Source organism: Actinoalloteichus hymeniacidonis, assembly GCF_014203365.1.
Lineage (GTDB): Bacteria > Actinomycetota > Actinomycetes > Mycobacteriales > Pseudonocardiaceae > Actinoalloteichus_A > Actinoalloteichus_A hymeniacidonis.
Genome location: NZ_JACHIS010000001.1, coordinates 802444 through 917786 on the forward strand (window position 1 = coordinate 802444; position 115343 = coordinate 917786).

A 115343-nucleotide genomic window follows, 5' to 3' on the forward strand; every position below is an offset into this window, starting at 1 on the left:
TCCGACGGGATCTCCGCCTTCGTCGTTCACGCCGACGACCCGGGTTTCGAGGTCGGTTCCAAGGAGCGCAAGCTCGGCATCAAGGGCTCGCCCACCCGTGAGATCCACTTCGCCGACTGCACCATCCCGGCCGACCGCATCATCGGCGAACCCGGCACCGGGCTGAAGACCGCGCTGCGAACACTGGACCACACCCGGCCCACCATCGGCGCGCAGGCACTCGGCATCGCCCAGGGCGCCCTCGACGCGTCGATCGCCTACGTCAAGGACCGCAAGCAGTTCGGTAAGTCCATCGGCGACTTCCAGGGCGTGCAGTTCATGCTCGCCGACATGGCGATGAAGATCGAGGCCGCCCGTCACCTGGTCTACGTCTCGGCGGCCCGCGCCGAACGCGGCGAGGCCAACCTCGGCTTCGTCTCGGCCGCCGCGAAGTGCTTCGCCTCCGACGTCGCGATGGAGGTCACCACCGACGCCGTCCAGCTCTTCGGCGGCGCGGGCTACACCACGGACTTCCCAGTCGAACGCATGATGCGTGACGCGAAGATCACCCAGATCTACGAGGGCACCAACCAGATCCAGCGCATGGTGATGGCCCGCAACCTGCTCAAGGGCTGAGAGGCGGCTGCCTGCGGCGGCCTTGACGACGGTGTGACCACCGCGTTCAGGGCCGCCGTCCTCGCTGTGGGGCTCTCATTCCGGTTCGGTCTGCTTGCGTCGCTGGCTTTTCTTTCTTGGGAATTCCGAACCGGGGGAATATTTGACGGCGACTCCTCGTCGCTGTGTCGAGCTGCGCTCGATCACCTTTCGCTCTACCAGGCTGCGTAGAATGTCTCGTGCTTGGTAGACGTCAACGTCGAAAAGTCGTTGAATAGTCCGGTTGTTGACCTCGCCGTAATCTTTAAGGTGCTCGATAATCTTCTTGTCGATGTCGTCGACGGCGCGCTGGTGATAAGATATTGCACTGCCGAGTAGGGTGATCGCATCGGCGCGGAGTCGATAACTCGGATGCTTTCGATTCATTGTGGCACGCGTTGGCTCCAAGATTGCAATGGGCTCACTAGCTAGCCTCCGCAGCGAATCTTGCGCTTCTTCTGGAGTGCGCTGGATATATTCTGCCACCAAGCTGGCTTTGACGTTTTTCTTCTCGCAAAGTAGGTGGATGATGAGCAGAGTGTCCGTGTCCTGTTGTTCATCGGGGGATAGTGTCGCCAGAAATTTCGTCACTCGTGTCTTCGGTGTTTTTCCTTGAAAGAGTACGGTGACCTCCTCGCGATCGTCGATGATCTGAGGTACATCACGCCCGGAGCGGATCATCTCCCGGTACATCCGGTCAACGCCCTGACCAGCGTCTTCAGCTAGGCCGAGCAAGCGGAACGCCGCTGCAAGGCTCGGGAAACGGGCTCGGGACCCGCGCGTGAGGATGTTCCGGACAGTAACGCCCGAAACCAGTGGTCCGGGGGAACTGATGCGAATATGTTGCGGCGAATGTTCGATCCGAACGGGCACCCGGGTCCGCCAATCTCCGTGTACCAGGGCGTTGACCAACGCCTCACGGATCGCGGCGGAGGGGTAATCTTCAATCTGGAGTTGTTGCCCATTGGCCAGAGTGACCGGGGTGATGCCCTGCCTGGCCCGGATCGCTTGCATTACTTCATCAAAGGCAAACAAGAGTGGAGTTTCCAGCCGAAGAATAGCGTCTGCTTCGCCGCCTCGGGACCTCTTGTGCTGGTAGATGATGACCTCTTGGGGTGCCCTCGGTATCGGGCTGCATAGCAAGATTTCGCCAGCGTGAGTCAAGTGGTCATCGGGGCCGATCAGCTTCATTGCATTGAGTAGGTCGATAGCGTTGAACTTGGCGTATCGCTGCCTTGCGCTATCGCTGGAAGCTGCGAGAAGGCGGCGGCAGAGCCGCATCGCCAGCGGGTCGATGTCCTCAATAGAGCGTCTGCTCGAAGTCGCCGACCAGTCGAAACCTTGCCGTTCTTCCATGAGTCTGGTGATATCCGCTGGTCGCATGGGAACACAGTCGGTATTGATCCGCTGATAACTGTATCCCTTGGTTGTTGAATACACCTCCAGTCCAGCGGGCACCTGGATGCGCAACAGCCTCGTCTCCGCGTACCACAGCTCCTCGATCTCGACTAGGAGCGAAGGCACGGTGAGTTGATGTATCCGGGACCTCAAGATCGACGCGTCCAACGTGCACCCGGTGAAGGCGGCGCTACCCGACAGTGAGTCGGCCACCCCGACGATGATGGTGCCGCCGCGAGCATTGGCGAAGCACACGGCCGCATCGGCCAAGTCTGCGCAGGCTTCTTTGAAGTTGGACTTCTCTTCCTTGAAATCGAGTACGTCGGTTTCGCATTTGGCCGCCGACCTACCAGCGAGGATGGCATCGAGGGTGGCTTTCAGTGAGGTCACCTTTGAGAGCTCCTTTGAGGTTGCTGTCATTTTGTAGGCTATCCCCAAAGGAGAGGGCGGGCCAGGATCAACGCCCGCATGTCGCCCGGCCCGGTGACCGCAAGCGGTCACCACGGCAGATCCGCCCTTGACGTGGTGACGGTCACAGCCATACGGTCCGCGCACAAGCCGATGAAACGTTTCAGGGGGCGACATGGCTGAGCCCGACGATGTCGCCGTGGGGCCGCCCCCGCCGCTGTCTCTTCGCGGCGTCGGCAAGTCCTATGGCGCGGTCACGGCGCTGGACGGCGTCGAGCTCGATCTGCTCGCGGGCGAGGTGCACGCCTTGATGGGCGAGAACGGCGCGGGCAAGTCGACGCTGGTCAAGATGCTTGCGGGCGTGCACGAGCCCGACAGCGGCGAGCTGTTACTCGACGGCGTCGCCCATCCGCTCACCGGCACGGCCGAGGCGCGTGCGACGGGAATCGCGGTCATCTACCAGGAGCCGACGCTCTTCCCCGATCTGTCGGTCGCCGAGAACATCTTCATGGGCCGCCAGCCCACCACCCGTTTCGGGCGGATCGACCACCGCGCGATGCGCGCGGCCTGCGCCGCACTGTTCGACCGCCTCGGCGTGCGACTCGACCCGGACCGGCCCGCGCGCGGCCTGTCGATCGCCGATCAGCAGATGGTGGAGATCGCCAAGGCGCTCTCCTTCGACGTTCGAGTGCTGGTGATGGACGAGCCGACCTCGGCGCTGTCCGGGGTCGAGGTGGAACGGCTGTTCGGCGTGGTCCGGGCGCTGCGGGATGCGGGCGCTGCCGTGCTGTTCATCTCGCACCGCTTCGACGAGGTCTTCGACCTGTGCGACCGGATCACCGTGCTCCGCGACGGCCGATGGGTCTCCTGCGACGCCATCGGCGATCTCACCGTCGACACGGTCATCCGTCGGATGGTCGGCCGCGAGGTCTCCAGCCTCTTCCCCAAGACGGAGGCGCCGCTGCGTGAGATCGCCCTGGAGGTCGAGGGCCTGAGCCGCGCCGGTGTCTTCCATGACGTCGACTTCCACGTCCGGGGCGGCGAGATCGTCGCGCTGGCCGGGCTGGTCGGCGCAGGCCGCAGCGAGGTGGTGCGGGCCGTGTTCGGCATCGACCGCTACGACTCCGGATCGGTCCGGGTGGCGGGCAAGCCCCTGCGACCGGGGAACCCGGCGGCGGCGATGGCGGCAGGCATCGCGCTGGTGCCGGAGGACCGACGCCAGCAGGGGCTGGTGATGGAGCTGTCGGTGCAGCGCAACGCCACCCTGACCCGGTTATGGAACCTGGCCCGCTTCGGCTGGTTGTCCGGCCGCAGCGAACGGGAACACGCCACCGAGTGGTCCCGCAGGCTCCAGGTCAAGGCCGAGCACATCACCGACGCCGTCTCGACGCTGTCCGGCGGCAACCAGCAGAAGGTGGTGCTGGCCAAATGGTTGGCCACCGACCCGGCCGTGCTGATCGTCGACGAGCCGACCAGGGGAATCGACGTCGGCACGAAATCCGAGGTACACCGCCTGCTGTCCGAGTTGGCCGGAGAGGGAATGGCCGTGATCATGGTGTCCAGCGAACTCCCGGAGGTGCTCGGCATGGCCGATCGGGTGCTGGTGATGCACGAGGGGCGGCTGGTCGCCGATATCCCCCGTGCCCGCGCCGATGAGAACAGCGTGATGGCGGCGGCGACCGGCGGGCAGGACCGGCGGTGAGCACCTCGGTGTCCACACCGGACTCGACGGCCTCCGGCGATCGGGGCGTCGGTGCCCTGCTGCGCAGACTATTGGTGGCCAGGGAGATGGGCGTACTCCTCGCCCTGGCGCTGTTGTTGGCGGCCACCCTCACCGTCAACCCGAGGTTCCTGACCGGACAGAGCCTGCGTGACCTGCTGCTGGGCGCGTCGATCCTGGTGGTCCTGGCCGCCGGGCAGGCCATGGTGATCATCACCAGGAACGTCGATCTCTCGGTCGGCTCGGTGCTGGGCTTATCGGCCTACGCCACCGGCACACTCTTGGTGGTGGCACCGGGGATCCCGTTGCCGCTGGTGGTGCTGTTCGGGATGCTCGTCGGTGCCGCCTGTGGGCTGTTCAACGGTGCGGTCGTCGCCGTGGCCAGGGTGCCGTCGCTGGTGGTCACCCTCGGCACCATGTACATGTTCCGGGGGCTCGACTCGATCTGGGCCGCCTCCTCCGGACGCCTGCAGATCAACGCCGCCGACCTGCCCGCAGGCTTCGCCTCGGCCGGGACCACGGCATTTCTGGGCATCCCGATCCTCGCGATCGGCGCCATCCTCGTGGTACTCGCGGTCGGCGATTTCCTGCGCTCCTACCGCAGCGGCCGGGAGCTGTATGCGATCGGCTCCGACGGCGTCGCGGCCGGGCTGTCCGGCATCCCGGTCGGCCGCCGCACCCTGACCGCCTTCGTGGTCAACGGGATGCTCGCCGGATTGGGCGGAGTCATGTACGCCGCCAGATTCGGCACCCTCGACGCGACCGCCGGGACCGGGCTGGAACTCCAGGTGGTCGCGGCCGTGGTCATCGGTGGCGTCGCCATCACCGGCGGCAGCGGCAGTGTGTGGGGCGCCGCGATCGGTGCTGTCCTGCTCACCGTCATCGGCGCCGCCCTGCCGCAGCTGGGTGTGAGCGCGTTCTGGCAACAGGCGTCGATCGGCGCCCTGATCCTGCTGGCCATCGGCTTGGACCGTGCGCTGGCGCTGCGCACCGCACGCAGATTGAGGAGGTGGGACACGCATGCCTCCTGAGACGAGACAGCCTGCCCGCAGGCGCACGTTGCCGACCTGGGACTTCGCCATCGTCGGCGTGCTGCTGGCGGTGCTGGTGACAGCAGGCTTGAGCGTCGAGGGCTTCGCCGCCAGCCGCAACATCGGTTTCCTACTGCTCGACGTGCTGGTGATCGCCCTGATCGCCCTACCACTGACCCTGGTGGTGGTGACCGGGGAGATCGACCTCTCGGTGGCCAGCACCGTCGGCCTGACCAGCGCGGTGATGGGTTCGCTGTGGGTGTCGGGGCTGTCGCTGGAATTGATCGTGGTGCTGTGCATCCTGCTCGGCGGGGTACTCGGTGCGGTCAACGGACTACTGGTCACCGGGTTCGGCCTGCCGTCGCTGGCCGTCACCATCGGCACCCTGGCCCTCTATCGCGGACTGGCCTTCGTGGTGCTGGGCGATCAGGCCGTCGCCGACTTCCCCGCCGACTGGACCGGCTGGGCGATCGGCAGCCTGGGCGACACCGGAATCCCCAACGCCGTGCTGCCCCTGGTGCTGCTGGCGGCCGTCTTCATCGTGGTCCTGCATGCCACCCCGATCGGCCGCGGCCTCTATGCGATGGGCAACAACACCGAGGCGGCGGTCTTCGCGGGTATCGCGGTGCGACGCACCAAGTTCTGGCTGTTCGTCGCCACCGGTGCGGTGTCCGGGCTCGGCGGCGTGTTCTGGACCCTGCGGTTCGCCAGCGCCAGGGCGGACAACGCCACCGGCCTGGAACTACTGGTCGTGGCAGCGGTCCTGCTGGGCGGGGTGTCGATCTTCGGCGGCAGCGGTGGGCTGTTCGGCGTGCTCGCCGCGGTACTGCTGCTGGGTTCGCTCCGCAACGCCCTGCAACTGGTCAACGTCTCCTCGGACGCCCTGAACGTCCTCACCGGCCTGCTCCTGATCATCTCGGTGGTGGTGCCCGCCGTCCTCGCCCGACGCCGAAGTCGCCGACGACCCCGTGGCCGGCCTGCTGTCGCCGGTAGCGCGACGAGTACCAACGGGCCCTCTCCCGAAGCCGAGTCCGCCGACCGAACGAAAGGCACGACATGAGTCACCTGCCCAGTTCCCGCGTCCTAACCGCGACAGCGGTGGTCGGAGCCGCAGTGCTGTTCGTCTCGGCCTGCGGCGGCGGCACCACCCGAGGCTCCGAGACCGCCGATGGCGGCAGCGGGCCGACCGCGACCGGCGAGGCCGACCCCGACGCGGAGATCCCCGCCGGGCTGTCGGTGACCTTCCTGCCCAAACAGCTCAACAACCCCTACTTCGGCGTGGCCGACGCGGGCGGCGAAGAGGCGGTCACGGAGTTCGAGGGTGAGTACAGCGAGGTGGGCCCGTCCGAGGCCAGCGCGTCCTCCCAGGTCAGCTACATCAACACCCTCACCCAGCAGGGCGTCGACGTCATCGCCACCTCGGCGAACGACCCGAACGCGATCTGCGGGGCGCTCAACCAGGCACGGGAGGGCGGCGCGAAGGTCGTCACCTTCGACTCCGACACCGACCCCGGTTGCCGGGACGTCTTCATCAACCAGGCATCCGCCGAAGGCATCTCTTCGGCGCAGATCGACATGCTCGTCGAGGAGATCGGCGAATCCGGCGAGGTCGCCTTCCTCTCGGCGACGGCGAACGCCACCAACCAGAACCTGTGGATCGAGCTGATGGAGGAACAGCTCGCCGAGGAGTACCCGGACATCGAGGTGGTCGCTACCGTCTACGGCGATGACGAGGACGAGAAGTCCTTCCAGGAGACCCAGGGTCTACTCCAGACCCACGGCGACCTCGACGCCATCATCTCGCCCACCACCGTCGGCCTGGCCGCGGCCGCCCGCTACCTGTCCGGCTCGGAATTCCAGGGTGAGGTGACCCTGACCGGCCTCGGCACCCCCAACCAGATGCGTGCCTTCATCGAGGACGGCACCGTCAACCGCTTCGCCCTCTGGAACCCCGCCGACCTCGGCTACCTTGCCGCCTACGCGGGCGCGGCCCTGTCCGCAGGCCAGATCGTCGGCGCCGAGGGCGACACCTTCACCGCAGGTCGCCTAGGCGACTACACCGTCGGCGCCGACGGCGAGATCGTCCTCGGCGACCCGACGGTGTTCACCAGCGAGAACATCGAGGAGTTCGATTTCTAGGGATCTCTCCGGCTGCTTTGGCTTTGAGGCAGCCGGTTCGGGCCGAGATTGGGAGCGGGCGCCGATCCAGGGTGGATCGGCGCCCGCCGCATAGTCAGCCGGTGCCTGCCGGTCAGCCCGTCTCGGTGAGCGTCACCGCGTGGCCGTCGAACTCGGCCAATGGATCGGTGTTTGGTTCATCGCCTTCCGACAGCGATTGCGACTGCGCCAAGGGACCCGTGTCGGGATAAGCCGAGCGGTACACGTACAACTCATCGGCGAAACCCACGAAGTTGATCAGCAGGTATCCGTCCGAGTTGCGCAGGACAGCCGCATCGGTCGAGGTGGGGTAGGCAGTCCCGGTCCGGCTATCGACAAGCTGAGTCCATTCGCCGTACTTCGTGTTGTCGAAGAGGTCCTGGACCGCGACCCAGAGGTAGTCATCGGAGCCGCGTGCGACGACGGTTACTCGGTCGCCATTGCGGATGACCGTTGCTGGGCTGCCGGTGAACTCTCGGCCCTCTCCGACCGCCGACCAACCCGCGTCGAGGGTCTCCTCCCGAAGCTCGTGGATACGGGCATCAGGACCACGTGCGAAGACGCGCAGCTTGCCGGCCGAGTCGACCACCAGACTGGGCTTGCCGCCGAAACCGGTGCCGGGCAACGTGATCCATGCCGTCGCCACACCATCCTCGATGGTGGTGAACTGCAACGTGCCCTGGGAATCGCGGGCGACGACGTAGATCCGCTGGTCCGCGGCGACTACTCCGAAATCGGAGGTCAGATCGGAGCCGCCGATCAGTCGCCAACCGGTGCTGCCCAATTCGCGATACAGCAGTCCGCCGTCCTCGCTCACCGCGATGGCAGCCACCGTCTGATCCGCCGTCTCGACCAGCTGCGCGGGGCCCGGTGTCCAGCCGCCGAGTGAGGTGAAGCCCCATTCGTCGTCGCGGGTCACCTGCCAGGTTGTGGAGTCCGTTCCGTGCGCCAGCCGATGGATCTCACCGTCCGCGCTGCGGAGGGCGGAAGGCTGGCCGGCGAAGCGACGATCCCGATCCGGGATGGTGTAGATAAACCTGGTCGGGTCATCCGGATAGCTCTGCAACGCCTCGAGCAATCTGCCGGAGGACTCATTGAAGTAGATCCGAATAAGACCGTCGGAGCCCTCGATCATGCTGGTTGCATGGGAACGGTCGTTCTCCGGCGTCGGCGCACTGGGTACCGCAGTCGAATCATAGGTGCAGGTTGCGCCGTCGGCGGTGATGTCCCGATACCCGGACCAGCCGGTGCCGATCAGCTTCTCGAAATTCGCGCCGGTCTCCCAACCATCGGTGTTCCGGTCCCACCGATAGCCGACCAGGTTCCCGGTCGATTCATCAACCCCATAGACCAGATCCGCGCCGATGGAGAACAGATGTGAGTGATCCCAGCTGCCGCCGGCAGGCTGGGCGTATTCCAGCCAGCGTTGTGACCCGTGGTGGTACTGGAAACGGAGAAGAGTGTCGTCGGGTTTGCGGGCATACAGCACGCCGTCTCCGGCCGCGAAGATCAGGTCATACTGTTCCCAACCGGTGTCGATCACCTCGCGGTACACCGGCCAGCTGTCATCACGTCGATCGGGTTGCGAGACCGTCAGGGCGCCGTCCGCGTCGACGGCGAACACCATGCCCTGGCTGTCGGCAGTGATCAGGTCGCGGTTCGCTGACTGGGTCCAGCGGGCCCAGCCGTCCTCGTCGATGATGCGGTACCGCCTGCCGTTGGGATTCGGCTTCCAGGCCCGGTCCTCGAGTTCCAGGTACCACAGTTGGCCGTTCGGGTAGGCCTGGAGGACACCGCCGTCCGGCAGCCCGATGGGCGGTCCCGACCAGTTCGGAGTCAGCCGCGTGTCCGGCCCCCAGGACGGTGTATCCGAGAGAACGTCCTGCTGCTCCGCCAGCCACAGCGAACGATCGAACCCGTGGGTGAAGATGTTCGCGGTGGACAGACAGGTCCGCGCATCGAGGTCGGTCTCCGCAGCGGGTTGCTGCGCACCGGCCGGTACCGAGGTTAGGGTTGTACCAGCGAGAACAAATAATAGGGTGAGTGCCGAGCCTGTTCTCCTCGGCATTCGAGATGAGTGCACTTGCGCTACCCCTCTTGGGCTGTACGGCAAACCGGCGTTCGCCATCGAAGAGTGTCGCAGAGCATGGCGGGTGTTTTAGAAAAACTTTAAATAGGTGGCGGATGGTTATTTACTTTCTGCAGGTTCGGCTAGCGTATGGTTGACAACTCGAACAACTATTGAAGAGCAGGCTCGGCCGTCAGAAGGGATCGAGAGCCCGGCAACAGGGCGATGGTGTGGTCGAGCGTGATCGTGCCTTCGTTAGTCCGCAGTCGTGCGGCGTCGAACTGATTGAATCGGAGCGGGTCAGATGAGTGCCGCTGTGGAATTCCAGATGCACCGCATTGGCGGAGAAATAGTCAACCTCGCCAGCTTGCTCGACATGGTCCCGGACAATGATTGGGTGTGGTCCGTACTGGAGTTCGACGGACTTGGGCAGGTGCCTGCCGACCTCGGGTACGAGGAGTTCCGCGAGACAGTGCTCTCCTCGCCGCAGGGGTATGTCATGTCGTGGCGCGAGCTTCGAGCATTCGCGGCTGGTGTCCGGCAGTGTTTCGATCTCACCCTGGTGGCGGTGCGAGACCGTCGCGTGCTCGACTCAGATCGGTTCGCTGCCAACGACTTTCGGGCTTGCGCTGCGGTCCTCACCGCAAGCGATAGCACGTATTGGTCTGTAGAGGCCGACGCCGAATTCGAGAGAACATGCCAGCTGGTGGCACGGGTGCGATCCCGCTACGGATCTGCGCTCCGGTGAGGCACCTGTTGTAGTGATCCAAACATGGATCGGCGGCGGGCTCCTCGGCTAGTACGGGATGCGAGATAGACGGGCCACCGTGACCCCGGTCATCCGCCCGCCCGGTTTGTCAGCGGTTGCGGACTTTCCAGCCCGCGTAGCCCGCTATCGTGATCAGGTGCTGACGGTGCGTGGACTGACGAAGACCTACGGGGGCCGTCGGGTCGTCGACCAGGTCAGCTTCGAACTACAGCCCGGGACGGTGACCGCGTTCCTCGGGCCCAACGGTGCGGGCAAGTCCACGACCCTGCGGATGATCAGTGGCCTGACGATTCCCGATGCGGGCGAGACCTTCGTGGCGGGCAGGCCGTTTCGGAGGTGGCCGAACCCTGCGCATGTCGCGGGGGTGCTGCTCGACGCGGCCGCCGTGCATCCGGGGCGGACCGGGCGTTCTCATCTGCGGAACGCCGCGTTGCTCGCCGGGCTGTCGAAGAACCGTGTTGACGAGGTGTTATCCGTCGTCGGCCTAGGAGATGCCGGGGGTCGGCGGATCGGCGGGTACAGCCTCGGGATGCGGCAGCGGCTCGGGCTGGCGCAGGCGCTGCTGACCAATCCGCCGATGCTGATCCTCGACGAGCCGATCAACGGGCTCGATCCCGAGGGGATTCGATCGGTCCGACTACTGCTGCGCGACTATGCGCGGCGCGGCGGCACGGCATTGCTGTCCAGCCATGTGCTGTCCGAGGTGGACCAGACCGCCGACCGGGTGTTGGTGATCGGGTCCGGTCGGATCGTGGCCGACGGGCCTTTGAGCGAGCTGACCACCTCGCATCGCAGCGTGGTGCGCGCACCCGACATGAACCGCCTCGCCTCGGTGTTGACCTCGGCAGGCATCGCCGTACAGCCTGCCGCCGACGGACATCTCGCCGCGGATGCCACCGTCGACCGCGTGTCCGAGGTGACCTTCTCCGCCGGGGTCCGGCTGCTCGGGCTCGCGCAGGAGAGCGTGAACCTGGAAGACCTCTTCTTCCGACTGACCGGGGAGAACACCCGATGACGGGTCCTTACGCCCAGCCGCCCGCGCCGATGAACGGGCCGGGCCCGATGGGACCGCCCCCGCACGCACCACCCGGCGGGTACGCACCGCCGATGCCGGGGTCACCGCCGCCGCAGACGGGTCCGCAGCCCTTCCCCGGTCAGCCGCATCCCTCACAGCCGTTCCCGGCCGTTCAACCGCAGCTCGCCCAACAGCAGCCACCCCAACAGCAGCTCGCCCAACAGCAGCCGGCCCAACCGTTTCCCAGCCAGCAGCCGCCACCGAATCCCGCCGCGCAGCCCGGTTCGACCCCGGAATGGGGCGTTCGCGCGGGCCGTCGAATCGGCTTCGGAACCATGGTGCTCGTCGAGCTGCGCAAACTCACGGGCACCCGCTCCGACCGACTGGTGTTGGCACTGGCCCCGGTGCTGTTCTTCGGGCTGGTCGTGGCAGGCGCGCTGCTCAGCGAACGAATGGCCAGCGCCTACGACCAGATGTACCCGTTCTACCTGTCCGCGCAGATCGGCGTGCTGCTCTTCCACGCCGCGCTGATCAAGCTGGTCGCGGGCGAGTGGCAGTACAAGAGCGTGCAGACCACGCTGCTGGTCCAGCCATCCCGACTGCGTTATCTGCTGGCGCAGGGCTCGGTGTTGGGCCTGGTGTGGTTGATCGCCAGCCTGGTGACCATCGTCGGGTATCCGCCGATCATCGACGCGTCCACCGAGGCCAACCACTATTCATACCTGTTGGGCCACCGGCTCGGCTGGGTCGTGCTCGTCGTGGTCGTCGCGCTTGCGCTGGGCATGCTTGCCTCGCTGTCCATCGCGCTGCTCATCCCGAACACGGTCGGCGCCTTGGTCGTCTACTTCCTGCTGATGCCCGCCTTGGCCATGGCTCATGGCATCTTCCCCGACCTCATCGGGTTCATAGCGCCGCTGGAGCTGGCCCGCTACCTGATCAGCCCGGACGCGGACCTCGTACCGGGCATCGCCTCCGGATTGCTGTGGACGACGTTGTTCGTGGTCGGGGTGATGAAGCTGACCAAGCGCGACGCCGGGTAGCGCTCGAAGCGGAGCTCAAGGATCAACCGGCGGCCAGCCTGCTGCCGCCCTCCGGGTCGATGGCTGCCACCAGCACCTCCGCCATCTGCTCCGACCGCGAGCAGTAGTCCGCGATCAGTGTCTCGATGTCGAAATCCTGGTCCTGGACGTACAGCAGCTCCCGTTCGTCAGTGGGAATCGAGGCCGACACCGTCAACGGGCCGAGATAGCCGGTGTGGATCGCAGTGGTGCAGGTATCGCCCACGCTGCCACCCTGGTAGGTCAGGGCGTAGTAGCGATCATCGAGGATCCACCGGCGGAAATGGTCGGAGTACGAGCCCTCGCCGTTCCAGGTGTCGCCGAAGTACCGACGTTGCGACTCGCGGCCCCGGGGCGCGGTCTGCTCGATGACGACCCGGCCCCATTCCTCTTCGGCCGCGCACCCCGGAGACATGGCGTCGAGGGTGTAGGGCTCGGTGGTCAGGCCCAGCTCGGCGAAAAGCTCCGGGGGCAGTTCCTCGCAGGTGTTCTCGAAGACCGCCCGGCGGCCGGTGGCGAATTCGAGGTTGTCGTAGGCCACGAGCTCTTCCGACAACACCGGTGATGTCCCGGAACTGAGCGGCGGTTCCGGCGGTGCCACGCAGCCTGCGGTGAGTAGCCCACCGATCAGCGCCACTGCCGCGATCCTGCGCATCCGGGCCGGTGCGGTCATCACTGTTGTCGAACCCCCATGCAGTCGGGCCACGCCGGGCCGGCGGGCTGCGGCCGTACGCCGTCGAGCGCGGACTCGCCTGGTAATGATCTACCACGGCGGCCGAGCAGACCGAAGGTTCGATCGATTCGCCGCTATCGGCGCAACCGTCAGTCCCGACCTGCCGGTCGGTTACCTCGCTAGTTTCGTGAGCGAATCAGGTTGAGCTGAGCACTGGTTCAGTAGCTGCGTACCCAGCTCGGGGGTTGATATGGAACTTGAGATCAGCAGGCATCAGTGGATATCGCTGCAGGGTGTAGCCGGGGATGTTCGCATGCTGGCGGAAGTCATCCGCGAGCTTGCGGATGCCCCGAGGCGGGAAGATGCGGTAGACGCTGTTCAGCGACTCCATCGGCAGGTGTTCGCGAACGGGTTGTTATGCGAGGCGTCGGTCGCCGTCGCATCATGTCTTGTGGGCCTGCTCTGGCGTTGCCCTGAGCACGTCGAGGATCTGCTGCTCGATCTTCTATCGGATATCTCGGCAGCTACGCCGTGTGTTAGCGACCCCGGCGTCTACGGGGATGTTTCCAGAGCGGACTGCCAGTACGAGATCTCCCTGGGCTTCCAGGCTTATGTCGAAATCCTGGATTCTAGCCCTAACCTAGTATCTCGGACGGCATGTATAGACCTCATTATGAGCTGTGGGTTATTCGAACCGAGGCTGCGGGATCGCGCTATCTATTTTCTGGACCGCGCGAAGGATCTCGCCGGTTTGGAAGCCTGCGGGAAGCTGATCTCGGCATCGCTTGACGAACTGCGGCAGCGCCCGCCGTCAGCATGACAGGCCCCCGCGCTGCCTCGGCGGGGATACCCAAGCCACTGAACCACCGAGTAGCCCGCGATCGCCGGACCACGGGCTACTCATTCACACGCTATTCGCCGAGGGCCTTGGTGACCCGCTCCGTCTCGCGGCGGTCGGCGAGCTTGGCCGGGTCGGCGTGTTGGACCTGGACCAGGGACGCACCAACCGCCAGCACCGGCAGCAGATTCGCCGCCACACCCTCGGGAACGGTCCAGTCCAGGGTGGACAGCACACGGTCATTCGATCCGATGCCGAATTCGGCGGCCTTGGTGGTGGCGGCTGCGAGGACTGTGTCCACGGTCGCACCGGACAGGGCCGGGCTGTCGCCTTCGACCGGGTCCATCGGGATGAAGTCGTCGCCGTAGACGCGGATCTCCGAGGTGTAGTCGACCAGCGCGCTACCCGCAGGCAGCCGAACCGGAGCGCCGAGCGCGTCCAGACCGACGACGGCGACCGTCCGCGCGCCGAGGTCGCCTGCGGACTCCGACTCCGAGGCGGGCACCAGTGCGACCTCCGCGCCCTCGGTATCCGCGCGCACCTCGGCGCCGCACCACCAGGCACCCAGCAGCACCCCGAGAGTCTGCCAATGCGCGGGCAGCCGCACCGCCACCGGCATTCCCGGTTCCACATCGAGTTCGTCGCGCAGCCAGTTCGCGGTCTTGGCGGCCCAGTTCGCGACCGTCACGGCGGACAGCTCGATCCGGTAGCCCGCCGCGTCATCGTAGAAGGTGATCAACGGCTTGCCGCCGCCGGTCGCAAGGTAGCCGCGCAACAACGTCTCGGTGACACTCATGGGGGTCCCTCTCGGCGGCGGGCGGCGGGGCCGCGTGTTGCGGCTCGGACGTCAGTTGACGCAGGGCACCCCGTCGGCGGTGATCGGCTCCTCGCCGTCCGGGGTCTGCGTGCGCACCTTACTTCCGAGGCCGACCGGCGCCGCGGACACCGGGGAGACCACCGCCGGGTCGATGGCGGGCGGCGCGCCGGCCCCGGACATGCCGACCGGCTGGCCTTCCGCGTCGGACTCGGTCAGGTCCGTGACGTAGTCACGCACCTCGCCTCGATCCACCAGCACCACGCTCTGGCCCTTGTCGTTGATGACGCCGACCTCGCGCACCGGGATCGTCACGAAGGTGACATCGCCGCCCGCGACGCCCTGCAACTGCCGGGCGAACACCAGCGGGTCCAGTTCCTCGTCCAACACCAGGGACGCCTGCATCGCATCAAGCAGATTCTGCAGCCTGCCGGGGTCGGTGAGCGTCCCGGTGGACAACACCTTGTCCACCAGCGCGGCCAGGAACACCTGCTGGCGGACGATGCGATCGAGATCGCCGCCGGGCAGGTTGCGTTGCCGGACGAAGGACAGCGCGTCGCCACCGGAGATCGTCTGCGGGCCTGCGGCGAAGTTCGCGCCAGAGTCGCTGTCGCTGGTCGCGTAGTTCAGGCAGACGTCGATGCCGCCGATCGCCTCGGTGAAGAGGTAGAAGCCGTAGAGATTGACCTCGGCGTAGTGGTCGATGCGCGCACCCGTCAGGTCGCCGACCGCGCCGATCAGCGCGCGTCGGCCCGCGTCGGTGGACTCGCGTTCCACCTGCGCCCGGTCGGTCACGCCCTCGGCCCGAAGCTGCCTGGCGGATTGCGTCTTCACCAGCCCCAAGGCGCCGTTGATCTTCTCGTCGCCGAGACCGGGCACCGGAACGTAGGTGTCGCGCGGGATGGACACCGCGTATGCGGCGCTGCCGTCGTCCGGGATCCGCAGCACGATGATCGTGTCCGTGTTGAGTCCGACCTCGGCCTCGGTGCGCAGCTGCCGCAGGATGTGTTCGGGCAGCGGGCGGCCCTGGGCGTCGGTCCGGCTGTCGGTGCCGACCAGCAGGATGTCGGTGGCCGTGTCCTCCACCGGCGGGGGCGGTGGGGCGGACGACGACTCCGGCGCCGGTTCGACCGGGTACGGGTCGATGTCGATCCGATCCAGGTCGCTGAGCGCGGAGGTCGTGTTGATGCTGTCCTGCACCCGGTCCATGCCGGCCCAGGCATAGCCGGTCAGGCCGAGGACCGCCACCGACACCAGGGCCACCAGGGAGCGGCCGCCCGCTAACAACACCGTGGCTCCGGTGCTCCGGCGACGCCGCTTCGTCAGCGCCGGGCTCGCTACTGCCTCGGCAGAATCCTCGCTCGTCTCCTCGGCCCGATCGCGCTGGTCCGACTCGGCCTCGGCCGCAGCAGCAGGCCCGTCCGCCTCGACCTCGCCTGTCGCGCTGGAACCGTCCGAATCGGGCCGTCCGAGTTCATCGGGTTGTTCGGTGTGGTGGTTCTCGTCGTGTGCGGACGGACCGCCGGACTCGTTGTCCGGTTCGTCGACGTCCTCCTGTTTGCGTGGCATTCACACCCCCGACGTGCTCAAGCTGCCCTTTCTCAGGCTAACGGGCCGGTCCGTCACAGGTGTCCGGGTTGGCCGAGCCGAGATCCACGCCTCAACGATTCTCGGTTCCCAGCCGCCATGTGAAAGGCATCCCGCCGGGCATGCCCCGAGCACAGAACCGCCCGCCGACCTCGAAGGTCGACGGGCGGTTCATCAGCGATGCGGGTCCGTTGCACGGATCAGTGCACGCAGACGGTCCCGTCTGCCGTGATCTCCTGTTCCTTCTCGGCCTCGCCTTCGGTGCCGGTGCCGGTCTCCTGACCGGGCAGCGGCGCGAAGTTGCTGACCGACGTGGTGTAGTCCTCGCCGAGGATCACGTCGACCGTTCCCGGCGCGAGCGCGGCGTCCTCCTCGACGATCAGACCGCCGAGCGCGTCCGCCACGGACTGGCCGTTGGCCTCCTCGCCGGTGGCGTACCGGACCACCGAGGCCACCCGAGGATTGGCGTTGTCGGTGACGCCCTGGAGGTAACCGGAGCTGGTCAGCTGGGCCATGACCTCGGCGGCCAGCCCAGGGATGCCGCCCGCGTTGTACACCTCGACGGTGATCGAGGCCGGGTCCACGATGGAGGCTTCCTCACTCGCATTGTCGGCCGGTTCCGGCTCTTCGGCGGGTGGTCCTCCCAGCTCCTTCATGAACTGCTGCACCTGTGCGGGGTCCATCTGGATGACGTCCTGACCGACATCGTCCTTGATGAAAGCCCCGACCGGGATCGTCTGGAAGTCCATGTTGCCGCCCGCGATGTTCTGCGCGTGCTCCAGGAAGGTCTGGATGTTGAAGTTGCTGTCGAGTACGACGCTGCTCTGCACCGCGTTGATCAGCTCGCTGAGCTTGCCGGGGTTGGCCAGTGTGTCCGCGGACAACACCTTGTTTGCCAGGCCGGCCATGAACACCTGCTGGCGGACCACGCGATCGAGGTCGCTGTTGGGCAGTCCGTAGCGCTGCCGGACGAAACGCAAGGCGTCGACACCGGAGATGGTCTGCTTACCCGCGTCGAATTTCGCTCCGGAGCGGTACTCGTCGACCGGCTCCAGTAGACAGACCTCGACCCCGCCGACGGCCTCGGTGATCTCGGAGAATCCGAGCAGGTTGACCTCGGCGTAGTGGTCGATGGTGACGCCGGTGAGCTCCTCCAGGGTCTGCACCAACAGCTGACGGCCCTCGTCGGAGGACTCCTGGTGCAACTGCTTCTCATCGGTGACGCCCTGCGCGACGAGGGAATCGTGGGCGGCGCGCTTGCCGTAACCGAATGCAGAATTGATCTTGTTCATGCCGTAGCCCGGCACATTGACGTAGCTGTCGCGCGGAAAGGACACGGCCGAGACCTGTTCGCCACCCGGCGGGATACGCACCATGATCAGGGTGTCGGTGAGGTCGCCGCCCTCGTCGTCGCTGGCGCCCAGGGAAGCGAGGACGTCCGCGTCCAGCGGATTGCCCTGGTTGTCGGTTCGGCTGTCGTTGCCGACCAGCAGCAGGTCCATGCCGTCTTCCAACGGATTGGGGCCCTGCGTCCGGCCGTTCTCGCGATTGCCGAACACGTCACTGGTCACCAGCCCGCTGTCGAACGCGGTGTAGGTGGCCCAGGAATAGCCCGTGACGGACACGACGGCGACGGAGACCAGGGCCACCGCGGTCTTGGCCGCCCGCATCGCGAACTTCGCGCCTGCACTGCGTCGAGGAGGCTCCTCTGCGGCGGTGACCGCGGCGGCCGCGCTCGGTGTGCGGGCGATGGGTTGGGTCGGCTCCATCGAGACGGGTCGCCTCGGTGGCCGACGTGCGCTGGGATCCCCGACGCCTCCTGCCCCGTCTCCGCGACTTCGACGACCAGACCCGCTGTCGTCGCTTGGCCGTCGCGCTCCAGGCGGCCGGTCGTGCACGGGCGGCTCCTCCCTACATGCGCGCCGAAAACGGACGCGCTCCCCGACTGATCAGGTAGTGCCGGTCATCCGTCATCACGTTAATCCGATGTCGTGAATGCTGTAGGACGTCCCGCTACCGAGTAAGACGCACATTGTGCCCCCGAGGTTCGCCGTAGGCACGGGTTTCCTCGGTCTCGTTCGTGACACACTGCCACTGCGAACCGGTGGCGGGCGACTCACGATCACACCGGCAGTGCTGACGATGATGGGGTGGGCTCGATGCGAGTTCTGGTGACCGGAGGGGCCGGCTTCATCGGCTCCCACTATGTGCGGCAACTGGTCGGCGGCGCGTACCCGGCATTCGCCGACGCCGAGGTGGTGGTGCTCGACAAGCTGACCTACGCGGGTAATCGCGCGAACCTCTCCAGTGTCGCCGACAACCCCCGGTTGCGCTTCGTCCACGGGGATATCTGCGATGCCGCGCTCGTCGCCGAAGTGATGACGAACACCGAGGTAGTGGTGCATTTCGCCGCAGAATCGCATGTGGACCGCTCGATCGCGGGCGGCGCCGACTTCGTGCTGACCAACGTGTTGGGCACCCAGATCCTGCTCCAGGCCGCTGTGAACGCGGGCGTCGGCCGCTTCGTGCACGTCTCCACCGACGAGGTGTACGGGTCCATCGACGAGGGTTCATGGGACGAGACCCATATCCTGGAACCGAACTCGCCGTACTCCGCGGCCAAGGCGAGTTCGGACCTACTCGCGCGCGCTTACCATCGCACGCACGGGTTGCCCGTCAGTGTGACTCGCTGCTCGAATAACTACGGACCGTTCCAATTTCCGGAGAAGGTCATTCCCCTGTTTGTGACCAATCTCATGGATAACCGCCCCGTTCCTCTTTACGGTGACGGCGGCAATATTCGTGACTGGTTGCATGTGGACGATCACTGTCGCGGTATCCAACTCGTCGCCGAGGCGGGTCGGCCCGGCGAGATCTACAACATCGGTGGCGGTACCGAATTGACCAATCTCGAATTGACCGAGCTCCTCTTGTCCGCAATGGACTGCGACTTCTCGATGGTGGAACGCGTCGAGGATCGCAAGGGTCACGACCGCCGCTACTCGGTCGCCATCGACAAGATCTCCACCGAACTCGGCTACGCGCCCGCCGTGCCCTTCCAGCGGGGCCTCGCCGAGACCGTGCAGTGGTATCGGGACAATCGTGCCTGGTGGGAGCCCCTGAAGAACGCGACGGCGGACACCTCGGGCGGCGTTGGATGACCGACCTCGCACTCTTGGTCGCAGGCGGTGGCGGCCAACTCGGCATGGACCTCTACCACCGGGTCCGCGAGACCCTCGGCGACGGGAGCACGCTGTACGCCCCGACCTCGGCCGAACTGGACATCACCGACCAGGCTGCCGTCGGTGCCGCCGTGACGCGGCTGGCCGAGGAGGCTGCCGAGCACGGCAGGCGCCCGGTCGTGATCAACGCGGCGGCCTACACGGCGGTCGACGCCGCCGAGGCCGATGAATCGACGGCGATGCGGGTGAACCGGGACGGCCCCGCGCGGCTGGCCGCCGCCTGCACGGCCCTCGACGTCCCACTGATCCACGTCTCCACCGACTACGTCTTCCCCGGGGACGCCGAGCGGCCCTACGAGCCGAGCGATCCGACCGGCCCCAGATCGGCCTACGGCCGGACGAAGCTCGCGGGCGAGCGCGCCGTGCTCGACATCTGTCCCCGAGCCTGGGTGGTCCGCACTGCGGGCGTCTACGGCGCCTGGGGCGGCAACTTCGTCAAGACCATGGCCAAGTTGGAGGCCAACCGAGAGACGCTCTCGGTGGTGTCCGACCAGGCCATGTCCCCGACCTGGGCGGGTGACCTGGCGATCGGACTCCTGGAGCTGGCGATGCGGATCGCCGACGGCTCCGAACCAGCTCGTCGAGTGCTGCACGCCACCAACGACGGGCAGACGACCTGGTTCGAGTTCGCCCGCGCGATCTTCGTCGAGTTGGGTGCCGACCCGGAACGGGTGCGGCCCTGCGGTACCGAGGAGTTTCCTCGGCCCGCACCGCGACCCGCCTTCTCCGTGCTCTCCGCGAATTCGTGGATCAGCGAGGGGCTCACTCCGCTGCAGCCCTGGCGAGCGGGCCTCGCGGAGGCATTCGCCCAACACGAGGACGCATTCCGGCCGGCCTGAGGCCGGACACGAACGGCGGGCCCGCCGACAGCTCGCGGGCCCGCCCTTCTCAGCTCAGTGCCTTGCGGTAGGCCTCGATGGTCGTCTCGGCGCAGTGATGCCAGCTGAAACCGGAGGCGTACTGCCGCCGCGCCGCCAGCGTCTCGGTGCGACCGCCGCCCGACAACGCCTCGGCCAGAGCGACCCCCAGGGCTTCGCTGTCCCCGACCGGGACGAGCCGGGCATGCCCACCCGCCACCTCGCGCAGCGCGGGGACATCCGAGCACACCACGGGTACGCCGCAGGCCAACGCCTCCAGCACCGGCAGGCCGAAGCCCTCGTCTCGCGAGGGCATCACCAGGGCGGAGGCACCCGCGACGACACTGCGCAGGTCGACGTCGGACAGATACCCGGTCCGGGTGATCCGGTCGTGCTCGGAACGCGGACCGGGACCGGCCAACACCAACGGCGGTAGATCCGGGCGGGCGCCGTGCGCCTCCAACAGCGTCGGCAGCCCCTTGCGTGGACCGTCGGCACCCACGAACAGCAGGTACTGACTGGGCAGGCCCAGCCGTTGCCGAAGAGCATCGTTGGGCGGTCGGGCGGCGAACCACGCCGCGTCGACCCCCAGCGGGGTGACCGCCACCCGTTCCATCGGGACGTCGAGACGTTCGACCACCTGCTTGGCCACCGCCTTGGTCGGCGTGCACACCATCGCGGCGCGCTTGGCCGAGCGGCGCACCAGATCGGGAAGCCTTCGATCGCTGGGCGGCAGGTCATCCGGCGAGTCCAGGAACGCCAGGTCGTGGATCGTGACCACCCCGGCGGCGCGCAGCGAGGGCGGCAACACGAAGTTGGTGCCGTGCACGATGTTGCTCATCCCGGCGAACAGCTCCACCGGGGGCAACGGCGACCGAAGCCAGCAGGCCCGCAGCAGCCGGGCGGGCACCGGTAGTCCTCGGGCGCCCACGCCGTGCGGCAGGGCGGCCCGCAGCGCCTTCCAGCCGCGCAGGGTGAACGCGACGGCCTTCACACTCACGGTCTCGACGGAGGCCAGTTCCTCGGCCAGCGCCGCCGTGTAGCGACCGATCCCGGTGCGGTGGCCCAACAGCGGGGTGCCGTCCAGCAACAGCCGCAGCCGTGGTCCTCGTTTTCGATCAGCCACGTCGTCGCTCCTTCGCCAGCCGCCGCAACCGGCCCGCCGCCCGCTTGGCCAACTCGGTGGGGCCGCCCAGATCGAGGTACTCACGCACCAGCGCGAGGTCCTTGCGCACCTTCTCCGAGGCCCGCAACGGTGGGGTTCGGACCAGTGGCTCGGCAGCAGGCATCCGGTCGACCGCCTGGCTGGGGTGGCGGCAGAACTCCACCAGCGGCGCCAACGCCTGCGTCCAGGTGTATCGCTCGCGCACCACCGCGATGCGCTCTCGACAACCGGTGGCGAAGGCCTTGTCGTAGAGCACCCGGCCCAGCGCGGCGGCCAGCGCGTCGGGGTCCTCGGCCGGAACCACCACGCCCAGCCCCTCGGCGCGCACCAGCTCGGCGAAGGAATCGCCGTCGGTGGTGACGATCGGCAGCCCCGCCCACAGGTAGTCCAGTACCCGGGTGCGGAAGGCGAAGGTCGTCTCGACGTGGTCGAAGTGCGTGGTCACCCCGCAGTCCGAGTCCAGCAGGTAGTTCTGTCGGTCCTGGTAGGGCACCCAGCTCTCGTTGAAGAAGACGTGCGAGCCGACCAGATCCAGCTTGCGAGCGAGTTCCCGCGTCCGACCGGTGATGCCCATCTCGGGGACGTCCGGGTTCGGATGCTTCATCCCGAGGAAGAACAGTCGAACGTCGTCGTGCTCACCGCGCAGCTTGTCGATGGCTCTGATCAGCGTCAACGGGTCGAACCAGTTGTAGACCCCGCCCGCCCAGAGCACGACCTTGTCGTTCTCGTCGATGCCGGGAACGGAACCCTTGATCCCCGGGCCGGTGCGCGCCGGAGCCGCGTCGGGGAAGCCGAAGGGCACCACCGACAGCAATGATCGCGAGGTCGGGTCGGCGTCGTACATGTCCGGGCTCATCCGGCCGAGCGCGGCGAGGTGACCCAGCCAGAAGTGCCGCTGGCGTTCGGAGGCGCACAGGAAGAAGTCGCCGCGCTCCAACTGGGTGTTGAGGACCTTGGTCACTCCGGCGAGGTCGCGGGAACGTCGTTCGTCGTCGACGTCCTTGCCCTGCTCCAGGTACTCCAGGTGCATCGGGTCGTAGATGTCGCAGACCACGATCTTGGTCGAGTCGACCCGCTTGAGCTCCGGTGCCATTTCGAGCATGTGACCCTGTAAGACCACGATGTCGGCCCACTCGACGTGTCCGGGCAGCTGCTTGGGCAGGGCCGAGAGGACGGGGAATCGGGCGCGGGGCGGTGCGTGGTGGTCGTTGACGCTGACCAGCCGGACCTCGTGTTCCATCGACAGCGCCTCGGCCATGTGCCAGGCCCGGATGGCGGGTCCGGCCATCCGTTCCGCGATGGCGTCGCCGGTCAGGATCAGTACTCGGCGGGGGCGGCCGTAGACGTCGGCCAGATTGAAGGCCGTCACCAGCGACTCGTGGGCGGCCAGGTAGCGGGGCAGCGGATAGGCGGGTTCCATCGCCTTGCGCATCAGCGGCAGCAGATCGGCGTCGGTGCGGACCCGGGCCGCCTGCTCGATGGCCCGTGATTCGGCGAGGCTGGGCAGCAACTCGACGAACTGGTCGATGGCCAGGATGCCCGCGAGCGTCATTCGGGAGATCTCCACCGGGGCGTCGTCCTCGGCACGATCGGCGGGCCTGCGGGTGATCTCCAACTGTGTCGGGTCCAGCTCGCCTCGGGCGGTGGCCCGGCGCACCGACAGGGCCAGCGCGGCGGGCAGCACCTTGGCCAGCGTCTCGTCCTGGACGTTCTTGTACAGCGCCGCGAGGGCGTTGCGCTCCAGCAGGAAGTGCTCCCTGGAGTCGTGCACGGTCGACATCGAGGCGTGGTGTCGGTGGTAGGTCAGCGAGGCCGGTTCGTAGCGGACCCGCCAGCCCCGCAGATTCAGCCGCCAGCCGAGGTCGACGTCTTCGTAGAACATGAAGAACCGGTCGTCGAAACCGTCGAGTTCCTGGAACAGGCCTGCCCGCACGAACAGCGCCGAGCCGGTGCCGAACAGCACATCGCGCGGTACGTCGTGGCTGCCGTCGTCGGGCTCGCCCGCCTGCCGCTTGTAGCCCATGCCGAACCAGGTCAGGCCGCCGTCGACGAAGTCGATGTTCTCGCCGGACCAGTCCAGCACCTTGCTCGCCACCGAACCCACTCGCGGGTCGGCGCGCAGCACCCGCACCGCGGCGGAGATCCACGCGGAGTCGGGGCGGGCATCGTTGTTCAGGAAGGCGAGGACCTCGCCGCGTGCCTGGGCGGCGCCGAGGTTGCAGCCGCCCGCGAAGCCCAGGTTCTCCGGCGATTCGATCACCTGGACGCCGGGTGCCGCCGCGCGGATCCGCTCGACGTCGTCGCCCCCGGAGGCGTTGTCCACACAGATGAGTTCGAGCCGATCCGAGGGGTAGTCCACCTCGTCACGCAGGGCCCGCAGGCAGGTGATCGTGTCCTCGGCCCCGCGATAGTTGACGACAACCACGGAAACCGTCGGCAGGATGTCGGACTCCGACACCTCGTCCCCTCTCTGTGTGTTCGTGCGACGTTAAGCGTGCACCATCCCTCTGATCATCGGTCAACCCCGTCTGGTCCGGGTGAGATCGGGCGGATTGGCCCGGTTTGCTCGTGGGACTTCTCGGGGGTGCTCGTGGGCGTGCCTGCTCGCTCGCCGCTACCGGCCTGCCCAGCGTTGCCAGACGACCTGCCGGGGGACCCGGGACCGACCGCCGATCCGACGCCGTTCCACCAACACGGCCGGGAGCCTGCCGAGTACCTCGACGAGAACTCCGAGGCGTAGGCCCACTCGGAAGTTGGCCGCGCTGGGCACCACCCGACCTCGGAGCCTGCGCAGCGGCAGCAGTGCGGTGATCGCCGCGAAGCGCAGCAACTCGCGGACGGCGGGCTCGGCAGGCGCGCAGCGCAGCAGCATCAGGAGTCGGTTGCGTTCGTTCCACCGATGGAATCTCGGCGAACCCGGTTTGGTGCTCACCCCGTGCTGGTGCAGGGCGCGGGCCCGAGGCGCCCACACCACGTCGTGGCCGGCCAGCCGCAGCCGCCAGCTGGTGTCGGTGTCCTCGTAGTAGCAGAAGAAGCCGGCGGGAACGCCGCCGATCGCCCGCAGTACCGAGGTGCGCAACAGCGTCGCTCCGCCGCAGAGCCCGAACACCTCGGGCACGTCCGAACTCGGCGTTGCGGTCCCGCTGCCCTCGACGGGCGGGTCGGTTCCCTCTTGGGAGCGGTCGGCCCCGTAGCCCTGTGCGGTGAGCCGCACCCCGCTGGACTGCACCGACCCGGTCGGCGTGATCAGGGTGGCGGTGGCCGCCGCTGTGCTGGGCTGCTCGTCGAGTGTGCGCTCCAGCTCTTCGAGCCAGTCGGGCTCCGGAGCTGCGTCATCGTTCAGCCAGGCCATGAAGGGCGTGTGCACCTGGGGCAGGGCCACCGCGAGACCACCGGCGTAGCCGAGGTTCGTCGCGGTGCGCAGTACCACCGGCCGGGTCGGATGTTCCAGGAGCAGCTCCCGGGTTCCGTCCGTCGAGGCGTTGTCGACGACGAGTACCCGATGCGGTCTGGTCTGTCTGCCGAGCGCGTCCAGACAGGCACCGAGGTGTTCTCGGCCCTGCCAGGTGATCACCACCACTGTGGAGCGGGGCGTGCCTGCGGGATGCATCCGCCGACGCTAGCGGGTGGCGTACTTCGCCCGATCGGGAGTGGGTACCTCTATTTCCATGATCATTTCAGTTCTCAACGAAGTTAATGCTCGGCCTGCACCGAAGACCGCCGCATTCTCGCCCACGCCACCGGAGTTCGGCACCCGAACGAGGCCGGGCCTTACTCGGGCACCACCACCCCGCATGGCACGGTGAGTCGGTGCCCGCCCTCGTCGTACTCACCGAGCAACTGTTGGCGCCCGTTCCCGGCGGAACCGGCCGCTACACCCGGGAGCTGACCGCCGCCCTCGCCGCCACCGCGCCTGCGGGCTGGACGGTCGAGGGCGTCACCGCGCGGCACCCCGACCTCACCCCCGCCGTCATCCCCGGCGTCGAGGGTCCCCGCGCGCTGCCGTTGTCCCGACGGGCCCTGTCGCTGGCCTGGCAGCGCGGCGTCGGACTGTGGCCCGGCGGCGACGCCGTCCATGCGCCGACCCCGCTGGCGCCCCCGCGAGTTCGGCGGGATCGCAGCCTGATCGTCACGGTGCACGACACCGTGCCGTGGACCCATCCGGAGACGCTCACGCCGCGCGGGGTCAGCTGGCATCGAGAGATGATCTCCAGGGCCGCTCGGGCCGCTGCCGCGCTCGTGGTGCCGACCGAGGCGGTCGCCGCCGAACTCGCCCAGCGGCTCGGCCCCGGCATTCGGAGCCAGGTGGTGGGCGAGGGCATCGCACCGGCACTGTCGAAACGCGCCGATCCGGATCAGCTGGCCGAGAGCATCCGCCTGCTGCGGTTGCCCAAGCGGTATGTGCTGGCCGTCGGCACCATCGAGCCCCGCAAGGGCATCGACGTGTTGATCGAGGCGATGGCCGACCCGGCCGCCCCGCCGGTGCCGCTACTCATCGCAGGCGCTTCGGGCTGGGGCGATGTCGATCCCGCCGCATTGGCCAGGAGACACGGCCTCGAACCGGAACGGCTGCGGCTGCTCGGGCGAATCTCCGACCGGGATCTCGCCGTGGTGTTGGACCGCGCCGGGGCACTGGCCGTGCCCAGCCGGGCGGAGGGCTTCGGGCTTCCCCTGCTGGAGGCGATGGCCGCCGGGACTCCGGTGGTGCACACCGACGTGCCCGCGTTGGTGGAGGTCGCGGGCGGGGCGGGTCGGATCGTGCCGCGAGACGACCCGGCAGCGCTGGCCCGCGAGCTGCACGCCGTGGTGACCGACCGGCTGACCACCTCGAACCTGGCCACCGCAGGCCGACGCCGGGCCGCCGACTTCACCTGGCAGCGCGCCGCCGAAGCTGTCTGGGCTCTCCACCTGGACGCCTGGTCCGCCGCCCGCTCGCGTTGACCCGAGACCTTCCAGCCCCGGTGGGCCGGACCACCGCGACGCGTCCTGGCCGAGCAGCCGATCACCCGCCTCGGTAAGGCCGGTCTCGTTTTGGCCGAACCGGCCGATTCGGCCTCGGCGAGGCCGTAGGCTGCTCCGGTGCGCGTAGCCGAACCCAGCGTGCTGATCGACGCCACCGCCGTCCCTACCGACCGAGGCGGGGTCGGCCGCTACGTCGATTCGCTCGTTGCCGCATTGGACCAGGACGGCGCCAGGATGAGTCTGGTCTGCCAACCTCGGGACGCCGAGTTGTACACCCGACTCGCCCCGAACTCCCGTATCGTCCCGGCATCGGAGGCCGTCGCCACCAGGACCGCGCGCTTGAGCTGGGAGCAGACCACGCTGCCCAGGCTGGTCCGCAGGCTCAACGTCGACCTGCTGCATTCGCCGCACTACACCACGCCGTTGGCCAATCGAGCCGCAGGCGTGGTCACCCTGCACGACGCCACCTTCTTCACCGACCCGGCCCTGCACTCCTCGGTCAAAGCCCGGTTCTTCCGCGCCTGGACCAGGGCGGCGCTGTCCAAGGCCGCGCTGTGCATCGCGCCGAGCCATGCGACCGCCGACGAGTTGACCCGAGTGGTCGGTGCAGGCCGCAGCAGCGTCCAGGTGGTCGCGCACGGCGTGGACACCGAACGGTTCCACCCGCCGACCCCGCCCGAGGTCGACGAGGTCCGCAAACTGCTCGATCTCGAGGACACCCCCTATGTGGCCTTCCTCGGCGCCCTGGAACCGAGGAAGAACGTGCCCGCGTTGATCAAGGGCTTCGCCAGGGCCTGCGAGGGGCGGTCGGACATTCCCGCTCTCGTACTGGCCGGTCAGCCGGGTTGGGACGGTCAGATCGAGCGGGCTCTGAGCGCGGTGCCGCATCGGGTGCGGGTGATTCGCGCCGGTTACCTGCCGTTCAAGAACCTCGCGGGCTTCCTCGGCGGCGCCGAGATCGTGGCCTATCCAAGCCTCGGCGAGGGCTTCGGCCTGCCCGTGTTGGAGGCGATGGCCTGCGGCACTGCGGTGATGACCACCCGCCGACTCAGCCTGCCCGAGGTCGGCGGGGACGCCGTCGCGTACTGCGGCGTCGGTTCGGGTGACATCGCGGCGACCCTGCGCGAGTTGCTGGACGCACCCGACCGCCGGAAGAAGCTCGGCATCGCGGCGCGCGCCAGATCGCAGGAGTTCTCCTGGGCGGCGAGCGCCACGCGCCACCGTGCGGCGTACACCAGGGCGTGGGCGGTGCACCGCAGAGGACGTTGATCGATACGGCCGCAGCCGCGATCGCTTCGGCTCACTGAGCACCGAGCGCCGTGGTCGCCTGCACCGAGTAACGACGAGAAGCGCCGACGAACACGCGAGGTCACCGACACCGAACCCAAGATCATCTTCGGTCGCCGGTTGATCGAATCGACCCACCCGCCTCGTTCTCAGAATCCAGTCGACCGTGCAGAATGCTCGTCGTGGTCACCCCGCGATCCGCAGCCTCGGCAGAGCCCGTCTCCTACGGCGAGGAGCTCGCCGTCGTCACCGTCACGTACTCACCGGGTGAAACGCTGACCCGGTTCCTCGACACGCTCGCGAAAGCCACGACGCGGTCGGTCCAGGTCGTGTTGGCCGACAACGGCTCGGTCGACGGGGCGCCGGAGAAGGGCGCCGAGCGCGATGGCGTGACGCTGCTGCCCATGGGGGAGAACCTCGGCTACGGCGGTGCGGCGAACCGAGGTGTCGCCGAGCTCGGCCCCGAGGTCGGCTGGGTGATCGTGGCCAATCCCGATCTCGAATGGGGAGTGGGCAGCATCGACAAGCTGCTCGCCGCCGCGACGAAATGGCCGCGTGGCGGAGTGTTCGGGCCCCTGATCCGGGAGCCCGACGGCCGGGTCTACCCATCGGCTCGGATGTTGCCGTCGCTCTCCAAGGGCGTCGGCCATGGCCTGTTGGGCAAGGTGTGGCCCGCGAATCCGTGGAGTCGTGCCTACCGGCAGGCCGACACCGTGCTCAGCGAGCGCACCGCAGGCTGGTTGTCCGGTTCGTGCCTGTTGATCCGGCGGGCCGCCTTCGACTCGGTGGCGGGCTTCGACTCGCGGTACTTCATGTACTTCGAGGACGTGGACCTCGGCGATCGCATCGGCAAGGCGGGCTGGCTCAACGTCTACGTACCCAGCGCCGAGGTCGTCCACCTGGGTGGCCACTCGACGTCGAGATCATCCGATCGGATGCTCACCGAACATCACCGCAGTGCCTACCGATATCTCGCCGACCGCCATCAGGGCCCGGAGTGGGCGCCGGTCCGGCTGGCCTTGAAGGTCGGCCTGGAGGCGCGCAGGCGGCTCGAACTGCGTGACCCGGGCGGCAGCAAGCAGTGAGGTGCCCCCTGTGGGCGATCCGATCGGGATGCCCGCAGGCTGGTTCGGTCCCACCGCCGGATCGGCGGCGGAACCGCTGGTTCTGCTAGTAGCCCTCGGAATGCCAGGGCGGGATGGTCGACTCGTTCTGTGGATGACCGGGCGCCGGGTTCGATACCTGCTGGCCGGGCCCTTGGCCGGGTCCCTGGCTGGGAACCGACGGACCCTGGCCCTGTTGCCCTGGGGCGGCAGGCGGTCGTTGACCCGGCCGACCACCGGGATGATGTTGCTGCTGACCCGGCGCCGACTGCCCGGGGATCTGCTGGTTTCCAGGACCTGATTGCCCGGGTCCCTGCTGGCCATGGCCCTGCGGCCCGGCGGGTTGCCCGCCGCCCGGCTGGGACGGGTACGGCCCTCGGGAGACCCGGCCGCGCAGCACCACGGTGGGATCGTGGTCCGGCGCCGGATTGACCGGGTCGTTGGCGTTCACCACCGAGCGCGGGATCTGCACGGTGCTGGCCGCGTCCATCGGTGAGGTGGCGTTCTCCGGTGTGATGACGAAGGTGCCTCGCGCTCGTGCTCGTGCGAGGGTTTCGTCGGCCCGATCGCGGGGGTCCATCGTGACGACCTCTCCTGACGTTGCCTCGGCGACATCGGGTCTGGCTTCGGTGCCACCACCGCGATCGACGTCGCCTGCCGCGCTCGTCGGGGTGGACCCGGTGCTATCTCCACAGTATTCCCTGCGCGTGCGTGCAGGCTACGGCTCGTGTGAGTGTCCGGTACCAAGTGCGAGCTTGATCATGTGGGGTATCGAGTCCACATCGGACGGAAGTCCGTCCACCGGCCACCACTGTAGGTCAAGGGATTCGGCACTGCGGAGCGGCTGCGCGTCGGCCGGGGCGTGCACGAGGTACCGCACATCGAGGTGCCGGGTGGGCACTCCGCCGGAGCAGGTCACCGGGTGCGCGTCCAGATGCAACGGTTGCGGATCGATCCGCAGGCCCGTCATTCCGGACTCCTCCTCGGCCTCCCGCAACGCCGCTTCCCGCAACCCGGCGTCGGTCGCCTCGCAGTGCCCGCCGAGTTGCAGCCATCGACCGACCCTCGGATGCAGGGTGAGCAGCGTTCGCCGTCTCGATGCGTCCAGTACCAGCGCGGATGCGGTGATGTGGCCGGGCGCGTACTCGCGACGGCAGGCATCCGGCGAGGAGGCGAGGAACGCCAGGAACGCCTGACGCAGCGCCTCCTGTTGCGAGTCGGGTGCCTGCCAGGCGGTCAAGACTGCCACGCTGTCCGCGTGCAGGTTCACAGCTCCACCAGGCCCGACTCCGGTGCCCTCGGGTCGCGGGGCGGCTGCGGGCCGTCCGCCGGATAGCCGACGGCCACCGCGCCCAGCGGATTCCAGTCGTCGGGCAGTTCCAGTTCCCGACGCACCAGTTCCGGGCAGAACATGGTGGAGGAGACCCAGCAGGAACCGACCTCCTCGGCCGCCAACGCCACGAGTAGGCCCTGCACCGCGGCACCGCCCGCGACGGTGAACATGGTGCGTTCGGAGGCGCTGCGCCGGTCGTCGGGATAGTCGTGGGCGCCGTCGGGAACCATGAACGGCAGCACGACCTCGGGCGCCTTGAAGAGCAGGTCGCCTCTGGTGGTGCGGCGCGCGGCCCATTCCGCGCTGCGTCCGTCGGCGATCAGGTCGCGCTGCCATTGCTCGCGCATCGCCGTCAGCAGCCGCAGCCTTCGCTCGTCGTCGCGAAGCCAGACGAACCGGACCGGGTGGGTGTGGTGCGGTGCGGGCGCGGTCAACGCGATTCCGACCGCCCGCCGGACGATCTCGGGGTCCACCGGCCGCGAATCGAACTCCCGCACCGAGCGGCGGAGCAGCACGGCTTCTCGGCGGCCCTGAGCGATGGCCTCGTCGGCTCCGAGCCGGAACAGATCGTCTTCGACCGGCCGCACCAGGTCCGATGCGGCGGAACCGTCATCGTGCACCGACAGCCCACGCACCACCGCGACCGGCTGCCCGCCGAGTTTGCCCTTCACCAGGTCGGCGGCGGCCGCGATCTCATCGGCCACCGCTACCTGGGTCACCGACAGCTCGTTGCCGTGCGAGTCGACCCCGCCCCGATAGCCGTGCAGCACGCCGATCCCGGCCGCCCCGATCGCGGCGTCGGTCTGACCGACCCGCCAGGCTCGTCCCATGGTGTCGGTGATCACGATGCCGACCGTCACGCCCAACGCCTCGTGCAGCGCGGCCCGCAACCGAGCGGCCGAGCCGTCCGGATCCACCGGCAGCAGGGCGATCTGATTCAACGCGATGTTGGAGTTGTCCACTCCGGACGCGGCCTGCACGATGCCGAGGCGGTTCTCGGTGATCAGGGTGCTGCGGAAGCTGGCGACGACCCGCTGGGCCTCGGACAGCACCAACGCCCGCCGCGCTTCCTCGCGGCCCTCGGGATCGGCGGGCACCTGCACCAACCGGCCCTCGACCTTGGACAGCACCTTGCTGGTGACGACCACCACGTCGCCGTCGCGCAGCCAATCCGCCGCCGCCGCGATCGCCGCCGCGAGGTCATCGCCCTCGGCGAACTCGGGCAGTCCGGCGACCGGGAACAGCTGCACGCTGCTCGGCGCGGCATGGTCGGCGACCTCGGCGACTCCGGCGACCTCGTCCCGGGCGGCCTGCGCCTCGGCGGTCGGTTCGCCCGGTCGCCCGTCGGAGGCGTCGACGAGCTGGACCGTCGCCGTTGCGGCGTCCTCGATCATGCCTGTACTCCTGCCAGGTCGAATGCGGCGTGCACCATCGCGGAGGTCGCTTCCGGGGAGGTCATCAACAGGGGCACCGCGCGCACGGCGACCCCCGGCACCTGGGCGTCGTCGCCGGTGTGCACCAGCCAGCCGTCCAGCAGACCGTCCTCGGAGGCGCTCCGGGAGCCGTAGTGCCGCCCGACCGCCTCCGCCGTGCTCTCGACGTCGATCGCGGCCAGGCAGGCGTCGGCCATTCCGCGCAGCGGGCGTCCACCGATGATGGGCGAGACACCGATCACCGGGGCCTTGGTCTCGCGCAGCGCATCGCGGACCCCCGGCACCGCGAGGATGGTGCCGACGCTGACCACGGGATTGGACGGGGCGAGCAGCACCACATCGGCTTCCTTGACCGCCTCCAGCAATCCCGGAGCGGGAGCGGCGTTCTCGATACCGACCGGACCGATGGCGTGGGCGGCCGGCTCGGCGCGATACCGGACCCACCATTCCTGGAAGTGCACGGCGCGGCGGGCGCCGTCCCCGCTGTTCGGGTCGTCGATCACCACGTGTGTCTCGACTCGGTCGTCCGACATCGGCAGCAGGTGCACACCGGGGCGCCAACGGTCGCTCAATGCCTCGGTCACCGAGGACAGCGGATAGCCCGCACGCAGCATCCGGGTGCGCACCAGGTGGGTGGCGATGTCCCGGTCACCGAGCCCGAACCAGTCCGGTTCGACGCCGTAGGCCGCGAGTTCCTCTTGGACGGTCCACGTCTCCTCAGACCGACCCCACCCCTTCACGTCGTCGATGGCTCCGGAGAGGGTGTACATGCAGGTGTCCAGATCGGGACATATCTGCAGGTCGTGCATCCGCACGTCGTCGCCGGTATTGACGATGGCGGTGATCTGATGCGGGCTGGATTCCGGCGCCTCACCGTGGATCGGCAGGCCCAGCGCGGACTTCACACCCAACAGGAAGCGGGCGCCACCGACCCCGCCGACGAGTACGACAACCTTCACTCGAACGATCCTAATGCGGCCTGCGGGGTGCTCCTCGGGCGCGAGCCCGCGCCCGGGCCCCGGCGCGGGTCCGCATGCGGGGCCGCCGTCGTCGACTCGCCCCGGCGGCTAGTTCCAGAAGCGGAACTCCAGCTGTCCCAGTTGAGCCAGCAGCGGATCGCCGCCGATCACATCGAAGATCGAACCCGTCAGGCCGAACAGCGTGTCACTCAGAATGGTGATTCCCAGCTCAGGCAGCCCGAGCAGCAGCGCGAACAACACCAGGGGCGCCCACGGGCGCGCGATCTGGCCGTAACGGCGGGCCTGATACGGCAGATAAGGCTCCAGCGCCCCGTAACCATCGAGGCCGGGAACCGGCAGGATGTTGAGCACGAAAGCGATGATCTGTACGTACGCCAGGTACGACAGTCCGATGGCCAGCCCCAGCGGCGGCTGGAAGAGCGAGACCGACATCACCAACAACGCCCCGAGCACCAGGTTGGTCAGCGGGCCCGCCAGGGACACGGCGGATTCGATGCCCTTGGAGCGCAGTGCGTGCCGGTTGATCCACACGGCACCGCCCGGCAGCGGGATACCGCCCGCGAGCAGGAGCAGCATCGGCAACAGCAGACTGAGCACCGGGTCGGTGTATCGGCGGGGGTCCAGGGTCAGATAGCCCTTGGCGCGGACGGAGTGATCGCCGCCCTTGAGCGCGACGGCCGCGTGGCCGAACTCGTGCAGGCAGAGGGAGACCGCCCAGCCGCCGATGACCAGCAGCACGATGCCGGTCGTCACCGCGATCTGCTGCTCGATGAGGGTCAGCAGCGCACCGGCGATGGTCACGCCGACGATGGCGAGGAACAGCGGGCTCGGCCGGACTCCGGATCGCATCACCAGGCCAGTGTGTCCCATCGATTGACCCGTGTGGGCGACACTGCCCGGCGTATCGACGCCGATGGCCCCCGAATGGTCCAGTGCCGGCGGCCGACACCGCCGTCCGGACGCTGCCGGACAGCCGAACAATCCCCCATTCGGATGAGTTCGGCTTGACCCCCTGCGGTTACACAGGTGTAATCACATCGGTGTCATTCGGCGTCCTGGAGAGGGGCGACGGGTGGCGTCCGCCAACCGGGGAGTGCGGAAGGCGAGGAGGCGGACGTGCACGAATTCGAAGAGAACCGTGCGGCGGATCGGAGAGACCTTCAACTTGGGGAGTTGGAAGGCATCACCGATCTGTTCGACACGGGGGATGAGGAACAGGATTGGCAAGAGCGTGCACTATGTGCGCAAACCGATCCGGAGGCGTTCTTTCCCGAGAAGGGAGGATCGACCCGGGAGGCCAAGCGCATCTGCGCTGGCTGTGAGGTGCGTGCCGAGTGTCTGGAATATGCACTGGCACACGATGAGCGCTTCGGAATCTGGGGCGGCCTCTCCGAACGCGAGAGACGCAAATTGAAGAAGCGGGCCTCCTGAGGGGTCCGTCACGCTCGTCATCTCGGCCGGGTGGGCCTGCCCGAGATGATGAGCTCGCCTTCGTGGCAGTGGCCCCGGATCGTCCCTGGGAAGATGGTCCGGGGCTAATTCTCCTCGGCATCGAGGTTAAATCGGCTTCAAATTCTCAATCGTTGAACCGGGCGCTTCGCCTGGGGCGAGTAGCGATTCCCAAGATGTGAATCGTTGCTGATTTCGAGCGGCAATTCGCGAATGCTATTCGTGAACCGGCTGTCGTCCGATGGCAAAGACGGATGGTGGTTGGCATCCGAGTCGGCGGGTGGGTGGCCCAGTCTCCCGGCGAGGTAACCCGCGTGGTGGTCAGTCCTCGGGTGGGGTGGGGATGACCCGGAGGTGTGGGTGAGGCCGGGGGCCCCGCGAGATGGTGCCCTCGACGGCCTCCGGTGTTCGCTCGGCCCGCCCGGCCTCGCGGACGGCCTCGGCCAAGGCCGTCAGGTCGTCGACCGTGGGTTGTGGGATCGCGAACTCGCCCTCGTAGCGGACGACCTCCCACCCCTTCGGGGCGGTCAGGCGCATCGCATGCGCCTCGCACAGGTCGTAGCTGTGGGGTTCGGCGAACGTGGCCAGCGGTCCGACGACGGCCGTCGAGTCCGCGTACGCGTAGGTGAGCGTGGCGACAGCCGGGTTCGTACACCCGGTTCGCGAGCACCGTCTCACGCTCCGCACAGCGGCGACCATAGCGCCCTTCTTCCTCACCGCGTAGCAGCCACGCGGATGACACTTGTTCATGACATCTTCCAGGTCGCCGCAACCTGGTCTCTTCTCGCCCCGCCGCGCACCGACACACGTCGGTTCGCCGAGGTGTCCGCCGAATACGGCGTACCCTCGGCGCCGTGGTGGCAGCGCACGGTTATCAGCGACGGACGCGGTCGCGTCGAGATCGCCGCGGACGAGGGCTTCGGGGCGCACTGTATCCGCCGTCGACCCCCGCCGCACGAAGTCGATCGGAGAAGTTCGATGCGTTGGTCCTCGAGACCCTCGAACCGCTCGAACAACGGTGGCGTACCGAGCTGACCCAGCTCGACGTGGCGGTCGACGACGTCCCGGAGTTGACGGCGGAACCGCACAGCGAGGCGGAGCAGGGCGTCGACGTGGTCGAGGACGGCCGGGTGCCGCTGGCCAGGCTGATCCCGGCCGGGGTCGATCGACGGGGCGTGCCGACCAGGGCCCGCATCGTGCTCTACCGCAGACCCCTGGAGGCCAGGGCCCAGGACGGGATCGATCTCTCCGACCTGGTGCACGACGTGCTGGTGGAACAGGTGGCCAGCTACCTCGGACTCGACCCCGACGTGGTCGACGGGGAGTCCTGAGCCGAGCGCGACCGGACATCGTATGCGTCATCTGTCGATCACAGACCGCACCGACCCACGCGGCGACATCGGCGACGCCGGTAGGCTGCTCCTAGGCAGGGTCGGTGGCCACTTCAGGCGGGCCCGCAGACGAGGGAGAGTGGCGTGCACGACCTGTCCGGCATCGTCAAGGCGTACGACATCCGCGGCGTGGTCGACGAGCAGCTCGATGCAGCCGTCGTCCGAGAGATCGGAGCAGCGTTCGCCCGGTTGGTGAGTGCGCCCGAGATCGCCATCGGCCACGACATGCGGGACTCCTCGCCCGGACTCGCGGCGGCCTTCGCCGAGGGCGTGACCGATCAAGGCGTCGACGTCGTCGAGATCGGCCTGGCCAGCACCGACATGCTGTACTTCGCCTCGGGTCACCTGGACATCCCCGGCGCGATGTTCACCGCCAGCCACAACCCGGCCCGGTACAACGGGATCAAGCTCTGCCGAGCGGGCGCGGCGCCGGTCGGACAGGACAGCGGTCTGGCCGAGATCCGCGAGATGGTCGAGAACGGCGTGCCCGGTTTCGTCGGTCGCCGAGGCACCGTCAGCTCCCGTGACCTGCTTGCCGAGTACTCGGCCTACCTGCACGAACTGGTGGATCTCTCGAATTCACGGCCGCTGACGATCGTGGTCGACGCCGGAAACGGCATGGGCGGACACACCGTCCCCGAGGTCTTCAAGAACCTGCCGCTGACCGTCGTGCCGCTGTACTTCGAGCTGGACGGCAGCTTCCCCAACCACGAGGCCAACCCGCTGGACCCGGCCAACATCGTCGATCTGCAGGCGAAGGTCCGCGAGATCGGCGCCGACGCCGGTCTGGCCTTCGACGGCGACGCCGACCGCTGCTTCGTGGTGGACGAGAACGGCGACCCGGTCTCGCCCAGCGCCGTCACCGCCCTGGTGGCCGTGCGCGAACTGGCCAAGGACCCGGGCGGCACGATCATCCACAACCTGATCACGTCCAAGGCCGTGCCCGAGATCGTCACCGAGCACGGCGGCAAGCCGGTCCGCACCAGGGTCGGCCACTCCTTCATCAAGCAGAGCATGGCCGAGACCGGCGCCATCTTCGGCGGCGAGCACTCCGCCCACTACTACTTCCGCGATTTCTGGCGGGCCGACACCGGCATGCTCGCCGCGATGCACGTACTGGCCGCGCTCGGTGAGCAGGCGTCGCCGCTGTCCGAGCTGACCAGCGAGTACAGCCGATACGTCGCCTCCGGTGAGGTCAACTCCACGGTGGCGGAGCCCACGCAGCGACTCGCCCAGGTCCGCGCCGCCTTCATCGACCGGGCAGGCGCCACGGTCGACGAGCTCGACGGTCTCACCGTCCAGCTCACCGACGGTTCCTGGTTCAATGTGCGTCCCTCGAACACCGAGCCGCTGTTGCGGCTGAACGTGGAGGGCCCGGGGGAGACCGAGATGGTCCGACTGCGAGACGAGGTCCTCTCGATCGTCCGAGGCTGATGCGGCGACGGACGAAGAGCGTGGCCCGCTGACCCGAACCGGCTAGGAGGAACCGTGTCCCTCACCCTCGATTCCCGACTTCTGGAAGTGCTCGCCTGCCCCTGCCCGGAGCACGGCAAGCTGCTGGTCGGCACCCCGCAGGACTCCGAGGCCGAGTTCTTGACCTGCACCAGCTGTGACCGCCGGTTCCCGGTTCAGGACGGGATCCCGGTGTTGTTGCTCGACGAGGCGATCCCCGGGCCGGGTACGCCACCACCGGCTTCGAGCCCCGAGGTTTCGACGAGCAGGTGATCGAGATGCTCGACCGCGATATCGGCGAGGTGCTCGACGACGCGGCACTGCTACAGCGGGCCGATGGCGTCGGGCTGCTGCGTGGCGGCGCCACGGCGGGCGCACAGATTCGTTCGACCCAGGAGAGCGCACTAGAGGCGAACCTCGCTGCCCATATCGAGGACCGGCCTAGGGCGCTGGTGCTGTTGTGCCGCTCCGCGATCGGTGGAGCGGCGGCGCGAATCCTGACCGCGTTGCTCGGCCCGAGCTGCCCGGTTCCCGTCGTGTGCTCCGAGGTCGTACCCGCCTGGGTGGGCCCGTTGGACGTCGTGGTCGGGCACATCGAGGACGGCCACGATCCAGTGCTGGCCGAGTCGGTGTACCGCGCGGCTCGACGTGGCACCCGGCTGCTGTTGACCCTGCCGGAGGACGGGCCGGTCGCGGCGGCCGCCTCGGGTAGCGCGGTCCTGCTGTTCCCCCGGGTGACGACTCCGGACGGGCTGAGCCTGCCGAGGGCGCTGGCCGCAGGCCTGCTCGCCGCACGGGCCCTGGGCCTCGTCGATGTCGACCTCGACCGCATCGCCGACGGCCTCGACCGGGAGGCGGAGCGGGACCACCCCGTACACGAGACCTTCGTCAATCCAGCGAAGTTGTTGGCTCTTCGACTGTCCGACCGGATTCCGCTGCTCTGGGGTCTGGATCCGGTGGCGACCGCCGTGGCGGAGCACGCCGCTCATTCGCTGGCGTCCTTCGGCGGTGTGGTCGCCGATACCGGGGATTTCCGCAATGCCGTGCGGCGGCCCGCGCTGTATCAGGCGGTGGCCGGTCAGGCGCAGAGCATGGACATCTTCGCCGACCCGGACGATCAGGTGGCGCCCCGGCCGCGAGCATTGCTGTTGTCGGTGCAGCGTGGCGACGAGGCGATGGCCTTGGCCCGACATGCGACCGATGCGGTACCCGGCGGCGAGATCGTGTCGCCCGAGGCCGATGACAGCAGACCGGGCGGTGACGGTGATGTGCTGGGCGCGCTGTCACTGGCCACCAGATTCGACCTATGCGCCGTGTATCTCGGCTTGGCCACCGGAGCCCTGGGCGGTTCCGGTGAGCCCGCACTGGCAGGCCGCTGAACCGCCTGCACTGCGCATCGTGCATGCAATCGCGTCAACCGCGGACTAGGGAACGAGTGACCGAAGTGGACCTGCTGCGCAACCCCGTGCGTCCCTACGCCTGGGGATCTCGGACCGCCATCTCCACCCTGCTCGGGTTGCCGGTGCCCGCGCCGCATCCCGAGGCCGAGCTGTGGCTCGGTGCGCATCCCTCCGATTCCTCGACCCTGGTGCGAGCCGATGGTTCCGAAGCGGCGCTCGTCGAGGTGCTGCACGCCGATCCGCATCGCCAGCTCGGGCAGGCCTGCGCGCAGCGGTGGGGCGGCAGGCTGCCGTTCTTGATGAAGGTGTTGGCGGCCGATGAGCCGCTGAGCCTGCAGGCGCATCCCTCCGCAGAACAGGCGGCTGAGGGCTTCGAGCGGGAAGAGCGGGCAGGCGTGCCGCTGGACGCCTCGGAGCGCAATTATCGGGATCGCAGCCATAAGCCCGAGCTGATCTGCGCGTTGACCGAATTCCATGCCCTGGCGGGTTTCCGGGATGCGGACCGGACCGTCGAGCTGTTGAACGAACTCGATGTCCCCGAGTTGGCGCACTATGTGGATCTGTTGGCGGCCGTGCCGGGGCCGGAGGGTCTCCGGGCTCTGTTCACCACGTTGATCACGCTGCCGCAGGCCGCCGTCGACGCGCTGTTGCCGCCGGTGCTGGACGGCTGTGTCCGGCATCTCCAGGCGCACGGGCCCTACGACCGGGAATGCCGCACGGTGCTGGAGTTGGGCGAGGCCTATCCGGGTGATGCCGGGGTGCTGGCGGCGTTGCTGCTCAACCGGATCGTACTGGCGCCGGGCGAGGCGATGTACCTGCCTGCGGGGAACCTGCACAGCTATCTGCGCGGCACCGGTGTGGAGATCATGGCCAACTCCGACAACGTGTTGCGTGGCGGCTTGACCCCCAAGCACGTCGATGTGCCGGAGTTGATGCGGGTGCTGGATTTCCGGGGCGGCGACATGCCGTTGCTCACCGGGGAACGACAGCGGGACTGCGTCACCGTGTACCCCACCGAGGCCGTGGAGTTCGAGCTGTCCCGGCTGGACTGGGCCGAGCGTGCGATCAATCCGCTGGGGATCGTCGACGGCGATGGTCTGGCCGGTACCGATGTCGGGGATTCGACGGTGCGACTGGAACCGGTCGGCCCGCAGGTGTTGTTGTGCACGGCGGGCCGGGTTCGGCTGCTGGCCGAGGACGGCGGCACGCTGACGATCTCGCGCGGTCAGGCGGTGTGGCTCGCGGCCGCGGATCCGGCGGTCGAGGTCGTGCCGGTGGAATGCGACGAATCGGGACGAACTCAGGTCTTCCACGCCACCGCGCCGTCCTGACGTCAGGTCGTTGTGCCATTGACCACCTGATTCGGCGGCGCGTTGGCCTGCATTGGGCCTGCGTAACGACCAGACTCTTGTACTGTTCGTGAATTTCCCTCCATGGGGACGAACGGTGAAGGAGGCTGGAATGCGAAGCGACCTGCGACGAACGAAATCCATCGAGCAGTCGATCGCGGACACCGATGAACCCGGTAGCAGGCTTCGCAAGGAGCTGACCGCGTGGGATCTGATCGTCTTCGGCGTCGCGGTGGTGGTCGGTGCGGGTATCTTCACCCTCGCCGCCCGGACAGCGGGCAACATCGCGGGTCCATCGGTGTCGTTGTCGTTCGTGCTAGCGGCGGCGACCTGTGGGTTGGCCGCGTTGTGTTACGCGGAGTTCGCCTCCACGCTGCCGGTCGCGGGTTCCGCTTACACGTTCTCCTACGCCACGTTCGGCGAATTCCTGGCCTGGATCATCGGCTGGGACCTCATCCTGGAGTTCGCGCTGGCGGCGGCGGTGGTCAGCAAGGGCTGGTCCGACTATCTCCGCGAGATCTTCACACTGGTCGGCCTGGACGTTCCGACACAGATCTCGCTGGGCGGCCTGCAGTTCGACTGGGGCGCGGTGCTGTTGGTCGTCGTGCTGATCACCCTGCTCGTCCTGGGCACCAAGCTCTCCTCGCGGGTCAGCCAGGTGATCACCGCGATCAAGGTCGCCGTGGTCCTGCTGGTGATCGTCGTCGGCTTCGCCTACGTGCGTGCCGAGAACTACACCCCGTTCATCCCGCCTGCGGCGGGCAGCGCCGAGGGCGGTGGATCGGGCCTGGATCAGTCGCTGCTGTCGCTGTTCTTCGGGATGGAGACCAGCACCTACGGGGTGTTCGGTCTACTGGCGGGGGCGTCGATCGTCTTCTTCGCGTTCATCGGTTTCGACGTGGTGGCCACGACGGCCGAGGAGACCCGCAATCCGCAGCGCGACGTGCCTCGGGGCATTCTCGGCTCGTTGGCCATCGTGACAGTGCTCTACGTGCTGGTCGCCTTGGTGCTCACCGGAATGCAGCCCTACACCGAACTGGCCACCCCACCCGGCGGTGACGACGCGACTCTGGCGACGGCCTTCGCCGCCAACGGCGTCGATTGGGCGGCCGCGGTGATCTCGGTCGGTGCGTTGGCCGGTCTGACCACCGTGGTGATGGTCATGATGATCGGCCAGGTCCGGGTGCTGTTCGCGATGTCGCGCGACGGGTTGGTGCCCAAGTCGCTGTCGCCGACCGGAACCCGGGGTACTCCGGTGCGCGCCACTCTGCTGGTCGGCGGGGTGGTCGCGGTGATCGCGGGCTTCTTCCCGGCTGGCGCGCTGGAGGAGATGGTCAACGTCGGCACGCTGTTCGCCTTCATCCTGGTGTCGGCGGGAGTCATAGTGCTGCGCAAGACCCGGCCGGACATCAAGCGCGGCTTCCGTGCCCCGTTGGTGCCGTTGGTGCCGATCCTGGCGATCCTGGCGTGCATCTGGCTCATGTTGAACCTCACCGCGTTGACCTGGGTTCGGTTCATGATCTGGATGGGGCTCGGCGTGTTGGTCTACTTCGCCTACGGCCGAAGCCATTCCGTGCTCGGTATCCGAGAGCGGGAACGGGAGCGAGCGGCAGGCCCGGAGGGGCTCGGGGGTGGAGTCGACAAGTAGTACGCAGGGCGTCGTCCACCTCGGGTCGGAGGTGGACGGCGCCCTGTCGATCCCGCTGGGTTCAGCGCAGGAACGTGTTCTCGCTGAAGTCGTCGTCTTCGTCGTCATCGCGCCTGCGACTCGGGCGGCGAAGCGGCGGGGCGCCCGGCGGAGTGCTCGGGTGGGGAACCGGCGGTCCGGACATCGCGGCGCGCTTCTCCTCGTCGATCTCCCGCTGGATCTCGTCCTCCTGCCGCCTGCCCTCCTCCTCGGCTGCGGCGCGTTCCTCGTCGCTGAGGTTCTGATAGATCTCGGCGAACCGGTTGATCGCCGGCGCCGCAGCCCTGCCGAACGCCTCGGTGCCCGCGATCTCGCGGAGCCCCTTCTTCCCGGCGACCACATCCTCGAGCAGAGCCCGCAGGGCCGGATCGGCCGCGCTGTCGCGTGCCGCCTTGACGGTCCGCATGAGCCGTCGCGATCGCGCTTCGTCGCCGCCCGCGATGTCGAGCATCGGTTCGCGTGCTTCTCCCGGTTGCGTCATCGTCAGTCCACTCCTGGATGGTCGTAGGCCGCGCCCGGCATCGGAATCGTCGAGCTCACCTCGAGCGAGGTGGTCATCGCCTGCACGACGCCGGTGAGTCCGTACACCGCGGTCATCATCCAGCCGATGGCCTCGACGACCTGCGCCCACTTGCCCAGGGCCTTGATGACGGTCAGTGCCATGGCGGCCAGTCCGGGGATGGCGCCGACGCCTGCGGTGGGCGCTCCCGCAGCCGCCGCGACGATCGCCTCCAAGGCAAGCTCGATGACCAGATCCAGCGTCGCCGAGATCAGGCCTTCAAGGGTTTTGATCGAGAAGTAGATGCTGTTCTTGAGTTCGGCCAGGCCCGCGGCGGCCTCGGCGATCGCGGTCTGCTGATCACGCAGGACCTCCGCCACCCGACCGAAATACTCGCCTGCGGCGGAGGCAGCGTTGCCCTCCCAGGCCAGTCCGGGGATCAACGCGTCCATGTTGGCGGCGAAGTCGGCGTGGAACTTCTCGGCGTTGAGCACTGCGGACTCGGCGAGGCCGACCTGTTTCCAATCGCCTATCACCCATTCCGAGAACCAGGTGACCGGGTCGACGTCGATGAACGTCTTGCAGGCCTCACGCACCCACGCGGTGACCGAGAACAGGTCGGTGAAACCGAGCACCTGTTCGGTCCAGGTGGGCATCGGAGCGGTTTCCTCCGGCGCCGTTAATCGATCGGCGGGATTGAGATCCGACATCGGCTAGTCCTCCTTTCCTGGCTCGCGGGTCATTCGGAATCGAAGCGGTATTGGCCGGAATAGGATTCGTCGAGTCGGCGGGCCTCGGTCGTCTCGGTCTCCGCGTACTGCTCGCCCGCGCTGCGCAGTTCCGCCGCCGATTCGGTCATGAGGGTGCTCAGCCAGAGGTAGTTGCCGGACAGGTTGGTGGCCAGCTGTGTGCATGCCTCGGTAAATGCGCCGAAGACCAGGCCCAACTCGCCCGAGGACACCATGACGTGCTCCATGATGTATTCGGAGGCGGCAGTTGCATGCTCAGCATGATCAGCGAGTATGTCGTGTCCCGTGTTGATCAGCGTGTTCGGATCATCCAACTGATAATCGGACTCGCTCATAACCGGCCTCCCGATTCGATCTCAATGCCGGGGTTGCCGCCTGCTCGTCGGCTGAGCAGGTCGGTTTATCGGCTGTCGTGAGAAAATCGAATTGTTTCACCGGTGATACGGACTGCTTCTGTGTCGGCCGATCGTCCGTCAATTCGATCGGGCCGGAGGCGAAAGTCGATAATCGGTGGCGGTCGAGCAACCGTCATCGTGAGCACGCGGCCGTTGGGTGACGGCGGTTCGGCGCGGCGGAACCGGGAACCCCCGAGGCGCTGGGTCACCGCGCGGCTCATCGCGACCGGGTCGGTGGCACCGAGAAGCACGAGGGCCGCCCCGGTCACCCGGAGCGGCCCTCGGTCTCGTTGGTACCGATCAGGTCTTGCGGCGCCCCGGCAGGTCGCCGCCGCGCTCCCACGGGGTGCTCTTGCCCCGGGGTGCGTCCGGAACGATCGGCTGACCGTTCTCGTCCGTGGCGGGTGCGCCCGAGCGTTTCGCGGCCTTGCGACCCGCCTTGGTGTTCGGGGCCTCCGTGGCGGTCGGCTGGGTGGGCACCGGGGCTTCGCCGTTTCCGGCGGGCAGAGCGGGCGCCACCGTCGTCTCCGCGTCGGCGGGCGCGGGCGCCGGGTCGACCCTGGTCACCAGAATCGTCGGCGTCTGGGCCTCGTCGTCGGCTTCGCCTGCCAGCTGGTCGTCGAACTCGTCGACGGTCTCGGTGTGCTGGCGGACGCCCGCCAGCAGACTCGAGTACTCGCCGGCCTGGCCACGCGGCGGTAGTTCCAGCCCGGCGGCGATCGCCACGGCCCGATCCCACTCCGGATCGGAGTTGAAGTCGTTGTGGCCGGACACCCCCGGATTCCACCGCCTGCCGGTGAACGGTCCGCGCGCCGGATCCGGCAGCCAGTGGTCGCCGCCCAGCACCAGGGCGCCGCTGGGGCTCCTGGTGGCCGAGGGCAACGGGCCCTCCGTGCCATCGCCCCGGAAGCCGACGCCGATGAGCGTGCCCTCATACACCTGGCGGTTCCAGGTGGTGACCCCACCGCCGAGCGGGTCGGTGCCACGACACAGCGCCCGCCAACGGCCGGACAAGGATCCGGACAGCTCGCGAAGCGACTCATGCGGCACCACGGCGGGAAATGCGCGGGGGAAGGCCCAGTGGAGTTGCGAACCGGCGGTCACCAGGCCGATGCGGCTTCGATCGGACTCGGGCAGGTTTCGCAGCAACCTGCCCGCCGCCACCGCCGCGAGCAGACTGCCCTGGCTGTGACCGACCAGCACCACCCTGGTGGCCGGGTCCCGAAGGTGTTCGGTCGCCCGGTGCACCAATTCAGGGACCACCTTCAGCGCGTAACACGGCGGCACCGTCGGGTGAGCCTCCCGAGGCCAGAAGCAGGTCAAATCGGCCAGGACGCCCAGCATCCTGGCGGTGTTCGGCCTGCTCTTGGCGAGATACACCGTCCGCAGCAAGGCCAGAGCCAACACCGCCAGTGCGATGACGCCCACGGTGGCCAGCGGTTCCAGCCAACCGGGGACATCGACCCCCGCCGCCCGTTGGATGATCGAGACGGCGGTGCCCAGGGTCAGCACGGCGGCCACCGCCAACAGTGCGTGATGCAGGTGCTGTCGTTCCAGATTCGCCCACCACCAGGCGCGGGCGGCGGTTCGCCGATCCTCCGGCCGCCCGGCGTGCAGCAGGGTGGCCTCGGCCGGGGCAAGCCGGTCGTGGTGCTCGGCCAGCCAACGCCGGGTCAGCACCACCGGGACGAGAACCGCCAGGGTGGCCAGACTCAGCACGGCCGCGGCGCCCCAGAGCACCGTGATCGTCTCGTAGGCGGCAGGCGGCGTCAGATGGTCCGAGCCGAGGATCGTGACGATCGTGAGGGCGACTCCGGCACCGAACCCGGCGCCGAGCATTCCGGACATGGCCAGCACCGGGGCGGCAGTCCAGCCGCCCGCCCACGGCCGCAGATTCCTCGGGCGGCTCGCCCAGATCGGTCGGGCGGACCACGCTGCGGGAGCGAGCAGGATGGCGAAGATCAGGGCGCAGCCGACGAACACCGCCGAGATCACATCGATCGTCCCGCCGGTGGCCAAGGTGGGCGGTAGCGGTGCGATGACCACCGCCGAGGCCAGCAGCACCGCGCCGCCCAGCGTCACGAGGATCTTGCGCGGGATCGCACCCAGCACCATGCGCAGCCGTCGTGACGGTGCGGCGCCCGGGTGCACCGGGTCGTCCAACAGCAGCACGCCGATCAGGCAGAGGACGAACAGGCCGATGGCGGTCAGCCAGATCTGGGACGCGGCCGCCGTCAACGGACCGTTGACTCCGCCGGTCGCCATCGCGGCGGCCGTGGCCAGTGCGCCAGTGGTGTGCAGCGAGCGCAGCGCCGGGGTGTCCGGGTCGGCCTCCACCGCGTCACCCGGCAGCACGGTGCTCTGTGCGGGCGGCGGCGGGGCGTCCGCGCGGAGACCGCTGAGCCCGGCGACCGGGTTCGCTCCTGCGCCTGCGTCCGCCTTGTTGACCTCCCAGTCGACCTTGCCCACCTGATGCAACAGCACCACCAGTAGCGCGGGCGGGACGAGGCCGATCGCGATCCGGACCTGTTCGCCGCGCAGCCATTCCGGTGCCACCCCGGCCAGGCAGGCGCCGCCCGGTTGCAGGCATTGCGCCGCGATCAGGTCGAGGCTGATGACGGTCACCTGCGCAACCAGCAACGCCGTCAGCAGCAGCGCGGCGACCCGCAGCAGCGCCCGCAGCGCATGGCCGAGCAGGAACCCGAGTTTGCTGCCCGCTCGGGCAGGCGGCAGCATCCAGTGCGCGACATTGGCCATGGCGAAGGGAAAGAGCAAGGCCCAGGCGGCTTTGGCGAGTCCGCCGGAGGTCATCCGACCCCACAGATAACCCTCCACGATGCGGGGCACCGGCCGGGTGGTCGTCTGCAGGACCGGGCCCGGAGCCGGTCTGCGCAACCGGTCCGCGGGTCGCACGACTCGACCGAGGCCGTCGCCCGCGACCTCCACTGCGGCCACCGAGTCGGTGAGGCGTTCCGGGGTGGTGCCGAGAATTCCGTGTACCCGCAACTCGATGACGCGGGTATCGGGGCCGGGAATCGCCACGACTGCTCGCCCTCCTGCCACGTCTTGATCGCCGGAGTCGATTATCGACGCTTCCAGCGCACTTCGGGGTAATCCTCCGTGATCTCTTGACTCCTAGCGAGCACATGGGGTTATCGGCGTGGCGAGCGGTACTGTGCCGAGGCAGAACCGACTGGGGTTGAGGAGCCGTGGGATGAGTGCCGAGAGGTTGCAGAAGCGCGCCGGGATCGACTTCGCGGTAGCGGACCTGTCACTTGCCGATTTCGGTCGTCGGGAGATCCGACTCGCCGAACATGAGATGCCTGGTCTGATGGCGTTGCGCCGCGAGTACGCCGAGGTTTATCCGTTGAAGGGGGCCCGGATCTCGGGCTCACTGCACATGACCGTTCAGACCGCCGTGTTGATCGAGACCCTCGTTTCGCTGGGGGCGGAGGTCCGTTGGGCTTCCTGCAACATCTTCTCCACGCAGGATCACGCCGCCGCCGCGATCGTCGTCGGGCCGCACGGCACGGAGGAGGAGCCCGCCGGGGTGCCGGTCTTCGCCTGGAAGGGCGAGTCGCTGGCCGAGTACTGGTGGTGCACCGAGCAGATGCTCACCTGGCCGGACGGCAAGCACGCCAACATGGTTCTCGACGACGGCGGCGACGCCACCATGTTGCTGCACAAGGGAACGCAGTACGAGCGGGCCGGTGTCGTGCCGCCCGCCGATGAGTCCGACAGCGACGAGTTCAAGGTGTTCCTCGATCTGCTGCGTGCCTCGCTGGCCGCGGACTCGGGGAAGTGGACCAAGGCGGGCGAGGCCGTTCTCGGCGTCACCGAGGAGACCACGACCGGTGTGCTGCGGCTGTACCAGTTGGCCGCGCAGGGCGAACTGCTCTTCCCCGCGATCAACGTCAACGACGCCGTCACCAAGTCGAAGTTCGACAACCGCTACGGCATCCGCCACTCGCTGATCGACGGCATCAACCGGGGCACCGACGTGCTCATCGGTGGCAAGGTCGCCGTGATCTGTGGTTACGGCGATGTCGGCAAGGGTGCCGCCGAGTCGTTGCGGGGCCAGGGCGCCCGCGTCGTGGTCACCGAGATCGACCCGATCTGCGCGCTGCAGGCCGCCATGGACGGCTACCAGGTGAGCACGCTGGCCAACATCATCGACCAGGCCGACATCGTCATCACCACGACCGGCAACAAGGACGTGGTGACGGTCGAGGACATGGCCCGAATGAAGCACCAGGCGATCCTGGGCAACATCGGCCACTTCGACAACGAGCTCGACATGGCCGGGCTGGCCCGTTACCCCGGTGTGCACCGCATCGAGATCAAGCCGCAGGTGGACGAGTGGGTGTTCCCGGACGGGCACTCGATCATCGTGCTGTCCGAGGGCAGGCTGCTGAACCTGGGTAACGCCACGGGACATCCCTCCTTCGTCATGTCGAACTCCTTCTCCAACCAGGTGATCGCCCAAATCGAGCTGTTCACCAAGAACAAGGAGTACGACCGCGAGGTCTTCCGGCTGCCCAAGAAGCTCGACGAGAAGGTGGCGCTCATCCACCTGGAGGCGCTCGGCGGTGAGCTGACCCGGCTGACCAAGGAACAGGCCGAGTACATCGACGTGGACGTCGACGGTCCGTTCAAGGCCGATCACTACCGTTACTGATTCCGCGCTGGTGGCATGCGGTGGGTGTCACGCTCCAACAGGGGCGTGCGCCGGCCGATGAGGCCCGCCGGCTACGGTGACCGCCGTGAGTCGCTTGATCGTGATCGAGGGCATCGACGGCGCCGGGAAACGGACCCTGGCCGACCGATTGCGCACCGGGCTTGCCGCTCGGGGCGCATCGGTCGGCATGGGCGCATTCCCGCGCTATGACCAGGACGTACACGCTGATCTCGTCCGGGACGGGTTGCACGGCAAACTGGGCCCACTGGGCGACTCGGTCTACGGAATGGCGGTCCTCTACGCCCTGGATCGCCGGGCGGGGGCCGTGGAGTTGCGTGCGGCGCTGCGGGCCAACGACGTGGTCCTCATCGACCGGTATATCGCCTCGAACGCCGCCTATGGCTCGGCGCGACTGCACGAGCCGGTCGACGGCGAGTTCGTGACCTGGGTGCACGATCTGGAGGTCGATCGATTCGGCCTGCCAAGACCCGACCTACAGGTACTGCTCTCGGTACCGACCGAGACGGCCGCAGCCCGTGCCGTCCATCGTGAGAACACCGAGGCCGACCGGCAGCGGGATCTCTTCGAATCCGATGGCGGTCTCCAGGACCGCTGCGCCGCGCGCTATGCGGAGTTGGCCGCCGCATCGTGGCTGTCGCCCTGGGTTTCGCTCGACGGCGCGCTGCCGGTGGACGTGGACGGGCTGGTGGATGTCGTACTCAGCTGAGCAGGACCCGATCGAACTGGTGCGCGGACTGCTGGCCGAGGTGGCCGAGCAGACCGGCTTCCCGTTGGCCTCGTGGGCCCACGAGGAGCACGGGGTCCATGTCATGATCGACGTCGAGGCCCCGAACGAGGAGGCGACGAGCCTCGGGATGTGGGTGCTCGGTGCGATCGTCCTCGTCTTCCTCGACATCGAGCAGCCGGTGGAGTTCGACCTGCGCTCGACGGAGGAACAGGCGCGCTTCGTCGGGCTGCTGACCGCGGTGGTGCTGGGCACCGTCGAGCTGGAGGAGACCGTCGAACGTTCGGCGGTCCGGCCGAACTCGATTCGCTGGCCCGGTGGCTCGGCGGAGTTGGTGGGCGACCGACCGGTCATCTCCCGGCAACTGTTGCCGCGATTCCTGTTGCGCCGGGCGGAACCCGAGCAGCGGGTCCGGAAGCTGGCCCCCTGGTCACCCGCCTGATCTGTCCGGATTCGGCCGGTTCGCCCGTCCTCCGACCAGCGGTGTACTCCGGGTAGGTAGATCAAGTCGAGACATGTGAGTCGGTAACATTCTGGTGCCCGCTTGCGGTGTAGATCATGGTGACACCGATGGGTGACCAAGGTCACCTCAAGTGAGTGTGGGGGGCACGCGTGGATAAAGATCAACGGGTCGGGGGACGACGATTCGGAAACGCTGAGGCCGCTGCGCAGCGGGTGCTGCGGGGCAGGTCAGGCTCCAGTGCGACGATATGGGGCATGAAGTCGCGTGTATTGGTGGTGGACGACGACCCGGCGTTGGCGGAGATGCTCACCATCGTCCTTCGGGGTGAGGGCTTCGAGACCGCGGTCGTGGGGGACGGGGCACGCGCAATGCCCGCCATGCGCGAGTTGAAGCCCGACCTCGTTCTGCTGGACTTGATGCTGCCGGGGATGAACGGCATCGATGTCTGCAAGGCGATCCGCTCGGAGTCGGGTGTCCCGATCGTGATGCTCACCGCGAAGACCGACACGGTCGACGTGGTGCTGGGCCTCGAATCGGGTGCCGACGACTACGTCGTCAAACCGTTCAAACCGAAAGAGCTGGTGGCACGGATCCGGGCGCGCCTGCGCCGGACCGAGGCCGAGCCTGCCGAGACACTGGGCATCGGCGATCTGACCATCGACGTGCCAGGGCACGAGGTGACCAGGGAGGGCAGGCCGATCCAGCTGACTCCGCTGGAGTTCGATCTGCTGGTCGCGCTGGCCCGCAAGCCCCGACAGGTGTTCACCAGAGAGGTACTGCTCGAGCAGGTGTGGGGTTATCGCCACGCCGCCGACACCCGGCTGGTGAACGTCCACGTGCAGCGGTTGCGTTCGAAGGTCGAGCGGGACCCGGAGCACCCGGAGGTCGTGCTCACGGTGCGTGGCGTCGGGTACAAGGCCGGTCCGCCGTGACCTGAGCCAACTCGTCGGGGCCTGCTCGACGTGATCGCGTGCGGGTTCGCCGGATCCGCGACGAGGGGTTCGCGCCCGTCGTCGATCCGGTCCGTGCGCGGTGACTCCGGCCTCGACTCGGCCACCGGCAGCGCCTCTCTTCGGTGAGCGCTGTCGGCGCATCGTGCCGTCCGGTGGGCCGCTGCTGCGGTGATTTTCCACTCGATCGAGTGGAAAACAGGCGTGGACGGGCTGCTGAGGACGGCACGGTCTGATTACAGGCTTCCGCCTGCGCTGGGCACTCTGGTAAAGCCTGCGGTGGCAGTGGGCCAGGGATGAGAAGAGCAGAGGCGGGCTAGCGGTGGGCGTCGGTACTGCGCGAGGGACTGCGGCGGGCCGCGCCATGGTTCGGTGGTTCCTGCGGACCCGACGGCTGGCTAGAAGACGGTTCGCCGCCTTCGCCACGCTGTGGCGGCGCTCCTTGCAACTACGCGTGGTGATCAGCACCCTGGCGTTGTCCTCGGCGGTGGTGTTCGTCCTCGGGATGGTCCTGCAGGCCGAGATCACCAACCGGCTGTTGGAGGGCAAGCGCACCGCAGTACAGACCCAGGCGTACTCGAGCCGGGACACCGTCGAGCGGTTGCTGGTCAACGTCAACCCCAACCGCGATGACTTCGAGGTCTCGCTCAGCAGCACGCTCAACGACCTGAGCAGCAGCGACTCCACCGAGGACTCCACCCGGCCGCGAGCGGGTGTGTTCGAACCCGTCATCATCGACGGCCACGGCCCCGCCCGCTGGGAGGACGACCAGATCGCGGTCGGCCGATACGAGGATGTCCCCCAGGAACTGCGCACCCAGGTCGAGGACGGCGCACTCAGCTACCAGATCACCACCGTGGTGCGGGAGCACCAGGCGGTCCGGATGCTGGTCATCGGCATCCCGGTGCAGACCACGAACCGCTACGTCCAGCTCTATCAGCTCTATCCGCTGACCAACGAGGAGCAGACGATCGGGGTGGTGCAGAGCACCCTCATCCTCGGCGGACTCGCCATCGTGTTGCTGCTGGCCGGGGTGACGAACCTCGTCACCAGACAGGTGGTCCGGCCGGTGCGGCAGGCCGCCGTGGTCGCGGAGCGCTTCGCCGAGGGCGATCTGGACGACCGGATGCGGGTGGTCGGCGAGGACGAGGTTGCCAGGCTCGCCGAGTCCTTCAACGAGATGGCCGCGAGTCTGCAGGACCAGATCCACCGGCTGGAGGAGTTCGGCACCCTGCAACGCCGATTCACCTCCGACGTCTCCCACGAGCTGCGGACGCCGCTGACCACGGTGCGGATGGCGGCCGACGTGCTGCACGCCTCACGGGACCAGTTCCCGATGGGCTTGGCCCGCTCGACCGAATTGCTGGTCAACGAGCTGGACCGGTTCGAATCGCTGCTCGGCGATCTGCTGGAGATCAGCAGACACGATGCGGGCGTGGTGGACATCAGCGCCGAGACGGTCGACCTTCGATCCTCGGTCGAGAACGCGCTGGAAGCCGTTCGCGGCCTGTCGACCAATGTCGGCGCCTCCATCGAGGTCAACCTGCCCCCGCATCCGGTGCTGACCGAGATCGACTCACGTCGCATCGAACGGGTACTGCGGAACCTGCTGGCCAACGCCGTGGATCACTGCGAGGGCAACCCGGTCGTGGTGACGCTGGCCGCGGACCGCAATGCCGCCGCGATCACCGTGCTGGACCGGGGCGTCGGACTGCGGCCCGGCGAGGAGGAATTGGTGTTCAACCGCTTCTGGCGGGCCGATCCCTCCCGGAACCGACGTACCGGCGGCACCGGCCTCGGGCTGGCCATCAGCCTGGAGGACGCCAGGCTGCACGGCGGGATGTTGGATGCCTGGGGCGAGGTCGGGGTCGGTGCCTGCTTCCGGTTGACCCTGCCGCGCCGCATCGGCGAAGAGGTCAACGGCAGTCCGCTGCCGCTGCCACCGATCGTCGAGGGGCGTTCTATCGCCACCGAGGTCGAGCAGACGCCGCCGGAAAGCACCGTTGGGGACTCGGTCGCGGACGCCCTACGCTGGCAGGCGGCCGATGAGGAGACCGAATCGTCCGCGCAGCCCCCGGCCGATCCACTGCATTCGGCGCCGACACCTCCGGACGAGCCCGATCGACAACGGGAGGCCGACGGATGGGACGACGGCCGCACCACGGCACTCGGCGAGGGGGATTCGAGATCATGAAGCGGATGACCGGCGGGAACCGACTCGTCGTGCTGCTGATCGCTGCGTCGATGTTCGCCGTCGCAGGCTGCGCGGCCATCCCGGACTCCTCGACGCCGATCAAGCTCGAACAGGTCGTCGAGGGCGGCCGTGCCTCCACTCCCGAGCCGCCCGACAGCCAACTCAGCGCCGTCGAACTGGCCAGGAGCTTCCTCGCCGACAGCGTCGACCCCGACGACGACCACCGGGCCGCGCGCATGCACCTCACCGCCGAGGCCGCCGATTCCTGGAACGACGACGTGAGCGTCAGTCTCTTGGCGAGCAACTACAACGCGATCGATGCCCCAGACCAGGCAGTAGCACCGGAGGAGGGGACGGCGGTCGTCGAGGTGTCCGGCTGGGAGGTCGGAATCCTCAACGAGTTCAGCGCCTTCGAGCCGCGCCGCGAACGCAAGGAGTTCCTGCTGCCGATGCGGTGGACCGACGACGGCTGGCGGATCACCGATCCCCCGCCCGGCGTGGTGATCCCCTTGACTGATTTCCGTGATCACTACCAGCCGGTCCAGCTCTACTTCTTCGCCTTCGACCGGCCGGGGCTGGTGCCGGAACGCCGCTATCTCCCGCCCGCGACGAACAGCAGCCAGCCGGGGCAGATCGTCGAGTTGCTCAAGAAGGGACCGTCGCCCGCCTTGCAGGGCGCGGTACACGAGGTGCTGCCTGCGGGCGTCAATATCCGGCATGCGGTGGCGGAGAACGAGGAAGGTGCGATCGAGATCGATCTCACGAGCCTCGGCGAGTCGCCCTATGAGGAACGACGACAGATGGTGGCGGGGTTGGTGTTCTCCCTCCAGTCGTTGCGGCCCACCCCGGTTCGGGTCCTTGTCGAGGGCGTGGACGTGCTGCCGGAGCGGTCGGAGTGGCATCGCGAGGACTTCAACGATCTGCGCAGAGCGACCGTGCCGGATCACGATCTGCCCGGGCTGGTCGTTCGGGACGGCCAGGTGCAGACCTTGGTGGCGGTGGGCGAGGAGCCGGTCCCCGGTCCGGCGGGCGATGGTGCCTATCTGGCCCGCAGCGCCAGCCAGTCGGTGACCGGGTCCAACCTCGCCGTGGTCGGCGACGACGGCATGGGTGGTCGCAAGCTGTGGGCGGGCGAGTACGGCGCCGAGCTGAACCCGGTGCCGATCGAGGCGAGTTCGCTGACCAGGCCGACGTGGCGGGCCGGTGATTCCGAACTATGGACCGTGGCCGACGGCCGGACGGTGTTGCAGGTCGTGGGCACCGGCGAGGGCGGCTGGCAGGCCCATGAGGTCGCGGCAGGCGAACTTCGGGAATACGGCGAGATCAGCGCGCTGCGCTTCGCCTTCGACGGCATGCGGGTGGTCGCCGTGGCAGGCGGGAAGCTTCTGGTCGGCGCGATCGTCAATTCGGGCGGCAAGCCGAGGATCGGCAATCTGCGAGAACTCCTGCTGCCGGGCAATCCACAGGCTCAGGGCCCGTCGGTCACGGCGGTGAGCTGGAACAGCCCGTCGACCGAGTCGTTGGAGGGCGATCTGCTGGTGGTCGCCACCGAGAACCCGGAGGCCCCGGTGGTGCGCTTGCAGGAGGACGGGCTGGACGGCCGGACCTATCAGGCGACGAACCTGAACCCGCCGATCACCGAGATCACCGCGTTCCCCGGGCGGGACGTCATCGTGGCCGACGAGAACGGCCTGTGGACCACCTCCGACCTGAACGGATATTGGAAGCAGCTGCTTCGGGTCTCCGGCGCCAGCGTGGTGCCCTCGTATCCGGGCTGAGGCCGAGTCGCCGTTCGCTCTCCCCGCGCCCGCCGGGCCGAGTATCGGCGCAGGCTGCACGTGATCAAGGCGCCCCGGTGGGGTGCTCAAGGCCCCTCGGTCGGGTGATTGGCGGGCGGATCGGTATCGCGTTGGACCCCGCATCGGTAGGAACGGACGCCGTGCGGCAGGCGAAGGCTGCCGCGAGACGTGTTGTGAACTTCTGAGGATGGGCGATGTCTGCGCCGACACTGAATCATCAGATCACCGGATACGACGCCAGGCAGGCGTACGGCATGGCCAAAGCGGCCGAACTGGCCTACGAGGACCCGAGTCGGATCGAGAGCACCGCCGCCGAGTGGGGCTTCGACCGAATTAGGCATCACCACTCGACGTTTGCACCGCCGTTCGCGCTCAGCGACACCCAGGCCTACACCATGGCGAACTCGACGATGATCGTGACGACGTTCCGGGGCACCGAGCCGGTCGAGTTGCGCGATTGGCTGTCGGATGCGACCACTCCGCCCTGGCGGGGACCGGGCAACACCGGTTTCGTCCACTATGGCTTCGCGGAGGCATTGCGCGCGGTGTTCCCGGCAGTGCGTTCGGCCATCGACGAACTGCGCGACGCCGAGCAGACGGTGTGGTTCACCGGGCACAGCCTCGGCGGCGCACTGGCCATGTTGGCCGCGGCCTGGCTGGAGTTCGAGAACCCACGGCTCGCGGCGGACGGCGTGTACACCTTCGGTCAGCCCCGTACCTGTGACCGCACGCTGGCCGATGCCTACGACCGGGCGTTGGCCGGACGTACCTTCCGGGTGGTCAACAACAACGACATCGTCGCCCGGGTTCCACCGGAGCCGGTGTTCCATCACGTTGCGGCCCCGAGGTACCTCGACTCTGCGGGACGCGTCCACGAGTCCATGCCCTTGGTGCCGGGCCTACTCGATCGGGGCCGCGGACTGACCTCGGACCTCTTCGCCCCGGCCAGCGATGGAATACGGGATCACCTGATCAAGGCGTACGTGGCCGCCTTGGAGAAGAACCGCCCGTGACGGCGGCTCCTCCCGCACCCGGCGCCGGACTCCGAGGTTCAGCTGTGGTGGTCGCCGAAGGCCCCGCCCTCGGCGAAGGCCAGCCGGGCGAAGCGTTCGCCGATCCGGCGATGACTTTCGGTGTCCGGGTGCAGATCGTCGGGCAGCGGCAACTCCTCGACGTCGGCCGGGCCGTAGAGCTCCCGGCCGTCGAGATAGTGCAGCCTCGCGTCATCGACTTGCCGCTGGGCGACGATCCGGGCCAGCTCCGCGCGAATGGTCGTGAGGGTGAGTCTTCCGGCGGCGACCTCGGCGGGATCGCCGGTGGCCACGAAGCGCGACTGTCCCGAGGTGAACGCCTCGATATCGAAGGCGCCGGGACCGGGGGTGTCCTCGTGGATGGGACAGGACACCGGTGAGACGACCAGCAAGGGCGTGTCGGGATGTCCGTCGCGGATGGTGTCGAGGAAGCCGTGCACGGCAGGCGGGAAGGCACGCATCCGCATCAGATCGGCGTTGACCAGGTTGATGCCGATCTTGACGCTGATCAGGTCGGCCGGGGTGTCCCGCATGACCCTGGCGGTGAAAGGGTCGAGCAGCGCGTTGCCACTGAACCCCAGATTGATCAGGTCCACCTCGGCGTTCGTGGCGGCGACTGCGGGCCAGCTGCTGCTGGGGGTGGCGGCATTGGCACCCTGGCTGATCGAGCTGCCGTGGTGCAGCCATACCCGGCGCTCGCCGGTTGGTACCGGTTCGACGGGAGCATCGGCACGCAGGGCGACGAGCTCGGTGGTCTCGCGGTGCGGCAACCAGATCTCGACCCTCTTCATCCGCGCGGGTAGCTCGACGAAGCGCAGCGTTCCCGGCCCGCCCGGCTTGGTCTCCGTGGTGCCCGTCGCCAGGTCGATGGCCACGACGTTGCCGCCGTCCACACTGGCCTGGGCGGTGAGCTCGCCGTCGATGCACAGGTCGTACACGCCTGCAGGCCAGGACGGCCCGCCCACATAGAGCTGGGTGGTGCGCAGCGTGGTCAACTCGATGGTGGTGGCCTCGGTGCGAAAGACCAGCCGCACGCCGGACGGCTGCGTCACCGCGTCGGCGAGTAACCCACCCGGACTCTGGGCGACGGCCCACGCGGGTAGTCGTCGCAGTAGGACCCCGGTCGCGGTCTGCTCTAGTTCCAGAGCGCCGTACACGAGCTCCTGGGTGATCGGCACGTTGATCGATGGGTGCATGACTCCGCCCGTTGTGTTCGAGTCCCGATGGGCACGACAGGACCGACGTACCGGACACCGGGGTGCTGGGGAACTGCGGCGGTGCCCAACGGCGTGATCGAAATCCGTGCCTCCGCCTGCGAGGCTACGGAAGATCGCCCGGCCGCCGCGCGGGTCGAGCACGGTCGGATGGCAGCGTGCGACAGGGTGTGCGCTATGCGTGTTCTGTCCAATGCTCTGCGTGATCTCTCGGATCTGGTGTTCCCATCGACCTGCGTGGGTTGTTCGGCAGCGGGCGATTCGCTGTGTCCGGACTGTGTCGCGGAGTTCGGCCCGCCGATGCCGGTGCCGGGCCTGCCGCGATCGGTGTCGGCGCCCTGCTTCGCGTTGGCCCGGTACTCGGGGGCGGCTCGGCAGGCGGTGGTCGCGTACAAGGAGCGCGGCGAGCGGTCGCTCGCCCGACCGCTGGGCCTGCTCGTCGCGGCGGCCCTGCCGTTGTTGTCGTCGGGGTCGTCCGCGCAGGCGGCGTCGGAACCGTGGCTGGTGCCCGCGCCCTCCCGGCCCGCCGTCGCGCGGCGCCGGGGCGGCAACCACGTCGAGCGGCTACTGCGGATCGCGGCGAGGACGGTGGCGGAGAACGGAACGCCCTGCGCGCTGGCGCCGTGTCTGGTGTTGGCCGCCGGGGCGGCGGAGTCGGTCGGGCTCGACGACCGGGAGCGGGCGGCCAATCTGGCGGGGCGGGTGCGTGTCCGACCGGCCGCGTTGCCACCGTCGGGCACCCCGGTGATCCTGGTCGACGACGTGCTGACCACGGGCGCGACCGCAGGCGCCGCGATCACGGCACTCGCCGAGGCGGGCGTGCCGGTCGCCTCGGTCCTGGCATTGACCTCCGCACACCGGGATCGGCGGTAGCACGTCGTCGCCCCTCGCGGGTCGGTGCGTCATTCGATCTTCAACCGAATGGCTGTATCGAGCAAGCGACATTCGGGGGAACTCGAACGGCTTCCGGCTCGTTATCCAGATATGACACGGCCGGACGCGCGCAACTCAGCTCGGATTTCCGAGCCGGGTTTTGTCGCGTTGGGTACCACCCAATCGGGTGATATGAAGATCTTTCGGGGCCGTGTGGCGGGGGTAAAAAGCCCCTGTCAAGCATGGCAATCACGTTCCGTAGCTGCGGTTCGTCCCCCAAGTCGGGTCTGTCATCCAGGTAACAAGCGGGCTAACGTCCAGCGCTACCAGCGTCCGTTCGTTGCCGAACGGCACGGTTGAACAGCGCAGAAGGAGGGGATAAGTACAGCCATCGAGTGATTGATGCCGAGCCCGTCCGGGTGAAGCCAACGCTCGAGCCCAGTGAAGTGTCACTCGCACGACTGCGAGGAGGTCGCGAATGGACATCGTCGTCAAGGGTCGCAACGTAGAGGTGCCCGAGCACTACCGGGCACACGTGGCGGACAAGTTGGATCGCCTCGAACGTTACGACCGCAAGGTCATCAGCTTCGACGTGGAACTCTTCCACGAGCCCAACCCCAGGCAGACGAAGAACTGCCAGCGAGTGGAGATCACCGGCAAGGGCAAGGGGCCGGTCATCCGGGCCGAGGCCACCGCCGCCGACTTCTACGCCGCGTTGGACGGCGCCGTCGCCAAATTGGAGAGCAGACTCCGCCGCGCACACGATCGGCGCAGGGTCCACTACGGGCGACGTAATCCCACATCGGTGGCCGAGGCCACCGCAATCGTTCCCGACGTGCTGCCGGACGCGACCACCGGCCACATCAATGGCAAGCGAGGGAGCACAGCCGTGTTGAAGGCGACCGAAGTCGAGACAGCCGAGCCTCAGCAGGACGACGCCATGCCTGCGCAGCGCTGGCAGGACCTGCCCGCCGCGCACGAGCCCGGCCAGATCGTCCGCGAGAAGGTACATCCCTCCACGCCGATGACCGTCGACCAAGCCCTCTATGAGATGGAGCTGGTCGGCCACGACTTCTACCTCTTCTCCGACGCGGAGAGTGGTCGGCCCAGCGTGGTGTACCGCAGGCGTGGCTTCGACTACGGAGTGATCCAGCTCGCCGCGTGAGCTGCCCGCCTCGGCAGGCGCACCGACCCGCTCCCCGAGGCGATGACGATGCCCCCGATCGACAGGACGCGATGACAAGCGTGTCCGATCGCACCGCCTCCGCCCCGCCGCGCCCGTTCGCGCGGCGGGGCGGAGTGCTGCGGGCGCAGCGATGCCACGCGCCGTACCGGGCGGGTCACCCGTCGGTACCTGGGCGGACGTCGCGAGCGGCTGCCCGACGCGGCTGCACCGACGGCTGTGCGTTCGAGAACGTGTCCGACCACCTTGCATCCCCCGATGGGTGATCGGGCATTCTTAAGGAGGGCATCCGTGTCGAGCGGCCCCGCCGCGAGCTGCATGTATGCCGTCTGCACCCTGTCCATGCCTACGATGGCGGCAAAGCGTCCTGACCGGGCGCATGACGATCAGCTAGTGAGGTCGACCGCATGGTCCTGTCTCGACTGCTCCGCGCCGGCGAGGGCAAGACGCTCAAGCGCCTGCGGGTGATCGCGGCGCACGTCAACTCCCTGGAAGACGACTTCGTCGATCTCACGGACGCCGATCTCCGGGCGAAGACCGACGCGTTCCGCGAACGCCACGCCAAGGGGGAGTCGCTGAACGAGCTGCTTCCCGAAGCATTCGCGGTGGCCAGGGAGGCCGCCAAGCGCACCCTGGGGCAACGCCCCTTCGATGTGCAGATCATGGGTGGTGCCGCACTCCACCTCGGCCAGGTCGCCGAGATGCGCACCGGTGAGGGCAAGACGCTGACCTCGGCGTTGGCCATCTACCTCAACGCCATCCCCGGCGAGGGCGTCCACGTGGTCACCACGAACGACTACCTGGCCAAACGTGACTCCCAGTGGATGGGCCGGGTACACCGCTTCCTGGGACTGAAGGTCGACGTCATCGTCGCGCAGATGACCCCCGCGCAGCGCCGAGAGGCGTATGGCGCGGACATCACCTACGGCACGAACAACGAGTTCGGCTTCGACTACCTGCGTGACAACATGGCCTGGAGCACCAAGGATCTGGTGCAGCGCGGGCACCATTTCGCCGTGGTCGACGAGGTCGACTCGATCCTCATCGACGAGGCCAGGACGCCGCTGATCATCTCCGGTCCCACCGACCAGTCCTCGCGCTGGTACCAGGAGTTCGCCCGGCTCGCGCCGCTGCTCAAGCGCGACGAGCACTACGAGGTGGACGAGCGCAAGCGCACCGTCGGTGTGTCCGAGAAGGGCGTGGAGCTGATCGAGGATCAGCTCGGCATCGACAACCTCTACGAGGCCGCCAACACGCCGCTGGTCGGCTACCTGAACAACGCTCTGAAGGCCAAGGAGCTGTTCAACAAGGACAAGGACTACATCGTCCGAGGCGACGAGGTCGTCATCGTCGACGAGTTCACCGGCCGTGTGCTGTCCGGTCGGCGATACAACGAGGGCATGCACCAGGCCATCGAGGCCAAGGAGCGGGTGCCGATCAAGGCCGAGAACCAGACGCTGGCCACCATCACGCTGCAGAACTACTTCCGGCTGTACGAGAAGCTCGCGGGCATGACCGGTACGGCCCAGACCGAGGCCACCGAGCTGAACCAGATCTACAAGCTGGGTGTGGTCAGCATTCCGACGAACCGGACCGCGGTTCGTAAGGACCAGCCGGACCTCGTCTACAAGACCGAGCAGGCCAAGTTCGACGCGCTCGCCGAGGACATCGAGGAGCGCCACCGCAAGGGCCAGCCGGTCTTGGTCGGTACCACCAGCGTCGAGCGCTCCGAGTACCTGTCGAAGGTGCTCACCAAGATGAGCGTTCCGCACGAGGTGCTCAACGCCAAGCACCACGAGCGGGAGGCGTCGATCATCGCCCGCGCAGGGCTCAAGGGCGCGGTCACGGTGGCCACCAACATGGCCGGTCGTGGTACCGACATCGTGCTCGGCGGCAACCCGGACATCATCGCGGACGAGGAGCTGCGGGCCAGGGGCCTCGACCCGGTGAAGACCCCGGAGGAGTACGAGGCCGCCTGGGACGAGGTCTTGGCCGAGACCAAGTCCACCGTCGAGGCGGAGGCAGCCGAGGTCCGCGACTCCGGCGGCCTCTACGTGCTCGGCACCGAGCGCCATGAGTCCCGCCGTATCGACAACCAGCTTCGTGGTCGTGCCGGTCGACAGGGCGACCCCGGCGAGTCGCGGTTCTACCTCTCCCTCGGCGACGAACTGATGCGGCGCTTCAACGCGTCGATGGTCGAGGCCGTGATGAACCGGCTACGGGTGCCGGAGAACGTGCCGATCGAGCACAAGATGGTCACCAGAGCGATCCTGTCGGCACAGACCCAGGTCGAGCAGCAGAACTTCGAGATTCGTAAGAACGTCTTGAAGTACGACGAGGTGATGAACAAGCAGCGTCAGGTCATCTACGCGGAGCGCCATCGGATCATGGAGGGCGAGGATCTGCGCGAGCAGATCGAGCACATGATGACCGATGTGCTGACCGCCTACGTGACCTCCGCGACCTCCGACGGCGACGTGGAGGACTGGGACCTCGAACAGCTGTGGACAGCGTTGAAGACGCTGTATCCGGTGAGCATCGATCACAAGAAGCTCGTCGACGAGTCGGAGAAGGGACTCACCAAAGACGAGCTGTTGACGGCCGTGCTCGCCGACGCCAGGGAGGCGTACGGCATCCGCGAGGCCGAGATCAACGAGAAGATCGGCCAGGAGAACGGTATGCGCCAGCTGGAGCGGCGGGTGCTGCTCTCGGTGCTGGACCGCAAGTGGCGCGAACACCTCTACGAGATGGACTACCTCAAGGAGGGCATCGGCCTGCGGGCGATGGCCCAGCGCGACCCCGCGATCGAGTACCAGCGCGAGGGTTTCGAGATGTTCTCCGCGATGCTGGAGGCGCTCAAGGAGGAATCCGTCGGCTTCGTGTTCAACATCCCGGTGGAGCCTGCGGGCGGTGCCGCGCAAGCCGCAGGCGCGCCGGACCCCTCGGTGGCCGTCACGGTGGGTGGCTCGGACAACGCCGATCCGGCCTCGGCACCTGCTGGTGGTGCTGCCAGCGCGAACGGCCGGGCCAACACCAACGGTGGCGCCCGCCCGGCGGCCAACCAGAACGGCAACGCTCGCAACGGCAACGGGCGACGTCCGGTTCCGCCGAGGCAGCCCGTTGCGCCTCGTGCGGAGGAGGCCGTGCCGCCCGCCCTGCGTGGCAAGGGCCTCGGCGGCCCCGGCCAGCAGCGCCTCACCTACTCCGGACCGGACGAGGGTGGCGGCGTGGAGACCAGGGGTGGCGGTTCCTCGGGCACGCCCCGGCAGGGCGGCAGCCGTAAGGACCGGCGTGCTGCGGAACGTGCGCAGGCCAAGCGGGACAAGCGGAACTGATCGGCTAGTTCTCAGGCGGCGGGGCAGGCGGTAGCGCCTGCCCCGCCGATCTGTCGGTGGCACCGATCCGAATCGATGGGTGATCCGCAGGTTGGGCTCGCTCGGGGCGGTACCGTGCGGCGCCCTACCGAGGCCGCCGACCGTCTTGCGCGACGGGCCGCCCTCTTCCGAGCCCGGTCAGTGGGGGTAGTTGGAGTTCGGTGCCCAGCCAGCGTGCACCGCGTAGTTCGAGCCGCAGTGCGATCGCTGCGACGCGATCCCGGATTCGAACGGGCGCGGTCGCCTCGATCGCCCGCTCGCCGACCTGTTGGGCATGAACCCGAAGCAGCCTGCTCGGCGGGATACGGCCCGGTGCGTGCCCGACCCGTGGCGTGATCCGACCGTGTAGCTCGGGGATCAGCAGCCTGCCGAGCTGTGCCCGGGACCGCCTGCCGTCGAGGATCTCCACCAGCGCATGCAGGGTCTGTCTGGCGATGCGATGCGCCGACGGGCGGTGTCGATCGGACGGGTCCGGCGCCGCACTCCGGGAAACGGAACGCGGCGTGACCTCGATGGGCGGCGCCGACCCACCCGTCACCTCGGCAAGCCTGCGCAGCATCGGGCGTGGGACCGACTCGGGCCTCGCCCCGTCGACATCGAGCCCGGCGGTCTCGAAGGCCACCGCCGAGCGCGCCGCGGCCGTTCTCGCCGCGACCTCCGGACCGGGCGGTGGGTCCGGACACCCGGCCGTGGACACCGGATCCTGCAGCACGAGCCCGGCGAACACCGGCCGCCACAGCTCGGCGGTGTCCTCGGAACAGAGCAGCGCGGTCATCGTCTTCCTCCCGGCGGGGACAGCGGTCGGGGAGTAGAGCGACCAAGCCGGTGGATCCGTACCGATTCCGCCGAATATCACCTGGATGTGTCGCCGCCGAGTAATTCCTAGACTGGCGGGCGTGACCCTTTCAGGACTGGTCGTCGACTTCTTCGGGGTGCTCACCGACGTCGACGGGATCCCCGATCGCGAACCACCGCTGATATCGGTCGTGCGTGCCGCCCGCGCCAGTGGGCTGCGTACCGCTCTGTTGTCCAACGCCGAGGGCGCGCCGGACGACGAGATGTTGGCAGGCTTGTTCGACGCGATGGTCGTCTCCGGCGAGGTCGGCCTGTTCAAGCCGGACCCGGAGATCTACCGGTTCGCCGCCAAACGCCTGGACCTGCCGACCGGCGCCTGCGTCTTCGTCGACGACCTGCCGACCAACGTCGAGGGCGCCGTCCGGGCGGGCATGGTCGGCGTGCACCACCGGACGGTCCAGGCCACCGTCGAGGAACTCGCCGTGTTGTTCGACCGGGACTTCTCCGCCGAACCGACCGGGTGAGCCCGGCTCCCGCAGGCCGGCGTCCGACCCGCGCGGCCGTTCTCAGGCGCCCGCCGCCAGCCGCCTGCGCGTCAGCTCGAAGGTGAGTACCGCCGCCGCGCTGGCGACGTTCAGCGATTCGACGCCGCCTGCCAGCGGGATCGAGACCCGGCCCATCACCGATTCGGCGACCTCGTCGGAGACACCATCGGTCTCGCCGCCCAACACGAACGCCACCCGCCGAGGCAACTCGACGTCGAAGAGTGTCGTCTCGCCGTCGGCTGCCATCGCGAAGAGCGAGAAACCGGCCTCGATCAGTTCCTCCGCCGCGCTCGCCGCCGTCGCCGCCCGCAGAATCGGCGCCCGGAACGCCACGCCCGCCGAGGCCTTCACCACCAGCGGGTCGATGGAGGCCACGCCGCGTCGGGGCACCACGACCCCGCCGATCCCCGCTGCGGTGGCGGTGCGCAGAATCATGCCGACGTTGGCCGGGGTGGTGATGCCGTCCAGCAGCAGCAGCGTCTCGGGCATATCCCGAGGTGAGGACAGTGCGGCGGTCAGCGTGCGCATCCTCGGCGCGACCACATCGGCCAACACACCCTGATCGTGTCTGCCGTTGCCTGCCAGCACCTTCACCCGCTGAGCGGTGGCCCGCTGCACGGCGACCCCTCGACTCCTCGCGGCCTGGATGATCTCCCTGGCGACCGCCCCGACGGCGTTCTCGGCCAGAATCACCTTGTCCACGGCCAGATCGGGGTCCTGCAGGGCTTCGAGCACGGGCTTTCGTCCGTAGACCGTGACGAACCGGTCCTTCGGAGAGACATCGTTGGGCACGACGAGCAGGATCGCACGACCGTAGGTGTGTCAGGATTCGTCCATGCCGGATCGACTCTCCGCCCTGGATGCGTCCTTCCTCTATCTGGAGGATCCGACTACTCCCATGCACGTCGGCACGGTGTTGCTCTTCCAGCAGCCCCGGTCGACGAACCGCAGGCCCCCGGGTCGGGCGCGTGCCGCCGAGGACGTCGGGCGGATCGGCGGTCTGGAGTACGGGCGGATCGCCGCGTTGATCGAGCAGCGGCTGCCGCTGGCCCCCCGGTATCGGCAGAAGGTCGTCCAGGTTCCCGGAATGCTGGCGCGGCCGGTGTGGGTCGACGATCCCGACTTCGATCTGGACTACCACCTGCGCCGTTCCGCACTGCCTCGGCCGGGCAACGACGCCCAGCTCGCGGACCTGGTCGCCCGCCTGATGTCCCGGCCACTGGATCATTCCCGTCCGTTGTGGGAGGCGTATGTCGTCGAGGGGCTGAGCCGGAACCGCGTCGCGCTCATCACCAAGACGCACAACGCGATGGTCGACGGCATCGGCGGCTTCGACATCGGCCAGGTGATCCTGGACGACGAGCCGACCGCGCCCCGCGTCGGCGACGACCTGTGGATGCCGGAACCGGGACCCAACCCACTGCAACTCGTGCTCGACGCGGCGAGCGAGGCCGTGCGCAGACCGGGCGAGATCGTGGAGAACGCGCGAGTCGCCGCGATGGACGTGGCGGCCACGGTCCGCAACGTCGCGGAGGCCCTTGGCGGAGTCGCCTCGGCGGTCCGCACCGCCGCGCGGCCGACCACGCGGGGCCCGCTCAACGTGAGCATCTCCGTGCAACGTCGGTTCGCGGTGACCAGGACGCGGTTGGCGGACTATCGGAAGGTGCGACGAGCCCATGGCGGGACGGTGAACGACGTCATCCTGGCGGTGATCGCGGGCGCCTTGCGTAATTGGCTGCTGTCGCGGGGCGAGGTGGTCACGGCGGCGAGCACCATCCGGGCGATGGTGCCGGTGTCGGTTCGCGGTTCCGGTGCGGGGGAGCCACCCGAGGCGGAGGAGCTCGCCGGGCCGGTGGCGGGGAACAAGGTGTCCGCCTATCTCGTTGAACTGCCGGTGGGGGAGCCGAGCGCGACACTGCGATTGCATCACGTCGGTCATGCGATGCGTGCGCATCAGGAATCGGGCCAGTCGGTGGCCGCCAGTGCGCTGGTCCGCCTCTCCGGGTTCGCCCCGCCGACGCTGCATGCCCTCGGGGCGCGCGCCGCGAACTCATTCTCGCGCAGACTGTTCAATGTGGTGGTCAGCAACGTTCCCGGACCACAGGTGCCGTTGTACGCGGCAGGGACGAAGATGGTGGGGATGTTCCCGGTGGTGCCGCTGGCCAAGCACCAGGCCCTGTCCATCGGGGTGGGTTCCTACGACGGCGGCGTTTACTTCGGGCTCAACGGCGATCGGAATGCGATGTTCGACGTGGACGTGTTGGCGGGGATGATCGACGAATCCCTCGATGAGCTGTTGGGGACGGTGTGATGCGGATCTACGTTCCGGCGACGGTGGCGATGCTGCGGTCGCTGTTGGCCACCGATGAGCTGGTGCCGGTGAGCGGCACGGCCTTCGCGCTGACGCCGATGTTGCGTGAGTCCTATGCGACCGGCAGTACCGAGGAACTCGAGTACGCCGCATTGATGGAGGCCACCAGGGGCTCGGTCCGGCTGCTGGCCGCCGAGTTCGCCGAGGACCCGAAGGTGCCCGCGCGCCGGGTGGTGGTCGCAGCCGACGTGGACGAGGTGACGCTGCGGCCGGATCTCGATGCCGCGGTGGTGCGGGTCGGCGGGCCGGTGCCGTTGCGTGCCATCGCCGCGGTGCACGTCGACGATCCGGATGCCGAGGACGCCGTCCGCGCCGCCGCCGAGGTGATCGACGCGGCCGATCTGGGCGACGACGATGCCGAGTTCGCCCTCGGCGAGGCCGAGGATCACGAGCTGGCCTGGTACGCGGTGCAAGAGGTGCCGTTCCTCCTCGAACTGATGTGATGCGCTGGTCGGTCACCTTGGGTAGGTGCGGACATCCGGGCGGTGACCGACGAGCGAGTGGGTCCTGCGCTGCAACGATGCAGTGCGCGGACGCGGGGCCGACGCAGGCGGAGACCTGGCTGAGCTCGTGCCAGGATGGGGCGGGCGTTCGTGGCCGTACCCCGGTCGGACGCCCGCCGACCCTGTACGCCGCCGTACCGACGCCCGAGGAGACGACCCCGCTCATGGACGCCGTGACATCCCCGCCCAGCCCGCGAAACGAGCCGGTGCAGTCCTACGCTCCCGGTTCCGCAGAGCGCGAGTCGCTGCTGCGCCGAATCGCCGAGTTGGAGAGCACCAACCACGACCTCACCCAGACCATCGGTGGTCGCCGGGTGATGGCGGGCGGTGCGAGTTTCGACGTCGTCCAGCCGCACGACCACGGTCATGTGCTCGGCGTGAGTGCGCAGTCGACCCCGGAGGACGTCGGGGCGGCCGTGCAGTCCGCCAAGGACGCGAGCGCGGACTGGGCTGCGTTGCCCTTCGACGAGCGGGCCGCCGTGTTGTTGCGGGCCGCCGACCTGATCGCAGGCCCGTGGCGGGACACGATCAACGCCGCCACCATGCTCGGTCAGTCGAAGTCGGTCCAGCAGTCCGAGATCGACGCCGCCTGTGAGCTGATCGACTTCCTGCGATTCAACGTCGACTACGCCCGGCGGATCATCGCCGAGCAGCCCTCGTCGGTGCCCGGCGCGTGGAACCGCATGGAGTACCGGCCGTTGGACGGCTTCGTCACCGCCATCACGCCCTTCAACTTCACCGCGATCGCGGGCAACCTGCCCACGGCGCCCGCGCTGATGGGCAACACCGTGGTGTGGAAGCCGACCCCGACGCAGCAGCTCGCCGCGCACTTCACCATGCAGGCCTTCGAGGCCGCGGGTCTGCCGCCCGGCGTGATCAACATGGTCACCGGCGACGGCAAGGCCGTCAGCGAGGTCGCGCTGACCGATCCCGACTTCGCGGGACTGCACTTCACCGGGTCGACCGCCACCTTCAAGCTGCTGTGGCGCACGATCGGCGAGAACCTGGACCGCTACCGGAGCTACCCCAGGATCGTCGGCGAGACCGGCGGCAAGGACTTCGTCGTCGTACACCCGTCGGCGGACCCGGCGCCGATCGTCACTGCGCTGGTGCGGGCCGCCTTCGAGTACCAGGGGCAGAAGTGCTCGGCGGCCTCGCGGGCCTACCTGCCTCGTTCGCTGTGGGAGGGCGGCCTGCGCGAGGAGCTGGCCGATGTCACCAAGACCATCTCCTACGGCGACGTCACCGACCTCAAGCACTTCGGTGGTGCGGTCATCGACGCCAGGGCGTTCGCCAAGCACAAGGCGGCCCTGGACCGCGCTGCGGCCTCATCGACGCTGGAGGTGTTGGCAGGCGGCGGTTACGACGATTCCACGGGTTACTTCGTCGAGCCGACCGTGCTGGTCGGGACCGACCCGACCGACGAGGTGTTCACCACCGAGTACTTCGGGCCGATCCTGGCGATCTCGGTCTACGAGGACGCCGACTACTCGCAGGTGTTGGCCCAGGTCGACGCGGCGAGCCCGTACGCCCTGACCGGCGCGGTGTTCGCCACCGACCGCGCGGCGATCGAGGAGGCACACCGGGCGCTGCGGTTCGCGGCGGGCAACTTCTACGTCAATGACCGGCCGACCGGTTCGGTCGTCGGCCAGCAGCCGTTCGGCGGTTCGCGGGCGTCGGGCACCAACGACAAGGCCGGTTCGATGTTCAACCTGTTGCGTTGGACCAGCCCGAGGTCGATCAAGGAGACCTTCGTGGCGCCGACCGACCACCGTTACCCGCACATGGGCTGACGCACAGCGCGCAATGGCGGGGCGGTCGCCGGGAACCTCACGGGTTGTCCGGAGTCCGCCCCGCACCCGTCGGTGCTGGTCTAGGCTCACCGGCGATGTCGGAGTCGACGTGGTGGACGCAGGGTGGGAGTTCGGTGAGACGACGCAGCACGACGATCCTGTCCGTTCTGGCGGTCGCGACCACTCTGACGGCCTGCTCCGATGCCGAACCCAGCGCGCACGACGACGTCGCCTCGTTGTCGTCGGCGACCAGGGAGGCGATGGCGGATGCGGGTTCGGCCCGACTGGAGTTCGCGTTCTCCACGGGCGATGAGCCCACGAGCACGGGTCGGTGTCTGACCACGGTGCCGGACTCGGCCGACGAGTCGGCCGGTACCGATTTCGACTTCGACTGTGTCTTCGCCGGGCACGGCCGGGAATCCCGATTCATCGCCGCGAACGACTTCCTCTATGTCGAGGTGCCGCCCGACCAGCTCGAAGCCGATCAACGTCCCTGGTTACGAGTGGACCCGACCACCGCCGACCCGCTGGGAGCACAGTTCGGCGGGCTGCATCAACAGGCGGCCCGCTCGGCCTCGCTGGCCGATGCGCTGCCTGCCGCCGCCGAGATCACCGCCGCCGAGCCGGACACCGTGGGCGATGTGGCCGTCTACCGGTACGAACTGAGCATCGACGTGGCCGAGGCACTGGAGGCCGACACGGACGAGGTCGGCGCGGCGGCGTACGAGGCGTTGTCCGCCGCCGGGGTGACCACGGTGCAGGCCGAGGTGTGGGTCGATGCCGACGATCTGCCGCTACGGCAGGCCGTGGAGTTCGAGATGCCCGAGGCAGGCCTGGTGCGGACCGAGACCGATTTCAGTCTCTGGGGCGAGGCACACGAGGTCGAGGTGCCACCCTCGGATCAACTGTCCGAGCGGGTGCCCACCGGCTGAGCGCCATCCGGTGACGGCAGGTCGGGTTCGGCCGCCGGTTCTGCCGTCCGGGGCGAGATCCGCCGCCCCTCGAAAGCGAGACCGTTATCGGTGCGTCGAATGGACTCTGACTCCATAGCGGCGATGAATTCCAGCGAATAGCCGAGGGAATGCGACACGGCGGTGTCTCGGTCCCAGCGAAGCGGTGAATTCACGCGGCACGCTTTTACCCTCCGGAGTTGGGCGTTCATCAAATCAGGCGACGCGGCGGAACGCTAATGCGAGCGCCGGGCAATCGCCGTTTCTCACGCGAACGGGCGCCCATGGCATAGGCCACGGACGCCCGTTCGGTCGCGGAGATCTGAGTATTCTTCTGGCCCGGATCAGCCGGCAGGCAGCTCGCCGACCTCGTCCTCCGGCGGTGCGTCGATTTCCACCGACTCGCCCCAACCGGTGTAGTCGATGGTGATGACCGCCGCGTCGAAGTTCCCGGTGATACCGGGCTGGTTGATCACGAACCGCACCGGCACGTTGTCGGACTTGTCGAGCCAGATCTGATAATCGATCGACTCCAGTCCGTTGTCCACCGCGGTCTGCAGTCGCTGCTTCTCCAGCTCGTGCTGGGTGGTCTGGGCCATCTTCGCGATGTCCAGGTGCAGGTCGTATCGGGTGGTCTCGACCCCGTCGAGGTCCTCGTCACCGGTGTCGGTGATCTCGGCGGCCTCGGCCTGCTCGTTGAGCTGGCTCGTGGGGTCGGCGGCGTCGACCAGCTGCTGCGCGACCATCGCGAAGGCCTGGTTGACCTCGCCTTCCTGCTCCTGGGAGGGGTCGATCCGCACCCATGGCTTGTCGCCGGGGGTGACGTCGCCCAGGTTCAGATAGACGACCTTGTCGATGGCGGCCAACGAGATCTGCTGGTGCTCCTCGGCCTCTCCGATGGCCAGCTCGACGGTGAGCGAGATGTCCGCGCCGTCGTCGGTGTAGCGAATCTGCCCGTCGCCGGAGCCGAAGCCCTCCTCCGAGGAGGAGATAGTGAAGTGCGCGGACCCCTTCTGACGTGCGCTGTCGTTCATCGAGCTGAAGAGTTGCTGCGGGGACACCTCGCCAGGAGCGGTGCTGCTCTCCGGTGCACCCGATTCGGAACCGGTTTCCTCAGTCTGCTCGGCACCCCCCGTGCCCATATTCGTGTCGGGACCCTCGGGCGTGTAGTCCGAGCCGTCGCCCCCGCACGCGCCTGCGACTGTCACCAGCCCCAGGGTGATTGCCGCGATCGTCGTTCTCCGCACCCTCATCTCTCCATTCGACTAGGGGATGATCGAGATCGATCCGTCCCGTCGCCACGCAACGACGCGGGTCAGTAGACGTATCGCCCGGTTTCCCGGCCTCAATATCGAAAGGGTAAGGAGGAAAGTGGGATTCGGCTCATTCAAACTTCTCGTCTGGGCGAACGCGGGACTGAAGAAGCCTGCGCAGCGAGTCGAGTCTTCCTTGCGATGAACCGCCTTCGGCGAGAAACCGGTCCAGGTAACAGTCCGGGTCTTCCGGCGGGCCGAGATGCCCACAGTTGGAAGGACACTCCTCCGCCGCCGCATGCAGGTCGGGAAATGCCGCCACCACATCGTCGGGCTTGATGTGTGCCAGCCCGAAGGACCGAATCCCGGGGGTGTCCACGACCCAGCCGCCGCCCGCCAAGGGCAGCGCCACCGCGGAGGTCGAGGTGTGCCGTCCCTTGCCGACTCCGCTCACCTCGGCGGTGGCCCGGCCTGCATCGGGCACCAGACGGTTCACCAGGGTCGACTTGCCGACACCGGAATGCCCGATCATCGCCGAGACGTCGTCGATCAACAGCTCGCGGAGTTCGGCGGGCTCGGTATCGGATCTGGTCACCACCACCGGGACCTGCAACTCCGAGTACAGCGCCGCCAGTTCGTCCGGCGCGGCCAGATCCGACTTGGTCAGACACAGCACCGGGGACAGCCCGCCTGCGAACGCGGCCACCAGCGCGCGGTCGATGAAACCGGTGCGGGGCATCGGATCCGCCAGCGCGGTCACGATGATCAGTTTCCCGGCGTTGGCGACGACGACCCGCTCGAACGGGTCGGTGTCGTCGGCGGTCCGGCGCAGCACACTGGTGCGCTCGGCCACCCGGACGATCCTGGCCAGCGAACCGGGCGTTCCCGAGGTGTCGCCGACCAGATCGACGAGGTCGCCGACCACGACCGGCGTCCGACCCAGTTCCCTGGCGCGCATCGCGGTGACCAGCCGCTTCGGATCGCGGTTGAGCGCGCAGGTCCACCGGCCCTTGGCAACGCCGACGACCATGGCCGGGCTGGCCTGCGAGTGCTCGGGTCGAATCTTGCTCCTGGGGCGGGTGCCCTTGCGATTCGGGCGAATCCGAACGTCGGACTCGTCCATCGAGTGCCAGTCCTTGCGACTCACACTCCCTGCACGTCCTTCCGGGGCCGCTGGGCGCAATCCTCGTCGTCGAGCATCGCCGCCCACATGCCCGGGAAATCCGGGATGGTCTTGTTCGTCGTCTCGATGTCCTCGACCGTCACCCCGGGAACGACCAGCCCGAGCACCGCGCCCGCCGTCGCCATCCGGTGATCGGCGTAGGACTGCCATTGGCCGCCGTGCAGCGGTCGAGGTTCGATCAGCAGGCCGTCCTCGGTCTCGGTCGCCGCACCGCCGAGCCGGTTGATCTCGGTCGACAGCGCGGCCAACCGATCGGTCTCGTGCCCACGCAGATGTGCGATGCCGCGCAGCCGGGACGGCCCGTTCGCCAGGGCAGCCAGAGCTGCGATGGTGGGGGACAGCTCCCCGACGTCGTGCAGATCGATGTCGATGCCGGTGAGTCGTTCGGGCGCCGACACCGTCAGTCGGTCGGCCGCGACCTCGACGGTGCAGCCCATCTCGGCGAGGATGTCTCGGATGGCGTCGCCCGCCTGGTCGGTGTGCGCGGGCCAGCCCGGGATGACCGTCGATCCGCCGGTGGCCGCTGCAGCGGCGAGGAAGGGCGTGGCGTTGGACAGGTCGGGCTCGATGGCCCAGTCCGTGCCCGCGATCGGGCCGGGCAGCACCCGCCAGACGTCCGGCTCCGTGTCGTCGACCGTCACTCCTGCGGCACGCAGCATCGTCACGGTCATCGTGATGTGCGGCAGCGAGGGCACCGGGGCCCCTCGGTGGCGCACCGTGACGCCCTCGGCGTAACGCGCTCCGGACAACAACAGCCCCGAGACGAACTGCGAGGAGGCGGACGCGTCGACGACGACCTCACCGCCGCGCAGGGCGCCCTCGCCGAACACGGTCAGCGGCAGCCGGTCGCCGGTGATCCTGGCCCCGAGGTCCCGCAGCGCCGTCAACACCGTCGACATCGGTCGTGTCCTGGCGTGCGGGTCGCCGTCGAAACGGACCTCGCCCTCGGCCAGCACCGAGGCGGGCGGCAGGAAGCGCATGACGGTGCCCGCCAGCCCGCAGTCGACGTCGATCGGTCCGCGCCAGTCGGCGGGGCGTACCCGCCAGCCCGCGACGGACTCGGCCGAATCGGCTGCGATGTCCTGGATGTCGGTGCCCAGCGACCGCAATGCCTGGGCCATCAACAGTGTGTCCCGGCTACGCAGCGGTGCTTGCAGGGTCGACTCGGTCTCGGCGAGCGCGGCGAGCAACAGGGCGCGATTGGTCATCGACTTCGAACCGGGCACCGCGATGGTGGCGTGCACGGGATGTTCGACGACGGGAGCAGGCCAAGCCAGAGTCATGGCCTCATGATTGCGCACTCCAGCTGCCTTTTCGGCTGCGACCCCGTGCCGCCGCGTCGATCCGAGGCCTCGGGCGGCGGGCCGATCCGGGCCCGTTCGACGTCGATCGAGGGAACCGGGGGACGAACCGCCGATGATCACACGAAGGAGCGACCCCGGCTCCAGCGAGTGGATCTTGTCGTCGCTGGGCGGTCGGGTGAGTGGTCGTGATGCGGCCGATCGGGTTGCGGCGGGGCGACGATGGCGGTCGCCCGGTCGTCGGTCGCCCGGCCGGCCGTCGCGCGGTGGCCGAGTCGAGGCCTCGCCGGCGAGAGGCTTCCCGACGTGCGTTGTTCGCCTCGGCAGCCGCGTGCCGTGCCCGAGCCGTGAGTCCGCGTCGAGGCCGAGGCGGCCGCCCTGGCGGACCTTGATCGGGCCCGAGGATAAACGATCAACTAATAGGGCAATAAAGCTCACTTAGGGTAGTCAATTCGCTTCCCAGGGTGTAAAGGGCGATCGCCGTAGGAAATGCGAAGTGTTCGCCGATGCGTACCGTTGCGGCCGGAGGGGCACTACTTCAACGGCGGTCGGGCAAGCACTGCCCTCCTTGCCGCGGAGGTGAACGAAATGTGCGGAAGATTCGCCTCGATCAAGAGCTCGACGCAGTTGGCGAACGAGTACGAGGCAGTAGACGGAACACGGGGTCGGGTCGTCGAACCCGACTACAACATCCCACCGACGCATGCGGTGTTAACGGTCGTCGCGAGGCATCCCAGGGATGCGAACGGGACCCCGGACCCGGCCAGCATCGTCCGGTCGATCCGCGTGATGCGCTGGGGGTTGGTGCCGCACTGGGCCAAGGACCCGGCGATCGGATCACGACTGTTCAACGCCAGGATGGAGACGGTCGCCGACAAACTGGCGTTCCGGGCTCCCGCAGCACAACGACGCTGCCTCATCCCGGCCGACGGTTGGTACGAATGGAGACGCGAGGAAGGGCGTAAACGACCCTTCTATCTGACCAGCAACGACCGCGAGAGCCTGGCGCTGGCGGGCATCTGGTCGGTGTGGCGGGACCCGGCGGGCGACGCCGATGGTCCGCCGTTGGCGACCTGCACGATCGTCACCACCCCCTCGGCGGGCGAACCGGCCGAGGTGCACGACCGAATGCCGCTCGTGCTGCCCCGTAAGGACTGGGGAACCTGGCTCGACCCGGATGCCGATCTCGGTGTCGACGGCGTTGCCGCCCTGCTTCGGCCGCCGGGCAGCGATGTACTGGGCCGAATCGAGGTGCGGCCGATCTCGCCTGCGGTCAATCACGTGCGCAACAACGGTCCGGGCCTGCTCGAACGCTTCGAGCCCGTCTCGCTGCCTGCTTCGCTCGACATCTCCCGACTCGTGAGTAAGAGTTGACGGTCCGGCACGTGGGATCGGCGGGGTTCTCCGACGTGCGGCGTCGAACCAGGGAGTGAAGCAGCGATGTGCGGGCGGTACGCGATAACGAAGGATCCGGCGAGGTTGGCTGCCGAGTTCGGCGCGTTCGACGGCACGGAGGGCGCGTATCAAGGGCCGGACCATAACGTCACCCCCACCAGGATGGTGCCGATCATCGTGGAACGGGCTCCCGCAGCCGGGGGCCCGCCGCGTCGCACGGTTCGGCTGGTGCGGTGGGGACTGATCCCGCACTGGGCGACCGACCCGAGCAGCGGACCGCCGATGATCAACGCGCGAGCCGAGACCATCACCGAGAAGCCCGCCTACCGCGATGCCGCCGCGCGCCGTCGTGGCCTGGTGCCCGCCGACGGTTGGTACGAGTGGAAGCCCACGGCCGAGCGGAAGCCTGCCTCGGAGCGGAAACAGCCGTACTTCGCGGCCCACGAGGATGGCCGGACCCTGGCGATGGCCGCGGTCTTCTCGGTCTGGTGGCAACCGCCCACCGAGGCGGGCGCCGAGCCGACGCCGCTGGTGACGGCCGCGGTGGTCACCACCGACGCGGTGGGCGAGTCCGCCGATATCCACCACCGCATGCCGCTGCTGCTGCCGCAGGACAGCTGGGGTGACTGGCTGGATCCGGCGAGTCCGGCCAGCCCCGATCTGTTGGCCGCGCCCGACCCGGAGCTCATCGCCGGAATCCGGGTGTATCCGGTGTCGCCTGCGGTGAACAACATGCGCAACAACGGTCCCGAACTGATGGAGCGAATCGAGATCGTGCCCGAGCAGACCGCCACCCCGACCCTCTTCGATGCGTTGTGACCAACCTCGAGATCGAGACCCCGCACGGGACGGCCAGGGTGGAGCTGCACTCCGCCCCCGAGGGCGCGGCGGTGCTGCTGCTCGGACACGGCGCCGGGGGCGGCATCGACGCGCCGGATCTGGTGGCGACGGTCCGAGGTGCGACCGAGGCGCAGGTGCACGTCGCCCTCGTCGAGCAGCCCTACCGGGTCGCGGGCCGGCGGGCCCCGGTTCCGGCGAAGCAGCTGGACGCCGCCTGGCTGGCCACCGCCCAATGGCTCGGCGCGAACTGGTTCCCGGACCTTCCGCTGGTGTTCGGTGGTCGATCCTCCGGCGCGCGGGTCGCCTGTCGCACGGCGGCGGCCGGGGGTGCGGTGGCCGTGTTGTGCCTGGCCTTCCCGCTCGCCCCACCGAAGACACCGGAGAAGAGCAGACTCGCGGAACTGGCCTCGGTGCAGGTGCCCACGCTCGTCGTGCAGGGCGAACGCGACCCCTTCGGTCGACCGGAGCCCTCGGTTCATCGTGACGTGGTGATCCTCGACGGGGACCACGCCCTCAAGGCCGATCCGGCCGGGGTGACCAGGGCCGTCGACGAATGGCTGTCCAAGGTGCTGCGCCCGATAGCGACCTCGGACTGACACCGGCGGACATCGTGGGCGACCGCCCGCGCCGGATCTGCGCGGCCCGCCCGCGTGGGCGCCGCACCGGGCGAATCTAGACTCGGCCGATGGCAGGACGGGGAACGCAGGCGACCGCGCTGTTGGTCAAGAAGGCGATCGCCCACCGGGTGCACACCTATCAACACGACCCCAACCACGCCTCCTATGGGACCGAGGCGGCCGAGCTGTTGGGCCAGGACACCGCCCGGGTGTTCAAGACCCTCGTCGCCGAGCTGGACGGCAGACTGGTGGTCGGAGTCGTACCCGTCTCCAGCCAGCTCGACCTCAAAGCACTGGCCTCGGCGCTGGGCGGTAAGAAGGCCAGAATGGCCGCCGTGGCCGACGCGGAGCGCGCCACCGGATACGTGGCGGGCGGGATCTCACCCGTGGGCCAGAAGAAGGCACTGCCATTGGCCCTGGACAGCTCGGCGCAGGACTTCGACACCGTGCTGTGCAGCGGCGGAAGGCGCGGACTGGAGATCGAACTCGCCCCCGCCGACCTGATCGCGCTCACCGGCGCGGTGGTGGCGCCCATCGCCACGTGAGTTGCGCCTCAACCCGCCCGGAAGGCAACGGCGATGCCCGGCAGGCGCCGTTGGCGGCGCCCCGGCCCGCGAGCGGCATCGATACGCTGCGAACACCGAGATCGAGTGGCGGTCGGGAATGAAATATGGCTCCCGCAGCGTTGCGCAGGACGTGGTGACTGAGGTGCTGGAAGTCGGGCGGGATGCCCGCGAAGACGTAGGCTTGAGGACGGCCCGCGGTCGTCCGGTCTCGGGCTTGTCGACTCGTTCCGTCGCAGGCAGGCGACGGCGGGAAGGGAGTTCCGTGCCCGGCAGATCGGGAGCCACGGGAGCCGGCAAGCAGGCGGCGCCGGTGGACGGGGGCGAGCTCGCGCGCCGCTTCGAGCAGGACGCGATGCCGCTGCTCGACCAGCTCTACGGCGCCGCGCTGCGGATGACCCGCAACCCCGCGGACGCCGAGGACCTGGTGCAGGAGACGTATCTGAAGGCGTACGCCGCCTTCGCCTCCTTCTCGCAGGGGACCAATCTCAAGGCCTGGCTGTACCGGATCCTCACCAACACCTACATCAACGGCTACCGTAAGCGGCAACGCCAGCCACAACAGCAGCCGACCGAGGAGATCTCGGACTGGCAGCTCGCGCAGGCGGAGAGCCACACCTCGTCGGGTCTTCGGTCCGCCGAGGTGGAGGCGCTCGACAACTTGCCGGACACCGCGGTCAAAGAGGCTCTGCAGCAGTTGCCGGAGGACTTCCGGATGGCGGTGTACCTGGCGGACGTGGAGGGCTTCGCCTACAAGGAGATCGCCGAGATCATGGGAACGCCGATCGGTACGGTCATGTCCCGACTGCACCGGGGACGCACTCAACTACGGGAACTGTTGACCGATGTCGCCAGGGACCGAGGCTTCTTCCGGGCGAGCGAGCGGGAGGTGACGAAATCGTGAGCGAGGAACGTCCTCACGAGACACCCTGTACCGAGGTGCTCGGTGAGCTGTGGCTGCTGTTGGATCACGAGTGTGGGCAGGGACGCGGCGAGGCGCTGCGCCAGCACCTGGACGAGTGCGGGCCCTGCCTGGAGCATTTCGGGATCGAGGAGCACCTGAAGGAGCTGCTCGCCCGCAAGTGCGGAAACGAACAGGCGCCGGACGCGCTCAAGGAGCGGCTCCGTTCCTCGATTCGTCAGACTGTCCTCGAACAGGCGCAGGTGACCGTCGAGCACGGGCCGTGCGGTCGAACCGTCGAGGTCGAACTGCGGGCGAGGAGTTCCGAGTCCGCCCCGCCGCAGCGGGTGCAGGTACGCGAGGACTGACGCGCGGCGTCAGGCGTAGGGCGAGCCCTCTCGGCTCGACAGCACCATGACGCGAAGCGACCCCGGACGCGGGTGGTGACTGCGTACGGGGCCGTCTCACTGCTGCGGCGCAGGCTCCAGAGTGCGGCTGCACCCGAGCCTTCGCTCAGCTGTTGGGGCGCTTGCCGTGGTTCGCGCCCTTCTTCTTCCGGTCACGCTTCTTGCGAGCACGCTTGGACATCGTGGCTCCCTCTCGTCAGTTGCCTGGAGAGTCTGACACGCTGGCATCGGCGGCGAGGAGTCGGCCCAAGCAGTGGTTGGATGGCAGGCAACATGCAGCGGCTGGAGGACGTGTCTCTCACATGATCGAGCAAACCCGTGCGGAGCCGGTGGTGAACGTGCTGCGACCGGTCGACACCGATCGCGGTGTGATCGTGTCGTCGGTGAGCCGCTGAGATGTCCACGCTCTCTGATCTACTCGCCGAGCACACGGGCCTGTCCGACGCCGTCATCGAGCATCTGCAACGCGTGGTCGTGGAATGGCAGCTCCTCGCGGACCTCTCCTTCGCCGACTTCCTGCTCTGGGTCCCGTTGGACGAGGAGGACGAGCCGGGGGATCGCTTCCTCTGTGTCGCGCAGGCGCGTCCGACGACGGCACCCACCGCGCATCCGGAGGACCTGGTCGGCGGCAAGGTCGCGGTCGAGGAGCATCCGCAGCTGCGTCGCGCGGTGGTGGAGGGCCGGATCTGCCGGGAGGAGGATCCGCGCTGGCACCTGGGCGTTCCCGTCCGGCGCGAGACGATCCCGGTTCGGTTCGAGCGCAAGGTGGTCGCGGTGCTCAGCCGAGACACCAACCTGGCGGTCCCGAGGGTGCCCAGTCCGTTGGAGATCTCCTACCTGGGTAGCGCCTCCGATCTGTGTCAGATGGTCGCCGACGGGACCTTCCCGGCGTCGGAGCCATCGCCGGACGTCCACACCAGCCCTCGGATCGGCGACGGCATGATCCGCCTCGACTCGGCGGGCGGGGTGGTCTTCGCCAGTCCCAACGCGCTGTCGGCCTATCACCGGATGGGTCACGCCGCCGACCTGGTGGGGACGCAGCTCGCCGCGTTGACCCGTTCCCTGCTCACCGACCCGTTCGACGCCACCGAGGTCGCGCAGCGGATTCGCTCCGCGGTCGGTGGCGAGCCGAGCATGCGGATGGAGGCCGAGGCGCGGGGTGCCACCGTGTTGTTCCGGGCCCTGCCGCTGCGGCCCCGAAGCCAACCGGCAGGCGCCTTGGTGCTCGTGCGGGACGTGACCGATGTGAAACGGCGCGATCGGGCGTTGATGTCCAAGGACGCCACCATCCGCGAGATTCACCATCGGGTCAAGAACAACCTGCAAACGGTGGCTGCGCTGCTGCGACTGCAATCCCGTCGAATGTCGACGGCGGAGGCCAGGCAGGCATTGGAGGAGTCGATGCGCCGGGTGACCTCTATCGCCCTGGTGCACGAGAACCTGTCGATGTCGGTGGATGAGCGGGTCGATCTCGACGATCTCGTCGATCGGGTCATTCCGATGATGAGTGATGTGGGTGCGGCGGAAAGTCGGGTGGTGGTTCGTCGCGAAGGCCGGTTCGGTGTGGTGAACGCCGAGTTGGCGACGCCGTTGGTCATGGTGCTCACCGAACTCGTGCAGAACGCGATGGAACACGCTTTCTCCAGCGAGGTACGGGGATTGGTCGTGGTTTCGGCCCAACGGTCGGCCAAGTGGTTGGACGTGGTGGTGGCCGATGACGGTCGTGGACTACCGCCGGGGTTCTCGTTGGAACGCGCGGAAGGCTTGGGTCTTCAGATTGTGCGGACCTTGGTCGACTCGGAACTGCGTGCCTCATTGAGTCTTCGGCGCGCCGATCCGGTGGGAACTCAGGCCGTGTTGCGGGTGCCGTTGACCCGCCGTCGATGACCTAGCCGCCTGGGTCGGCATCGCCTAGGGGTGTTGACTCTCGGTATCCGCCCGGTTGACGGCCGTGTGACCCGCTGAGTGGGTGGTCGATCGGCTAATTGAATACGTGAATTAGGTATGCGAACGCAGTGAAGGCCCGATCCGAAGTCGACTCGGATCGGGCCTTCCCAGCGTGAGAATGGTGTTTCGCGCGGCTCAGACGTTGCTGCGGGCGCGAGTGCGAGCGTTACGCCGCTTAAGAGCGCGTCGCTCATCTTCACTCATCGCGCCCCAGACGCCCGCGTCCTGCCCGCTCTCCAAAGCCCAGCTCAGGCACTCGGAGGACACCGGGCAGCGGCGGCAGACGGCCTTCGCCTCGGCGATCTGCAGAAGGGCGGGACCGCTGTTTCCCACGGGGAAGAACAGCTCGGGGTCCTCGTCACGGCAGGCCGCATCGTGGCGCCAGTCCATTGTTCCTAGCTCCTCGCTAGGCGCGTTCAGTACGCGCCGGTAGTCGGTGGGGGGATGTGCTGGGTGCTTGTGAATGGTTTCACGAACTGGCGTGATGTCAAGGGGTTCGATCCATTCCGGTGAGGAGACTCACCCGAACGATCGACTGATGATCACGTTTGGTGCTGGTTTTGCGGGGCATGTCCGGCGCAAAAAACCACCCGACAGCGGTTGACAGCGAGCCAGTCGCCGATGTGCAGCGTTCAGGCTACAACCTCGAGAGCGTTTGGCGCTGCATTAAAGCGAACTTCTTCGTGGCGACCAAGGAAGTCACCGTCGACCTGAAGACCCATCGGACGGTCACAACGCACCACAACACTCGGGACGTCGTCCTCGCGTAGTAGTCGGGCGCCGCGCGGACCGTACTTCGTACCCGCGAAAACCTGTGTGAGATGCCGGATCACCGTGGGCGCGCGCATCGTGTTCAGTGCGAACACTCCCAGTCCCCCATCGAAGGAGCAGTCGGGATTGGTGTGCATCGGCCACGGACCGAGATAGGTCCAGGGGTCGGTGTTGCAGACGAATGCGAGATGACAACCGGAAATCGGCTCTCGACCGGGCAACTCCACGGTGAGACTCGGCTTTCGTATCGCGGAACGCAGATAACGACCGAACGCGATCCTCGCGTAGCGAAGCGGAGTCGCCACTCGGCCCGACTCGCGTTGCCGTTCCACCGCTTCTACGACATCGGCATCCCAGCCGAGTCCCGCATTGAAGGTGAACCAGCGATCGTCCACCCGCCCCAATCCGACCCGACGAGAGCGGCGCGACTCCACCGCCTGGAGGAGTTGGTGGGTGGCCTCGACCGGATCGCGCGACATCCCCAGGGCGCGAGCGAACACATTCGCCGAGCCACCCGGCACCACGGCCAGCTTCGGGACGTCGTCGCCGAGGCCCTCGCGAAGCAGGCCGTTGACCACCTCGTTGACCGTGCCGTCGCCGCCGAGCGCGACGACGAGGTCCAGCCCGTCCTGCCTGGCCTGCGCGGCGGCATCGGCGGCGTGACCGCGATACCTCGTCTCCACCAACTCCAACTTGACGGTGCTCGCCAAGGCGTGGGCCAGGACGTCCCGCGTTGCGGTCGTCGTGGTGGTGGCCTGCGGATTGGTGACGAGGAGGGCGCGCACCCCGAAAGGGTAGGCCAGGAACAGCGCGGTCGTGGGTGGTCGACGAGGGCGAGCGTGACGAGCGCCGCATCCCCTTGCCCAGCCGGGACCCGAGCCACTCGGGGATACCATCGGTTCGGACAGCCGTTGCCAGAGACAAGGCTGATAGGGAGTGACTCGTGCGTCTCGACAGTGCGCCGAGGTCGGTACTGATCGCTGGGCTGCTGGTCGGCCTACAGGGCGTCGCAGGACTGGTCTTCACGGCGATGTTGCTCTTCCGGGAGGTCGGCGGTGTCGCAGCGGAGACCGGCGGTAGCGGCTACGGACATGCCGCCTACTTCTCCCTGCTGAGCTGCGGTGTGCTGGCCTTCGCGGTCGGCCTGCTGCGCGGTAAGCCCTGGTCCAGGACACCCGCGCTCTTCATCCAGCTGCTGCTGCTGGGCGTCGCCTGGTACGCCTTCGGACCGTCGGGCAGGCCGGTCGAGGGGATCGCCCTGGCGATCTACTGCGCCGCGACGGTGCTGCTGCTGCACACCCCGCCCGCTCGGCTCTGGGGAATGGGCTTCACCCCGGAGGAGGCCGGTCGCGAACTCGAACGGGCCGCCGAGGAGCGGACCGCGTGACCGAGCGGTCCGCAGCGTGCGATCCCACGCTGCGCTCGGCCCGGCCGAGAGACTGGCCTGCGATCTGGCCGATCTGGCATCGCGTCGTCGCCGAGGGCCGGACCTACACCTGGGACCCGGAGACCGAGGAATCCACCGCCGTCGGACTGTGGATGCTGCCGGCGCCCGCACGGGTGTACGTCGCCGAGCTCGACGAGGGCGCCGGGCCCGTGGTGGTGGGAACCGCGCTGCTCAAACCGGTGCAGGCCGGGTTGGGCGACCACATCGCCAATGCCTCGTTCATGATCGACCCGGATTACGCGGGGCGCGGCCTCGGGCGGACGCTGGGGCGACATGTCATCGCCGAGGCCGAGGCGGCCGGGTACCGCGCGATGCAGTTCAACGCCGTGGTGGAGACCAACAGCGCCGCCGTTCGGCTGTGGAAGTCCCTGGGATTCGAGGTGCTCACCACGGTTCCCGAGGCCTTTCGACACCCGGAGCACGGCCTGGTCGGTCTGCACGTGATGCATCGGCGGCTGGCCGAACCGAGCTGATCCGAGCGGTTCGTCCGGCCTGGCCCGGTTAGTCCGGCTCGATCTCGGCGGGTCGCTGCCGGCCCGTTTCGGCCGCCACCCCCAGTTGATCGAGCACCGCGCAGCCCAGCTCGCTGTTCGGATCGGCCAGATCGAACGGCAGATCGAAGTGGTTGCGATGCGGGACGACCAGATCGGTGACCTGACCCCCGGCCGTGCGGGCCGAGTGGACGAGATCCTCGTGTTGCCGGGCGAACTCCGAGGTCTCGGCGCCCCCTCGGGCCACGATCAGCGGGGGCAGCCCGCGCGGAAGCCGATGGATCGGGCTGTTCCGCCGCGCCGATTCCCTGGTCAGCCCTAACGGCTCGTTGACATAGGTCAGCCGGATCGGCTCCAGGTCGTACACCCCGCTGAGCAGGGTGGCGCCCGCGACGACATCCGAGGCGGCGCGCCCGTCCGGCAGCAGGCCATCGCAGAGCGCCATCGCCATCAGATGGGCGCCCGCCGAACTGCCCGCCAGGTGAATGCGCCGAGGGTCCACGCCCCACCGCTGGGCGTTCTCGATCAGCCACCACACCGCACGCTGCACCGAGGCCACCATCTCGTCCAGCGAGCGCGCGGGCGCCAATCCATAGCCGATCGAGGCGAAGGCGACCCCGGCGGGAATCAGATCCAAGGCGGGGAAGGAGGCATCGCTCTTACTCAACTCCTGCCAATAGCCGCCGTGCACGAACACCTGCAACGGGGCCGAGGTCCGAGCCGAGGGGAAGAGATCGAGCCGATGATCGGGTTCGGGGCCGTAGGCGACATCGAGATGGACCCGCCGCTGCGATCTGGCCCGTGCGCTGGCCTCCGAATAGGCGGCGAGGAGGCCTTGGAGATCGTCCACACACGAGCTCGGGGAGTATTCGCGATCCAGCTCGGCCTGGTCGAACTCGGCGTAGACCCGGTTGCCTGCCTGGTGCGGCGGGTCGATCATCGGCGGGGTCCTCTCGGCGTGGACGACGGCTTCCCGCCGACATGATCGACCCTCGGCGTGCTGCTGCGCGATGGTCAGCGCAGGTTCAGGCCCAGCAATTGGGTGACACTGCGTTCCTCGCCGAGGATGGAGACGGCGGCGGTACGCAGGTAGAACCGGACTCCCTCGGTGGGCGGTAGCCCGAGGGCTCTGGCGAGGAAGACTCGGAGCAGATGTCCGTGAGCCACCAGAACGATGTCGCGACCGCCAGCCTGCCGACGGGCCAGCGCCGCCACCCCGTCGGCGCGGTCCCCGACCTGGTCGGCACTCTCGCCACCGGGTATCGGGTGGGTCCACACGGTCCAATCCGGCACCCGGGTGCGGATCTCGGGGGTGGTCAGACCCTCGTAATCCCCGTAGTCCCACTCGGCCAGCTCGGGCAGGACCGTGCCTCTCAGCCCGGCCAGCTCCGCGGTCTGCGTCGCCCGGCTCCTCGGGCTGATCAGGACCAGCGGTTCCTCGGCGTCGCCGCGCAGCTCACCGAGGAGTTCGCCTGCCCGGCGAGCCTGATTCCGGCCGCGATCGGTGAGTTCGACATCGGTGATGCCGGTGTGTCTGCCCGCTGCCGACCACTCCGTCTCGCCGTGCCGCAGCAGGTAGATCGTGCTGTTCGCCTGCGGCCGACTGTCGGCGGTCACGACTGGTTCGCCTCGGCGCGCAGGCTCGCATAGCGCGCCAGGCATTCCTGGTAGTCGGGCAGCAGGCCGGTCGACTTGGCCTCGCTCAACGACGGGGCCTGCTCGTCCTTCTCGGAGAGCACCGGCGGGACGTCGGCGGGCCAGGGCAGACCCAACTCCGGATCCAGCGGATTGACCCCGTGCTCGTGCCCTGGCCGGTAGCCGGTCGAGCACAGGTAGGAGACCACCGTGTCGTCCTCCAACGCGAGGAAGGCGTGTCCCAGACCCTCCGGGATGAAGACGGCGCGCGGCGACTCGGTGTCCAGGCGGACCGTGTCGAATTTCCCGAAGGTGGGCGAGCCGACTCGCAGGTCCACCACGACGTCGAGCGCCGAACCCTGGGCGCAGTAGACGTACTTGGACTGCCCCGGCGGGACATCGGCGAAGTGCAGTCCCCGGATCACGCCACGACGGGAGACGCTGTTGTTGGCCTGCGCGAGCCGCAGCGGGTATCCGACGGCCTCGGCGAAGACGTCCTCCTGGTACGGGGCGGTGAACGATCCTCTCTGGTCGGGGAACTTGGTGGGGATGAATTCGAAGGCGCCGTCGATGCTCAGCTCTTGTACTCGCACGGGGCACGAGCCTAGTCCGCTCCGATGGCGGGGCGGCGTGGCTCGCCGGGGGCCTGTGTCGCCGGATCGGCGCCGGGATCGCGGTCGGCGACCCGGCCTCGGCGAGCGCCTGTCCGAGGGGACACCGAGTCGATTGCGAGGGCAGGCGGGCAGGCTCGAATTGCGCTGCGGTGCCCTCGGGAACTCGGGGGCATTCGCGGTCGGCGATGCGGGCCGTGCCGTCCAACATCGGCGGAATCGATACGGAGAGTGTCCGGGTTCGGTCGGCGGCAGGAGTCGAGTGGCGATCGCTGGGAATATGCGCATAGCGCGATGAAAAAGGGATCAAATCCTGAGCAAGAGAAGAAATCTCAACAATAAGAACGGACGTCTTGCTAGCGAAAGTGCCGGTGAGATGAAATATTGCTCACTTTTCGCTGGATACCCTGTGGGGCGATTCCGGCGTGGTGCCAGACTGATCGGCACCGCTGTTTCGACTGGTGCCCCTCGTTCATAATCAACGCAGGGTCACCGCTCGGGCGGATGGATCCGACTCCAGGCCGGTGCAAACCCGCCGGTTTCCGTATAGCCGGAGTCCGCCGCCGCGAGTATCAAACCCGTCTTCCACCGTGAGGGATGTCGTGACCGCACTGAACGATCAGGCGACCGGCCAGTTGACCGACGAGGAGATCTTCTCAGCCCACGAAGGCGGCAAACTCGGGGTGAGCGTGCGCACCTCGCTGGCCGACTCCCGGGCGTTGTCCATCGCCTACACCCCGGGAGTGGCGCAGGTCAGCAGCGCCATCGCCCGAGACGCCGCCTTGGTCAAGGACTACACCTGGACGAACAGGCTCGTCGCCGTGGTCAGCGACGGCACCGCCGTCCTCGGACTCGGCGACATCGGCCCCCGAGCGTCGCTGCCGGTGATGGAGGGCAAGGCCGCCCTGTTCAAGGCGTTCGGCGATCTGGACGCCATCCCGCTCGTCCTCGACACCACCGACGTCGATGAGATCGTCGAGACGCTGGTCCGGCTGCGGCCGTCCTTCGGCGCGGTCAACCTGGAGGACGTGGCCGCCCCGCGCTGCTTCGAACTCGAGGAGCGGCTGATCGAGGCCCTGGACTGCCCGGTCATGCACGACGACCAGCACGGCACCGCGATCGTGGTGCTCGCCGCCCTGCGTGGGGCGGCGAATGTCCTGGCCCGGGAACTCACGGGTCTGCGCGTCGTGGTCTCCGGGGCGGGGGCGGCAGGCGTGGCCTGCGCCGACATCCTCGTCGCGGCGGGGATCGCCGATGTCACGGTGTTGGACTCGAAGGGCATCGTCGGTTCCGGACGAACCGACCTGAACCCGGTCAAGACCAGGCTCGCGGCCACGACGAACCCCACCGGACGCACCGGCGGACTCGACGAGGCCTTGACCGGCGCCGATGTCTTCGTCGGGGTCTCCTCCGCCAAGGTCGAGGAGGCATCCCTGGCGCTGATGGCCCCGGACGGCATCGTCTTCGCGCTGTCCAACCCGGACCCGGAGGTGCACCCGGATATCGCACGCAGGCATGCGGCGGTGGTCGCCACCGGCCGTAGTGACTTCCCCAACCAGATCAACAACGTGCTCGCTTTCCCCGGTATTTTCGCCGGGGCACTGAACGCGGGTGCCCGACGGATCACCCAGCGGATGAAGTTGGCGGCGGCGGATGCGATCGCTTCGGTGGCCGCCGACGAACTCGCCGCCGAGCGCATCGTCCCCAGCGCGCTGGACCCCCGCGTCGCACCGGCGGTGGCCGACGCGGTCGCCAGGGCCGCAGAGCGGGAACCGGCCGCTGGATGAAAAAACATCGGTGAAACGGCGTCATCGGGTGCACATCCGGGAGTCACCTGAAAGGCTGTCACTTGATTGGCGAAGCTTCAGCACGCCGAACACGTCTGATCGGCCGGGACCGACGAGGTCCCGGCCGACTCGGGCGCCAGTGACTGCAGAAGGCAGACGTCGGGTATGGGCACGAACAGGTGGCCCTTGGCGACGTCGTCGGTCGAGCCTGAGATGCGGGCGGATCGTCCGCGCCGACGACAGCGTGCCAAGCGCACGAGCGGGGGGATGAAGCCGTGACCGATCAGGTCGAGCAGCTGGGAAGCCTCGGCGATGCGGATGTTCTCGATCGGAACACCGCACTCTCGGCCTTCGACGTCCCGGCGGTGTACTGCGATCCTCTCGGTTTGATCCAGGCGGTCAACGAGGACTTCGTTCGACTCGTCCGGGCCACCTCGGCGACCACGTTGATCGGCGGCAAGCTCGACATCGTCGGCGACTCCGATGGCGGCCCGGACCGCTTGGTGTGCACGGACGGTGGCAACCTCCCCGTCCGGGTAGTGCCGTTGCCGGCCGAATCGGGTGAAAATCAGGGCCGGACCGTCTTGCTGATCGCGCTGAACCCGACCGCTCCGGTGCCGGAGTCCTCGGTGCAGGACGAACTGCGCAGGCTCCGCGATGTCCAGATCGACGCCGGGATCGGCTCCTTCGAATACCGGCTCTCCGACGGAGTGGGGCGCTGGTCGCCCGGCCTGTTCGTCCTGCACGGCCTCGACCCCGACGGCGCCCCGCTGGACTTCGCGGGCATCGTCGACATGCTGCACCCCGACGATCGGGAGCGACTGATCCACCTGGCCGCCGAACAGGCGGAGCGACTGGAGGACTTCGTCTTCGAGTACCGGGTCCAGCATCTCGACGGCAGGCAGCGCAGGCTGTTGGCCAAGGCCGCCATCACCAAGGACGCCGACGGCGTTCCCGACATGCTCGTCGGCTTCGCCGCCGACGTCACCGAACAACGCACCGCGGCCGAGGCCTTGGCGGAGGAACGCGCCTGGCTGCTGGAGGCGCAGCGCATCGCCAGACTGGGCAGCTTCACCCTGGACGAGTCCGCCACCGCGCGCCGCTCCAGCGAGGTGCTGCGCGAGAAGCTGCTCGAACTCACCGGTCAGGACGAGAAGCTCCTCACCGCGGTGCACCCCGAGGACCGGGACCTGGCCGTCAGCCTGTTGGACAAGGTCGACGGTCTGGCAGGCGAGGTCGAACTGCGCGACCGAAGCGGTACGCGGCGCTATGCCTGCCGGATCCGGGCCGAACTGGACGCCGACGGCAAGGTGATCCGCAGACACGGCACCGTGCAGGACGTGACCGCGCAACGCGAGTTGGAGGCCGAACTCCGAGCGGAACGCCGCAGGCTCTTCGATGCCGAGCGCGGCGCAGGCCTGGGATTCTGGTCCTGGGATCCGGGTTCGGACCGGGTGTCCTGGTCGCCGGTGCTCCGCGAGATCTTCGGCGTCGACGAGGACTTGGAGATCACCTACCAGCGATACCTGGAGGGGGTGCATCCCGAGGACCGGACGACCGTCGAGGCGCTCTGGCACACGCTGCTCATCGACAAACAACCCTCGGAATGCGAACACCGGGTGGTCCGTGGCGATGGCACGATCCGCGTGGTCCGCTGCACCGGGGCGATCACGTTGGAGGCGGACGGCTCGCCCCGGGTCGTCGGCATCACCCAGGACCTCACCGGTCAGCGGGCCGTGGAGGCCAAGGTCCGGACGTCCACGCAGCGGTTCGCCGACCTGGTGTCGATCGCGCCGATCGGCATCGGCATCTTCGACGACCAAGAGCGGATGATCGACGCCAACGAGGCGCTGTGCGACCTGCTGGGTTACGAGCTGGACCAGCTGCGGGGCATGAGCGGCGAACAGCTGACCCACCCGCAGGACCGGCAGGCACGCGAGCGATCGGTGGCCAGGGTCGCGCAGTCCGAGGCCAAGATGACGAAGGTGCCGCAACGGCTGTTGGTCCGCGCCGACGGCGAGCCGGTGTACTGCGAATTACACGTCTCGCGATCCGAGCAGGACGACGGACGGTTGTTCTGGTTGATCATCTTCCAGGACATCACCGAGCGCCGCCGGGCCGCCGAGGCCCTGCGGCATCAGGCGACCCACGACGACCTGACCGGCCTGCCCAACCGGGCCGCCGTGAAGGAACAGCTGGCCGGGCTGCTCAGCGGCCCCGACGGCAGCCGGGTCGCCGTGTTGTTCTGCGACATCGACAACTTCAAGCGGGTCAACGACTCTCTCGGCCACGACGCGGGTGACGAACTGCTGGTCGCGCTCGCCAGACGGCTGGAGGGCGGCCTGCCGCCGAGCTGCACGGCTTCCCGGCTCTCCGGCGATGAGTACGTGGTGATCTGTTCGGACATCGACGCCGTCGGCGGCGTCGACGCGTTGGCCACCCGGGTGGCCGGACTGCTGCGGACGGCCGTCCCGGTGCACGGTCAGCTGGTGCGAGTCTCCGCCTCGATCGGTGCGGCGGTGCCGAACGGCTCCCGGGCCAGCGGCGCCGACCTGTTGCGCTTCGCGGATGCGGCGATGTTCGAGGCCAAACGCGAGGGCGCGGGGCGGGTGGCGTTGGCCAGCGCGGCGTTGATGGCCTCCGCCGATCGCCAGGTGCACCTGGAGGGTCAGCTGCGGGAGGCGCTGAGCCGGGACGAACTCATCCTGCACTACCAACCGGTCGTCGGGCCGGATGGCGCGGTGCAGACCGCGGAGGCGCTGGTCCGCTGGCCGCATCCGGAACGCGGGCTGCTCGCGCCGGACGTGTTCCTGCCGGTGGCCGAACAGGGCGACCTACTGCGTGACCTCGACCGCTGGGTGCTGCGGACCGCGTTGCGCGAGGCGTCGACCTGGCCGACGGTCGACGGCAGACAGGTGGCGGTGGCGGTGAACCTGGCAGGCCTGGTCCCCGGCGTTCCCGACTTCGTCGACTCGGTCACCAACGCGGTGGAGGAGAGCGGGATCGACTGGAACCAGGTGATCCTGGAACTGGTGGAGACCAGCCTGGTGGATCTGCCGTCACGGACCAGACAGACCATGGGTGAGCTGGTGGAACGCGGTGTCCGCTTCGCTGTCGACGACTTCGGCACCGGCTATTCCTCGCTGGCCAGGTTGAAGGATCTACCCGCGCAGATCATCAAGGTCGACCGACGATTCGTGGCCGGGGTCGGCAACGATCCCTCCGACTTCGCCGTGGCGCGGGCGGTCGTGGACATGGCCAGGGCGATGGATCGCAGTTGTGTCGCCGAGGGCGTCGAGACCGCCACCCAGTTCCACGTGCTGCGCGGCGTCGGCGTGGACGCCTATCAGGGTTGGTTGTTCTCGCGTCCGGTGCCTGCCAAGGAGTTTCGCTCCGTCTTGGCGCTCGGACCGCTGCACGTGCCTCGCGCGGGCTGAGTACCCGCACCGGCCGGATCGACGGCGCAACCCCAGACCCGGTGCGGACAGCGGGACGGGCGGCATGAACAGCGTGTCGCTGGAGTTCATGCCGCCCGTGTCCTCGGGGTATCGCGAGACCGATCAGGCGGTCCGGGCGCCGGCCTCGGCCAAACCCGTCGCCAGTCCGCGTGCGGGCTGGGCGGCCGTGCTGGCGAGCACGTTGCGGCTCATCTCGGCTTGGATCTTGGCCAGCAGCGGGACCACCAGCAAGCCGAGCGCCCCGATGCCGATGGCCTGCGCGGGCAGCAGGGTCGCGGCCACCAGCCAGTTGTTGATCTCGATGCCTGCGAACACGCTGATCGGCTCGGGGAACAGCTGCCAGGTCCCGAGCAGGGCGATCGAGAGGAACGGCACCGCGGCCATGGCCAGCGCCAGCACTCCGGCCAGCGTCACGGCGGTGAACTGCACCAGGGTCCAGCCGGCGTCCCGGAGGCTCGACGGATCGGCGATCGCCTGCCGAAGTCCGGTGATGCCGCCACCGAGCGACAGCGGGCGGGCCTCGACCGGCGTACCGAGGTACCGACCCGCCCGACGGCGCTCCAGGTTGCTCAACCAACGCAGCGCCACCAGGACCGCCGGGGTCGCGACGATCCCTACACCTACCGGGATCAACGCCACGCTGACCAGCAGCAGACAGAACCCGAGCACGGCAGCCGGAAACGTGCACAGGGTCGTCAGCGAGTAACTGGTGGCGCGCAGTACCTGGGTAAGCCGCTTCCGCACGACGGTCATCTCCTCTTGGCTCGTGGTGATGCCGAGAAGTCTGCTCGGGCGCGGCGCCGTGCACAGTGGAGCGGACTACACCCTTTGCCGGGTGCCTGCTCCCCGCCGGTAGGCCGCGCCGACGGGTCGGCTCACTCGACGTCGCCCGGCCCGGTCGGGGTGGCGTCGGCGGCGGCGAGTACTGCGGCGATGCGGTGTCGAGGCAGGTCGATCAACCGCAGATCCAACTCCTCGGCCCGGGGCGCCGTGGCCCGCACCAGGTCTCGGGCCTGGTTCTTGGTCAAGGTCCGTCCCAGGGCCGACTCCCGCTGGACCAGCGCCTCCCGCCACACGTTGGCGATGCGGCCGTGCGCCTTGCGCAACAGCGCACCGGCAGGCGAGGCGGTCTCGCCGGTCGCCGAGGTGGCCACCACGACGGCGTGCTTGCCGTCCGGTGTGCTTCGGTGGAATCGCAGTGAGTACTTCGCGGCGACGAGTTCGCGTAGCGCCTGCTGGGCGGCCGCATCGACGAGGTCCGGATGGTTGTTGCGCACCAACACGGCGAGCCGCTGGGCATTGGTCGCGGCCAGCACCCGCGACAACCACGGTCCCGGATCGCCCTGTGCGTCGATCACGGCGGCGGCCGTGGTGCTGGGAGCGGACCAATCTGCCGTTGACACCGGAAGCGGGCATTGCGGACCGGCGTCATCCGACGTCGATCCGCCTGCGGGCGCCACCAGACGCTGTAGTGCGTCCAGCGCCGCCTCGGAGAGCGTGCCGCCCGACTCGCTGGACTGCGGGCCGTGCGTGTAGATCCGGTTGTCGCCTCGCCGGGCGCTCTTCCCGGAGCCGACCGGCCGACAGACATACAGATCGCTGGCGCTGCCGACCGCCTGCGCACCCTCGTACCGGTCGAAGTCGGGGACGATCGCCTCGAAGAGCATGCCGAGCCGCTGAAGGCGTTGCTGCACCGCGAACCCGAGTGCGGGCGTCCGATCGCTGTAGCCGTAGGCGATGAGCACGCGCCCACCGGAATCCCGCAGACACTCGACTGCCCTGGCCGCGAAGAGTCCGATGCCCTCCGGTGTGTAAGGCGGGTCGGTGAAGACCAGATCGCTGCCCGCGAGCACCGACGGTGGCAGACCGAACCGCAGGTCGGCATGCAGACAGCGCACCCGCAGACCCCGTGCCTCGGCGATACGGTCGATGTGGGCCAGCACCCGGTCGTCGACGTCGACGACGGTGATGGACAGCTCCGGACGCAGTCCCGCCAGGGCGAGCGACGTCAGATCGTGGTCGCCGAGGAACAGCACCTCGGCCCCGTCCAGTTCGTACTGTGATGTCAGCCATGCCGCGCGGCGCAACACACTGTCCGGGGTGGCCTGGACGTGATCCAGTGCGGCCAGCGGCGGGGGCACCTCGGCGATGTCCGCCCGGACCGCCGAGCGCACCGAATCCGGCAATTCCACCGAGGCCGAGACCGGCTCGACCGGGGCGGGCAGCTCGGCGAGCGCGAACCGCCGTCGGTACTCGTCGGCGAGCGGGGCGGGGATGCGGAACAGCTCGCGACCATCGACCGAGCGGCGCGCCAGGTCGTCGCCCACCGCGCTGAGCAGCTCTTCCACGGTACGGCGGGGCATCGCGGGGCCTCGGATCACATCGTCGAGCGACTGCCAATCCGTCAGCAGCATGGCCAACACGCGGCGGAATCGCAGGCCGTGCACCCCGGCGGCGCGGATCAGCTCCGCCACCGCCGCCGAGGGATCCGAGGTGCTGTGGTCGATGCCGTCCTCGGCGATCTGGTGGTTCATGCCCCCGATCGTTCCACCATGCGGACAACCGATCGGATTCACGCCCGCTGTGGCGCTTGGTGGTCGCAGATGTCGCGGTGCGCGTCTAGGGTCGTTCGTCGGCGCAGCGGTCGGAGATCGGCCGCGTGACACGAGGGGGCTCGGTGATCGAGTTCCAATCCGCGACCAAACGCTTCCCGGACGGAACGGTGGCCGTTCGGGAGCTCGACCTCACCGTGGAGGCAGGCACCATCACGGTCTTCGTGGGACCGTCCGGCTGCGGTAAGACCACCTCGCTGCGGATGGTCAATCGGATGGTCGAACCGACCTCCGGCACGGTGCTGGTCGACGGGGTCGACGTACTGAGCTCGGATCCGGCGCGACTGCGCCGGGGGATCGGCTACGTCATCCAACACGCGGGGCTGTTCCCGCACCGGACCGTTCTGGACAACATCGCCACGGTCCCGTTGCTCTCCGGGTGGACCCGCCGCAAGGCCAGGAGCCGCGCCGCCGAGCTACTCGAACTGGTCGGTTTGGCTGGCGAACTCGGATCGCGTTACCCCGCGCAGCTCTCCGGCGGCCAGCAGCAGCGGGTCGGCGTGGCGAGGGCATTGGCCGCCGATCCGCCCGTGCTGTTGATGGACGAACCCTTCTCGGCCGTGGACCCGGTGGTCCGCGAGGGTCTCCAGGACGAGCTGCTGCGGTTGCAGAACGACCTGGACAAGACGGTCGTCTTCGTGACCCACGACATCGACGAGGCGGTCCGCATCGGCGAGCGGGTCGCGGTCTTCGCCGAGGGCGGTCGGTTGGCGCAGTATGTGGCGCCTGCCGAACTGCTGGCCTCGCCCGCCGACGATTTCGTCGCCGACTTCGTCGGCCGGGATCGCGGCTACCGAGGGCTGTCCTTCCTGCCCGCCTCGGACCTGGCCTTGGGCGAGGTCGCCACGACGGAGGTCGGCGCGACTCGGGGCGGGTTGTCCGCCGAGGCCAGTGCGGAGGACTGGGTGCTGGTGTTGGACGGCGATCGAAGACCCAGAGGTTGGCTGGCGCCGGATTCCCCATGGCGCCGGGACCGCGACGCCGGTGAGCTCGCCGAATCGGACCTGGTGGCGGGTGGCTCGCTGCACACCGACGGCGGTGCCCTGCGTGGTGCGCTGGACGCGGCCCTGTCGGCACCCTCCGGTCTCGGAGTGGTGGTGGACGACTCGGGCCGCTACCGGGGTGTGATCACCCCGAGTCGGGTGCTGGATCTGGTGGAACGTCGTCGCTCGAAGCGCGGCGGACCGTCGGCGGGAGCCACCACCTGATGTGGGAGGACCTGGTCCGGTACCTGAGTAGCGCCAACAATCGAGAGCTTCTCGGTTCGCAGCTACTCGAACACATCTACCTGTCGTTGACCCCGCTGCTGCTCGGTGTGGTGGTGGCGGTCCCGATCGGCTGGTTGGCGCACCGGTTCCCTCGGGTCCGCGCGGTGTTGTTGCCCGCGGCGAGCATTCTCTACACGGTGCCCTCGCTGGCCCTGTTCGTGGTGATCCCCGGAATCATCGGGACGCTGGTCCTGGACAGCATCAACGTGGTCGTCGCCCTGACCCTGTACACCAGCGCGCTGCTGTTGCGTCCGGTGATCGACGCGCTGACCGCGGTGCCGGACCACATCACCGCCGCCGCCACCGCGATGGGTTACCAACCGGCCCGCCGTTTCCTGGCCGTCGAGCTGCCGCTGGCGGTTCCGGTGCTCGCTGCGGGACTGCGGGTCGGCGCGGTGAGCAATATCAGCCTGGTCAGCGTCGGCGCGTTGATCGGCACCGGTGGTCTCGGGGTGTTGTTCACCGAGGGCTTCCGCACCAGGTACCTCGCACCGATCGTGGTGGGCATCGTGCTCACGCTGGCCTTGGCGCTGGTGGTGGACCTGCTGCTGGTCGCATTGCGTCGTTGGCTCACCCCGTGGGAGCGGGTCGAAGTGGGGGCGCGCACATGATCCAGGGACTGTTCGACTGGTTGGGCGACCCGGCGAACTGGCAGGGCACGACCGGCGTTCCCATCCGGCTGGTGGAGCATCTGGTCTACTGCGCCATCGCCATCGGGCTGGCGGCCGCGATCGCCGTGCCGCTGGGGCTCTACATCGGCCACACCGGCCGGGGCGGTGTGTTCCTCGTCGGAATCGGCAACGCGATGCGGGCGCTACCCACCCTGGGACTGGTGACCTTCCTGTATCTGGTGCTCGGCGGCACGCAGACCGCCACCGTGGTGGGCCTGGTCGTGTTGGCGGTGCCACCGATCCTGGCCGGCACCTACGCGGGGGTGCAGGACGTCGATCGACGGGTGGTCGATGCGGCCAGCGGCGTGGGCATGACCGGCTGGCAACGGCTATGGCAGGTCGAGTTCCCCAATGCGCTGCCGCTGTTGTTCGGTGGACTGCGCAACGCCGTCCTCCAGGTGGTCGCCACCGCGACCGTCGCCGCCTATGTCGGGCTCGGTGGTCTGGGCAGGCTGCTGCTCGACGGAATCCGGGAACCGGACTACTCGCAGGTGTTGGCGAGCGCGCTGCTCGTGGCACTGCTCGCATTGATCCTGGACGCGGTGCTGGCCACGGTGCAGTGGTTGGTCGTGCCGCGCGGCTTGCGGCCCGCAGCGAAACCGCACCGCCGTAGGCGGCAGGCGACTCCGACCGACGGCGAACCGGCGAACGCGGCGGTAGCCGGAACCCGCCCCTGACATCCCCGGGGCGAACCCCGACTCCTCGGCATCGCAGCGCGCGCCACGAGCACCGCATCCGAGGTGTCGCCGCGCCGAGCGGCGTTGTCGAGCACAGCAGTGCAAGTGATGAGGATACGAGGGAGATCACGAGGCGATGAGACAGCCAGGAAGATCGCGAGTCGTCCGACGGGGACTGGCCGTGCTGGCGGCGGGCACGGTATTGGTGACCGGCGCCTGCGGCGGTGGCGATCCGCTCGACCCGCAGCGTGAGGCCGCCGAGGGCGGGGAGATCATCGTCGGCTCGGCCGACTTCGCCGAGAATCAACTCCTGATGGAGATGTACGCCGAGGTGCTGCGCGAGGGCGGCGCCGAGGTGAGCACCCGTCCGGGCGTGGGCAACCGGGAATTCATCGTCGACGGACTCCAGGACGGGTCGCTGACCGTTGTTCCGGAGTACACCGGCAACCTGTTGCACCATTTCGCCGAGGTCGCGCCGGGTACCTCGGCCGAGGAGATCGTCACCGAGCTGGACGCCTCGCTGCCGGAGGGCTTGGAGATCCTCGCACCGGCCGAGGCCGAGAACAGCGACGTGCTGGTGGTGACGCAGGAGACGTCCGAACGGCTGGACCTGACCTCGTTGGCCGACATCGGCGAGCAGTGCGACGAGCTGGTTCTCGGCGCGGCGGGGGAGTGGGCTGGCCGGTGGGTGGAGCCCATCGCCGAGATCTACGACTGCACCTTCAGCGAGATCAGGACCACCGACGCGGGCGGCCCGATCACGGTCGACGAGCTCGCGGCGGGCAACGTCGACGTGGCGAACCTGTTCACCACGATGTCGGCGATCGAGGAGAACGGGTTCGTGGAGTTGGAGGACCCGGAGCAGCTCTACCCCGCCCAGCAGGTGATTCCGCTGGCCAGGGCCGACGCCCTCGACGACGAGCAGCGGGCCGCGCTCGACGAGCTGGCCGCCGCCCTGAACACCGAGAACCTCAAGGAGATGGTCCGCCGGATCGAGGTCGATCGGGAGAACTACGCCGACGTTGCGCAGGAGTTCGTCGCCGGACTCTGATCTATTCGGCGAGCCCGGCCCGGCCGGGCCGACGGCTGCTGTATCGAGCAGCTCGACGACCCGGCCGGGATCGGTGCTGGTTCGGGCGGATCCGCCTGAACCGGAATCGGGAACCGGACCGATCGGCTCAGCCGGTCACGGGGTGATGGCCTCGGATCGGCGTCGGCCGAGGCGCGGGCGGCGGCTGCTCCTCGTCACCGGGCTCCTCGTCGCCGGGCTCGGACGGCTCGGGCTCGGCGGGCTTGCTGGGCTCCGGCTCAGGCTCCGGCTCCGGTTCGGGCGCGGGAGTCTCGGCGCCCGCCGCGCAGGTGGCGGACGCGATGTCGATGCTCTGCAGGCCCGCGAGCTCGATGGACAGCGCGGTGACGGTCAACGACCCGTCGTCGCCTGTGACCTGGCGGTTCAGCAGCACAGTGGCCAGTCCGGGAACGTCCACTCCGGTGTTCGGGGGAGCCGCGGCGTCCAGTGCGATGCCGCCAAGGCTCGCTCCGACCAACCTGCTGTCGCCCTGACCCTGCTCACAGGTGGCCTCCACCGCGGTCGCGGCGAGGTCGCCGAGGCCGAGATCCACCAGGGTTGCCGCGCCGAGACCGACCCGCAGGTCGGTGACGCTCGCGGCGGCGCGGTAGGTGTCGACCTCGGTGTTGAGCACCCCGGCCTCGACCAGTCCGCCTGCCACGTTCAAGTCCAACACCGAGCGTTGCTGAAAACCGTGCTCGCCGGTCAGGTGCGGCGTCGGCTGGATGGCGATCAGCCCCTCGGCGCCGAGTGCGAACGCCGAGCTGGTGGCCGTTCCGGTCGTCTCCTGTGCCGCTGCGGGCAGGACCGAGCTGAATGCGAGGCCGATAACAACGGCCAGGCCGGCCGATGCATGTGCAGTCTTGGACACGATTGCCTTTCGTATATCGGGGGAATCGAGCGGGTATCGATCAGCGAATGACTCAGCTGACCTCGACGACGGTGCCCAATGGCAGGGTCAGCAGTAGTTCCAGTGCGTCGTCGGGAACTCGAATACATCCGTCGCTGGTCTCCGTGCCGAACGGAGTCTCATCCGGCCAGCCGTGAATGGCGACGGTGGCGGGGCCGTCCGAATATGTCTCGAACGAATCGGAGTGTGCGCCGAGTGGAAGAGTGAAGGGACTGAAGTCGCTGATGGTCTCCTCGATGGAGGCCAATAGGAATGTCCGGCCCACCGGAGTGGGTGCCTCGCTGCTTCCGACACCGACGGTCCAATTGCCGATCTCGGTGTCCGCCTCGAAGACGGCGAGTGCGAAGTTCTCCAGATCGACCTCGATCCGGAAATCGTTGCTCGCCTCGGCGATCTCGCCATCGGCGGCGCTGATCCAGCCGGTGGAGTTGTTCGGCCGAGAGGGCAGCAGGACGTGATACCAGTCCGCGTCCTGCTCGATGACCGGCAGCCAGGTCGGCGACCCGAGCTGGGTGGCGGGCAGTGTGGCGATCGCGGTGCCGCCCTTGGCGTCGTACACCGGTAGTTCGTCCTCGGGGTGGACGACGAGTTCGCCGGTCCGCTCCTCGGGGGCCGGGTCGGTCGGCGCCCCTTCGACCGTGCCGAAGGTGGTGGCCTCCGGGAGCGCGGCGAGTGCGACCGGGTCGATCTCCTGCGGCGTCGGTTGGCTGGTCGCCGCCGACTCCTCGTCGGCGGCCGGTCCACAACCGGCGAGGAAAACCAATGCGCTCAATGCGCAGATCGCGACCAGTCGATTGGGTCGACGATTTCGGGCGCTTTTTTCGCATGCGACAGACAGCATCGTGGTGCCTGGTTCCTTTCTGCATACCCGGCGGGTGCGGCCTGGATTCCGGCGCACTCCGCCCGATCGAGGGTGACCCGGCTCGCCCGTGGGTTTCGGTGCGAGGTGCATTACTTGGTCGGGAAACGGGTCGGTACTCGATGCGATGTCGCTGCCTGAGCACCACGTTTCGGTGGTGGCTTTCGACAACGTTGGGGAGCGAAACATCCGCCGCCGTGGAGATCAACCATGCCCGTCGGCGGGAGCCGAGGCCCTGACCTGGGCTGATTCGTCATCGTCCCAGGTGACGGAAGGAAGGCCTTTTCACTCTTTGGAGCGATTATGCTCAAGTCCGGCTGGCGAATGTCGGTGCTCTTTGGCGGGTTTGCTTCGACGGTCGGTGATTTTGTTACCGGATAATGGCCACTATCGTGGTGATCTCCGTCACTGAGACGTGGCGTTGTGATGCGTGAATCGATCTTGACTGCGGTGTCCATTGTCGACTGAATGATCAACAATCGTGAACCGAGTCGACAATGGCCGGAGGAATCAATCGGATTCGGGAGCCGTCCCGCCCAATCGCACCGTCAGATCCGCTGCGGTCCGCCGTACCTCCGCCGCCGTCTCGGGCCAGATCTGGCCGCAATCCGACTCCCGATCGCAGACGTGTCGGAAGGTCACGCTCACCGAGGCCACCGGCCTGCCGCCGTGGTCGAAGACCGCCGAGGCGACCGAGGCCCAGGACTCGGTGATGTAGCCGTCCTCCACCGCCCAGCCGCGACGCCGTTCCGAGGCCAGCAGCCGCCGAAGACTCGGCAGGTCCCTCGGACCCCGGCCGGTTCGCTGCACGAAACTCGACGAACCGGGGAACAACGCCCGGACCTGCGGTGCGGGCAGATGGGCCAACATCGCTCGTCCAGAGGCCGTCAGCTCGGCGGGCAGGCGCACCCCTACATCGGTGACCAGGGTCTGCGGCCGCGCGGGCTGTTCCTTGGACAGGTAGACGGCCTGCGCGCCGTGCAGCACCCCGAGCTGGGCATTGTGCTCGACGCGTTGCGCGAGCCTGGCCAAGAGCGGGCGCGCGAGCCGTTCCAGGGGATCGTGTCGTAGGTAGGCGGAACCGAGTTCGAATGCCGCCATTCCCAGGCCGTAGCGGCGCTCCTCGGGAAGATGACTGACGTAGCCGGTTCGGACCAGCTCGCCGAGCAGGTGATACGTCGTCGAACGGGGTAGTTCCAGCTCGCGGGAGATCACCGCGGCCGAGGTCGGGGTCGCGCGTCGGGCCAGCAGACCCAGCACCGCCAATCCACGCCGAAGCGCGGGGACGTCACTGCTATCGCCCATCCATGTCCTCGCCCGCCACCGTCCACGTCCACGAGCCGGATCGGTCGCCCGGCATGAGGCGAGTCTGGCATCTCAGACGGACTCCGGCTCTGTCATCTTGGTCATGCGTCGTCCACGCGTTGTGATGGGCAGATGTCGCAACCGATTGCGGTGGGTGTCGAACCGCTCACCCGAGATCAGGTCGTCGCGGTCGCCAGGACCGGCGCGGGCGTCCGCATCACCGAGGAGGCCCGGACGGCGGTCACCACCGCCAGGGCGCACATCGAGGCCCTCGCCGAGGCACCGACGCCGACCTACGGCGTCTCCACCGGCTTCGGCGCGTTGGCCACCCGACACATCCCGCAGGAGAGTCGGGCCGACCTGCAACGATCGTTGGTCCGCTCGCACGCGGCCGGTGCGGGTGAGCCGGTGGAGCCCGAGGTGGTGCGGGCGATGATGGTGCTGCGGCTGAGCACCCTGACCGCCGGACACAGCGGAGTGCGGCCCGAGACCGTGGCCGCGTTGGCCGCGTTGATCGGCTCCGGGTTGACCCCGGTGGTGCACGAACACGGCTCGCTGGGCTGCTCGGGTGATCTCGCTCCGTTGTCGGCCGTCGCGCTGACCCTGATGGGCGAGGGCGAGGTCCTCGACGCCGCAGGCACTCGGATTCCCACCGCCGAGGCGTTCGCCGCCCACGGGTTGCGGCCGATCGTGCTGGCGGAGAAGGAGGGTCTGGCGCTGACCAACGGCACCGACGGCATGCTCGGCATGCTGGTGCTCGCGGCCGCCGACCTGGCGGACCTGCTTGATATCGCCGATCTGACCGCCGCGATGAGCGTCGAGGCGCTGCTGGCCACCGACCGCGTCTTCGCCCCCGAGCTGCAGGCCCTGCGCCCGCACCCCGGCCAGGCGCGTTCCGCCGCCCGGTTGACCGCGTTGCTGGCGGGTTCCGAGATCGTCGCCAGCCATCGCGGTGCGGACTGCAATCGGGTGCAGGACGCCTATTCGCTGCGGTGCGCGCCCCAGGTCCACGGCGCCGCCCGCGACACGCTGACGCACGCCGAACTGGTCGCCGACCGGGAACTCGCCTCGGTCATCGACAACCCGGTGGTGCTCGCCGATGGCCGGGTCGAGTCCAACGGCAACTTCCATGGCGCGCCCGTGGGCTATGTGTTGGACTTCCTGGCCGTGCCCGTCGCCGATGTCGCCAGCATGGCCGAGCGCCGCACCGACCGGCTTCTCGACGTGCACCGCTCGCACGGCCTCCCGCCGTTCCTGGCCGCCGACCCCGGGGTCGACTCCGGTTACATGATCGCGCAGTACACCCAGGCCGCCGTGGTCTCGGAGCTGAAGCGATTGGCCTCACCCGCTTCGGTGGACTCCATTCCGAGTTCGGCGATGCAGGAGGATCATGTGTCCATGGGCTGGTCGGCCGCACGAAAGCTGCGTCGTGGCCTGGACGGGTTGCGCACGGTGCTGGCCGTCGAGCTGCTCACCGCCGCGCGAGCCATCGACCTGCGCGCCCCGCTGCGACCCGCGCCCGCCACCGCCGCCGCCCTCGCGTTGCTCCGCACCCGTGTGCCCGGTCCCGGCCCGGACCGGCATCTCGCCCCCGACATCGCCGAGGCGCGTCACCTCGTGACCTCCGGCGAGCTGCTCGACGTCGTCGCGGCACAGCTGGCCTGACGACTCGCCGCACCAAACGGATCCAGTGACCCCGCTGGATCGATCGTTTCCGTCGATGGGAGTTCTCTTCGTGACCACCGGACCTCGCACCGTTCGCGCCGCCCGAGGCACCACGCTGACCGCCAAGAGCTGGAGCACCGAGGCACCGCTGCGAATGCTGCACAACAACCTCGACCCCGAGGTCGCCGAACGACCCGACGATCTCGTGGTCTACGGCGGCACCGGAAAGGCCGCCAGGAACTGGGCGAGCTTCGACGCCATCACCGCCGAGCTGACCAACCTGGCCGAGGACGAGACGCTGCTCGTCCAGTCCGGCAAGCCGGTCGGCGTGCTGCGCACCCATGAGTGGGCGCCGCGCGTGCTGATCGCGAACTCCAATCTCGTGGGCGATTGGACGAGCTGGCCGGAGTTCCGGAAGCTGGAGCACCTCGGTCTGACCATGTACGGGCAGATGACCGCCGGTTCGTGGATCTACATCGGCACCCAGGGCATCCTGCAGGGCACCTACGAGACCTTCGCCGCCGTTGCGGCCAAGCGATTCGGCGGCAGCCTCGCGGGCACCCTGACTCTCACCGCCGGACTGGGCGGCATGGGCGGCGCCCAGCCGCTGGCGGTCACCATGAACGACGGCGTCGCCCTGGTGGTGGAGGTCGACCCGGAGCGCGCTCGCCGCCGGGTGGAGACCCGCTACCTCGACGAGATCGCCGAGGACATCGACGACGCGGTGGCCAAGGCGTTGGCCGCCAAGCAGGAGCGGCGGGCCCGGTCGATCGGCCTGATCGGCAACGCCGCCGAGGTCTTCCCGGAGCTGCTGCGTCGTGGCGTGGCCATCGACATCGTCACCGACCAGACCTCGGCGCACGACCCGCTCTCGTACCTGCCCAAGGGCGTCGAGCTGGCGGACTGGACGGATTACGCCGAGCGCAAGCCGGACGAGTTCACCGACCGGGCTCGGGAATCGATGGTCGAGCACGTCGCCGCGATGGTGGGCTTCAAGGACGCGGGCGCCGAGGTCTTCGACTACGGCAACTCGATCCGGGGCGAGGCCCAGCTCGGCGGCTACGAGCGGGCCTTCGAGTTCCCCGGTTTCGTACCCGCCTACATCCGGCCGTTGTTCGCGGAGGGACGCGGCCCGTTCCGTTGGGCGGCGTTGTCCGGCGACCCGGCCGACATCCGGCGCACCGACGAGGCCATCCTGGAGCTGTTCCCGGACAACAAGCCGTTGGCCCGATGGATTCGGATGGCGCAGGAGCGGGTGGAGTTCCAGGGCCTGCCCGCCCGGATCTGCTGGCTCGGCTACGGCGAACGCCACCTGGCAGGCCTGCGATTCAACGAGCTCGTGGCCTCCGGTGAGATCAGCGCGCCCCTGGTGTTGGGTCGCGACCACCTGGACTCCGGCTCGGTGGCCTCGCCCTACCGGGAGACCGAGGGCATGGCCGACGGTTCCGACGCGATCGCCGACTGGCCGCTGCTCAATGCGCTGATCAACACGGCTTCGGGCGCCACCTGGGTATCGATCCACCAGGGCGGCGGAGTCGGGATGGGCCGGTCCATCCACGCCGGCCAGGTGACGCTGGCCGACGGCACCGAGTTGGCCGCCCAGAAGATCGAGCGGGTGTTGACCAACGACCCGGGGATGGGCGTGCTGCGGCATGTCGACGCCGGTTACGACCGGGCCGAGGAGGTCGCTGCGGAGCGTGGGTTGCACGTTCCGCTGTCCTCGCGCTGAGCCGCAAGCCGTGGTGGCCGTCGACGTGCTTCGGCAGCCACCACGGCTCGCGGTTTCGGTGAGTGAATGGCGACGCATTGTGATCATGTTTTCGTTGCGTGCCCCAGCGGTGTTGATCTAGGAATGGTTTCAGCGATCGGCAATGCCGGTCTTCTCAGCGCCCGGTGATATTGATCTTTGTTTTTCGACGCGGTGGGGGACCGGCTTTCGTGGCGCCCAAAATTCGTTGACTCTGAATGACCCACGCAATACTGTGAGTGGCGGTCCATTGCGCGGGGGTGGGGAGATGGGCGGCGCAGGCGAGGTGCGGGCGGAAATTCTCGATATTGCGGGAATGTTGCCGATCCAACGATTGATTCGACAACAGGAGAATTCTTCGGCGATCGTCGCTGAATTGGTGGAATCCTGGCGCGGCAGCGAGTATCCCGATGCTCCGCAGGCCGTGGCCGATCTCCGGCATGTCGGTGCTGATCTCACTGCGGCGATCGGCGCGCTCGGCAGGGGCGCCGAGCTGCTCCGCGACTACTCGGCGCGGTTGTGAGCAGCATGACCGGGTTCGACAGAGTGGCAACGAGTCTGCGACATGTCAAGAGCGAGACCGAATCGGCCGCCGCGGAACTAAGCGGTATCGATCGTGAGCTCGGTGAGCTGCTTACTAGGCTGGACGGTGTCGCACGGGGTTCGACCGCCGCCGAGATGGCCGACGTCCCGAAGCTGATCGAACAGGCCCGCGTCGAGATCGATAACGCGAGAACGCGATATCGGAATACCGCAGGCCGAATTCATGCTTATCTCGCCGAGCATGGGCACAGCCCGACGTCGGGCACGACGGCGTTGGTGGGTGCCCGCGAACCGACGCCTCGATCGGCCGAGTCGGCGCGACACAACGAGACGATTCCGCTGCCGAACATCACCCCGCCACATCAACCGGCGGGCACGGTGACCGACGATCCAGCCACCTGGCCGGGGCGGATCCGAGAGCCGACCGGCGACGAGGCCTTCAGCCCGGAGGAACAATCCGTCGCCGAGCGTCTGGCCCGCCTCGATGAGGTGGAGATCGTCATTCAACCGCCGGGCTCGCATCGGACTCCGGACGCGGTGATCGATGGCGTCGGTGTCGAGTTCAAGACACTCACCGATCCCAACCCGGACGCCGAGCGGGTGAAGAACACCTTGAACCGTTCGGTGCGCAAGGGCGGTCAGGGCACGGAGATCATCATCGATGGCCGCCGGACGACCCTGACCGAGGCGGACGCAATCCGAGGTACCTTCCGGTTCCTCCGGGCGCCGGGAAATGCGCGAAAACTGGCAAGAATCCGGATCTGGGGTGCAGATTTCGACTTCGAATGGAAGCGGGGAAGTTAGATGGGCGACACCTATGAGATCTACTTCGGTTCGGCCGGTTCGGGGAACCCGAAAGAGCGGTTCGCCGAGCTGGTGTCGGCGGCCATCGATGCACCGTTGCAACCTGACGACGACCCCTACCGAAACTATTGGGCGGAGCGCGACGGCGTGTACTTCGATCTCTATTCCGAGCATGGAATGGACAACGACGCCGGAATACCGTTCGAGCAGATGCCCTATTCGGTGACGTTGCGCAGTGACATCGCTCGCGAGGAGCAGCTCAGGATTGCCGAGGCCGTCTTCGAACGGCTGCGGGAGGCGGGGCTGCGGCCGATCTACCTGGTCTGGGGGATCGAGCGAACCATCCGGCATGCCGACTGACCCCGGCGGGATACCGCGTCCACCTACGATCGGCTGGTTGCCGACGGCTGATCGAAGCGCCCCGATCCGCCGACCGAACACTGCCGGCGCCGGTTGAGATCGACGGCATCGTGAGCGATCTGGTGCGTGCACAGCGAACATGGCGCCCTGTCGTTGCGGCTCTTCACGGCGCGATCCGGGCCCGCGCCCCGAGTCCGACATGGTCCTGCGAACCGACCTGCCGCCCCCGCCAGCGGGTCGCCGCCCGGGTCGCAGAATCTTTTCCGGCCGATCTTCGTCATAACGGGCGAAGACGTTCGTCTCTTCAGTGGAACCTGCAGGATCTACGGCCTCCGCCGGGCGCCGTGGAGACCTGTTCGCCGCGAGACGAACGGAGAACCCGCCGATGACCCAGCACGACCACGCGTTCCTCGCCGGCAGGAGAAGCTCCACCTCGTTCGACCACTCCGCCACCACACCGCGTGCCGTGCCCGCTGCTCCCGGCGGCGCCCGAGGGGATCGCCCGCGTGCCGCCGCCGGTCTCCTGTCGGCCTCGCCGCGCCCGACCCCGCCGAGGCCGGCGCCACCGCGTCCGACGCCACCCCGTCCCTCGGCGCCGTGGCCCGGAGCGGCCCGGTCCGACCGCGAGCCCACCGCACCGCGCACCGTGGACGAGGCACTCGACGTCCTCGCGCGCAGCAGATTCACCACCTCCCGCGCGCCCGGCGACGCCCAGGTGCCCTTCACTCTGCTCTACACCTACGGCTGGCCCTGTCACGTGGATGCCGTGCACCTGCGGGCCGAGGACGATGCCACCGCGATGCGGCTGCGCTCGGGCGGCGCGAGTTCGCCGCTCTTCGACGAGGGCGATCTCGTGTGGCGGTGTGAGGGCACCTTCCTCACCGTGGTCGGCGAGCTGCTGCGGCTGCCGATGCCGGGTCATCGTGGCGCTCCGGAGCGCACCGTGCGGGTTCCCAGCGGCCTCTGGATCCCGGGGCAGGCCGCGTCTCCTGTTGCGGAGGCAGCGCCCGTCGCCGATCACCGCTTCGCCTGCGCGCTCTAGGACGGGGCCCGCCAGCCACCCGAATGCGGGCCGGACCTGCCCCCGGTCCGGCCCGCCCCCGGGTTGTCATCCGCCAGCCGCGAGGTGTGTTCCTTGTCGTGTATCGGCCGCTCACCGCGAGTCATGTGGTGTCGTAACGGGGAAGTACGCCGTTGTCACCCACGCCGACCAGGAGGCCGCCCACCATGTCCGGCTCGCAGCACGCCACGCCGCCGACCCCGGCCACCGCCACCGGTCTGCTGGCGGCCATCGCCGATGTCGGTGCCGACCGGCGCCGAGGCGGCTTCTCCCGACACGGTTACGACACCGCCGAACTCGACCTGCGGGCCTGGTTCGTCGAGCAGGCCACCCGCCGCGACCTCGACGTGCGGACCGACCGCAACGGCAACATCTGGGCCTGGTGGGGTAAGCCAGGGCCGGACGCGGTGATCACCGGCAGCCACCTGGACTCGGTGCCCGGCGGCGGTGCCTTCGACGGGCCGTTGGGGGTGGTCAGCTCGCTGGCCGCCGTCGACGAACTTCGTGCGAAGGGTTTCACCCCGACCAAGCCCTTGGCGATCGTGGTGTTCGCCGAGGAGGAGGGCGGCCGGTTCGGCATCGCCTGCCTGGGCTCACGATTGATGGCGGGCACCATCGACCCGGCGAAGGCCGCCGCCCTGCGTGATCCCGATGGTGTGAGCCTCGGCGAGGCGATGACCGCCGCCGGACTCGACCCGAGCCGACTCGGCCGGGATGACGAGGCCCTGGCGCAGATCGGCTGCTTCGTCGAACTCCACGTGGAACAGGGCCGAGGACTGATCGATCAGGCCGCGCCCGTCGGGGTGGCCTCCTCGATCCTGGCGCACGGCCGCTGGCGCTTCACCTTCACCGGCGAGGGCAACCACGCCGGAGCGACTCCGATCGCCGACCGTCGTGACCCGATGCTGCCCGCGGCCGGGTTGGTGTTGGCGGCCCGTCGGATCGCCGCCGAGGTCGAGGGCGCCCGAGCCACCGTCGGCAGGTTGGTGCCGACGCCCGGCGGCACCAATGTGATCGCGTCCTCGGTGGATCTGTGGCTGGATGCGCGTGCCGAGGACGACGCGCGCACGAAGTCCGTCGTAGAACGCATTCGCGAGGCGGCAGGCGAGGTCGCCGAGGCCGAGGGCTGCGCGGTGCGGATCACCGAGGAGTCCTATGGCGACACGGTCGTCTTCGACAGCGCCCTGCGGGACGATCTCGCGGCCGCGCTGGGCGGTGTCCCCGCCCTACCCACCGGGGCCGGGCACGACGCCGGAGTCCTGGCGTCGCAGGTGCCCACCGCTATGCTCTTCGTGCGCAACCCGACGGGGGTGAGTCATGCCCCCGCCGAACATGCTGAACCCGAGGACTGCGAGGACGGCGTGCAGGCACTGACCACTGTCCTGGAGAAGCTCGCGTGATGCGTTATTGGGCGCCTTACGCACTGGTCGGCGGCGAATCCCCGCGCGTGGAGTGGGGAGTCCTGCTGGAGGTCGCCGACGGCCGATTCCACACGGTCCGCCCCGGGGTCGCGGCCCCGCCGGACGCGGTCCGACTCAGCGGTCTGGCGATCCCCGGACTGGCCAACGCCCATTCACACGCCTTCCATCGTGCGTTGCGCGGACGGACCCACGTGGGCGGCGGAACGTTCTGGACCTGGCGCAAACAGATGTACGCGCTGGCGGAACGGCTCAACCCGGACAGTTACTACCGGTTGGCGCGCGCCGTCTACGGCGAGATGGTGCTCGCGGGCATCACCAGCGTCGGCGAGTTCCACTACCTGCACCACGAGATCGGCGGCATCCGCTACGACGACCCCAACGAGATGGGGCTGGCATTGGTCGCCGCCGCCAGGGACGCGGGACTGCGGATCACCCTGCTCGACACCTGCTATCTGGCCGGTGGTTTCGGGAAACCGCTGGAGGGCGTGCAGCTGCGCTTCGGCGATGTCGACGCCGACGGCTGGGCGGTGCGGGCCGAGGCACTGCTGGCTCAGCTGACCGATCGGCCCGGCGTCGACCCGTATCGGGTGCGGGTCGGTGCGGCCGTGCATTCGGTGCGGGGCGTGCCCGCCGAGGCCCTGGGCGTGGTGGCGGGTTGGTCGCAGCGCTTCCGCGCCCCGTTACACGTCCACCTGTCCGAGCAGCGGGCCGAGAACGAGGCCTGCCAGGCCGCACACGGCGTGACCCCAACCCAGTTGCTGGCCGATCACGGCGTGCTCGGCGAGCTGACGACCGCCGTCCACGCCACGCACCTCAACGTTCCCGATATCGGCCTGCTGGGCGCGAGCCACACCGGGGTCTGTCTGTGCCCCACGACCGAGCAGGACTTGGCCGACGGCATCGGCTTGGGCCGCAATCTGCTCGACGCCGGTTCGCCGCTGTCCCTGGGCACCGACGGCCACTCGATGATCGACATCTTCGCCGAGGCCAAGGCGATGGAGATGCACGAGCGGCTGCGCACCGAGACCCGAGGACATTTCAGCGCCGAGGAACTGTGGACGGCCGCCACCTCGACCGGACACGCCTCTCTCGGCTGGGGTTCCACCGGCGTGATCGAGTCGGGCGCGCGCGCCGACCTGGTGACCCTGGACCTCGACGGCGTCCATCTGGCCGGTATCGAACCGACGGCGGCGATCTTCGCGGCGACGGCGGCCGATGTCCGAGACGTGATCATCGAGGGAACGTCGGTCGTGCAGAACCGCGTTCATGGCACCTTGGGCGATCCGGGCGCGCTGCTGCGCGACGCCATCGAGGAGTTGCGCCGATGACCAGCACCCTGATCACCGGTATCGGTGAGTTGACCACCAATGACGAGGAACTCGGCAGGCCTGCCGATGCGGCGCTGGTGCTCGACGGCGACCGCATTGCCTGGATCGGCGCGGCCTCGGCCGCTCCCGCCGCAGACGAGATCCTCGATGTCGAGGGCCGAGCGGTGCTGCCCGGCTGGGTGGACAGCCACACCCACCTGGTCTTCGCGGGCGATCGCACGGCGGAGTTCGAGGCCAGGATGGCGGGCGCGGCGTACGCGGCGGGCGGTATCGCCGTCACGGTCGAGGCGACCCGAGGCGCCACCGACGCGGAACTCGCCGCCGGACTACGCAAACACGTCGATGAGGCCGCCGCGCAGGGCACCACCTGCGTGGAGACCAAGACCGGCTACGGATTGACCGTGGCCGACGAGGTCCGGGCCGCCCGAATCGCAGCCGAGGTGGCCGACGAGGTCACCTTCCTCGGCGCGCACTTGGTGCCGCCGGGCGCCGATGCCGAGGATTATCTCGACGAGGTCTGCGGCCCGATGCTCGACGCGGTGGCGCCGTATGCCCGCTGGGCCGACGTGTTCTGCGAGACCGGGGCCTTCGACGAGACGCAGTCCCGCCGGGTGCTGACGGCGGCCGCCGCGAAGGGACTCGGCCTACGGGTGCACGGCAACCAACTCGGCCAGGGCCCGGGCGTGCGGCTCGCGGTGGAGTTGGGCGCGGCCAGCGTCGACCACTGCACTCATCTGTCCGACGCCGACATCGAGGCGCTGGCGGGTTCGGCGACGGTGGCGACCCTGCTGCCCGCCTGCGATCTGTCCACTCGGCAGCCGCTGCCGCCCGGCCGCCGACTGCTCGACGCGGGCGCCACGGTGGCCCTGGCCTCGAACTGCAACCCAGGCTCGTCGTATACCTCCTCGATGGCGTTCTGCGTGACCACGGCGGTGTTGCAGATGGGTCTGAGCGTTGAGGAGGCCGTGCGGGCGGCCACCTGGGGCGGCGCCCGAGCGTTGCGTCGGGAGACCGGCGACGGCGCGGTGGGTGTGCTGCGACCGGGCGCACGGGCCGACGTCCATGTGCTGGATGCGCCCTCGGCGACGCATTTGGCTTACCGGCCGGGGGTTCCGCTGACGCATGCGGTGTGGCGGAAGGGTTCGCGGGTGCGGTGACGGGCTGCGGACCCACTATTCGAGCTTGGCGAATCGCTCCGGTGGCGAGGCGTCGAACTTAGGCGAAGCGGTCCAGCGCCGTTCTGCGCATCAAGGATTTACCGTGACGGTCTGGTGCTGAGCTGAAGGGCAGCGAAGTCACCTGTCGCTCCTGTGGCGTGGATCACGTGGTAATTTCATGGGGTGGCGGCAGGTAAACCTGCAGGTCAACAAGTATCGGCCCCGCGCATGCGGGGATGGCTCCCCTGGAGGACTTCGCCGGGGCTACTACGGAGGATCGGCCCCGCGCATGCGGGGATGGCTCGCAGACGTGCACGATCCACTACCGACGCTGTCCATCGGCCCCGCGCATGCGGGGATGGCTCTGCGACGTGCGAAGCGATCTGCAAACCGAGGACATCGGCCCCGCGCATGCGGGGATGGCTCGCTGCGTCTCGCGGCCTGACCGACCACACACACATCGGCCCCGCGTATGCGGGGATGGCTCCGAACACGGGCAACGCTTTATCAACGCCGAAGCATCGGCCCCGCGCATGCGGGGATGGCTCGCGCACGTCGACAACTACACGGAAGCGCTTACCATCGGCCCCGCGCATGCGGGGAAGGCTCCCCACCGTTGTGGGATCAGAGCTGTGTCGGTGGATCGGCCCCGCGCATGCGGGGATGGCACTGGAAAAGGTGGACCAGAAAAACGACGATGTCATCGCGAGCCCGTGCGGTGAGGCCAAGATTCGCGCCACGTCGGAGCGGAGTGAGCAGCCATTGAATCGGACGTCATAAGAATCGGCCTCGGTCCGAACGCCGCCAGCCCGACAGCAACCGCGCCATCGCCTGGAAGGGGATGGCCTGCCCCTTGGCTTGATCGACGGTACCGACCAGGTGTAGGTCGAGTTCCGGACAGTGGAAGAGCCAGGTCCCGGTCGCTCCCGAGTGCCCGACGAGTGTGAGAGGTCGGCGCGTCGGCGACACGAGGCGGCTGACCTGGAAGAACATGGTGCCCATTCCGTACCGGAGGATGGGGATGTTGCGGAGCCGGTTGCGTCGCTCGGTGAGCACCTCCGACGTGCGGGCGTCCTGGAAGAGCGCACCGCCGAGTAGCGCTCGCTGAAAGGTGAGTAGATCGGCGGTGGTGCTGAACAGGTCGTTGGAGGACTCGATCAGCGAGGTCAGCGTCAGGCGGCGCTGTTTCGCATAGAGCGGTGTGGGTGCGGCGGTCGCCGGATCCGCCGGGTGATGCCGGGGATGCCAGGTGTGCCGCAGGCCCAGCGGGTCGAGGATTCGTTCGGTCAGCAGGTCGGCGAAGGACCGATCGGTCACCGTCTCCAGAATGCGGATCAGCAACTGGAAGCCGGTGTCGGAGTAGCGAGCCTTCTGTCGAGGTGCGGTGAGGTCCTGCGGCTCGAAGTAGGGGCGTTGCTGCTCGCGAGTCACGCGCATCGTGTCCTCGAAGGTCCACGCCGAATCCCGACCGGCGGCGAGGGACTCGTACCGGCTCGGCCCGTCCCGGCGTTTCTCGAAGTGGTCGGGCAGCCCCGAGGTGTGAGTCGCCAGGTGGCGCACCGTGATCTCGGACGTTCGGTCGATCCCGCGCAGGACATGGATTCCGGTGATCACGTCCGTGGACAGGTAGTCGTTGATCGGCGCGGCCAGGTCGAGTTCGCCGCGCTCGTAGGCTTGCAACACCAGCGTGATGACGAACCGTTTGGTGATGCTCGCGATGAAGAACGGGGTCTCGGGTCGAAGGCGCTGATCGTCGGAACGACTGGCGGCGGCGGACCAGCGTTGCTCACCGTCACCGCTGGTGATGGCGATATTGGCGTGGTGCACGCCGCGTTGCGCGACGAGGCCTTGCAGCACCCTCGCCAATCGGGCGTCGACGTCGTCGGGAACGTTGTTGCCGCCGGCACGGTTCACGGCGGTCGGTGCTGTCACGTGGCTGTCCGCTTCCTCGAAAGGGCCGTCGCTGTGCGTTCCAAGGACAGCGACGCGCCGACCTACGTACCTCATAGACATGACTACTAGACATGTCTATGAGAGTCAAAGGTCTAAGCTCGTCCGATGGCCCATGTGATCCTCGGTCTGCTTCTGATCGCGCCGCAGAGCTACTACGACCTCATCAAGGGGTTCGAGTCCGGCGTCGCGCTCTTCTACAGCGCCAGTTCCGGCAGCATCAAACGCGCGCTGGACGCCCTGCTCGCGCAGGAACGCATCGAGGTCGCGAGCGTCGAAGCAGGCGGCCGAGGTCGGAAGGTGTACCGGGTGACCGACGCAGGCAGTGCGGAGTTCCGCGCCTGGATGACAGCGGACCTGGCGAAAGCCGATCTGGAGACGGCAGCACTGTCCAGACTCTATTTCCTCGGCCTGCTGGAACCCGCCGACCGTCTGCCGGTGCTCCGACGCATCACCGCGCGTATCGAGACCGACCTCGCCGTGCTCTCGGACCTCGACAAGCAACTCGATGCGCTGGACCTGCCTGCCGAGCGCCGCGACCTCGTCACCCACCAGCGTGCGACGCTCGACTACGGCATCGCCTCACACCGCTTCATGCTCGATTGGTTCCGCGATCACATCGACCGGCAGGAACCGCCGATCCGCTGACCGCAGCACTTCGAGGTCGACCCTGACGTCGATCTCGACGAAGATGAAATTCCCCACATATTGATAGGGAGAGTCGAGATGGACGTGCTGGTTTATCAATCGCCGGACGAGCGTTTAGCAGTCCGCCATGTACGTATCCGTGGACGCAACGAGGAAATCGGGGAATCACTTGCCTGTATTGCTCGGTCCCGGCATCGGGTAGCGGCACAAGACCTGCTGTTACCCGACGGCGTGGCTGAAGGCCGTCGAGAGTGGGCTGTTCGGCACTACCCGGAGCTGGTGGCACGCGGCATCGGGATCGCGCGCGGATTCGGGTTGGACCCGGCAGACCCGACGGTGGATGCGCTCGGCATCGGATACAACATCCAATTGCCTATGCCGCCTCAGATGGTGGGTTGCTCGGTGCTCACCGCGCCGACCGTGGATGCCGGCATGGTGGTGCAGCGAAACTTCGACTTCGGCTTCCTCTCGTTGCCGGACGCAGTCTTCGGACCCGGTTCTCATCCCGAGGCGCCCGCAATGCTGAGCGAGCCGTATCTGATGGAGATCCATCCCACCGATGGAGGGATGCGGACGCTGTTCATGTGCGCCTTCGACCTCTGCAACGGAGTGATCGATGGCATGAACGAGGCCGGTCTCGTTGTATCGCTGATGCAGCTCATCGATCGTAGTGCCGCGACTTTCAGCCCGCCGGAGACCGCACCGGGGTTGAACGAATTGGAGGTGCTCCGGTTCATTCTGGACCGCTGCCGCACCGTCGAGGACGCCCAACGTGTCTTCAACGAGCAGAAGATATATCAGTCCTGGATGCCCTGTCATTACATCATCGCCGATGCCAATGGCATCGTGATGATGGCTGAGCCCGGAGACGACAACACGATGCGCACCGTGGTGAAGCGCGACGGATCGATGCGATCCACCAACCACAGCCTGCTCCGACCGGTCCCGGAATCATGGGAGAACGACCCAGAAATGCGGGGGTCCATCGAACGCCTACAGCGAATGGACGCTCACGTCATAGGTGAGCCTGGACAGCCATTCACCACCGTCCGCCTCGCACACATCGCCGACCAGGTCGCCGTCAACACCCGATGGCCAGAATCCGGTACGGTACTCGGCGGAACTCTTTGGTCGGCTTCGTATCGACCACGAGATCGTGCGCTCGCGATCCGATTCTGGTCGGGACCCGAGACCGGCGGAAGCGGACCAAACCTGTCACCCGAGATGCAATTCCAGCTTGACCCGACTGCATGACCTCGCCTAGGGCGAATCTCCCAGACGGATCCGCTGCCATCCCGGGCCGTCAGAAAATACAGGTACCCTTTTCGATGATTCCGTCGGCTTGGTAGTCGACGCTGGCAACGAGCGGTGACTCGGCTTTGATCCGCGCTGCCAGTACCTTTCCTCGCTCTATCCAATCTTGTTCGATTTTCTCGCTGGAGAACCCCGAATTCCGGTGGTCGTGGGGTTTGTAGGTGGCTTGGTATTCGTCGTCCCAGGCGGTGAGATCAGCGGTGAGTTCGTCGGATAGGTGAAGGTCTTCCTGGGTTTCTTCGATGGAGTGGGTGTACCAGCGCTCCCGCTCCGGGTAATAATAAAAAGGGGTCCTCTCGCCATCCGGCTAGCAGGGATACCGCAATAGAACGAGACATGTCAACTCCTGCGCAGTCTGGGGCGTAGCTTTTTTTCAACGGGTAGCGCCATCGAAGATCTCCGTCCCCGCGTCGATCAACGCTTCGGCTCGTAAGGCCGCCGACCGGGCCGCCCTGGCCGACTCGTGGGCACGCCGCAGCTGCTCCGCGATATCGGTCACGGAAACCATGCGACTCCTCACTCTGAGTGCTCAGGTCAGGATGTCGCACGGCCGCAACCGGATCGAGGCGAATTACGACGAATGCCAACGGCGTCGGCAACAGGGCCGACACCGGGCGCAGGTTTCAGTCCTCGTCGTCGGAGTCGTCGCGGGCCAGGAAGGTGGCAAGGCGCTCGACGGCGTCCTCGAACTCCGGATTGTTGTCCACGAAGGCGCGCATCCGATCGGCGAGCCAGGACAGGGTGACCGACTCGTCACCACGACGTTCCTCTAGCTCTTCGAGACCTCGGTCGGTGAAGTACATCGCTGCCTCCGGCAACGGCTGGGCGGACAAAAGAAAACCGGGCCGCGCCGGAGTAAGAACTCCCGCGCGACCCGGTCAGCCTAGACCGGCCGCTGATCAGCTCAGCGCGGTGTCCAGGATCTCCTTCTGCTCGACCTCGTGCACCTTGTTCGACCCGGCCGACGGCGCGGCCATGGCCCGCCGCGACACCCGCTTGAGGCCCGACAGCCGCTCAGGCAGCAGATCCGGCAGGTTCAGGCCGAGGAACGGCCACGCACCCTGGTTGGCGGGCTCCTCCTGGACCCAGCGGATGTCCTGCGCGTTGGGGTAGCGCTCCAGCGCCGCGGCCAGCTTGCGCCGGGGCACCGGGTAGAGCTGCTCCATCCGCAGGATCGCCGTGTCGGTGATGCCCCGCTTGAGCCGCTCGGCGTTGAGCTCGTAGGAGATCTTGCCGCTGCACAGCAGGACCTTCGTCACCGCGCTCGGGTCCTTCACCGTCGGGTCGTCCAACACCGACTGGAACTTGCTGCCGGGGGTGAAGTCCGCGACCTCGCTGACCGCGGCCTTCAACCGCAGCAGCTGCTTGGGCGTGAAGACCACCAACGGCCGGTTGACGCCGTCCAGGGCGTGCCGACGCAGCAGGTGGAAGTAGTTCGCGGGCGTCGAGGGCATCGACACCGTCATCGAACCCTCGGCGCAGAGCTGCAGGAACCGCTCGATCCGACCCGAGGTGTGGTCGGGGCCCTGACCCTCGTGGCCGTGCGGCAGCAGCAGCACCACGTCGGAACGCTGCCCCCACTTGGCCTCACCGGAGGAGATGAACTCGTCGATGATCGGCTGCGCACCGTTGACGAAGTCGCCGAACTGCGCCTCCCAGAGGACCAGCGCCTCCGGGTTGGCCACCGAGTAGCCGTACTCGAAGCCCAGGGCCGCGAACTCCGACAGCGCGGAGTCGTAGGTCATGAACCGGGCCTGGTCATCGCCCAGGTTCTGCAACGGCGTGTACTCGGCGCCGCTCTTCTTGTCGATGACCACGGCGTGCCGCTGCACGAAGGTGCCCCGGCGGGAGTCCTGACCGGAGAGCCGAACCAGCCTGCCCTCCATGGTCAGCGAGCCCAAGGCCAGCAACTCGGCGAAGGCCCAGTCGATCGAACCCTCCCGCGCCATCTTCGCGCGCCGCTCCAGCACCGGCTTCACCCTCGGGTGCGGGGTGAAGCCCTCCGGCAGCTCGGTGTGCGCGTCGGCGATCCGGATGATCGTCTCCGCAGGCACCGCGGTGTCCAACTTGGTGGGCACCAGCTGCTCGGACTCCACCGAGGGGCTCGGCGCCGGTGGGTGCTTCTCGAGTTCGCGAACCTCGTTGAAGACGTATTCGAGCTGGCTGGCGTAATCGCGCAGCGCCTTCTCCGCGTCCTCGACCGAGATGTCGCCACGACCGATCAGCGACTCCGTGTACGTCTTACGCACGCTGCGCATGGTGTCGATGACGCTGTACATCTTCGGCTGGGTCATCGACGGGTCGTCGCCCTCGTTGTGACCACGGCGCCGGTAGCAGACCATGTCGATCACGACGTCCTTGCCGAACGCCTGGCGGTACTCCACGGCCAGCTTCGCGGCCCACACACACGCCTCGGGGTCGTCGCCGTTGACGTGGAACACGGGTGCACCGATCATCTTCGCGACGTCGGTGGAGTACTGGCTGGACCGGGAGTGCTCCGGTGCGGTGGTGAAGCCGACCTGGTTGTTGATGATCACGTGCAGCGTGCCGCCGGTGCGGTAGCCGCGCAGCAGCGACAGGTTCAGGGTCTCGGCCACCACGCCTTGACCCGCGAAGGCGGCGTCGCCGTGCAGCAGGACGGGGAGCACGGTGAAGCCGTTCTCGCCCTTGTCGATCATGTCCTGCTTGGCGCGCACGATGCCTTCCAGCACCGGGTTCACCGCTTCGAGGTGCGAGGGGTTCGAGGTCAGCGACACCGTGGTCTCGCCGTCGCCGAACATCCGGAAGTACTTGCCCTCGGCGCCCAGGTGGTACTTCACGTCGCCCGAGCCGTGCGCCTGTCCCGGGTCGAGGTTGCCCTCGAACTCGCGGAAGATCTGCGCGATGGGCTTGCCGACCACGTTGGCCAGGACGTTCAGCCTGCCTCGGTGCGGCATGCCGATGACGACCTCGTCCAACTCGTGCTCGGAGGCCTTGTCCAACACCGCGTCCAGCAGCGGGATGAC

General features: G+C 68.2%; 103 protein-coding genes and 1 CRISPR repeat array (2 of these 104 only partly in view). Of the genes, 62 read left to right on the forward strand and 41 right to left on the reverse strand.

The genetic code is table 11. The features are described 5' to 3' along the window. Positions 1-615 carry the 3' portion of an acyl-CoA dehydrogenase gene (locus BKA25_RS03725; RefSeq protein WP_069852103.1) on the forward strand. It extends 549 nt beyond the left edge of the window, so the window shows 615 of its 1164 coding nt (coding positions 550-1164); its start codon lies beyond the left edge, outside the window; its stop codon occupies positions 613-615. A 75-nt stretch (positions 616-690) separates the two neighbouring features. Here BKA25_RS03725 and BKA25_RS03730 read toward each other — a convergent pair whose 3' ends face one another. Continuing rightward, a complete protein-coding gene (locus tag BKA25_RS03730) occupies positions 691-2421 on the reverse strand; it encodes an RNA-binding domain-containing protein (RefSeq protein ID WP_069854064.1) in 1731 nt (576 codons plus the stop codon). 193 nt (positions 2422-2614) lie between these two features. Between BKA25_RS03730 and BKA25_RS03735 the strand changes: the two genes are divergently transcribed. From BKA25_RS03735 to rhaS, 4 genes are all read left to right on the forward strand, one after another. Continuing rightward, positions 2615-4141, forward strand: coding sequence for a sugar ABC transporter ATP-binding protein (locus BKA25_RS03735; protein ID WP_069852101.1), 1527 nt, complete (start codon positions 2615-2617; stop codon positions 4139-4141). A gap of 86 nt (positions 4142-4227) precedes the next feature. Then, a complete protein-coding gene (locus BKA25_RS03740; RefSeq protein ID WP_084643824.1) occupies positions 4228-5190 on the forward strand; it encodes an ABC transporter permease in 963 nt (320 codons plus the stop codon). Next, positions 5180-6250 (forward strand): ABC transporter permease, encoded by a 1071-nt coding sequence (locus BKA25_RS03745; protein ID WP_084643381.1) that lies wholly within the window; start codon positions 5180-5182, stop codon positions 6248-6250. Before BKA25_RS03740 ends, BKA25_RS03745 begins: the two co-directional genes overlap by 11 nt. Positions 6251-6288: 38 nt before the next feature. After that, a complete protein-coding gene (rhaS, locus tag BKA25_RS03750) occupies positions 6289-7329 on the forward strand; it encodes a rhamnose ABC transporter substrate-binding protein (RefSeq protein ID WP_311734451.1) in 1041 nt (346 codons plus the stop codon). Positions 7330-7441: 112 nt separating this feature from the next. Here rhaS and BKA25_RS03755 read toward each other — a convergent pair whose 3' ends face one another. Continuing rightward, the gene (locus BKA25_RS03755; RefSeq protein ID WP_069852093.1) at positions 7442-9415 is read right to left on the reverse strand and encodes a tachylectin-related carbohydrate-binding protein; all 1974 of its coding nucleotides are present in this window, start codon (positions 9413-9415) and stop codon (positions 7442-7444) included. Positions 9416-9719: 304 nt separating this feature from the next. Here BKA25_RS03755 and BKA25_RS03760 point away from each other — a divergent pair, with 304 nt between their 5' ends. From BKA25_RS03760 to BKA25_RS03770, 3 genes are all read left to right on the forward strand, one after another. Continuing rightward, positions 9720-10163 (forward strand): hypothetical protein, encoded by a 444-nt coding sequence (locus tag BKA25_RS03760; protein WP_069852091.1) that lies wholly within the window; start codon positions 9720-9722, stop codon positions 10161-10163. A 157-nt stretch (positions 10164-10320) separates the two neighbouring features. Then, positions 10321-11199: an ABC transporter ATP-binding protein gene (locus BKA25_RS03765; RefSeq protein WP_069852089.1), complete on the forward strand. Its 879-nt coding sequence runs from the start codon at positions 10321-10323 to the stop codon at positions 11197-11199. After that, on the forward strand, positions 11196-12239 hold the full coding sequence (locus BKA25_RS03770; RefSeq protein WP_157421270.1) for a hypothetical protein: 1044 nt from the start codon (positions 11196-11198) through the stop codon (positions 12237-12239). Before BKA25_RS03765 ends, BKA25_RS03770 begins: the two co-directional genes overlap by 4 nt. Positions 12240-12261: 22 nt before the next feature. Here BKA25_RS03770 and BKA25_RS03775 read toward each other — a convergent pair whose 3' ends face one another. Then, the gene (locus tag BKA25_RS03775; RefSeq protein ID WP_069852085.1) at positions 12262-12930 is read right to left on the reverse strand and encodes a hypothetical protein; all 669 of its coding nucleotides are present in this window, start codon (positions 12928-12930) and stop codon (positions 12262-12264) included. A 250-nt stretch (positions 12931-13180) separates the two neighbouring features. On the opposite strand from BKA25_RS03775, the gene BKA25_RS03780 reads away from it, so the two are divergent. Continuing rightward, positions 13181-13750 (forward strand): hypothetical protein, encoded by a 570-nt coding sequence (locus BKA25_RS03780; RefSeq protein WP_069852083.1) that lies wholly within the window; start codon positions 13181-13183, stop codon positions 13748-13750. 91 nt (positions 13751-13841) lie between these two features. Here the strand turns inward: BKA25_RS03780 and BKA25_RS03785 are convergent, their stop codons facing one another. The 3 genes from BKA25_RS03785 to BKA25_RS03795 form a co-directional block, all read right to left on the reverse strand. Then, a complete protein-coding gene (locus BKA25_RS03785; RefSeq protein ID WP_069852081.1) occupies positions 13842-14564 on the reverse strand; it encodes a TIGR03089 family protein in 723 nt (240 codons plus the stop codon). 51 nt (positions 14565-14615) lie between these two features. Continuing rightward, the gene (locus tag BKA25_RS03790) at positions 14616-16151 is read right to left on the reverse strand and encodes an LCP family protein (RefSeq protein ID WP_084643379.1); all 1536 of its coding nucleotides are present in this window, start codon (positions 16149-16151) and stop codon (positions 14616-14618) included. Positions 16152-16369: 218 nt separating this feature from the next. Next, entirely contained in the window at positions 16370-17938 is a 1569-nt protein-coding gene (locus BKA25_RS03795) for an LCP family protein (RefSeq protein ID WP_157421269.1), read from the reverse strand. A gap of 390 nt (positions 17939-18328) precedes the next feature. Between BKA25_RS03795 and rfbB the strand changes: the two genes are divergently transcribed. Together rfbB and rfbD are read left to right on the forward strand one after the other, a co-directional pair. Continuing rightward, positions 18329-19330: a dTDP-glucose 4,6-dehydratase gene (rfbB, locus tag BKA25_RS03800; protein ID WP_069852079.1), complete on the forward strand. Its 1002-nt coding sequence runs from the start codon at positions 18329-18331 to the stop codon at positions 19328-19330. Beyond that, positions 19327-20250: a dTDP-4-dehydrorhamnose reductase gene (rfbD, locus tag BKA25_RS03805; protein WP_069852077.1), complete on the forward strand. Its 924-nt coding sequence runs from the start codon at positions 19327-19329 to the stop codon at positions 20248-20250. The genes rfbB and rfbD overlap by 4 nt, the downstream gene beginning before the upstream one ends. Positions 20251-20299: 49 nt before the next feature. On the opposite strand, the gene BKA25_RS03810 is transcribed toward rfbD, so the two are convergent. The 3 genes from BKA25_RS03810 to BKA25_RS03820 all read right to left on the reverse strand — a co-directional run bounded on the left by BKA25_RS03810 (position 20300) and on the right by BKA25_RS03820 (position 25043). Continuing rightward, the gene (locus BKA25_RS03810; protein ID WP_069852075.1) at positions 20300-21394 is read right to left on the reverse strand and encodes a glycosyltransferase family 4 protein; all 1095 of its coding nucleotides are present in this window, start codon (positions 21392-21394) and stop codon (positions 20300-20302) included. After that, the gene (locus tag BKA25_RS03815) at positions 21387-23891 is read right to left on the reverse strand and encodes a glycosyltransferase (RefSeq protein ID WP_216637760.1); all 2505 of its coding nucleotides are present in this window, start codon (positions 23889-23891) and stop codon (positions 21387-21389) included. Before BKA25_RS03815 ends, BKA25_RS03810 begins: the two co-directional genes overlap by 8 nt. 156 nt (positions 23892-24047) lie before the next feature. Then, the gene (locus BKA25_RS03820; protein ID WP_084643378.1) at positions 24048-25043 is read right to left on the reverse strand and encodes a glycosyltransferase family 2 protein; all 996 of its coding nucleotides are present in this window, start codon (positions 25041-25043) and stop codon (positions 24048-24050) included. A 200-nt stretch (positions 25044-25243) separates the two neighbouring features. Here BKA25_RS03820 and BKA25_RS03825 point away from each other — a divergent pair, with 200 nt between their 5' ends. The 3 genes from BKA25_RS03825 (at position 25244) to BKA25_RS03835 (ending at position 28767) form a co-directional block, all read left to right on the forward strand. After that, a complete protein-coding gene (locus BKA25_RS03825; protein ID WP_069852073.1) occupies positions 25244-26374 on the forward strand; it encodes a glycosyltransferase family 4 protein in 1131 nt (376 codons plus the stop codon). Between the two features lie 159 nt (positions 26375-26533). Beyond that, complete coding sequence (locus tag BKA25_RS03830; protein ID WP_069854059.1) at positions 26534-27664, forward strand: glycosyltransferase family 4 protein; 1131 nt, start codon at positions 26534-26536, stop codon at positions 27662-27664. Positions 27665-27864: 200 nt separating this feature from the next. Next, positions 27865-28767: a glycosyltransferase family 2 protein gene (locus BKA25_RS03835; protein ID WP_236750381.1), complete on the forward strand. Its 903-nt coding sequence runs from the start codon at positions 27865-27867 to the stop codon at positions 28765-28767. Positions 28768-28852: 85 nt separating this feature from the next. On the opposite strand, the gene BKA25_RS03840 is transcribed toward BKA25_RS03835, so the two are convergent. From BKA25_RS03840 to BKA25_RS03860, 5 genes are all read right to left on the reverse strand, one after another. Next, positions 28853-29365, reverse strand: a complete 513-nt coding sequence (locus BKA25_RS03840; protein ID WP_084643377.1) for a hypothetical protein — start codon at positions 29363-29365, stop codon at positions 28853-28855. A gap of 138 nt (positions 29366-29503) precedes the next feature. Further along, positions 29504-30055 (reverse strand): NUDIX hydrolase, encoded by a 552-nt coding sequence (locus tag BKA25_RS03845; protein ID WP_069852067.1) that lies wholly within the window; start codon positions 30053-30055, stop codon positions 29504-29506. Beyond that, a complete protein-coding gene (locus BKA25_RS03850; protein ID WP_084643376.1) occupies positions 30052-31512 on the reverse strand; it encodes a coenzyme F420-0:L-glutamate ligase in 1461 nt (486 codons plus the stop codon). The genes BKA25_RS03845 and BKA25_RS03850 overlap by 4 nt, the downstream gene beginning before the upstream one ends. Next, positions 31509-32510: a 2-phospho-L-lactate transferase gene (gene cofD, locus BKA25_RS03855; RefSeq protein WP_069852065.1), complete on the reverse strand. Its 1002-nt coding sequence runs from the start codon at positions 32508-32510 to the stop codon at positions 31509-31511. The genes BKA25_RS03850 and cofD overlap by 4 nt, the downstream gene beginning before the upstream one ends. Before the next feature lie 108 nt (positions 32511-32618). Continuing rightward, a complete protein-coding gene (locus tag BKA25_RS03860) occupies positions 32619-33383 on the reverse strand; it encodes a site-2 protease family protein (RefSeq protein ID WP_069852064.1) in 765 nt (254 codons plus the stop codon). Between the two features lie 321 nt (positions 33384-33704). Here BKA25_RS03860 and BKA25_RS03865 point away from each other — a divergent pair, with 321 nt between their 5' ends. Further along, the gene (locus BKA25_RS03865) at positions 33705-33962 is read left to right on the forward strand and encodes a WhiB family transcriptional regulator (protein ID WP_172803927.1); all 258 of its coding nucleotides are present in this window, start codon (positions 33705-33707) and stop codon (positions 33960-33962) included. Between the two features lie 339 nt (positions 33963-34301). Here the strand turns inward: BKA25_RS03865 and BKA25_RS03870 are convergent, their stop codons facing one another. Continuing rightward, a complete protein-coding gene (locus BKA25_RS03870; RefSeq protein ID WP_184285075.1) occupies positions 34302-34667 on the reverse strand; it encodes a DUF3499 domain-containing protein in 366 nt (121 codons plus the stop codon). Between the two features lie 167 nt (positions 34668-34834). On the opposite strand from BKA25_RS03870, the gene BKA25_RS03875 reads away from it, so the two are divergent. The 6 genes from BKA25_RS03875 to BKA25_RS03900 all read left to right on the forward strand — a co-directional run bounded on the left by BKA25_RS03875 (position 34835) and on the right by BKA25_RS03900 (position 41220). Then, positions 34835-35311, forward strand: a complete 477-nt coding sequence (locus tag BKA25_RS03875; RefSeq protein WP_084643375.1) for a metallopeptidase family protein — start codon at positions 34835-34837, stop codon at positions 35309-35311. Positions 35312-35455: 144 nt separating this feature from the next. Next, on the forward strand, positions 35456-36805 hold the full coding sequence (locus tag BKA25_RS03880) for a phosphomannomutase/phosphoglucomutase (protein WP_069852061.1): 1350 nt from the start codon (positions 35456-35458) through the stop codon (positions 36803-36805). Between the two features lie 54 nt (positions 36806-36859). Continuing rightward, positions 36860-37096 (forward strand): Trm112 family protein, encoded by a 237-nt coding sequence (locus BKA25_RS03885; protein ID WP_069852059.1) that lies wholly within the window; start codon positions 36860-36862, stop codon positions 37094-37096. A 5-nt stretch (positions 37097-37101) separates the two neighbouring features. Then, on the forward strand, positions 37102-38202 hold the full coding sequence (locus tag BKA25_RS03890; RefSeq protein ID WP_069854055.1) for a phosphoheptose isomerase family protein: 1101 nt from the start codon (positions 37102-37104) through the stop codon (positions 38200-38202). A gap of 65 nt (positions 38203-38267) precedes the next feature. Further along, positions 38268-39554 (forward strand): mannose-6-phosphate isomerase, class I, encoded by a 1287-nt coding sequence (gene manA, locus BKA25_RS03895; protein ID WP_069854054.1) that lies wholly within the window; start codon positions 38268-38270, stop codon positions 39552-39554. A gap of 130 nt (positions 39555-39684) precedes the next feature. Next, positions 39685-41220: an amino acid permease gene (locus BKA25_RS03900; protein ID WP_069852057.1), complete on the forward strand. Its 1536-nt coding sequence runs from the start codon at positions 39685-39687 to the stop codon at positions 41218-41220. Between the two features lie 61 nt (positions 41221-41281). On the opposite strand, the gene BKA25_RS03905 is transcribed toward BKA25_RS03900, so the two are convergent. From BKA25_RS03905 to BKA25_RS03920, 4 genes are all read right to left on the reverse strand, one after another. Beyond that, the gene (locus BKA25_RS03905; RefSeq protein WP_069852055.1) at positions 41282-41740 is read right to left on the reverse strand and encodes a hypothetical protein; all 459 of its coding nucleotides are present in this window, start codon (positions 41738-41740) and stop codon (positions 41282-41284) included. A gap of 2 nt (positions 41741-41742) precedes the next feature. Next, on the reverse strand, positions 41743-42468 hold the full coding sequence (locus tag BKA25_RS03910) for a hypothetical protein (RefSeq protein WP_157421268.1): 726 nt from the start codon (positions 42466-42468) through the stop codon (positions 41743-41745). A gap of 29 nt (positions 42469-42497) precedes the next feature. Then, on the reverse strand, positions 42498-42842 hold the full coding sequence (locus BKA25_RS03915; protein WP_069852051.1) for a type VII secretion target: 345 nt from the start codon (positions 42840-42842) through the stop codon (positions 42498-42500). Positions 42843-43202: 360 nt separating this feature from the next. After that, the gene (locus BKA25_RS03920; protein WP_069854053.1) at positions 43203-45944 is read right to left on the reverse strand and encodes a hypothetical protein; all 2742 of its coding nucleotides are present in this window, start codon (positions 45942-45944) and stop codon (positions 43203-43205) included. A gap of 172 nt (positions 45945-46116) precedes the next feature. Between BKA25_RS03920 and ahcY the strand changes: the two genes are divergently transcribed. The 7 genes from ahcY to BKA25_RS03955 all read left to right on the forward strand — a co-directional run bounded on the left by ahcY (position 46117) and on the right by BKA25_RS03955 (position 54744). Further along, positions 46117-47580, forward strand: a complete 1464-nt coding sequence (gene ahcY / locus BKA25_RS03925) for an adenosylhomocysteinase (RefSeq protein WP_069852049.1) — start codon at positions 46117-46119, stop codon at positions 47578-47580. 85 nt (positions 47581-47665) lie between these two features. Continuing rightward, positions 47666-48307, forward strand: a complete 642-nt coding sequence (locus tag BKA25_RS03930) for a dTMP kinase (protein ID WP_157421267.1) — start codon at positions 47666-47668, stop codon at positions 48305-48307. After that, positions 48291-48767: a hypothetical protein gene (locus BKA25_RS03935; protein WP_069852045.1), complete on the forward strand. Its 477-nt coding sequence runs from the start codon at positions 48291-48293 to the stop codon at positions 48765-48767. The genes BKA25_RS03930 and BKA25_RS03935 overlap by 17 nt, the downstream gene beginning before the upstream one ends. Before the next feature lie 275 nt (positions 48768-49042). Continuing rightward, positions 49043-49720, forward strand: coding sequence for an MtrAB system response regulator MtrA (gene mtrA, locus BKA25_RS03940; RefSeq protein WP_069852043.1), 678 nt, complete (start codon positions 49043-49045; stop codon positions 49718-49720). Positions 49721-50102: 382 nt separating this feature from the next. Continuing rightward, positions 50103-51932 carry an MtrAB system histidine kinase MtrB gene (mtrB, locus tag BKA25_RS03945; protein WP_069852041.1) on the forward strand — a complete coding sequence of 610 codons (1830 nt, stop codon included), beginning with the start codon at positions 50103-50105 and terminating at the stop codon, positions 51930-51932. Positions 51933-51937: 5 nt separating this feature from the next. Further along, a complete protein-coding gene (locus BKA25_RS03950) occupies positions 51938-53710 on the forward strand; it encodes an LpqB family beta-propeller domain-containing protein (RefSeq protein ID WP_172803862.1) in 1773 nt (590 codons plus the stop codon). 215 nt (positions 53711-53925) lie between these two features. Further along, positions 53926-54744 (forward strand): lipase family protein, encoded by an 819-nt coding sequence (locus BKA25_RS03955; RefSeq protein WP_069852037.1) that lies wholly within the window; start codon positions 53926-53928, stop codon positions 54742-54744. 38 nt (positions 54745-54782) lie between these two features. On the opposite strand, the gene BKA25_RS03960 is transcribed toward BKA25_RS03955, so the two are convergent. Then, on the reverse strand, positions 54783-55958 hold the full coding sequence (locus BKA25_RS03960) for an SGNH/GDSL hydrolase family protein (protein WP_069852035.1): 1176 nt from the start codon (positions 55956-55958) through the stop codon (positions 54783-54785). Between the two features lie 195 nt (positions 55959-56153). On the opposite strand from BKA25_RS03960, the gene BKA25_RS03965 reads away from it, so the two are divergent. The 3 genes from BKA25_RS03965 (at position 56154) to secA (ending at position 61367) form a co-directional block, all read left to right on the forward strand. Further along, complete coding sequence (locus tag BKA25_RS03965; RefSeq protein WP_069852033.1) at positions 56154-56849, forward strand: ComF family protein; 696 nt, start codon at positions 56154-56156, stop codon at positions 56847-56849. A 478-nt stretch (positions 56850-57327) separates the two neighbouring features. Then, positions 57328-58014 carry a ribosome hibernation-promoting factor, HPF/YfiA family gene (hpf, locus tag BKA25_RS03970; RefSeq protein ID WP_069852031.1) on the forward strand — a complete coding sequence of 229 codons (687 nt, stop codon included), beginning with the start codon at positions 57328-57330 and terminating at the stop codon, positions 58012-58014. A 425-nt stretch (positions 58015-58439) separates the two neighbouring features. Next, on the forward strand, positions 58440-61367 hold the full coding sequence (secA, locus tag BKA25_RS03975; protein WP_069852029.1) for a preprotein translocase subunit SecA: 2928 nt from the start codon (positions 58440-58442) through the stop codon (positions 61365-61367). A gap of 124 nt (positions 61368-61491) precedes the next feature. On the opposite strand, the gene BKA25_RS03980 is transcribed toward secA, so the two are convergent. Further along, on the reverse strand, positions 61492-62181 hold the full coding sequence (locus BKA25_RS03980) for an Rv3235 family protein (protein ID WP_069852027.1): 690 nt from the start codon (positions 62179-62181) through the stop codon (positions 61492-61494). 121 nt (positions 62182-62302) lie between these two features. Here BKA25_RS03980 and BKA25_RS03985 point away from each other — a divergent pair, with 121 nt between their 5' ends. Beyond that, positions 62303-62725, forward strand: a complete 423-nt coding sequence (locus BKA25_RS03985; protein ID WP_236750380.1) for an HAD-IA family hydrolase — start codon at positions 62303-62305, stop codon at positions 62723-62725. 42 nt (positions 62726-62767) lie between these two features. On the opposite strand, the gene BKA25_RS03990 is transcribed toward BKA25_RS03985, so the two are convergent. Further along, positions 62768-63547: a TrmH family RNA methyltransferase gene (locus BKA25_RS03990; RefSeq protein WP_069852023.1), complete on the reverse strand. Its 780-nt coding sequence runs from the start codon at positions 63545-63547 to the stop codon at positions 62768-62770. Between the two features lie 34 nt (positions 63548-63581). Between BKA25_RS03990 and BKA25_RS03995 the strand changes: the two genes are divergently transcribed. The 4 genes from BKA25_RS03995 (at position 63582) to BKA25_RS04010 (ending at position 68345) form a co-directional block, all read left to right on the forward strand. Continuing rightward, positions 63582-65057 (forward strand): WS/DGAT/MGAT family O-acyltransferase, encoded by a 1476-nt coding sequence (locus BKA25_RS03995; protein WP_069852021.1) that lies wholly within the window; start codon positions 63582-63584, stop codon positions 65055-65057. Further along, positions 65057-65560: a DUF6912 family protein gene (locus tag BKA25_RS04000; RefSeq protein WP_069852019.1), complete on the forward strand. Its 504-nt coding sequence runs from the start codon at positions 65057-65059 to the stop codon at positions 65558-65560. The genes BKA25_RS03995 and BKA25_RS04000 overlap by 1 nt, the downstream gene beginning before the upstream one ends. 224 nt (positions 65561-65784) lie before the next feature. Beyond that, positions 65785-67413, forward strand: a complete 1629-nt coding sequence (gene pruA / locus BKA25_RS04005) for an L-glutamate gamma-semialdehyde dehydrogenase (RefSeq protein WP_069854052.1) — start codon at positions 65785-65787, stop codon at positions 67411-67413. A 95-nt stretch (positions 67414-67508) separates the two neighbouring features. Then, positions 67509-68345 carry an SCO4651 family lipoprotein gene (locus BKA25_RS04010; protein ID WP_157421265.1) on the forward strand — a complete coding sequence of 279 codons (837 nt, stop codon included), beginning with the start codon at positions 67509-67511 and terminating at the stop codon, positions 68343-68345. A 362-nt stretch (positions 68346-68707) separates the two neighbouring features. On the opposite strand, the gene BKA25_RS04015 is transcribed toward BKA25_RS04010, so the two are convergent. The 3 genes from BKA25_RS04015 to aroA all read right to left on the reverse strand — a co-directional run bounded on the left by BKA25_RS04015 (position 68708) and on the right by aroA (position 72082). Beyond that, positions 68708-69610, reverse strand: coding sequence for an SCO4651 family lipoprotein (locus BKA25_RS04015; protein ID WP_157421264.1), 903 nt, complete (start codon positions 69608-69610; stop codon positions 68708-68710). A gap of 136 nt (positions 69611-69746) precedes the next feature. Further along, positions 69747-70739 (reverse strand): ribosome small subunit-dependent GTPase A, encoded by a 993-nt coding sequence (gene rsgA, locus BKA25_RS04020; protein ID WP_172803861.1) that lies wholly within the window; start codon positions 70737-70739, stop codon positions 69747-69749. 20 nt (positions 70740-70759) lie between these two features. Continuing rightward, complete coding sequence (gene aroA / locus BKA25_RS04025) at positions 70760-72082, reverse strand: 3-phosphoshikimate 1-carboxyvinyltransferase (RefSeq protein ID WP_069852011.1); 1323 nt, start codon at positions 72080-72082, stop codon at positions 70760-70762. 606 nt (positions 72083-72688) lie between these two features. Here aroA and BKA25_RS04030 point away from each other — a divergent pair. The 6 genes from BKA25_RS04030 to rsrA all read left to right on the forward strand — a co-directional run bounded on the left by BKA25_RS04030 (position 72689) and on the right by rsrA (position 76784). After that, positions 72689-73474: an SOS response-associated peptidase gene (locus BKA25_RS04030; RefSeq protein ID WP_069852009.1), complete on the forward strand. Its 786-nt coding sequence runs from the start codon at positions 72689-72691 to the stop codon at positions 73472-73474. A 66-nt stretch (positions 73475-73540) separates the two neighbouring features. Further along, entirely contained in the window at positions 73541-74314 is a 774-nt protein-coding gene (locus BKA25_RS04035) for an SOS response-associated peptidase (protein WP_069852007.1), read from the forward strand. After that, positions 74311-74931 carry an alpha/beta hydrolase family protein gene (locus BKA25_RS04040; protein WP_069852005.1) on the forward strand — a complete coding sequence of 207 codons (621 nt, stop codon included), beginning with the start codon at positions 74311-74313 and terminating at the stop codon, positions 74929-74931. The genes BKA25_RS04035 and BKA25_RS04040 overlap by 4 nt, the downstream gene beginning before the upstream one ends. Before the next feature lie 89 nt (positions 74932-75020). Continuing rightward, a complete protein-coding gene (ybaK, locus tag BKA25_RS04045; protein WP_069852003.1) occupies positions 75021-75497 on the forward strand; it encodes a Cys-tRNA(Pro) deacylase in 477 nt (158 codons plus the stop codon). A 331-nt stretch (positions 75498-75828) separates the two neighbouring features. Continuing rightward, positions 75829-76419, forward strand: a complete 591-nt coding sequence (locus BKA25_RS04050) for a sigma-70 family RNA polymerase sigma factor (protein WP_236751021.1) — start codon at positions 75829-75831, stop codon at positions 76417-76419. Then, positions 76416-76784: a mycothiol system anti-sigma-R factor gene (rsrA, locus tag BKA25_RS04055; RefSeq protein WP_375791841.1), complete on the forward strand. Its 369-nt coding sequence runs from the start codon at positions 76416-76418 to the stop codon at positions 76782-76784. Before BKA25_RS04050 ends, rsrA begins: the two co-directional genes overlap by 4 nt. 145 nt (positions 76785-76929) lie before the next feature. On the opposite strand, the gene BKA25_RS28585 is transcribed toward rsrA, so the two are convergent. Beyond that, the gene (locus BKA25_RS28585) at positions 76930-77004 is read right to left on the reverse strand and encodes a 50S ribosomal protein bL37 (protein ID WP_157421450.1); all 75 of its coding nucleotides are present in this window, start codon (positions 77002-77004) and stop codon (positions 76930-76932) included. Positions 77005-77219: 215 nt separating this feature from the next. Here BKA25_RS28585 and BKA25_RS04060 point away from each other — a divergent pair, with 215 nt between their 5' ends. Then, on the forward strand, positions 77220-78710 hold the full coding sequence (locus BKA25_RS04060; protein WP_069851997.1) for a sensor histidine kinase: 1491 nt from the start codon (positions 77220-77222) through the stop codon (positions 78708-78710). Between the two features lie 195 nt (positions 78711-78905). On the opposite strand, the gene BKA25_RS04065 is transcribed toward BKA25_RS04060, so the two are convergent. Then, entirely contained in the window at positions 78906-79160 is a 255-nt protein-coding gene (locus BKA25_RS04065; RefSeq protein WP_069851995.1) for a WhiB family transcriptional regulator, read from the reverse strand. A 242-nt stretch (positions 79161-79402) separates the two neighbouring features. After that, positions 79403-80326: a diacylglycerol/lipid kinase family protein gene (locus tag BKA25_RS04070; RefSeq protein WP_069851993.1), complete on the reverse strand. Its 924-nt coding sequence runs from the start codon at positions 80324-80326 to the stop codon at positions 79403-79405. A gap of 158 nt (positions 80327-80484) precedes the next feature. On the opposite strand from BKA25_RS04070, the gene BKA25_RS04075 reads away from it, so the two are divergent. After that, positions 80485-80928 (forward strand): hypothetical protein, encoded by a 444-nt coding sequence (locus BKA25_RS04075; protein WP_069851991.1) that lies wholly within the window; start codon positions 80485-80487, stop codon positions 80926-80928. Beyond that, positions 80925-81461 carry a GNAT family N-acetyltransferase gene (locus BKA25_RS04080; protein WP_236750379.1) on the forward strand — a complete coding sequence of 179 codons (537 nt, stop codon included), beginning with the start codon at positions 80925-80927 and terminating at the stop codon, positions 81459-81461. The genes BKA25_RS04075 and BKA25_RS04080 overlap by 4 nt, the downstream gene beginning before the upstream one ends. A 28-nt stretch (positions 81462-81489) precedes the next feature. Here BKA25_RS04080 and BKA25_RS04085 read toward each other — a convergent pair whose 3' ends face one another. The 3 genes from BKA25_RS04085 to rfbC form a co-directional block, all read right to left on the reverse strand. Further along, a complete protein-coding gene (locus tag BKA25_RS04085) occupies positions 81490-82419 on the reverse strand; it encodes an alpha/beta hydrolase (RefSeq protein ID WP_069851989.1) in 930 nt (309 codons plus the stop codon). A 74-nt stretch (positions 82420-82493) separates the two neighbouring features. Further along, entirely contained in the window at positions 82494-83096 is a 603-nt protein-coding gene (locus BKA25_RS04090) for an acid phosphatase (RefSeq protein WP_069851986.1), read from the reverse strand. After that, positions 83093-83707: a dTDP-4-dehydrorhamnose 3,5-epimerase gene (gene rfbC, locus BKA25_RS04095; protein ID WP_069851984.1), complete on the reverse strand. Its 615-nt coding sequence runs from the start codon at positions 83705-83707 to the stop codon at positions 83093-83095. Before rfbC ends, BKA25_RS04090 begins: the two co-directional genes overlap by 4 nt. Before the next feature lie 620 nt (positions 83708-84327). On the opposite strand from rfbC, the gene BKA25_RS04100 reads away from it, so the two are divergent. Both BKA25_RS04100 and BKA25_RS04105 read left to right on the forward strand, forming a co-directional pair. Continuing rightward, complete coding sequence (locus BKA25_RS04100) at positions 84328-85512, forward strand: NAD(P)-dependent malic enzyme (protein WP_069851981.1); 1185 nt, start codon at positions 84328-84330, stop codon at positions 85510-85512. A 275-nt stretch (positions 85513-85787) separates the two neighbouring features. Continuing rightward, positions 85788-88949 (forward strand): sensor domain-containing protein, encoded by a 3162-nt coding sequence (locus BKA25_RS04105; RefSeq protein ID WP_084643372.1) that lies wholly within the window; start codon positions 85788-85790, stop codon positions 88947-88949. Between the two features lie 123 nt (positions 88950-89072). On the opposite strand, the gene BKA25_RS04110 is transcribed toward BKA25_RS04105, so the two are convergent. After that, a complete protein-coding gene (locus BKA25_RS04110) occupies positions 89073-89723 on the reverse strand; it encodes a sensor domain-containing protein (protein ID WP_069851978.1) in 651 nt (216 codons plus the stop codon). 122 nt (positions 89724-89845) lie between these two features. Then, positions 89846-91504: a bis-aminopropyl spermidine synthase family protein gene (locus BKA25_RS04115; RefSeq protein ID WP_069851976.1), complete on the reverse strand. Its 1659-nt coding sequence runs from the start codon at positions 91502-91504 to the stop codon at positions 89846-89848. A 143-nt stretch (positions 91505-91647) separates the two neighbouring features. Between BKA25_RS04115 and BKA25_RS04120 the strand changes: the two genes are divergently transcribed. The 4 genes from BKA25_RS04120 (at position 91648) to BKA25_RS04135 (ending at position 95249) form a co-directional block, all read left to right on the forward strand. Continuing rightward, complete coding sequence (locus BKA25_RS04120; RefSeq protein ID WP_069851974.1) at positions 91648-92790, forward strand: ABC transporter ATP-binding protein; 1143 nt, start codon at positions 91648-91650, stop codon at positions 92788-92790. Then, positions 92790-93461 (forward strand): ABC transporter permease, encoded by a 672-nt coding sequence (locus tag BKA25_RS04125; RefSeq protein ID WP_069851972.1) that lies wholly within the window; start codon positions 92790-92792, stop codon positions 93459-93461. The genes BKA25_RS04120 and BKA25_RS04125 overlap by 1 nt, the downstream gene beginning before the upstream one ends. Then, positions 93458-94198: an ABC transporter permease gene (locus BKA25_RS04130; RefSeq protein ID WP_069851970.1), complete on the forward strand. Its 741-nt coding sequence runs from the start codon at positions 93458-93460 to the stop codon at positions 94196-94198. The genes BKA25_RS04125 and BKA25_RS04130 overlap by 4 nt, the downstream gene beginning before the upstream one ends. Positions 94199-94334: 136 nt before the next feature. Next, complete coding sequence (locus BKA25_RS04135) at positions 94335-95249, forward strand: ABC transporter substrate-binding protein (protein ID WP_069851968.1); 915 nt, start codon at positions 94335-94337, stop codon at positions 95247-95249. 127 nt (positions 95250-95376) lie between these two features. Here BKA25_RS04135 and BKA25_RS04140 read toward each other — a convergent pair whose 3' ends face one another. The 3 genes from BKA25_RS04140 to BKA25_RS04150 form a co-directional block, all read right to left on the reverse strand. Then, positions 95377-96138: a choice-of-anchor P domain-containing protein gene (locus BKA25_RS04140; RefSeq protein ID WP_069851966.1), complete on the reverse strand. Its 762-nt coding sequence runs from the start codon at positions 96136-96138 to the stop codon at positions 95377-95379. Between the two features lie 52 nt (positions 96139-96190). After that, complete coding sequence (locus tag BKA25_RS04145) at positions 96191-96949, reverse strand: protein-sorting L,D-transpeptidase LdtCP (RefSeq protein ID WP_236750378.1); 759 nt, start codon at positions 96947-96949, stop codon at positions 96191-96193. A 597-nt stretch (positions 96950-97546) separates the two neighbouring features. Then, positions 97547-98341 (reverse strand): IclR family transcriptional regulator, encoded by a 795-nt coding sequence (locus BKA25_RS04150; RefSeq protein ID WP_069851964.1) that lies wholly within the window; start codon positions 98339-98341, stop codon positions 97547-97549. 132 nt (positions 98342-98473) lie between these two features. Here BKA25_RS04150 and hutH point away from each other — a divergent pair, with 132 nt between their 5' ends. The 9 genes from hutH (at position 98474) to hutI (ending at position 108426) form a co-directional block, all read left to right on the forward strand. Beyond that, positions 98474-100006 carry a histidine ammonia-lyase gene (hutH, locus tag BKA25_RS04155; protein ID WP_069851962.1) on the forward strand — a complete coding sequence of 511 codons (1533 nt, stop codon included), beginning with the start codon at positions 98474-98476 and terminating at the stop codon, positions 100004-100006. Between the two features lie 70 nt (positions 100007-100076). Further along, positions 100077-101735 carry a urocanate hydratase gene (gene hutU / locus BKA25_RS04160; protein ID WP_236750376.1) on the forward strand — a complete coding sequence of 553 codons (1659 nt, stop codon included), beginning with the start codon at positions 100077-100079 and terminating at the stop codon, positions 101733-101735. 286 nt (positions 101736-102021) lie between these two features. Next, positions 102022-102276 (forward strand): hypothetical protein, encoded by a 255-nt coding sequence (locus tag BKA25_RS04165; protein ID WP_157421262.1) that lies wholly within the window; start codon positions 102022-102024, stop codon positions 102274-102276. A gap of 5 nt (positions 102277-102281) precedes the next feature. Further along, complete coding sequence (locus BKA25_RS04170; protein WP_157421261.1) at positions 102282-103100, forward strand: CdiA C-terminal domain-containing protein; 819 nt, start codon at positions 102282-102284, stop codon at positions 103098-103100. Next, the gene (locus tag BKA25_RS04175; protein ID WP_069851954.1) at positions 103101-103460 is read left to right on the forward strand and encodes a hypothetical protein; all 360 of its coding nucleotides are present in this window, start codon (positions 103101-103103) and stop codon (positions 103458-103460) included. A gap of 385 nt (positions 103461-103845) precedes the next feature. Beyond that, complete coding sequence (locus tag BKA25_RS04180; protein ID WP_157421260.1) at positions 103846-104502, forward strand: hypothetical protein; 657 nt, start codon at positions 103846-103848, stop codon at positions 104500-104502. Positions 104503-104687: 185 nt separating this feature from the next. Further along, on the forward strand, positions 104688-105920 hold the full coding sequence (locus BKA25_RS04185) for an allantoate amidohydrolase (protein WP_069851950.1): 1233 nt from the start codon (positions 104688-104690) through the stop codon (positions 105918-105920). Next, complete coding sequence (locus BKA25_RS04190; RefSeq protein ID WP_069851948.1) at positions 105920-107269, forward strand: formimidoylglutamate deiminase; 1350 nt, start codon at positions 105920-105922, stop codon at positions 107267-107269. The genes BKA25_RS04185 and BKA25_RS04190 overlap by 1 nt, the downstream gene beginning before the upstream one ends. After that, positions 107266-108426, forward strand: coding sequence for an imidazolonepropionase (gene hutI, locus BKA25_RS04195; RefSeq protein ID WP_069851946.1), 1161 nt, complete (start codon positions 107266-107268; stop codon positions 108424-108426). Before BKA25_RS04190 ends, hutI begins: the two co-directional genes overlap by 4 nt. Before the next feature lie 215 nt (positions 108427-108641). Beyond that, positions 108642-109096: direct repeats of the CRISPR family, unit length 28 nt; unit sequence ATCGGCCCCGCGCATGCGGGGATGGCTC. A 104-nt stretch (positions 109097-109200) separates the two neighbouring features. Here the strand turns inward: hutI and BKA25_RS04200 are convergent. Continuing rightward, positions 109201-110358 (reverse strand): serine hydrolase domain-containing protein, encoded by a 1158-nt coding sequence (locus BKA25_RS04200; RefSeq protein WP_069851944.1) that lies wholly within the window; start codon positions 110356-110358, stop codon positions 109201-109203. A gap of 126 nt (positions 110359-110484) precedes the next feature. On the opposite strand from BKA25_RS04200, the gene BKA25_RS04205 reads away from it, so the two are divergent. Further along, entirely contained in the window at positions 110485-111024 is a 540-nt protein-coding gene (locus tag BKA25_RS04205) for a PadR family transcriptional regulator (RefSeq protein ID WP_069851942.1), read from the forward strand. A gap of 78 nt (positions 111025-111102) precedes the next feature. After that, positions 111103-112278, forward strand: coding sequence for a C45 family autoproteolytic acyltransferase/hydrolase (locus tag BKA25_RS04210; RefSeq protein WP_084643370.1), 1176 nt, complete (start codon positions 111103-111105; stop codon positions 112276-112278). Between the two features lie 49 nt (positions 112279-112327). Here BKA25_RS04210 and BKA25_RS28765 read toward each other — a convergent pair whose 3' ends face one another. From BKA25_RS28765 to BKA25_RS04220, 4 genes are all read right to left on the reverse strand, one after another. Continuing rightward, entirely contained in the window at positions 112328-112582 is a 255-nt protein-coding gene (locus BKA25_RS28765) for an immunity protein CdiI family protein (RefSeq protein WP_512699154.1), read from the reverse strand. 129 nt (positions 112583-112711) lie between these two features. Beyond that, the gene (locus tag BKA25_RS27535) at positions 112712-112846 is read right to left on the reverse strand and encodes a hypothetical protein (protein WP_257786071.1); all 135 of its coding nucleotides are present in this window, start codon (positions 112844-112846) and stop codon (positions 112712-112714) included. Between the two features lie 115 nt (positions 112847-112961). Further along, positions 112962-113141 carry a DUF6104 family protein gene (locus tag BKA25_RS04215; RefSeq protein WP_069851938.1) on the reverse strand — a complete coding sequence of 60 codons (180 nt, stop codon included), beginning with the start codon at positions 113139-113141 and terminating at the stop codon, positions 112962-112964. A gap of 96 nt (positions 113142-113237) precedes the next feature. Beyond that, positions 113238-115343, reverse strand: the 3' portion of a protein-coding gene (locus BKA25_RS04220; protein ID WP_084643369.1) for a multifunctional oxoglutarate decarboxylase/oxoglutarate dehydrogenase thiamine pyrophosphate-binding subunit/dihydrolipoyllysine-residue succinyltransferase subunit. Its footprint extends 1707 nt past the window's final position; 2106 of the gene's 3813 nt are visible here — the last part of the coding sequence; the start codon falls outside the window, past its right edge; its stop codon occupies positions 113238-113240.

Coding starts and splice junctions, on each gene's coding strand:
- BKA25_RS03735 (WP_069852101.1), top strand. CDS start 2,615: ATGGCTGAGCCCGACGATGTCGCCGTGGGGCCGCCCCCGCCGCTGTCT.
- BKA25_RS03740 (WP_084643824.1), top strand. CDS start 4,228: ATGGGCGTACTCCTCGCCCTGGCGCTGTTGTTGGCGGCCACCCTCACC.
- BKA25_RS03745 (WP_084643381.1), top strand. CDS start 5,180: ATGCCTCCTGAGACGAGACAGCCTGCCCGCAGGCGCACGTTGCCGACC.
- BKA25_RS03755 (WP_069852093.1), bottom strand. CDS start 9,415: ATGCCGAGGAGAACAGGCTCGGCACTCACCCTATTATTTGTTCTCGCT.
- BKA25_RS03760 (WP_069852091.1), top strand. CDS start 9,720: ATGAGTGCCGCTGTGGAATTCCAGATGCACCGCATTGGCGGAGAAATA.
- BKA25_RS03770 (WP_157421270.1), top strand. CDS start 11,196: ATGACGGGTCCTTACGCCCAGCCGCCCGCGCCGATGAACGGGCCGGGC.
- BKA25_RS03775 (WP_069852085.1), bottom strand. CDS start 12,930: ATGACCGCACCGGCCCGGATGCGCAGGATCGCGGCAGTGGCGCTGATC.
- BKA25_RS03780 (WP_069852083.1), top strand. CDS start 13,181: ATGGAACTTGAGATCAGCAGGCATCAGTGGATATCGCTGCAGGGTGTA.
- BKA25_RS03785 (WP_069852081.1), bottom strand. CDS start 14,564: ATGAGTGTCACCGAGACGTTGTTGCGCGGCTACCTTGCGACCGGCGGC.
- BKA25_RS03790 (WP_084643379.1), bottom strand. CDS start 16,151: ATGCCACGCAAACAGGAGGACGTCGACGAACCGGACAACGAGTCCGGC.
- BKA25_RS03795 (WP_157421269.1), bottom strand. CDS start 17,938: ATGGAGCCGACCCAACCCATCGCCCGCACACCGAGCGCGGCCGCCGCG.
- rfbB (WP_069852079.1), top strand. CDS start 18,329: ATGCGAGTTCTGGTGACCGGAGGGGCCGGCTTCATCGGCTCCCACTAT.
- rfbD (WP_069852077.1), top strand. CDS start 19,327: ATGACCGACCTCGCACTCTTGGTCGCAGGCGGTGGCGGCCAACTCGGC.
- BKA25_RS03820 (WP_084643378.1), bottom strand. CDS start 25,043: ATGCATCCCGCAGGCACGCCCCGCTCCACAGTGGTGGTGATCACCTGG.
- BKA25_RS03840 (WP_084643377.1), bottom strand. CDS start 29,365: ATGGACCCCCGCGATCGGGCCGACGAAACCCTCGCACGAGCACGAGCG.
- BKA25_RS03850 (WP_084643376.1), bottom strand. CDS start 31,512: ATGATCGAGGACGCCGCAACGGCGACGGTCCAGCTCGTCGACGCCTCC.
- BKA25_RS03890 (WP_069854055.1), top strand. CDS start 37,102: ATGCTCGACCGCGATATCGGCGAGGTGCTCGACGACGCGGCACTGCTA.
- BKA25_RS03900 (WP_069852057.1), top strand. CDS start 39,685: ATGCGAAGCGACCTGCGACGAACGAAATCCATCGAGCAGTCGATCGCG.
- BKA25_RS03905 (WP_069852055.1), bottom strand. CDS start 41,740: ATGACGCAACCGGGAGAAGCACGCGAACCGATGCTCGACATCGCGGGC.
- BKA25_RS03910 (WP_157421268.1), bottom strand. CDS start 42,468: ATGTCGGATCTCAATCCCGCCGATCGATTAACGGCGCCGGAGGAAACC.
- BKA25_RS03915 (WP_069852051.1), bottom strand. CDS start 42,842: ATGAGCGAGTCCGATTATCAGTTGGATGATCCGAACACGCTGATCAAC.
- ahcY (WP_069852049.1), top strand. CDS start 46,117: ATGAGTGCCGAGAGGTTGCAGAAGCGCGCCGGGATCGACTTCGCGGTA.
- BKA25_RS03935 (WP_069852045.1), top strand. CDS start 48,291: ATGTCGTACTCAGCTGAGCAGGACCCGATCGAACTGGTGCGCGGACTG.
- mtrA (WP_069852043.1), top strand. CDS start 49,043: ATGAAGTCGCGTGTATTGGTGGTGGACGACGACCCGGCGTTGGCGGAG.
- mtrB (WP_069852041.1), top strand. CDS start 50,103: ATGGTTCGGTGGTTCCTGCGGACCCGACGGCTGGCTAGAAGACGGTTC.
- BKA25_RS03950 (WP_172803862.1), top strand. CDS start 51,938: ATGACCGGCGGGAACCGACTCGTCGTGCTGCTGATCGCTGCGTCGATG.
- BKA25_RS03955 (WP_069852037.1), top strand. CDS start 53,926: ATGTCTGCGCCGACACTGAATCATCAGATCACCGGATACGACGCCAGG.
- BKA25_RS03960 (WP_069852035.1), bottom strand. CDS start 55,958: ATGCACCCATCGATCAACGTGCCGATCACCCAGGAGCTCGTGTACGGC.
- BKA25_RS03965 (WP_069852033.1), top strand. CDS start 56,154: ATGCGTGTTCTGTCCAATGCTCTGCGTGATCTCTCGGATCTGGTGTTC.
- hpf (WP_069852031.1), top strand. CDS start 57,328: ATGGACATCGTCGTCAAGGGTCGCAACGTAGAGGTGCCCGAGCACTAC.
- secA (WP_069852029.1), top strand. CDS start 58,440: ATGGTCCTGTCTCGACTGCTCCGCGCCGGCGAGGGCAAGACGCTCAAG.
- BKA25_RS03980 (WP_069852027.1), bottom strand. CDS start 62,181: ATGACCGCGCTGCTCTGTTCCGAGGACACCGCCGAGCTGTGGCGGCCG.
- BKA25_RS03995 (WP_069852021.1), top strand. CDS start 63,582: ATGCCGGATCGACTCTCCGCCCTGGATGCGTCCTTCCTCTATCTGGAG.
- BKA25_RS04000 (WP_069852019.1), top strand. CDS start 65,057: ATGCGGATCTACGTTCCGGCGACGGTGGCGATGCTGCGGTCGCTGTTG.
- pruA (WP_069854052.1), top strand. CDS start 65,785: ATGGACGCCGTGACATCCCCGCCCAGCCCGCGAAACGAGCCGGTGCAG.
- BKA25_RS04010 (WP_157421265.1), top strand. CDS start 67,509: ATGTCGGAGTCGACGTGGTGGACGCAGGGTGGGAGTTCGGTGAGACGA.
- rsgA (WP_172803861.1), bottom strand. CDS start 70,739: ATGGACGAGTCCGACGTTCGGATTCGCCCGAATCGCAAGGGCACCCGC.
- aroA (WP_069852011.1), bottom strand. CDS start 72,082: ATGACTCTGGCTTGGCCTGCTCCCGTCGTCGAACATCCCGTGCACGCC.
- BKA25_RS04030 (WP_069852009.1), top strand. CDS start 72,689: ATGTGCGGAAGATTCGCCTCGATCAAGAGCTCGACGCAGTTGGCGAAC.
- BKA25_RS04035 (WP_069852007.1), top strand. CDS start 73,541: ATGTGCGGGCGGTACGCGATAACGAAGGATCCGGCGAGGTTGGCTGCC.
- ybaK (WP_069852003.1), top strand. CDS start 75,021: ATGGCAGGACGGGGAACGCAGGCGACCGCGCTGTTGGTCAAGAAGGCG.
- BKA25_RS04060 (WP_069851997.1), top strand. CDS start 77,220: ATGTCCACGCTCTCTGATCTACTCGCCGAGCACACGGGCCTGTCCGAC.
- BKA25_RS04065 (WP_069851995.1), bottom strand. CDS start 79,160: ATGGACTGGCGCCACGATGCGGCCTGCCGTGACGAGGACCCCGAGCTG.
- BKA25_RS04085 (WP_069851989.1), bottom strand. CDS start 82,419: ATGATCGACCCGCCGCACCAGGCAGGCAACCGGGTCTACGCCGAGTTC.
- BKA25_RS04110 (WP_069851978.1), bottom strand. CDS start 89,723: ATGACCGTCGTGCGGAAGCGGCTTACCCAGGTACTGCGCGCCACCAGT.
- BKA25_RS04115 (WP_069851976.1), bottom strand. CDS start 91,504: ATGAACCACCAGATCGCCGAGGACGGCATCGACCACAGCACCTCGGAT.
- BKA25_RS04125 (WP_069851972.1), top strand. CDS start 92,790: ATGTGGGAGGACCTGGTCCGGTACCTGAGTAGCGCCAACAATCGAGAG.
- BKA25_RS04130 (WP_069851970.1), top strand. CDS start 93,458: ATGATCCAGGGACTGTTCGACTGGTTGGGCGACCCGGCGAACTGGCAG.
- BKA25_RS04135 (WP_069851968.1), top strand. CDS start 94,335: ATGAGACAGCCAGGAAGATCGCGAGTCGTCCGACGGGGACTGGCCGTG.
- BKA25_RS04150 (WP_069851964.1), bottom strand. CDS start 98,341: ATGGGCGATAGCAGTGACGTCCCCGCGCTTCGGCGTGGATTGGCGGTG.
- hutH (WP_069851962.1), top strand. CDS start 98,474: ATGTCGCAACCGATTGCGGTGGGTGTCGAACCGCTCACCCGAGATCAG.
- BKA25_RS04165 (WP_157421262.1), top strand. CDS start 102,022: ATGGGCGGCGCAGGCGAGGTGCGGGCGGAAATTCTCGATATTGCGGGA.
- BKA25_RS04170 (WP_157421261.1), top strand. CDS start 102,282: ATGACCGGGTTCGACAGAGTGGCAACGAGTCTGCGACATGTCAAGAGC.
- BKA25_RS04175 (WP_069851954.1), top strand. CDS start 103,101: ATGGGCGACACCTATGAGATCTACTTCGGTTCGGCCGGTTCGGGGAAC.
- BKA25_RS04180 (WP_157421260.1), top strand. CDS start 103,846: ATGACCCAGCACGACCACGCGTTCCTCGCCGGCAGGAGAAGCTCCACC.
- BKA25_RS04185 (WP_069851950.1), top strand. CDS start 104,688: ATGTCCGGCTCGCAGCACGCCACGCCGCCGACCCCGGCCACCGCCACC.
- BKA25_RS04190 (WP_069851948.1), top strand. CDS start 105,920: ATGCGTTATTGGGCGCCTTACGCACTGGTCGGCGGCGAATCCCCGCGC.
- hutI (WP_069851946.1), top strand. CDS start 107,266: ATGACCAGCACCCTGATCACCGGTATCGGTGAGTTGACCACCAATGAC.
- BKA25_RS04205 (WP_069851942.1), top strand. CDS start 110,485: ATGGCCCATGTGATCCTCGGTCTGCTTCTGATCGCGCCGCAGAGCTAC.
- BKA25_RS04210 (WP_084643370.1), top strand. CDS start 111,103: ATGGACGTGCTGGTTTATCAATCGCCGGACGAGCGTTTAGCAGTCCGC.
- BKA25_RS27535 (WP_257786071.1), bottom strand. CDS start 112,846: ATGGTTTCCGTGACCGATATCGCGGAGCAGCTGCGGCGTGCCCACGAG.
- BKA25_RS04215 (WP_069851938.1), bottom strand. CDS start 113,141: ATGTACTTCACCGACCGAGGTCTCGAAGAGCTAGAGGAACGTCGTGGT.